Genomic DNA, 94,162 nt, shown 5'->3' with positions numbered 1-94,162 from the left:
GTGTGGATGATGATTTCTTCGAGTTGGGTGGTAATTCGCTCAATGCGACCAGACTTGTCAGCCGCATCAACCAACACGCTGGTACCGCGTTGCCGCTTCGGACGTTGTTCGATCACCCCTCTGTGGCGGAACTTGCTGTTGCACTGGACAATGCAGAGCGTGCCGACAGGCCTGCCCTCGAGATGCAGACTCGTCCGGAGCAGATCCCGCTTTCACTTGCACAGAATCGGATGTGGTTCCTCAATCAGTACGACGTCGCATCTGCGGCCTACAACATCCCGTTGGCCATCCGACTCTCCGGCATCGTCGACGTTACGGCGCTTCGCAGTGCCTTCGGTGATGTTCTGACGCGTCATGAGTCGCTGCGAACAGTGTTCCCCGACAACGGTGACGGCCCCGTCCAGATGATCCTGACACCCGAGGACGTCGAGTTCGATCTGAGCCCGATCGACGTCGACCGCGGTGACCTCGACACTCGCATACTCGAGGTCATGTCCGAAGGGTTCGACGTCACTGCTTCCGTGCCGATTCGCGTGAAGTTGTACCGCGTCGAGGAATTCGAGCATGTACTGGTGATGTCGGTGCATCACATCAGTGCGGACGGCGTGTCCATGACGCCGTTGGCTCGCGACGTCATGATCGCCTACGCGGCACGGTTGACCGGCCAGGCCCCCTTCTGGGCGCCGCTGGAGATCCAGTATGCCGACTTTGCGCTGTGGCAGCGGGTGCTCCTCGGTGACGAGGCTGACCCGAAGAGCATCGCATCGACTCAGATCGATTACTGGAAATCAACATTGAACGGGATTCCGGAACTGCTCGAGCTTCCGGCCGATCGACCGCGACCGGCGGTGGCCACCCAGAACGGTGCGATGGTTCGCTTCGACATCGCGTCCGAGATCATGGATCGCGTTCGTGAGATCGCCGATCACCACAACGCAAGTGTGTTCATGGTGATTCACGCTGCGTATGCGGCACTGTTGGCGAGAGTGTCGGCGAGCACCGACATCGTCGTCGGCACGCCCGTGTCCGGACGAGGCGAAGCGGCTCTCGAGGATCTCATCGGAATGTTCGTCGGCACGGTCGTCCTGCGAACGGATGCCGACCCCGCACTGACGTTCGCGCAGTTGGTCGACCAGGTGCGTGACCGAGATCTGAGTGCGTTCGGCAACGTCGATGTGCCTTTCGAGAGACTGGTGGACGCTCTGCAACCTGTTCGCTCACAGGCTCACACACCGCTGTTCCAAGTCACGTTTGCCTACGAATATATCGAAGACGCCACGTTCGAGCTTCCTGATCTGCGGGTGTCCGCCGTCGAATTCGACGTCACTCCAGCTCAATTCGATCTTGCCTTGACGTTGTTCGAGACCACGGAATCTACCAGCGGCGCAGACACCGAGTCGGTAGCGGTGAGTGGCTCGCTGACCTACGCGACGGATTTGTTCGACCGTTCCACGGCTGCGTCGTTCGCCGACCGATTCGTCATGATGCTCGAGCAGCTGACGCGGGATCCCGCGAGAGTAATCGGGGATATCGACGTTCTGAATCGGGACGAGCAGAACCTACTGGTGCCGGTGCGAGGACTTACGGCGGCGCATCCCGCGACTCTGTCCGAGCTGATTTTTGCTGCGGTCTCGTCGAATCCAACGGGGATCGCCTTCCTGTGGAATGGCCGCGCCGTCACCTATACCGAGGCCGACGAACTCTCGACCCGCCTCGCTCACGTCCTGCTGCGACGCGACATCACACCGGAAACATTTGTTGCGCTGGCTCTTCCACGATCGCTCGAATCCGTCCTCGCAGTCTGGGCGGTTGCCAAGACGGGTGCCGCATATTTGCCGGTCGACCCGAGTTATCCGGCCGATCGCATCGACCACATTCTCGAAGATTCTCGAGCGAGGTTGGGTGTGACGATCGCCGAGCAGCGTCAGTTCCTGCCCGACGACGTTGAATGGTTGGTTCTCGAGGACATCGCCGAAGAACTGGCGGCAGCCCCGGTGAGCGCGAGCTGGCCGCCGGTGCGGATCGACAATCCGGCGTACATGATCTACACGTCAGGTTCGACGGGCAAGCCCAAGGGCGTGGTTGTCACTCATTCCGGTCTCGCCAACTTGGCGGCCGAACGGCGTGAGCACTACCAGATCACGTCCGACGCCCGGTTCCTGCACACCGCGTCACCCAGCTTCGACATGGCTGTCGGCGAAATGATCTCCGCGCTCTCTGCTGCAGCAACATTGGTGATCGTTCCGGTGACCACGATCGGTGGTGACGACTTGGCCGAGTTGTTGGACTCGCAACGGGTCACCCACGCTCTGATCACCCCGGCCGTTCTGAGCACGATCGCCCCCCACGACCACGAACATCTTCGCGTTCTCGGTGTGGGCGGTGAAGCGGTATCCGCTGAACTGGTCGATCGTTGGCAGCCAGGGCGAACGATGCTCAACGGCTACGGACCGACCGAGGCGACCGACATCTCCACAGTTGCAGACCTCGAAGCGGGACAACCTGTCACGGTCGGTAAACCTGTGCGCGGATTCCGGACCCTGATCCTGGACACTCGACTGCGACCGGTGCCGATCGGTACGCCTGGTGAACTGTACGTGGCGGGGCCCGCTTTGGCTCGCGGTTACCACAACCAACACATTCTCACCGCAACACGATTCATCGCCGATCCCCACGGTGATCCTGGACAGCGCATGTACCGGACCGGTGACATCGCTGCCTGGACGGCCGATCTCACCATCGAGTACCGCGGACGGATCGACAGTCAGGTCAAGATCCGAGGTCAACGCATCGAACTCGGTGAAATCGAGGCGGTAGCAACACAATGCGACGAGATCGCGCAATCCGTGGTGCTTGTCGTCGAGACTGCACTGGGCAAGCGGCTGGCGGCATACCTGGTGCCGCAAGCTGGGCGCGTGATCGATACCGAGTCCGTAAGGCGCTATCTGGAGTCCGCGCTGCCACGACCGATGGTGCCCGACGCGTATGTCGTGCTGGACGCTCTACCGGTGACCGTGAACGGAAAGCTTGACCGCAAGGCTCTTCCCGCTCCGACGTTCTCCGCGTCGAAGGTGCGCTATCGAGCACCCGCGTCCGAGCCGGAAGAGATCCTCGCTTCGCTGTTCGCAGACCTGCTCGGTGTCGAGTCGGTGAGCGTCGACGATTCGTTCTTCGGGCTCGGCGGCGACAGCATCGCATCTATCCAACTGGTCTCCCGAGCGAAGGCTCGTGGTCTCGTGATGACCCCACGAGACGTCTTCGAACAGAAGACTGTTGCCGCGCTGGCACAGGTCGTTTTGCGATCTGACGCGCCGGCGCAGATGGTACTTGCCGAACTGCCGGGCAACGGTGTCGGAGAGTTGCCGCTGACGCCGGTGATGCACATGGTGCTCGGCAGCACCGATCACTTCGATCGCTACTCACAGTCGATCGCACTGGATCTGCCAGTCGGCGTCGATCAGGCGGGGATCGTCGCCACGGTGGCCGCCGTCGTCGATCACCACGACATGCTTCGGTCGACCTTGCACAGCAAAACTTTGCACGTGGCCGAGCCCGGAAGCGTGGACGTGGCCGCACGTGTGCGGAAGGTCGACTTCGATCCCGCTGCCGTCGACAGCGCGGAAAGCTTGACCGAATTGGCACGATCCCAAGTGGAACTGGCTCGACGAGAACTTGATCCGCGCGGCGGTGTCATGTTCGCGTGCGTATGGCTCGCGCCGGTGGGTGACGCGGAAAAGGCGACCGGGCGACTGCTCGTCGTGATGCACCATCTGGTCGTCGACGGAGTGTCGTGGCGAATCCTGGTGCCGGACTTCATGACCGCGTGGGCACAGATCTCCAATGGTGCGCCGGCGCAGCTGGCACCTGTCGGCACGTCGATGCGTCGCTGGGCACATGCGCTGCAGGACAGTGCAGTTGGGGCGACGGCAGAACTGCCGGCGTGGCGGGCAATCGTCGACGGCGAGGACCCGGATCTGGGATCGGCGCGCTTCGACCCCTCGCTCGATCTGGTCGCAACTGTCCGCGACATCGAGGTGCGCGTCGACGCGTCGACGACTCAAGCACTGCTGACCGAGCTTCCGGCCGCGTTCCGTGGCGGCGTGAACGACGGTTTGCTGACAGCTCTGGCGCTTGCAGTCACTCGGTGGCGTCGCGAACGAGGCGTGCACACCACATCGACGCTCATCCAGATGGAAGGTCACGGGCGAGAAGAGCAGACTGCACCCGGTGCTGACCTCTCGCGTACCGTCGGTTGGTTCACCAGCGTCTATCCCGTGCGCCTCGAACTCGGTGCGCTCGACATCGACGACGCCATGCGCGGCGGCGTCGCGGCGGGTCGGGCCGTGAAGTCGGTCAAGGAACAACTGCTCGCCGTGCCCGGTCGTGGCATCGGCTACGGGGTCCTCCGATATCTGACCGGCAGTGACATGTCCGGCAGTGACATGACCGGCAGCGACCCGGGTACACCACTGCCGGACGGCATGCCGCAAATCAGTTTCAACTACCTCGGTCGCGTGTCTGCCGGCAGCGTCCCGGAGGAGTTCGCCGATTTGGGGTGGACTCCGTCCGTGGATGTCGGTGACATCGAAGGCCCCGGAAACCCCGACATGCCTGCCGCCGCAGTTCTCGACATCAACGCGATAGTCACCGACATTTCGGGTGATGCCGAGTTGTCCGCGACGTTCTCCTACGCCGGACGCCTCCTGACCGATGCGGACGTCCGAGACTTGGCGGAGTACTGGGCGAGCGCGCTTCGGAGCCTGGTTTCCCACGTCGGCAGCGGCGCGGGGGGAGGCCTGACGCCTTCCGACGTTCCGTTGGTGACGGTCTCTCAGGAGGACATCGATGTCTGGGAAGACCGGTATCCGCTGGTCAGCGACATTTGGCCACTGTCGCCGTTGCAGCACGGACTTGCCTTCCACTCGTTGCTCGCCGGCAACACTGCCGACGTTTATCAGACCCAGATGGTTCTGGAGCTGACAGGAACTGTCGATCCGATACGAATGAACCGGGCCGTGACTGCTCTGCTGAACCGTCACGACAACCTACGGACGGCCTATGTCGCCGATCTGTCCGGCGAACTCGCGCAAATCGTTCTCGGTGAGGTCGATGTCCCGTGGCGTGTGGTCGACCTCGGTGCCGAGCCTGCGAGTGAGCGCGAAGCTGTCTACGAGCGAACCCTCGAGCGCGATCGATCCGAGCGTTTCGATTTGGCAACACCGCCATTGCTTCGGTTCACGCTCATCACTCGAGATCCCGGTCGACACGCGCTTGCGGTGACACTGCACCACATTCTTCTCGACGGGTGGTCGATGCCGCTTCTGATGAAGGACCTGATGGTTCTGTACGCAACGCACGGCGACGAATCGGTGCTTCCCCGCGCAGCGTCCTATCGTAATTACCTGTCCTGGTTGAATTCTCGGGACGCTGCGGAATCCGAGTTGGCGTGGGCCGAGGCGCTGTCCGGGCTCGAGCAGCCGACCCTGCTCGCCGGGGAAGGGTCTGCTGGTTCGAGTACCGGCACCGTCGAGTCGGTCGTTACCCAGGTGGAGACCGAACTCGCCGAGCATCTCGGTGCCTTCAGCGCCGACAACGGCGTCACATTGAACACCATGATGCAGGCAGGTTGGGGAATCCTGCTGGCGCGCCAGCTGGGTCGAACGGATGTCGTGTTCGGTGCAACCGTGTCGGGTCGTCCTCCCGAGCTCGATCATGTCGAGTCGATGGTCGGCCTGTTCATCAACACTCTGCCCGTCCGGGTCACGATCGACCCCGCGGAGTCTTTGCGTTCCTTGCTCTCACGGCTGCAGGCAGAACAGGCGGCGCTTCTCGAGCACCACCAACTCGGACTGACGGAGATCGTCAAGAGCGTCGGAAATGCCGCTGACTTCGACACGTTGTCCGTCTTCGAGTCGTACCCCGTCGATACGGAAGGTATCGCTGCAACGAGCTCGATCGACGGGATGACGGTCACAGCAATCACCGGTGACGATGCGACCCACTATCCGTTGACACTTACCGTTGTTGCCGATGACGGCATTTCATTCACGCTCAAGTATCAGCAGGATGTCTTCGATGCTCCTACGATCGAGGTTCTGCGCCAGAGGATGCTTCGGATCCTGCGTGCATTCGTGGAGTTGCCGGACACCGCTGCCGGAAACCTGGATGTTCTGGGGCCCGACGAGCGTCGCCTGCTTGTCCCGGTATCGGGCCTGCCGACTGCGCCCAGCGCAACCCTGGCTGATCTCATCGCTTCCGCCGTCGCACAGAACCCCGACGGAATCGCGATCTGGGCCGACGGGCGTGCGTGGACATACCGTGAAGCGGACGCCTGGTCGAACCGCCTTGCTTCCATTCTGCTCGATCACGGAGTCGGTCCGGAAACCTTTGTAGCCGTGGCACTCCGGCGATCGGCAGCGTCCGTGATGTCGGTGTGGGCAGTGACGAAGACCGGCGCCGCCTACTTGCCCGTCGATCCTGACTATCCGGTTGAGCGGATCGAGCACATGATCACAGACTCCGACGCTGTCATCGGCATCAGCCGAGGTGGGAATCAACTTCCCGATTCGGTGCGCTGGCTCGATCTGGACGCACTCGAAACCGCGATCCAAGAGCTACCCGACTCGAGTATCGCGGGAGCGGCTCGCATCGACAATCCCGCCTACATGATCTACACGTCCGGATCCACGGGCAAACCGAAGGGCGTCGTGGTCACGCATGGTGGTCTCGCGAACCTTGCCGCCGAGCGTCGTGAGCACTATCGCGTCGACTCGCGCTCACGATTCCTGCACAACACCTCGCCGAGCTTCGACATGTCGGTGGGTGAAATGATGTCGGCGCTTTCCGCGGCGGCGACTCTGGTCGTCACACCACCCTCCATTATCGGCGGCGACGAGTTGTCGCGGTTCATGATCGACCGCGAGGTCACCCACGCACTGATCACTCCGGCGATGTTGACGTCGATGGAACCGGAAGGGCTCGAGGAGCTTCGAGTCCTCGGTGTCGGCGGTGAAGCGGTTTCCGCCGAACTGGTCAATCGTTGGCAGCCCGGTCGAACCATGCTCAACGGGTACGGACCAACCGAGGCCACCGACATCTCCACCGTCGGTGATCTTGTCGCGGGGAAGCCGGTCACGATCGGATCGCCCGTACGCGGTTTCGGCACGGTGATCCTTGACGCTCGACTGCTGCCGGTGCCGATCGGGACACCGGGTGAGCTGTACGTGTCGGGGCCGGCTCTAGCCCGGGGGTACCACGATCAGCTAGTGCTCACGGCAACCCGATTTGTTCCCAACCCGCACGGGCAGCCGGGGGATCGTATGTATCGAACCGGTGACATCGCCGCGTGGACACCCGAACTCACCATCGAGTATCGGGGCAGGACCGACAGTCAGGTCAAGATTCGTGGCCATCGCATCGAACTCGGCGAGATAGATGCGGCACTGCACGCCCACCCGGACGTCGATGTGGCCATGACCCTCGGCAAGCGGACACCGTCCGGAGACACGGCGCTGGTGGCGTACGTCGTGCCGGAGCCGGGAACTGCGCCGGAGGCGGGCCACGTCATCGCATTCGTATCAGAGTTCTTGCCACGTCACATGATCCCGAGTGCCGTCGTCTTCATCGACAAGGTGCCGATGACACCGACAGGGAAGGTCGACGAGAAGGCATTGCCGACTCCTGATTTTGCGTCGAAGATCGTGTATCGGGAGCCGAGCACGCCTACGGAAATCGCTGTGGCCACAGCCTTCTCGGAGGTCCTCGAGATTGCTGACGTCGGCGCCGACGACAACTTCTTCGAACTCGGTGGCAACTCACTGTCGGCGATGCGAGTAGTGACCAAACTGCGGATGTCGCTTGCTCGCGAGATCCCACTGCAGTGGTTGATGGCCGAGCCGACTCCGGCGTCGATTGCGATTCGTGTCGACTCCGGACAAGAATCTTCCGGGGCGCTGGACGTCGTGTTCCCGATTCGGACGACCGGTGATCGGCCGCCTGTGTTCTTCGTCCATCCGATCGTCGGCCTGGCCTGGAGCTATGCCGGCTTGGCGCCGTACATCGATTCGGCGACTCCGATGTACGGGATCCAAACTCCAGCAGTCTCGTCCGCGGATCCGCTGCCGGAGTCCATCGAGTTCACCGCCGCCAGGTACCTCGAGGAAGTTCGAAAAATCCAGCCTGAAGGTCCGTATCACCTTGCCGGTTGGTCGCTCGGTGGCGTGATCGCACACTCGATGGCGGTGCTATTGCAGGCAGCGGGCGAGTCGGTCGATTCGTTGGTGATGCTGGACAGCTTCGCCCATGCCGCTGAAGACGGCGAAGGTACGGACGCTGACGACGACGCGGACATGGGACTCGAGTTCGCGCGAGCCATGGGCGAGTTGACTTCGGAAGATGTCGGCAGGCTTGTCTTCGCGGCCCGGCACAACGACACGTTGATGCAGACTCACCAGCCGGGGATCTTCGATGGCGACGTGCTGTATTTCACTGCAGCGCTGGATGATCCATGGCTGAACCGGGGAATCGATTCATGGCGTGCACACGTGAGCGGGGATATCGTGAATCACCCGGTCGAGTGCACGCACTGGGACATCACCTCGCCCGCCGCTCTCGAGACCGTTGGTCCGTTGATGGCGCACAACTTGGAGAGGATTCGACGGATGTCCTGAGTCGGGCGGGCGTGTTCTCGAGACACCACCTGCGTCAGGAATGGGTGCTTTCCCAGGCGAAACCGTCTGGGTCTGTGAAGGTTTCAGACGCGCCGGCAACGGTCAGACGGTGTGATCCGGTGCCTTCCGGAGCAACCCCGGCATCCTTTGCCAAAGCGCGGCGACCATACAGTGCGAGTGTCACATTGTTTGCTGCACTGGTGAATTCGACGTACTTGCGACCGAAGCTCTTGGACACCTCGAGTCCGCGGTCGAGGTAGAACTGCTTGCTGGCCTTGACGTCTTCGGCGCCGAGCAGCAGCACGAGGCTGTCGATCGTGCGGGTGGCCGGCCCGTCGTTCTTCTTCGACGACGTGGCGATCTTCCAGATGGAACCGTCTGGAGCCTGGACGACTCCGCCGTATCCCCAGAGGGATTTCTTGACAGGCTTCAAGGCGGTGGCACCGGCTGCGAGTGCTGCGCCGACGAAGGCGTCGACGATGTTCGGTTGGGAGACGACGAGCGAAAGGGTGTACCCACGAAACCCTGTTGTCGGTTCGTTCGATTCGCGTAGCTGGATTCGATCTCCGACGCCGAGAGCGTTGTAGAAGGCTTCGGCTGCCGCGAGGTCGGGAACGTCGAGTATCACGGATTTCGCGGTGGTCATCTGGGCGCTCCCTGCTGATGTGTGGATTGGCGACGTGTGGTCGGAAGTGGACTTCTGTGGTGTGTTCATGTGTTTCAACGTAATTGCGGGTCCCGTGGCTGTGCTTCTCGATTTCTGATCGGTTTGCTGAGACTGCTTGCAAGGTGCAGCACTCACGCAGGCCTTAGGTGGGCGATTTGTCGTGAATATCCTGTTCAGCCGATGTTTTCTCGATAGGCTGGTGAGCGCTGATCGGACGTACCTCACGCCACCATGGAACGGGGAAACCAGTGATCGCACTGCGAGGAAAGTCGTTAGCCGCAGCAGTAGTGGTGTCCATGACGATGGCGTTGGCCGCGTGTACCTCCGGTGAATCGGCGCCCGAGGTGGGCGGCAATTACGGCTCTGGCGGAACCGCCGTCGACTATCGGGAGCCGGTGAAACTGAGTAGCCGAGATGGTGTTCTCGAGGTGCGCTTGTCCGCTCATCAGGGAGTGATTCCGCTCGATACCGCTTCGGCGCCCGTGTCGAATTTTCTGCTCTTCGGGTACGAGGTCATCCGGGGTACGGCGTCGGACGGATCGACCTCGGCGAGTGACGTCTATCCGGCGCCGACTCTCCGCGTCAATCCCGGGGAGCGATTGATCATTCATTACGACAACGATTTGCAGGATCTCACGATCCAGGACTTCTACGATCCGGCATTCACACCGGCGGGCGGGGACGTGCCGATCTATCCGCCGGCGCTGACGTCGGCTCCGCTGAATCTGCACACGCACGGAGTGCACGTGAGTCCGGACGGCAATGCGGACAACGTGTTGCTCAACATTCCCGCCGGCCAGGGAAACGTGTACGACTACGCGATTCCGGGGACGATGCCGAACGGTCTGTACTGGTATCACAGTCACCGGCACACCCTCACCGCCCAGCAGACGTACATGGGCCTGGCCGGGCTACTGGAAATCGGCCGGCCGGACGGCAATCTGCCTGTCGTGACGGCAAACGACGTTCCGATTCGCGATATGGCACTGCAGTACAACTTCGTATTCGACCGAAAAGGAAAGGGCCGACAGCTCAACGACGCGAACTGGCCCCAATTCGTCAGTACGTTGACGCCACCCGCCGGTACGGAACTAGCCGACGGCACGTACCGTCCGAGCCTTGCTCCGGTGAATTTCTCGGACACCACCGAGGGCACGCAGTATTTCACCAACTGGTACACCGGACCGTTGTCCCCGGCCAATCATCGTGGACAGAATCAATTCGTTCCAGGCAATCTGCAGAGCTTCGTGGGTGAATCGACGACTGTACCGGCCGATCCTTCACTGCCGGACAACCAACGCGATGTGCAGTACACCGTGAACGGTCAGTTCCAGCCGTCGCTGAAACTGAAGCCGGGGCAGACCGAGATCTGGGTGCTTGCCAACATCAGCGACTTTGCCTACATGCCGGTCACGTTGACGGAAACCGCAACCGGCGCCCATCCGAAGTTCGCCATCGTAGGGCAGGACGGAAACCCGTTCGACGAGGTCAGGCCACCCGTGGACGGGGACGGAACCAGGCTGGTGATTCCGCCGGCCTCGCGATACGCAATCGCAGTGACGATGCCGGAGTCCGGCGATCTGGTGCTGGAGATGCCTCCGCTCGAAGGTGCGAAGCCGGTGAGCAATCCAGGCATTCTCTACACCAACAACGGTACCGACAATCCGCCCGCCGAACTCGGAACCGTCACCGTCGACCCGTCGGTGATCAGTTACGCGGACGGATTCTTCACGTTCCCGACTCAGCAGTTGATCCGTGCGACGCCAGACGAGGGTGAAGGAAAGACGACTCCCTTCGAGTTCGGACAGAACCTCGATACCTACACCCCGTTCGTGGATACCGCAGCGATGACGCCCGACGTGACCCGCAACCTCACAGTGTCCGGTGGGTTCGGAAACGAGAAGGCCAGCAACAGTGATCCGAAGGCCTTCACCTACGAATTCGCCGACAACACGTTCCCCAACATTCCGCTGATTCAACCGCGACTGAATTCCGTTGAGGAATGGAAGATCACGAACCTCAACAACGACGAACACCCGATGCATATTCACGTCAACGACTTCCAGGTAACGGAAGTTGTGGATCCCGTCGCAGGTACCACGACAGGGGTTCAGCCATGGGGAATCGACAACGTTAACGTGCCCGCTCCGGTGACTGACGAGAATGAGAATGCTCTCGAGCCTGCGTCAGTGACGTTGCGAACGAAGTTCACCGAGTACACCGGAACCTTTGTGATTCACTGCCACCGACTCAATCACGAGGACAACGGTTTGATGGCGACTGTCAACGTGATTCCCGAGGTATCGACATATGCCGTCGCGATACCTGGTTCGGCCGGCGTGCCCGCCAAGGTGCAGATATTCGATGCCAACGGCGACAAACTGATCACTGCTGTGACGCCCTTCCCGTCGTTCGAAGGCACCCCGAGTGTTGCGATGGCGGACGTGAACGGAGACATGGTGCTTGATCTGGTCGCTGGAACAGGTGCAGGCTCGGCTCCGGAAGTGGTGGCGTACAACGCAGTCGGCGGCGTGCCGTTCACCGACGAGTTGGCAAGATTTGCCCCCTTCGATGTGGGTTTTCGTGGCGGAGTGAACATCGGCGGAGTCGATATCGACGGAAACGCACTGGCGGACAACATCATCGTTGCCTCGGGCCCAGGGATGGAGTCGCAGGTCAAGATTTACTCCACCGACCTTCCGGCGGACAAGAGGTCCGCACCCGCAGAATTCGGTTCGTTCTCGCCGTACCCGGGATCGAGTAGCGGAGTCACGTTCGCAACCGGAATGGTTGACAGTCACTCCGGTCGAGCGAGCATCGTGACCGCACCGGGTGCGGGCGAGGAGCCGTTGATCAAGACGTTCCGCTACGACCTGTACGAACCGACGGCGGCTGCGCAGGGCGGCTCCGATGAACACGCAGGTCATACGGCTGGTCCTGTAATGACGTCGCAGTTTTTGGCATTCGATCAGGGCTACCGCGACGGGGTGTCTCTGTCGACGGGTTGGGTGGCCGGCGCCGAGGGCGGAGCAAAGTCGATAGTGGCAGGCATGCTCGGAGGAGAAGGATCAATCCGCGTCTTTTCGAGTGGATCCAGGCTCGACGGTGCACCCGAGATGTACCTCGAGAGTCCAGATCACCATTCGACGGACGTGGCGTTTCGGGAGGTTGCAGCTTTCGACCCGTTCACCGGTCCAGGTTCGGGTGTCGGAGTAGCCACGACGAGCACGACTACCGGCGCGGATCTCCTCGTCAGCGGCAGCAACGGAACGGGTGCCGAAGTTCGGAAATTCACTCTCGGTCGTGCCGATCCGTCTGCGACCACATTGACACCGACGCTTGTGGGAACGCTGCCGCCCTATCCCGTCGGCGGGGGAGTTCTGCCGCTCGGCGGCCGATGATCCGGTTTTGAGAGTTACTGAAAGTAGTTTCATATCAACGGGTCTCGAGCCTTCCTGTTCTCGAAGTTGTCCGTTTTGTCTCTGGTTATCGAAAGTGTGTTCGATTAAACTTTCGGTATGGACAGTCGGGAAGCGTGGCAGCTGGATGGCGAGGACCTCAAGAGTGAGGTTCTGGATCTGGTGCGCGTCCGGCACGAGTTGCAGTCGCGGATGGTGTTGCTGATCGTGGAGATGTTTTCCCGGGAGACTGTGGTCGGGAAGGGTTTTCGGGCGATCGCGCAGTGGTTGCATGGTTCGACGAATTTGGAGATCGGTGAGTGCAGTCTGCTCGTCGGCTTGGCGCGGTTGTTGATGCTCGAACCTGTTGTCGCGGATGCATTCCATCGCGGCGATGTGGATGCGTTGAAAGCCCGTCAGGTGGCGTCGTTTTGTCAGCATCCACCCAAGAACATGACGCCGGCGGACGTGGACAAGGCCCGCGGAATCTTGCTCGGGTTGGCATCGAAGAACATCGCCGATTGTGATGCGGTGCGGGCGGCGATCCGGCGGATCGAGAAGCAGTACGGAAAACGCGAAGACGGCGTCCCGGTCGGCGAGGATTCCGAACGTAACGAGTTCTACGCCTCGAAAGGGTTGTACGGACGGGTGACCGTGAAGGGCGATCTGGATGCGGTGAACGGGGCCCGTCTGATCACGTTGTTGTCGAGTCTGTCGGCTCCGACGCCGGAGAAGGACGGCGTGAAGGACGCCCGCACGCCGGCGCTGCGGCGGGCGGACGGCTTCTGCGAATTGTTGCGCCGGTACGAGCGAGCGGGGTTGGGTCCGATCGAGGGCGGAGTGAAACCGCACATCACGGTGACTGCGTCGGCGAAAGACATGACCGACCTCAAAGCCTTGAAAGACCTCCTGCCGTCCACCGAAGAACTCGGATTTGCGTGGGCGGATTGGATAGGTCCGATCAGTATCGACACGGCCCGGATGTTGGCGTGCGACTGCACGGTCACGCGAATTTTGTTGGATGAGAATGGTGTTCCGCTCGACTGCGGTAAGGAAGCGAGAACGGCGACGGTGCCGCAGCGGCGGGCTCTTGCGGTTCGGGATGGTGGGTGTGCGTTTCCGGGGTGCGGGACTCCGTCGGGGTGGTGCGATGCCCATCATATTGTTCACTGGAACGATGGTGGCCCAACGGATCTCGATAATCTGATTCTGTTGTGCGGTCATCATCATCGGACGCTGCATCACACGGAGTGGCGGGTGGAGATCGGTCCGGATCGACATCGGTGTTCTATCCACCGATGTCGATCGATCCGTTCCAGCAGCCGATCGGCGGGAACAGCCCACCAACGGCCGCGTGAACGGACATAACTGAAAATGCCAGCGTATGCACCGGGGAAGAATCATGCCCCGTTACATGCGCTGGCTTTTCGTGTTCCGGAGAGTTCAGGGCAGCGACCAGAACTGAGTAGTCACCAGATAGAAGACGACCACCCAGAACAAGGTCACCGCAGCGACGATTGCCACCCCTTGTGCGTTGGTTTTTGCGACAGGAATCCCCGGAGGTGGACGCAGCCAACGGCGCAGGAGTCGATTCACGTAGTACGGCATCGTGAAGAAACTCATGATGAAGCTCGACAGCAGATTGCCGATCAACAATCCGAGCCAGAGTGGCAGCTTCAGCGGTGACAGCGCCAAAGTAAGCAAGACGACAGTCGGGTAGAGACCGACCCAGACCGCGATCGAGGTTTTTGTCTCCGAAGGTGGAGGGGCCTCGTTTCCGTTCTCGTCGAAGGCAAACCAACTGCCGAACGAATTGTCCACGGTTCGCAGTTCGAAGTCGTGAAACTTGCGGCCCTCGGCGAGGAGTTGTTGTCGCTCAGGGGAAGTCAGCCACGTATCGAGGTGGGCAGCATTGTCGAAGCGATACAGCAGGGTCCATTCATCCTGCACACCGTCGACGGGGCGAAACAGTTCGGTGCCGCGGAATCCGTCGAAAGCACTCTCCACCTCCCGAAGGCGATCCTGCCAGGCAAGGAACTCGTCGATGCTGTCGTCACCGACTCGGTGCGTCACTACGACGGTCAGCAGTGGGTCCGGAGGCCTGATCCCGCCGCTCACTACCTGCTGCGTGGCCGGGCCGTCGAAGAACTGACGACCGCTGTCGAGGTAGTCCTGCCTCGTCGCGCTGTTGATCCACGCTTGAACATGAGCGATGGAGTCGAATCGGTACACGATCACCCAATCAGGTTGGGTGGGCGTCGGAGCCGCGATTTCTGCCCCGAGGAAGCCTGCATAATCTGCGGCCGCCCGGTTGAGATCTTTCTGCCATACCTCGAATTCTTTCTCCAGTCCGGCACGCACTCGCTGGCCGATGATGACCGTCGCGGCGCTGTCCGCCGACGTGTGCGCGGTCATCGGTTCAGGCCTGTGTAGATGCGTTCCGGGGTGAGCGGTAGCGACCGGAATCGTGACCCGGTTGCATCCTGCAGTGCGTTCGCCAATGCAGGGGCAACCGGATTGATGCAGCACTCCGCCATGCCCTTGGAGCGGAGAGGACCGACGGAGTCTGATGACTCGACGAGGATCACCTCCGTGCGTGGGATATCTGCATATGTCGGGATCCGGTAGTTACGTAGATTCGGGTTCATCATCGCGCCGTTTGCGTCTACGTGGAAGTTCTCGGTGAGTGCGAAGCCGATGCCCTGGGCGACGCCACCTTCGATCTGTCCCCGCACCTGCGCCGGATTGATGATCACCCCAGCGTCGGTGGCTTGGACGCTGTAGAGAATGCGGATCTCGCCGGTGATGCGATGGACGGCAATCCGGAAGCCATGAGTGTTGGACACCACGCTGCGCGGAGATCCGTATGCCTTCCGCGCCTCGGTGAATCGGATCCCGCGCGGGCGCGCGGCCTCGAGTATCTCTTGCAGTGTTAATCGAGTACTACCGCAGACGATCTTGTCGTCGTCCATCGAGCACTGGTCAATCGACACGCCGGTGTGGTGCGCGGCGAAGGCAAGTAGGCGATCGCGGAGCGCATTCGACGCGCGAAGTACCGCGTTCCCAGCGACAAACAGGCCGGCGCTGGCGAAAGCGCCTGTGTCGAAACCGGTTCGGTCGGTGTCCGACTGAATGATTCGTACACGCGACGGAGTTGTGCCCAGCTGATTTGCGGCGATCTGCACGTGGGCGGTAGAAGTTCCCTCACCGAATTCGACTGTGCCGATGGCAAGTTCGTATACACAGTCTTCGCCGAGGGTGAGCCAAGCCTCGGAAATGTGCTCGGTGGGTGGCGCGGTCTCGTGTAGCGAACTGGCAGTGCCGGTGCCGATCAGCCAATCCGCTCCGAGCGAGGGAACCGGTTGGCGCTTCAACGCGGCGTCGATCAGATCTATGCATTGCCCCAGTCCGTCTTCGGTGAAGATCACGTCGTCTGGGCCGTCTTCGAGTGCGATCAGCGAATCGCCCGGTCGGACGATATTGCGTCGACGCAGTTCGAGCGGATCCATGTTCAGCGCGACGGCCAATTCGGTCATGGCCGATTCCACGGCAAAGGCCGGTTGCGTCATCCCGTACCCACGCAGAGCGCCGCTCGGGACGTTATTGGTGTACACGGAATACGCATCGAACTTCTTGTTGGCGCAGCGGTAGAGCGATACTGCCGCGCCGCCGGCAAAGAGTGTCTCTCCACCGTGGTTTCCGTACGCACCGGTGTTCGATACGTTGCGATACTGAAAGGCTGTGAGGGTTCCGTCCGACTTGGCACCGAGCTTGATCGTGAGCTTCATCGGATGACGCGGCGACGCGGTGGTGAACTCTTCTTCTCGGGTGAACTCGAGGCAGACGGGACGACCGGTGTCGAGGGTGGCGAGCGCCACCAGATCCTCGCTGATCACTTCCTGTTTTCCTCCGAACCCGCCGCCCACGCGTTTGCAGAACACGCGTAGCTGATCCGGGCGGAGGTCGAAGAGATGGGCGAGTTTGACCTTGGCGATGGAGGGGGACTGCGAACTTGTGCGAACGTGAAGGCGTCCGTCTTCCATCCAGGAGATCGAACCGTGCGTCTCGAGGTGCGCGTGCTGAACCCGCGGCGAGAAGTAGGTGCCTTCGTGGATGACGTCGGCCTCGGCGAACCCTGCCTCGACGTCGCCCACATGACCGTGAAGTTCGAGCAGGATGTTGTGCTCGGGATCTCGAACAAAGGGATCGTCGGATCCGTGCAGGGCTGGAGCGCCGTCGGCCATGGCCTCTTCCGGATCGAACACGGAAGGCAGGATCTCGTAATCGACCTTCACCTTCCGACGGCCTTCTTCCGCAGCGACGACGGAGTCGGCGAGGACGGCCACTACACGCTGACCCACGAACCGCACGACGTTGTCGAGAATGTAGGTGTCGTCCGGATCGACAAGGTGGTCGGTATGTATTGCCGTGGTGAAGAGCTTGCGCGGCACGTCTTTCCAGGTGTAGACGCGATGGACACCGGGGACGGCGAGCGCCTCGGTGGTGTCGATGGAGGTGATGCGGGCATGTGCGTGAGGCGAGTGCAGCACTTTCAGGTGCAGCATGCCGTCGATCGCGGTGTCCATAGTGTATTCGGCTCGGCCGGTCACCACGTCGGTGGCCGCCGGCGCCCCGACGCTGGTTCCGACGGCCTGTCCCGGGAGGGCAACTTCGACAGCACCGACACCGTTGACCGCGTCTTCGATGGATCGGTAACCGGTGCAGCGGCACAGGTTTCCCTTGAGCGCTCGCGGCAAGTCTTCTTTCTGCGCGTCGGTGAGCGCCGCCGAGGTCATGATCATCCCGGCGGTGCAGAACCCACACTGAAAGCCGGGTGCATCCCGGAACTGCTGCTGAATCGGATGGAGATCTTCGGGCGTGCCGAGTCCCTCGATCGTGGTTACCGCGCGACCGTCGGCGCGAAAGGCGGGCGTGATGCAGCTGTGTATCGGTGTTCCGTCGAGCCACACTGTGCACGCCCCGCAGTCCCCGCCGTCGCACCCCTTCTTCACCCCGTGGTGTCCGAGGTGCCGAAGAAACGTCCGGAGACACTGTCCCGGGAACGGCTCCTCGTGGAACTGCCGGTCGTTCACCGTGTAGCTCATGACTGGCTCCCCGTGAGTTCGTTTCGGAGCTCGTCGGCGTAGTGGCGGGCGAGGTGGAGGCGGTGGTCTGGGGTTCCGTTGGGATCGTCGAACCAAATGTCGGCCGAAATGGAGTCGACGGCTCGTCGCAGAGAGTGCTCGTCCGGCATGGTGTCGAACGTCAGCCGGATCGGATGGGTGGTGCCGGCGGTGATGGTGAGGTGAAAGTCGTCGGCGCCAGGAGTCTGCGTCGCGATCATGAAGATCGTCGAACGGCCGAGGTGCGTGAGACTGAAGCGGCGGTGGGCGTGCCGTTTGGTGAGTGCGTGCACCGGGAACTCGATGCTCCGAAGGACTTCGCCCGGCTCCAGGACATTCTGGTGGTCACCGGTCACGAAGTCGCACGCGTCGACGGTCCTCACTGTTCCGTCGGTAGCCCATAGTGTGAACGAAGCCTCGAGTGCAACTGCCAGGGTGATCATCGGTCCGGCCGGAAGCGACATACAGATGTTGCCGCCTACGGTGGCCGAATTCCACACCTTGAAAGACGAGAGGAAGTACTCGCAGCTGACGCGAATAAGTGGACTCGCACGCCAATTGTCCGGCGGGACAAACGCATACAGTTCGGCAACGGTGCACGTAGCTCCGACACCGAAATGAGTCGGGCCGACCTCCAGTGGTGTCCAACCGAGCGCGGTGAGGTCGACCAGTCGACGCGTGTCGGGTTGTTCTGCTGAGAACAGCCACGTTCCTCCCGCGAGCCAGGCGTCGCCGGGACGCCACACGTCCCCTGGGCGATCCGGTGGTCGGCGTATCACGTCGGTAATGGTGGTGATGTCCATGCGCCTGCTCCCCTCGGGGGATGTGTCTTCTCGGAGTGGGACATTACCGAGGTGACGAGACGCATTCACACTTTTAGTACATATCGGGCACGCGAAACATGAGCGATACGTACGTGACATCGACTGGTGGGGCGGTGCATGCGCTTGCCGATTCTGGGTACGACTGCTTGAGAGGCGCGATCAGCCTCTTGCTTTCGCGCTGTTGATTCGGACGCGGCTACGCACTCGGCGGCCGCGGAGATCATGCGGGGCGGGGCGCTGTGAAACCCTTCGAGGTAAGTCGGACCGACCCTTCTGATGAGACGCTCTTTCCGCTCTCGGCCGCCCAACGGGCAACCTGGTTCGCTCAGCAATTCGATCCCGAAGTCCCGATTCTGATAGCGCACTACGTGGAGCTGCGCGGCGAACTCGACGTCGAACTGCTGGATCGCGAAACGCGAGCGGTGGCATACGAGTTTCAATCTCCTTTGCTCAAAGTGATCGAGATCGACGGTCAACCGATGCAGTACGTGGACGAGACATCTGAGATCACCGTCCGTCTTGTCGACCTCCGTGGGTCCCCCGATCCGATCGAGGATGCCCTCGGGTGGATGCGCCGAGATTGCCGGACGCAGCTCGACCTGGCAGTCGACGGAATCGTCGCGACCGCTGTGCTGCGTGTCGGGGACGCGCACTATCTGTGGTACAGCCGCATCCATCATGTTGCGCTCGACGGTTTCGGTGCCATGACCATGATGAACCGCATTGCGCATCGGTACTCGGCCTCGGCGGCGAGAAAGGACTCGCAGCCGAGTCGTGCCGCGACGCTGCGCACGCTGTACGACATCGACGAGCGGTACAGAATGTCGGATCGATTCGCCGCCGACCGGGAGTACTGGGCTGAGCGCAATACCACCCTCGCCGGATCCAGCCTGGCGGAGGCTTCTGGGCCCGCGCAAACCGAGAGCCGACTCGAAAGCACACTGATGTCGGACCGAAGTTGTGCCCTTCTCTACGAATCCGAGAACCACGCTGCACCGGTCATCGCTGCGCTCGCGTTGTACCTCGCGCGGATGACGGCGAAAGAGACTGTCCAGATTCATGTTCCGATATCCGGACGGACTACGGCGGTGCTGCGGGACTCGGGCGGCATGATGGTGAACGTCACGCCACTGCTCATCCGTGTCGCAGCGGTCGACACCGTCGGTGAACTGTTCGCCCAGGTCCAACATGAGCTCATGGGTGCATTGCGGCACCAGCGCTGCAGCCTCGACGACATCCGTCGGGACGCAGGCGTGACGAGCGGTCTGGAAGGCGAAGACTCATATGCCGGGCCCATGGTCAACGTCATGCTGTTTCGCCAGGAGGTGCAGTTGGGCGAGGTGGTTGGGGAGTATCACATCGTCACCTCCGGGCCGGTGGAAGACCTTCTGGTCAACGTGTATCCGAGCGGCGACAGGCTGCGTGTCGACTTCCGGGCAAACCCGATCCGATACGAGGAGGCGGGTTTACGCGAGCACCACCGGAATTTTGTCGGCTTGCTGGAAGAGTTGATCGCGTCTGATTCCGGTGCCGAGCTGGCAGACATTCACGGCCCGACGGCCCGGGAGGGCGAGCGACGACAACGCGAAGTGCGGCACCTCGAATATTGGAGACATGAGCTCACCGGGGCGCCCGAACTATTGCAACTTCCCTTCGATCGGCCCAGACCTGCAACGCAATCGCTGGAGAACGGACGGGTTGAGGTCCAGATCGCCGCCGACACCCACGCGCGGATCACGGCGATGGCGAGTGATCTCGGGACGGACACTCGTGCGGTCTTACATGCAAGCTTTGCTCTTCTGGTGAGCCGGTTGTCCGGTGCTTCGGATGTTGTGATCGGTACGCCCGCGGGATCCGACGCGAACATCGTCGCCATCCGGAGTCGCGTCGATCTGGTGACGACTTTCACGGCACTCTTGGGCAGTGTCGTCGAGGTCCGAAGTAATGCGCTGCCGCACAGTGGGATACGGCTCGAGCAGGTGGCGGAGTCGCTCGAGTTGGAGGATGTACCTGCGTATGCGCCGGTGATACAGGTGACGTTCGAGTCCGTCGCCAGCGCTGACGAGCACCCTCCCGACCTCGGCCGCTTCGATCTCGGAGTGTCTGCAGTCGAGACTTTCGACGAGGTGGGTACGCCGTCCGGAATCACGGTGACGCTCGCGTTTGCCACCGACCTGTTCGACGCCGAGACGGTACGTGGCCTCGGTTTGCGGTTCGCGCGCGTCCTGGAATCCGTGACCACAGATCCGACAATGATGGTCGGCGACATCGACATCTTGTCCGACGACGAGCGATCCGCGATGCAGCCTGTACGCAGTGACCCTCGCGCTTCGCACCGCACCCTGGCCGAACTGTTCGACGGTGCGGCGCGCACACACCCCGACGGCGTGGCCCTGTCGTATCTCGATGCCGAGTTGACGTATCGAGAACTCGATGAGCGTTCCTCGAAGTTGGCCCGAGAATTGATCGACCGCGGAATCGGTCCGGAAAACAGTGTGGCGCTGGGTATGACGCGTTCGATCGAATCGGTTGTCGCGATGTTGGCGGTGACCAAAGCTGGCGCGGCATTCGTGCCGGTGGATCCGACCTATCCGGGTGAACGTGTTCGCTTCATGCTGACCGATTCCGGCGCCGTACTGGGGCTCACGGTCGTTTCCGAACTTCATCGTTTGCCGGATTCGATTTCCTGGATAGCAATCGACGACGCTGAGTTCCGTGGCCGACTTGCACGGTTGTCAGTGCGCTCCATCTCCGATGTCGATCGGGTGCACCCGATCCGGCCCGACAATCCTGCATACGTGATCTACACTTCGGGTTCCACCGGACTCCCCAAGGGGGTGACGGTCTCGCATCGTGGACTGGAAGCGCTTGCTGCCGAACAGCGTTCGCGGTTCGGTGCGACCCAGGATGCGCGAACATTGCACTTCTCGACCCCGAGTTTCGACGCCTCGATTTTCGAATACCTGCTGGCTTTCGGTGCCGGAGCGACCATGGTGATTGCGCCGAGCACGATCTACGGCGGTGACGAGTTGTCTCACTTCCTCGAATCCCAGCGTGTCACGCATGGTTTTGTCACTACTGCGGCGCTCGGAACAGTTTCGCCCGAGGGCCTTTCGGACTTCGGCGAAGTGGTGGTCGGTGGTGAGGCCTGTCCGCCGGATCTCGTGCAGCGCTGGGCTCCCGGCCGACGGCTGTGCAATGCGTACGGGCCGACCGAGACCACCGTCATGTCGAACATCGGCGAGCCGATGGTGTCGTCGGAGGACATCACAGTGGGCGGTCCGCTCCGCGGCTTCGAGGAGATCGTGCTCGATCAGCGATTGCACCCCGTCCCCGACGGTGTTGTGGGCGAGCTGTACATCTCGGGAGACGCGCTCGCACGTGGATATCACCGGAAGTACGCGTTGACCGCAGAACGATTCGTGGCAGACCCCTTCGGCCTCCCCGGGCAGCGGATGTATCGAACGGGGGATTTGGTGCGGTGGCGCCGTGGCCGTGGACTCGAGTACGTCGGTCGTAGTGACTTCCAGGTGAAAGTTCGCGGATTTCGTATCGAACTCGGGGAAATCGACAGCGTCGTGCGGTCGTGTCCGCAGGTCGAGAATGCAGTCACCGTGGCGCGTGCGGCTCCCTCCGGGACAGCGATGATCACCACGTACGTCGTGCCTGCCGGCGGAAGTGCGCTCTCGACGGCCGAGCTGACGCGGTACGTCGCGAGCCGTGTTCCGTCGTACATGGTTCCTGCGGCATTTGTTCTACTCGACGAGTTGCCGGTAACTCCGGCGGGAAAGGTCGATCGCGCTGCCTTACCTGCACCTCGGCTCGATGCTCGGTCGGACGACTTTCGACCGCCCGAGGGCGCTGAGGAACTAGTGCTCGCCGAGATTTTTGCCGATGTTCTAGGCGTCGAGACGGTGGGTGCGGGTGACGACTTCTTCGATCTGGGCGGGAACTCACTGATTGCCACGAAGCTGATCGCTCGCGTAAATGCCGCTGAAGAAATCGATTTCGGGGTGCGGACTTTGTTCGAAGCACCGACTATCGAATCATTGGCCCGTCACGTGCGGGATGCGAAGTCATCCCGCGTTGATCGCACGCGTTCGAAGCGTCCAATCCTGCAGGCACATTCGTACAGGGACAAGATTCCGGTGTCTGTGGCACAACGACGCCTGTGGTTCGTCAATCAGTTCGACACGTCGTCCCCGGCCTACAACATTCCGATGGTGGTCCGACTGTCAGGTGCCTTGGATGTCGCTGCGATGCAGCGCGCGGTGGGAGATGTTGTCGATCGGCATGAATCGCTCCGTACCGTCTACCCGGCGTCGGTCGACGGCCCCCATCAGGTAGTAGTGCCTTCGGAACGCGTGACGTCGAAGATCGCGTGGGAAGTATCCGTGGACGAGGAAGCCTTGGACAGGCGCATCGCCGATCTCGCTCGCGAGGGGTTCGACGTGAGCGCGAACGTGCCCCTGCGCGGCTCCCTTTTTCGGGTCACGCCGGACGATCATGTCCTTGCGCTGGTGGTTCACCATATTTCGGCGGACGGAGCATCCCTCGAGCCGCTGGCCCGCGACCTGACCCGCGCCTACGCGGCGCGGGCTGCGAAACGGGCACCGGACTGGTCGCCTTTGCCTGTGCAGTACGCCGACTACAGCCAATGGCAGATCGAACTGCTCGGCAGTGACGACGATCCGGACACGCTCGAGGCGAAGCAGTTGGACTACTGGACGTCCACCCTGGCCGGTCTACCTGACGTGATCGACCTTCCGCTGGATCGACCGAGACCGGCGGAACGATCCATGCGCGGTGAATCGGTCCGATTCTCGGTGCCCGCAGACGTGCACAGTGAACTCCTCGAACTCGCTCGGAATCACAACACGACACCGTTCATGGTGATGCACGCAGTGCTGGCGGTTCTGTTGGCACGGCTGAGCGCCTCGCCGGACATAGCGATCGGGACTCCGGTAGGAGGGCGCGCCGAGCAAGTCCTCGACGATCTGGTCGGGATGTTCGTCAACACGGTCGTCCTGCGAATCACCGTTGACACCGCCGCGACTTTCGAGGAGATCCTTTCACGAACTCGCGAAGTCGATCTGGCAGCGTTCGGACAAGCCGAGGTGCCGTTCGAGCGAGTCGTCGATGCAGTTGCGCCGGAGCGTTCGTCATCTCGCTCACCGCTCTTCCAGGTTCTGTTGGAATTCCAGAACACCGCAGATCCCCACCTCGAACTACCCGGACTGGGTGTCGATGTTGTTCCAGTCGACGTCGGTGTCGCCAAATTCGACTTGCAACTGTCGCTCTCCGAGCAGCGTGGCAAAGACGGCCTCCCCATGGGTTTCGATGCCGCTTTCACCTATGCCTCCGATATCTTCGAGCGCACCACAGTCGCCGAGTTCGGCGAGCGTTTCGTCCGCCTCCTCCGGTCGGTCGTGTCGGATCCAACAGTGCCAGTAGGGGATACGGAAATTTTGGGCGTGCCCGAGCGTGGGTTGGTGGTGGGTGGTTGGGATGGTGTGGGGGTTGTGGTGGGGGGTTTGACGTTGGTGGATGTGTTGGATGGGCGGTTTGCTGGTGTGGGTGGTGGGGGGTTGGTGTGTGGTGGGGTGGTGTTGTCGTGGGGTGAGTTCGATGTTCGGGTGAATCGTTTTGCGCGGTTTTTGATTTCGTTGGGGGTGGGTCCGGAGTCGCGGGTGTGTGTGGCGTTGTCGCGGTCGGTGGAGTTGTTGGTGGCGGTGTTTGCGGTGGTGCGGGCTGGTGGGGTGTTTGTTCCGGTGGATGTGGGTGCGCCGGTGGAGCGGGTGGGGTTTGTGGTGGGTGTGGTGGATCCGGTGGTGGTGTTGTCGCGGGTTGGTGATGGTGGGTGTTTGCCGGTGGGGGTGGGGTTTGTTGATGTGGGTTGTGTTGATGTTTCGGGTTTTTCGGGTGGTCCGGTGGGGGTGGGGGATCGGTTGGGGGTGTTGTTGCCTGAGCATGCGGTGTATGTGATGTTCACGTCGGGGTCGACGGGTCGTCCGAAGGGGGTGGTGGTGTCGCATGCGGGGGTGGTGAATCGGTTGTTGTGGATGCAGGGGGAGTTTCCGTTGGGTGTGGGGGATGTGGTGTTGCAGAAGACGCCGGTGTCGTTCGATGTGTCGGTGTGGGAGTTGTTTTGGCCGTTGATGGTGGGTGCGCGGTTGGTGGTGGCGGATCCGGGTGGGCATCGTGATCCGGTGTATTTGGTGGGTGTGATCGAGCGGTGGGGGGTGTCGGTGGTGCATTTTGTGCCGTCGATGTTGGAGGTGTTCGTGGGGGAGTTGAGCGTGGGGGAGTTGGGGGTGGGGTGTTCGGGTTTGCGTCGGGTGTTTGTGTCGGGTGAGGGGTTGTCGTCGGTGTTGGCGGGGCGGTTTGCGGGGGTGTGTGGTGCGGAGTTGGTGAATTTGTACGGGCCGACGGAGGCGTCGGTGGATGTGACGTTTCATGTGGTGGAGGGTGTTGTGGGGGTGGGTGTTCCGATTGGTCGGCCGGTGTGGAATACGCGTGTGTTGGTGTTGGATTCGCGGTTGCGGCCGGTTCCGGTGGGTGTGGTGGGGGAGTTGTATGTGGGTGGGGTGCAGGTGGCTCGGGGGTATGAGGGTCGTGTGGATTTGACGGTGGGTCGGTTTGTGGCGGATCCGGTGTCGGGGGTGGTGGGTGCTCGGGTGTATCGGACGGGTGATGTGGTGCGGTGGGGGTGTGGTGGGGTGTTGGAGTTTGTGGGGCGCAAGGATTTTCAGGTGAAGGTGCGGGGGCAGCGGGTGGAGTTGGGTGAGGTGGAGGCGGTGTTGGCTGCTCAGGTGGGGGTGGCTGGTGCGGTGGTGGTGTTGCGGTCGGGTGTGGGTGGGGATTTTTTGGTGGGGTTTGTGGTGGGTGAGGTGGGGGTGGTGGTCGATGAGGTGGTGGTGTTGGAGGGGGTGCGGAGGTCTCTTCCGGGGTTCATGGTGCCGTCGGTGGTGGTGGTGTTGGGGGAGTTTCCGGTGACGGTGCATGGGAAGTTGGACCGTAAAGCCCTCCCGGACACCGATTTTGCGAGCGCTGCATATCGGATTCCTGCCACTCCTGCCGAAATCGGAATCGCCCGTGCTGTTGCCGACGTTCTCGGTCTCGACCAGGTGGGTGCCGACGACAGTTTCTTCGAACTCGGCGGGGATTCCCTCAGCGCCACTCGAGTCATCGCCCGCATCAACGCCGCATTGCACACCAATATGGGGGTCAATGCACTGTTCGACGCCCCCGTGGTCGCGGACCTGGCGGCCTCGATAGATCCAATCGACTCCGCGCCGGGCGAGCCTGGACCCGAGGAAGCTACTCGTGTGCCCCTCACGAGTAGGGCACGGCCAGAACGTATTCCGCTGTCGTTCGCGCAATCGCGGATGTGGTTCGTCAACCAGTTCGACACGTCGTCTCCGCTCTACAACATCCCCGTCGCACTACAACTGGACGGGTTCCTGGATTCGGGTGCGCTCCAAGCCGCGCTGGGTGATGTGGTGGAACGGCACGAATCTCTTCGAACGATCTTTCCTGCGTCCGCAGACGGGCCCTACCAGGTGATCGCCGAACCCGCGGTCGCTGCTCCTCGAATCCACCCCGTGCCGATTCCCGGCGAGTGGCTTTTCACGGACTTGCACGCGTTCTTCGACATCGGATTCGATGTGTCCGAAGGGTTCCCGCTGCACGTGAGGTTACTCCGAACCGGACCGGAGCAGCATGTACTCGCGATCGTTGTTCACCACATCGCCGCAGACGGCTTCTCGATGGCACCACTGGCACGCGACCTGATGAGTGCATATACCGCGCGCACGCAAGGTCGGAGCCCGGACTGGGCGCCGCTGCCGGTTCAGTACGCCGACTACACCCTCTGGCAGCGTGAGATCGTCGACGCAGACGTTGGTCCGGAAACTTCGCCCTCGGCCGAATTCGATTATTGGACAGCGAAGCTGTCGGGTATTCCGGACGTCTTGCCGCTCCCTCTCGATAGACCACGAACCTCGAAACGGTCTGCCGAGGGCGCGGTGGTTTCGATGGACTTCTCGCCCGAGATCCATCGAGCTTTGAACGAACTCGCACACCAGAACGGTTCGTCTCTGTTCATGGTGATGCATGCGGCTCTGGCGGTATTGCTGGCACGGCTCACTACAGCGGACGACGTAGTGATCGGGACTCCGGTCGCAGGTCGCGGTGCATCGGTGTTCGACGATGTGGTCGGGATGTTCGTCAACACGCTCGTCCTTCGCACACCTGTCTCATCCGGGGCAACCTTTGCCGAGGTGTTGGCCGCGGTGCGGTCAACGGATCTCGGTGCTCTGGACCATGCAGACATCCCCTTCGAGAGGTTGGTGGATTACCTCTCGCCCGACCGTTCCACCGAGCATTCACCTCTGTTTCAGGTACTCCTCGAATTCCAGACCGATACGGGACTGCGCTTCGACTTGCCGGAACTGACGGTTCGCTCGCTCGACGTCGATCTCGCGGTTGCGAAATTCGATCTGCAACTGAGTGTGATGGAGCACGTCGACGAGCACGGTGAGCCCGCTGGTATCAGCGCCGGTTTCCGTTATGCAACAGATATTTTCGATCGAATGTCGGTGGCGCGCATCGCGGCGCGCTTCGAAAGAGTGATCGGCGCCGTGACCGAGAACCAGTCGGTGGTCGTCGGTGATCTCGACATGATTCTGGCCGGCGATTTCAGCGGGTTGCTGGTTGCGCCCACGCCCTCCGGCGCCGGAACAGACGAGGATTCGTTGTCGGATCTCTTCGATCGCACGGCGCTGACGTCCGGTGATGCCGTGGCGGTGCGCTGCGGCGGATTGTCGGTTACGTACCGCGAACTCGACGAGCGAGCAAACCGCCTTGCTCGACTGTTGGTGGCGCAGGGGGTGGGGCCGGAAACCTTGGTGGCAGTCGCGATGGCCCGCTCGATCGACCTGATGGTGGCATTGCTGGCGGTGGTGAAGGCGGGTGGCGGATACGTACCGGTGGACTCGACTTCTCCGGTAAACCGGGTGGACTTCGTGCTGCGTGACGCCCGGCCGAAGTGTGTGTTGACCACCCGGGCCGACGGCGACTACATACGAGACAGTGACGCAATCGCAGACAGCGAGATTCCAGTGATTGCGGTAGACGACCCGGTGATTCTCGATGCGCTGCAAAGGTTTTCTCCGCTTGCGGTGACCGACCGAGATCGGCTGCTACCGCTCCGACCCGAATCGGTGGCCTACGTGATCTACACCTCGGGGTCCACCGGGCGCCCGAAGGGGGTGCAGGTTTCTCACCGCAGCGTAGTGAGGTTGCTGGCAAACACCAGAGCGCTCTTCGGCTTCGGCAGCGGCGATGTGTGGACGATGTTCCATTCGGAGGCATTCGACTTCTCGGTCTGGGAAATGTGGGGCGCACTCGCACACGGTGGCCGACTGGTACTGGTCGACTACTTCACGGCCCGTTCACCAGAGGCATTCCTCGAATTGCTACGGCACGAACGTGTCACGGTGCTCAATCAAACTCCCACTGCCTTCTATCAATTGGCGGAAGCCGACCGGCTTGCCGGGGGTGTGGCCCTGTCATTGCGCTACGTGATCTTCGGCGGAGAAGCGCTCGACTTCGGACAGTTGACGCGCTGGAACGACAGCGGGCAGCTGGAGTACCTCGGACGAAACGATCTGCAGGTGCAGGTGAAGGGGTACCGAATCGAACTCGGCGAGGTGGAGGCTGCACTGCTCTCCGGAGTGGGCGTGTCTCAGTCGGCGGTGGTAGCCCGCAGAGACCGGTTGGTGGGCTACGTGGTGCCGGAGTCCGGTGCCACTATCTCTCCGGCGGCGTTGCTCGAGTATGTCTCACAGAGGTTGGCGCCCCACATGGTCCCCGCTGTCGTGACGGTTCTCGAGGGTTTGCCGCTGACGGTGAACGGAAAGCTCGACCGGAATGCATTGCCTGAACCTGACTTCGGGCGACAGGCAACCGTAAGTCGTGGCCCCGCGTCCGCAACGGAAAACATCCTTGCGAGTCTGTTCGCCGAAGTTCTGGGACTCGAGGAGGTGGGGGTCGACGATTCGTTCTTCACTCTCGGCGGTGACTCGATCATGTCCATCCAGTTGGTGACGCGCGCCAGGTCTGCCGGAGTTCTGATCACACCGCGCGAGGTGTTCGAACGCAAAACTGTTGCGGCGCTGTCCGAGACGGCCGGAACGGCTGGCAACCGTGTCGTCGTCGACGAATTACCTGGCGGCGGCGTCGGTGAGATCGAATTGACGCCGATCGTCGAATGGATGCTTGACCGTGGTGGAGATTTTCGCCGGTACTCCCAATCTGTTCTGCTCTCGGTTCCTGCCACGCTCGACGAGGTCACGCTGACACTGGCCATGCAGGCTGTGCTGGACCACCACGACATCCTCCGCGCGGGCATCCGGGCGACGCATCATCCTGAATCCGCTCGGCGGATGGACGTTGCGCCTGTAGGTACGGTGCGAGCGGAGACCGTCGTACGCCACGTGAGCCTCGGGGGTTCTGCCGCGAGGACGTCCTCGACAGAACTCGACGCAGCTCTGGGGCGGCTCGACCCGGAGGCAGGTGTGATGGTGCAGGCAGTCCTGCTCGACACCGACGGGCAGATTCAAAAGGACCGGCAGAGCCGGAAACGGTTGCTACTGGTAGCGCACCATCTGGTGACGGACGGTGTTTCCTGGCGAATCCTGATCCCCGATCTTGCACTTGCCTGTGCGCAGGTGCAGTCAGGCGTCGACCCGTCACTTGCTCCGGTCGGAACCTCGATGCGTCGATGGGCACATGGCCTCGTCGATGCCGCGTGCGAGCCCGATCGGGTGGCTGAGATCGACTATTGGCGAGAGGTGCTCGAGGGTCCCGATCCGACTCTGGGTGTGCACGCCCTGACGAAGAGGGACACCGCCTCGGCCACCATTGACATCGAAGTACGAGTTCCCACGGGATTGACCGAGGCCGTGTCGACGACAGTTCCGCAGGCGATTCACGGGAGCGTCGAGGACGGATTGTTGACGGCTTTGGCACTTGCGATGGTCCGCTGGCGCATGGACCGCGGCATCGACAATCCGGAGACATTGATCAGTCTCGAGGGGCACGGACGCGAGGAACAGGTGGTTCCCGGGGCAGATCTTGCTCGCACGGTGGGATGGTTCACGACGATCTTCCCGGTGCGGATCGATCTGAGCGGAGTGGATCCGGGTGACGCCTTCGCCGGCGGCCCGGCTGCCGGCGTCGCTGCCAAGACTGTCAAGGAACAACTCCGGGCGGTGCCGGACCGCGGCATCGGCTTCGGGTTGCTGCTCTATCTGAACCGCGAAACGGCACACACTCTTTCGCAACTTCCGGTGCCTCAGATCAGCTTCAACTACCTCGGACGCGTCGGTGGATCCGATGCCGACGCTTCAGCGGGATGGGTACCGATCCGTGACGAGGACCTGCGGACGGTTGCGGCCGTCGATCTTCCACTCGCCAGCGTCCTCGAGGTCAACGTGATGACGGTCGACAGCGATACCGAGGACGGTCCGCGGCTCGTTGCCGGCTGGACGTTCCCACCGGACATTCTGGGTGCGGACGACGTTCGGCAACTGGGGCAGTGGTGGCTCGACGCACTGGCCGGGCTCGGAGAGTTCGCGGCGGGCGGCGGCGGATTCACACCCTCGGACTTCGATCTGGTCGATCTTCGACAGGAGGCGATCGACGACCTCGAAAGTCGGTGTCCCGACCTGAGCGATGTCTGGCCACTCTCTCCACTGCAAGCGGGGTTGTTGTTCCACGCCGAATTGGCCGAACGATCGGTCGACGCATACCTCGTACAAGTGGCTCTCGATCTAGCCGGCGCAGTCGATTCGGAGCGCCTGCGCCGCGCCGCCGACGCGCTGCTCGGCCGGCATGGGAACCTGCGTACCGCCTTCCTTCACAGCGCCGACGGCCGTGCCGTCCAGGTGGTCCGAAGCAACGTGGCAGCGCCGTGGCAGGAAATCGACCTCACTGGTGCACCAGATCAGGAAATTGATCGAGCGCTGGCCGAGGACCGAGCGCGCCCGTTCGACATGGCACGGGCGCCGTTGATCCGATTCACCCTGATCGCTCTCGCCCCCGAAAAGTTCACGCTCGTGCTCACCAATCATCACATCCTTCTGGACGGCTGGTCCATGCCCCTGCTGATCCGGGAATTGGCGACGCTCTATGCCGCCGACGGTCAAGTGGCGGCCTTGCCTCACGCGCGCGCGTATCGCGACTATCTGACCTGGATGAGCCGCCGCGATCAGCAAGCTTCCCGAGCTGTGTGGGCGAGGACGCTGAGCGGAGTCGAAGGACCGACGCTGTTGGCTCCAGCGGTTCGATCGCGTCGACTCTCCACCATGGCGGCCGAGTGGGTGTTCGATCTGGACGAGGAATTCACAACCTCACTTCGCGGGATGGCGCGTGAACTCGGGCTGACGATCAACACGATTGTTCAGGCATCGTGGGGGATCGTCCTTGCTGCACTGACCGGGAGGGACGATGTGGTGTTCGGAGCGACGGTGTCGGGTCGACCTCCCGAGCTGACCGGGATCGAAACCATGGTCGGGCTGTTCATCAACACAATTCCGGTCCGAATCACGCTGCGCCCGAGTGAAAGTATCGGCACACTCCTCGCGCGGATCCAGGCCGAGCAAGCAGAGCTGTCGGATCACCACTGTCTCGGGCTTTCCGAGATCCACGTAGGCGCGGGGCCGGAGATCGGATTCGACACGTTGACTGTCTTCGAATCGTATCCCGTTGACCGTCAGGGGCTTTCGTCCGCTACCGATATTGCGGGGGTCCGGATCACCGATGTCGAAGCCAAGGACGCTGCCCACTACCCGCTCAGCCTCGTAGCATCGGTCGACACCAGGCTCCGCCTGAAATTCGAGTACATACCCGAGGTTTTCGGTGCCGCCGACATCGAAGAGATCGCCGGACGACTGCGGCGCGTACTCGAAGCGTGTACCCAGCCGGATCGCCCCTTGGCTGTGGTGTCGGTGCTCGCAGCCTCCGAACATGCTGAATTGGTGCCAGTCCGTGGCACGGCCGGCGGGTCGTCGCGCGTCTTCCCGGAGATCTTCGACGAGGCAGCCCAGCGTGATCCGAACGCACCGGCCGTGGAATCGGCGGACGGCAGCATGACCTACGGCGAGCTGGACATCCTCTCCAATCGCATTGCTCGCCTGCTCGTCTCGCACGGCCTGGGAACCGAGGACTATGTAGCGGTCGGTATCCCACGTTCTCTCGCGTCCGTGGTGTCGATACTTGCCGTCGCCAAGACAGGCGCTGCGTTCGTGCCGATCGATCCCGACTATCCGGACGAGCGGATCAATCACATGCTGATCGATTCGAAGGTCAGCTTCGGATTGACCACCACCGCGGGCCGAGATCGATTGCCCGATATCGCGGAGTGGCTGATTATCGACGATCCGCATTTCACGAAGAAGTGCGAGGGATTCTCGGGGAGCCCGTTGACCGACAACGACCGACTCCGTCCGATCGGGTTGGATTCAGCTGCCTACGTGGTCTACACCTCGGGGTCGACCGGCGTGCCCAAGGGCGTCGTGGTCACGCAGCGAGGGCTCGGCAACTTCGCCCGAGACCAGCTCGAACGCTACGGCGCAACTCCACAATCACGCACGCTGCACTTCTCCACTCCGAGTTTCGACGGGTCGCTCTTCGAATATCTGCAGGCTTTCGGAGCCGGGGCGACGATGGTTATCGCTCCACCCGGGATCTACGGGGGCGAGGACCTGGCGCAACTTCTGGCAGAGCACGCCGTCACGCACGCGTTCGTCACCACGGCGGCATTGGCATCGGTGGACCCGGCTGGGCTGGAACAACTTTCGGAAGTCGTATTCGGGGGCGAGGCGTGCCCGCCCGACCTCGTCGCTCGCTGGGCACCTGGCCGCCGCCTGTACAACGCGTACGGACCGACCGAAGCAACGATCATGTCCAACGTCAGCCCGCCGATGACCGCCGGAGAACCAATCACCATCGGTGGACCCGTCAGGGGCGTCAGCGAACTGGTGCTCGACACTCGACTTCAAGCGGTTCCCGTCGGGGTCCCCGGCGAGCTGTACCTGGCCGGACCAGGCGTGGCACGGGGATATCACCGAAGGGCGGGGTTGACGGCAGAACGCTTTGTTGCCAACCCGGCTGACCCAGGAACGCGGATGTACCGCACCGGCGACATCGTGCGATGGACGGCGGACATGTGTGTCGAGTACGTCGGGCGAAGCGACTTCCAGGTCAAGGTTCGAGGCTTCCGTGTCGAACTCGGTGAGATCGACAGTGTGCTCATGTCGGAGCCCAACGTCGGTTTTGCCGTTACGGTTGCCGATTCCGCCCCCACCGGAGACACCCGACTCGTGTCGTACGTCGTGCCCACGGCGGGTCGACTGGACACCAGGATCCTGAGTCGCGCCGTGGCCCGGCGCTTGCCTTCGCACATGGTGCCTGCCGTTCTCACGGTGCTGGAGAACATTCCGTTGACCGCTGTCGGAAAAGTCGACCGTTCGGCGTTGCCAAGACCCGAAATCGAGACGACCACAGGGGATTTCCGTCCCCCGGTCGGCCCGGTCGAACAGGCAGTGTCGGACGTGTTCGGCGAGGTGCTCGGCCTCGAACGAGTCGGTACCGACATCAGTTTCTTCGAGCTCGGTGGAAATTCTCTGAGCGCCACTTCGGTCGCGGCGAGGCTACGGGCGGTGCTCGGAGCTACCGTAGGCGTGCGGGATCTGTTCGAGACGCCGACGGTGGCCGAGTTGGCTACGGTGATCGGCCAGTCGGTTGCCGAAGGGTCGGAGCGACTGGGACCGCGCCCCCGACCCGACAGCATCCCCTTGTCGTTTGCTCAGCAGCGGATGTGGTTCGTCAATCAACTCGACACCAGTTCTCCTGCATACAACATTCCGCTCGTGGTGCGGTTGAGCGGTGAACTCGACAAACCGGCCTTGAGATCAGCGATGTCCGATGTCATCGCCCGCCACGAATCGCTGCGAACGATGTTCCCGGTCCACGGTGACGGACCGGTCCAGCACATCCTGCCCACCGAGAGCGCCGAGCTGCCGCAACTGACCGAGACATCGGTGACCGACGAACATCTTCTCCGTGACGAGCTTGCCCGGATGGTCTCGGCCGGTTTCGACGTCGCCGCACGAATTCCCCTGCGGGCAGCGTTGTTCACAATCGATGAGCGCGAACACGTGCTTGCCGTAGTGGTGCACCACATCTCGGCTGACGGCTTCTCGATGTCTCCGTTGACCCGAGACGTGATGATTGCATACGAGGCCCACGCGTACGGCGGGGATCCCCAGTGGACGCCGCTTCCAGTCCAGTACGCCGACTTTGCGCTCTGGCAACGGGAGATTCTGGGCTCAGTCGACGACCCAGGGTCGGTGATCAGTGAGCAGTTGGCTTACTGGCGACGTGCACTGTCAGGTGCTCCCGACCTCTTGGAACTTCCGCTCGATCGAGACCGGCCGACGCAACAGAGTTTTCACGGCTCGCGGATTCACTTCTCGATCAGCAATGATCTTCACCGCCGTATTCTGAACGTGTCGCGGCAGCACGAGTCCACTGCATTCATGACTGTGCATGCAGCGCTCGCGCTCTTGCTGGCACGTTTGGGCAGCACCGACGACATCGTGATCGGCACGCCGATCGCCGGCCGGGGAGATCGTGCCCTCGATGATCTGGTCGGCATGTTCGTCGGCACGCTCGCACTGCGCACACAGGTGGATCCGGCTCGATCGTTCCGCGAGTTGGTTGAGCATTGCCGCGAAGTCGACCTCGCCGCGTTCGCTCATTCCGACGTGCCCTTCGAGCGGGTAGTGGACGCGGTCGGGCCGAAACGGTCGAGCGCTTATGCACCGATTTCCTCGGTGTCGCTGGAATTCCAGAACAACAAACGACCGATTCTGAAGCTACCGGGACTGGAAGTCCGCGGGATCGACCCTGAACTCGAGGTAGTGAAGGTAGACCTGGAATTCCTTCTGGCCGAGGAGTACGACGATCGCGGTGAACCGGGAGGGATGAGCGGAGCCGTCGACTTTGCCACTGATCTCTTCGACCCCGGTACGGTCGGCGGTTTTGCCGACATGTTCGTTCGTGTGCTCGAGGCCGTGACCCGGAATCCGCAGGTACCGATCGGTGACATCGACCTACTCGGCGATCCCGAACGTCGCGAGTTGACGCCGGCGCATGGGCTCCCCGAAGTACCTCCGAAATTGTGGCCTGAGTTGTTGGCGGACGCCGTGGCGATCGATCCTGACTCGGTGGCCCTGTCGCTCGAGAACCGGCAGCTCAGTTATCGCGACCTGGACGAGTGGTCGAATCGTGTTGCCCGGGAGTTGTGCGGTCGCGGTGTGGGCCCGGAGACCTTCGTGGCACTGGGAATGCCTCGCTCGATCGAATCGGTGGTGGCGATCTGGTCGGTGACCAAAGCCGGAGCGGCTTTTGTGCCTGTCGATCCGGCCTATCCGCGCGAGCGCGTCGAATACATGCTTGCCGATTGCCGAGCCTCGCTCGGTTTGACTGTTCAGACCAGCCGAACTCACCTACCCGACGTTGTTCCCTGGCTGGAACTCGACGACCCACACTTCGCCCGGCGGGTAGCCGCGCTGTCGCCGGAACCGATCACCGATGACGATCGAACCGGTGAACTGAACCTCGATCATCCGGCCTACCTGATCTACACCTCGGGATCTACCGGGAAACCCAAGGGAGTGAACATTACTCATCGAGGTTTGGCGAGCTTCACGGCCGAAACTCGTGAGAGGTTCGAGGTCACTCACGACTCTCATGTCTCTCAGTTGGCATCGCCGAGTTTCGACGCTTCCATCTTCGAGTTGACGATGGCATTCAGCGCCTCGGCGCAAGTCGTGATCGTTCCGCCTGCTGTGTACGGTGGCGCCGAATTGGCCGATGTTTTCCGGCGCGAGCAGGTCACTCATGCCACCATTACACCGACCGCGCTGGCGGCGTTGGGTGACAACGGTTTCGAGGCGCTCCGTGTTCTCGATCTGGTGGGCGAGGCCTGCCCGCCGGAGGTCGTCGCGCAATGGGCGCCGGGTCGGAGGCTGCACAACGGCTACGGTCCGACTGAAACCACCGTGCAGGCGAGCGTCAGCGATTCGATGAAACCCGGTGCGGGAGTGAACATCGGCTCGCCGGCAGTGGGCTTCGGCTTCCTGGTGCTGGACGAGCGTTTGCAGCCCGTCCCGGTGGGCGTGCCGGGGGAGTTGTACATCATCGGTCCAGGTATGGCACGTGGGTACCATAATCGGGCGTCGCTCACGTCGGAACGATTTGTCGCGTGCTCGTACGGGTCGCCGGGGCGCCGGATGTACCGCACCGGAGATGTCGTGCGTTGGCGTGAATCCGGCGGTGACAGTGCCAAAATCGTCGGCTCCGGCGATGGAGTGCATCACACGCTCGAATACATCGGGCGCAGCGACTTCCAGGTCAAGGTCCGTGGTTTTCGGATCGAACTCGGGGAAATCGATGCAGTTCTCTCACGCCATCCGTCGGTGGACTTCGCCGCGACTGTCGGCCACACGGGACCGTCGGGTGAAACGGTCCTGGTGTCGTACGTGCGTGCGTCAGCTGCTGACGCCACCGGCACCGACGAGATACGGGCGTACGCAGCCGACCGACTACCCTCGCACATGGTTCCGTCGGCAGTGGTGCTTCTCGAGCGGATTCCGATGACACCGGTGGGCAAGCTCGACCGAAAGGCCTTACCGGAACCCGAATTCGGTTCGGCTGCAGCCGAGTTCCGCGAGCCGGTCACCGACACCGAGCGCGCCGTGGTCGACTCGTTCGTCGAGGTTCTGGGTGTCGACCGGGTGAGCACTACCGACAGCTTCTTCGACCTGGGCGGGTCCTCCCTGGTGGCCACCCGAATCGTCAGCGCACTGCACTCTCGTTTCCGACGGAGAATCCCGCTTCAGTGGATGTTCCTCGACCCGACACCCGCTGGAATCGCTCGACGCCTCGACATGCCGACAGCCGACGCCGGTATGGAAGAGCTTCTCGCCGTGGTTGTTCCACTGCGGACGAAAGGGACTGGGCGACCGCTGTTCTGTGTGCACCCCGGTATCGGCCTGTCCTGGGGGTATGCCGGCTTGGTGCGGTATCTGCCCGAGGACAGACCCGTGTACGGACTTCAGCTCCCCGCTCTCAGCGACGACGGTGACTATCAGTCGATCGAACAGTTAGCCCATCGCTACGTCGAAGAGGTGGAGGCCGTTTCGCCGGACGGGCCGTACGACTTACTCGGGTGGTCCCTTGGCGGAGTCATCGCGCACGCCATGGCCGTCGAACTGCAATCGTCCGGCCGCGACGTCGCCACACTGGCGATGATGGACAGCTACCCCGACAGCGGCGATGCCCCTGCGTCAGCCGAACTCGACGTCCGAGACATACTGCGAGGACTCGGCCTCGAGATCGAGACCGACCGAGATCTGACCTTCGACGAGGCGGCGGCCGTGTTGGCCCGGAGGCTCGGGCCCGAGACGGGAGTCGACGGTCGGGACCTCGAACGGATTGCCCGAGGGTACGAGACTTCGCAGAGAATCACGCACCAGTTCGTTCCCCAGGTCTACGAAGGAGATCTGCTGATCTTCCTGGCATCCGGAGAAGACGACACGATTCCGCGCGACAGGTCGCCGCAGGAATGGAGCCCACTCGTGACGGGCCGGATCGTGGAGGTGCCCGTGCGCTGCGAACACAACGAGATGATCGAACCTCCGGCCATGGCGGTCATCGGACCGGAGCTCGCCCGGGTGCTCTCGATGTTTTCCGGATACCCCGAACGGGCATGACAACTTCAAGCCACCAAGCCGCACGCCCGCGAAGCGAGCGCCACCGAGCTGTTGCCGGGCACCGCAATCGAGCACGAGGAGCGGCAATGAGAAGAATCGGACGTACTCGGGCAATGCTTGTCGTCGCCCTCGTCGCGTGGACGGGACTGTTCGGCGAAGCAGCGTTGGCCTCGGCTGACCCGGCCCCGACATCCCCTTCAGGCGGTTCAGCTCTCGATCACGTCGAGGAGATCAACGCCCGTCAGCTGACTATGTACGTCTACTCGGCTGCGATGGACAAGGTGATTCCGCTCGAGGTGATTCGGCCGGCAGACACAAGTGCGCCCCGGCCGACCCTCTATCTACTCAATGGCGCCGGCGGAGGCGAGGACACGGCGACGTGGCAGACACGGACAGACGTCGTCGACTTCTTCGGCGACAAGAACGTCAACGTCGTCAACCCGATCGGCGGTGCCTACAGCTACTACACCGACTGGGAGAAGCCCGATCCTGTTCTCGGACTGAACAAGTGGACCACATTTCTCACCCAGGAGTTGCCACCGATCGTCGATGCCACGCTCGGGACTACGGGTACGAATGCCGTTGCCGGATTGTCGATGGCAGGTACCTCGGTTCTGAGCCTGGCCGAGGCGGCGCCATCCGTTTACCGTGCCGTCGGTGCTTTCAGCGGGTGTGCCGAGACGAGTACTCAACCCGGTCAGGACTACGTGAGATTCGTGGTCGGATTCCGCGGCGGCAACGTGGACAACATGTGGGGTCCTCCCGGCGGTCCGGGCTGGGTAGCCAACGATCCTGTGGTCAACGCCGAGAGATTGCGGGGGGTCGACCTCTACATCAGCAATGGATCGGGCCTGCCCGGCCCACACGAGAATCTGGGCGGACCGATGGTCAACGGCGACCTCGGCGTTCTGGCGAACCAGGTGATCGTGGGTGGAGTCATCGAGGCTGGGACGAACCAGTGCACCCAGCGTTTGGCCGAGCGGCTCGACTCCTTGGGCATCCCGGCCACCTATGATTTCCGGGCAACTGGCACTCACTCTTGGGGTTACTGGCAGGACGATCTTCACAACTCGTGGTCGATGATTGCCGCGTCGATCGGTGCGCGTTAGCCGGCGAACCCTGGGGTCGGTGGCTGAGTTGTTTCTCACTCCGGGACACTCTTGCCGAACCTAGCCGACCGAACTGCAGGTCAGCGGCGTTATAGTCGCCTCATGAGTTCAGAAACACTCGCTCCCCTCGACACCGACGTACTTGCGCGCAGGTTTGCGTGCCTGGGTGATCCGACGCGGCTGCGAGTGCTCCGACTTGCTGCCGGCGGTCCAATCGACGTCGACACGATTGCACACGCCGCATCACTCGAGCCGTCGGCGTTGAGTGCCCACCTCGAGGCCTTGATCGAGGTCGGTTTTGTCGAGGCTTCGGTGCGTGAAGGCACTTCGGTTGTCAGTGTTGCCGGAACGGCATACTCCGATCTGATGGCAGCGGCCGCCGTCGTGGCTGCTCGTGGTCCGGTCGAAGACACACTGGGAGTTCTTCCCGATGACGTGGTGGTGCGCCGCATGGAATCCGGCGACTGGGATGCCGTCCGCTCGATCTACCGCGAAGGAATCGACACCGGAACCGCGACGTTCACCACCTCGGTGCCATCCGCCGAGAAGCTCGACGCGCAATGGTTACCCGATCATCGATGGGTGGCCGAGATCGACAGTCGCGTCGAAGGCTGGGCGAGCCTCAGCCCGGTGTCCTCGCGAGACTGCTACCGCGGGGTCGCCGAGAACTCCATCTACATCGGTAGCGGCGCTCGCGGGCGCGGCGTGGGCAAGCTGCTGCTTCGCCGACAGGTGCAAGCCGCCGACGCCAGTGAGATCTGGACAGTGCAGTCGTCGATTTTCCCGGAGAACCGGGCAAGCGTCGCCTTGCACCAGGCCGTCGGATTCCGAGTCGTCGGCACTCGGTCGCGTATCGCTCAACTGGGTGGGCGGTGGCGTGACACGTTGTTCCTCGAACGTCGCAGCGAGGACGCTGACATCTGAGAAGAGACGCTCAGCCCTTGGCAGCGCTGACTCCGGCGCGTCGCCCGTAGAAGCTGCCGTCACCGAGGGACGTTCCGGAGGCGTATCCACCGGCGCAGACGCCGGCGGTGCAGCGTCCAGCGGCAAACAAACCCGGGATCGGTTCGCCGGAGACGTGGATGACCTCCGAGTTGATCGACGTGCGCAGGCCGCCGAGCGTGAATCCGGCGGTGAAATTGCGAAGATCGAGCGCAGCGACGGGTGAGCCGATCGGCTTGACCCACTCCTTCTTCTTACCGAGTACCGGGTCTTCACCACGGGCGGCGTGCCGGTTGTAGACCTCGACCGTCGACTGAAGGGTGCCTTCCGGCAGGCCCATGTCGGATTCGAGTTCCTCGACGGTCTCGGCCACCCACTTGGGCTGGAATCTGAAGAACGGTGTGGAACTGTCGGCGGCGCAGCCCTCTTCGTAGGAAGCTTCGTCGATGATCAGGTAGGCCTGATTCTCGTTGCGCAGCAGCGTCTCCTGGCCGATTCTTCCCGGGTACGTGTCCTCGTTGACGTAGCGCTGGCCGCGTCCGTTGACGAGAATGCCGCGGATCATCAACTGGGGGTCGCCGAAGAATGCGACCTCGGTGGCGTCCATGTGCGCGAGGTCGGCCCCGAGAGCCTGCGCCATCTGGATGGACTTTCCGTCGTGCTCTTCGATAGCCGCACCGGGGCGCCCGATCAGCCGTGGGGCGTACGACTGGATCATCGCTTCGTTGTAGGCGAAGCTTCCCGTCGCCAGAACGACACCCGTGCGTGCTCGAACTGCCACTTCCTTGCCGTACTGCTTGGCGATGATGCCGACCACTCGATCTCCGTCGACGACCAGGCGCTGGACTCGCATGTCGTATTCTGCTCGTACGCCGAGGCTTTCGGCCGTCTCGATCAGTGGCTTCATCAACATGAAACCACCGCCCTTCTCCCCGGTGCGCTTGCCGCTCATCTGTGGAACGTGCCCGCGAGGGGCCGGTGTCGCGATCGTGTTGAACGGTGCCGAGTTCTCGCCGCCGGAATACATGAGTCCGTCGTCGAAGGGTGTTTCCCAGCCGGGTTGGCCGTAGAAACTCTTCTTGAACGGCACACCGTTGTCGACGAGCCAGTTGTAGTGCTCGACGCTGCCTTCGCAGTAGTCGGTGATCTTCTCCTCGTCGGCGCCGGGACCGAGTGCGGCCATCATGAACGATTTCATGTTGGCGGGGGAGTCCTCGAACCCGAGTGCCTGCTGCAACGGGGTCCCGCCGCCCAGATAGATGAATCCGCCTGCCAGCGCCGCAGCGCCGCCCCAGCCGCTCGTGCGCTCGAGCACCAACACGTCGGCGCCCGCTCGCGCGGCCTCGATCGAAGCACTCACTCCGGCAATGCCGTAGCCGGCGACGACGACGTCAGCCTCGAAGTGCCACTGCTCGATGTTTGCGGAGGACTGCGGACGGATTGAGCTGGCCTCGGCCATGGATTCGGATCCTTCGTTCTTCTGGTTGGTTGGTGGGGGAATCGGTGGGTGTGATCGATGCCCTGATGGCAGTATCTCGACCGAAAGTCAGTCGGTGTCCGTTTTCGCGGAATCGGCCGCGGCCTTCTCCTTGGCGCGCGCGGCCTTACGTCTGTCGGCCTTCACGGCGATCAGCGCATTGTTGAGCCCGGTGGCCAGCGGCCAGCCGACGTAGTGGCACAGGAAGATTGCGGCCTCTTCGAACTGCTGCTCGGTCAACTCCTCGTTGTGGAGAGCAGCGTTGATCTGGATCTTCGCCACATCGTTCTGCCCCTGGGCGGTGATGGCACCGATCAGGAGTAGTCGTCGATCACGTACCGACAGTCCCGGTCGCGTCCAGATGTCGGCAAAGAGGTGGTCGGCGGTGACCGCGAAGAAGTCGCCGGGAACGTCGGCGGGAAGCTCCCAGCCGTACACCTCGTTCATCTTCGCGACGCCACGAGCACGGGCCTCGGAGATGCGGCTTTCGTCGGTTCCACCGGCATCGGTCATGTGAGTGGTGTCGGTCATGCGTGCTCCCGAGTAGTAGATGCCGTCGAAGGTTCGGCCGGCCTGTCTTCGCTGTCATTCCCGACGCCCAGACCGGCACCGAGTCCGGCGAGCGCAAGGTGCGCGAGCGGCAGGTCGAGATTCAGCCGATCACCGAGGTCGATGGCCAAGGCCAAGTCCTTCTCCCCGAGATTGCGAACATGCCGCAGTATCGAGAACCACGGGTCGTCCTCCGAGACCGGTGCGGTGGTGTCGCGGAGCATGATCGCGCCCGCGCCACCAGTGATCGCATCGGTGTGCCTGACGACCTTTCCGAGCGTGCGGAGATCGAGTCCTGCTGCTTCGGCGAGTCGCGCGGCCTCGGTCGTGGCGGTGAACGAGACGAAGTGAAGAAGGTTGCGTGCGAGCTTCATTCGCGTTCCAGCGCCGACGTCACCGGCGTGAACCACCAGCTCGGCCCAGGATCCGAAGGGCTCGCGGACGGCTTCGAACGCCTCGTCGGAGCCGCCGATCATCACTGCCAGCCTGCCCTGCGCTGCGCCGCCGGCACCGCCACTGATCGGCGCGTCGACCAGCAGAACACCACGCTGTTGACAGATGTCAGCGAGTTCCACCGCCGTGGTGTCCGAGATAGTGGAGTGAATCGCGACGACAGTGCCTGGCTGTGCGGTCGACAGAATCCCGTGCGGCCCGCACACAACCTCGCGAACCTGCGCGTCGTCGAGCACCGTGACGGAGATGATGCTCGCCTGCGCTGCAACGTCGGCGGGCGTCGATGCTGCGCTCGCGCCCGCAGCGGTGAACGGTTCGAGCGCTTCTGCGCGGGCATCACACACCACCAGTCCGCCCGGCCAGTCCAGGAGGCGCTGCGCCATCGGCGCGCCCATGTTGCCTAGGCCGATGTATCCCAGTCTGGTTTTCGAAGCGCTGGCTTTCGGCGCCGATTGCGTCATGACCGGTACACCTGGCCTCCGTCGACGTTGAAGATCTGCCCGGTCACCCAGCCTGCGTCGTCGGAGAGAAGGAACAGGCACATGCCGACGAGATCCTCCGGCGTTCCCATGCGCTGCAACGGGATTCGCTTCACCATGTCCTTGACGATGTTGCCGGGGGTGACGGTTCGAGTCGCCTCCGTGTCGATGGGACCGGGAGCGATGGCGTTGATCCGGATGTTCGACCAGCCGAGTTCGGTCGCGAGTTGTTGTGTCAGGCTGTTGACACCGGCTTTCGCGAGTCCGTAGTAGTTCGAGTACAGCCAGGCTGCTGTGGAGGACTGGTTGACGATCGAACCGCCCTTCGCTCGCATGTGAGGTACGACCGCCCGGCACACGTGCAGTGCGCCGTCCATGTTGACGCTCATGAACTTTCGGTAGTAGTCCCAGTCCACCGTCAACAGGGAATCGATCTTCATTCCGCCGTAGATGGCAGCGTTGTTCACCAGATGCTCGATGCTGCCGAACTGCTCGATCGTGAAGTCGGCAAGTGCCGCAGTCGACTCCCCGTCGGCGACGTCGACGTCCTTGAACACGGAACTTCCACCGTCTGCCGTGATCTGCTTGGCGACAGCTTCACCGAGTTCGCGATTGAGGTCCGCCACGACCACGTTGGCCCCCTCCGCGGCCAGAGCGCGGGCATACGCCTCTCCGATACCCTGCGCTGCTCCGGTGACTATCGCGGTGCGACCGTCGAAACGTCCCATGTCGACCTACTTTCGTGGTGATGATCCTGTGGTGAGGGTGTGGAATGTCAGGAAGGTGAAGCGACGAGCTTGGTTTCGAGGTATTCCTCGAAACCCGCGAGGCCCATTTCGCGGCCGATCCCGGATTGTTTGTAGCCGCCGAACGGTGCGTCGGCCGAATACCAGACGCCGCCGTTGACGCTCAGCGTTCCGGTTCTGACACCGGCAACGACGTGCGCGACGCGATCGGGATCGGTGCCCCACACCGACCCGGACAGGCCGTAGGGGGAATCGTTGGCAATCCGGATAGCGTCGTCGTCGTTGTCGTACGGAAGGATCACGAGGACGGGCCCGAAAATCTCCTCCTGCGCTACGCGAGACGAGTTGTCCAGCCCGGCAATGAGAGTGGGTTCGACGAAGAAACCCCTCTCGCGATCGTCGGGACGGCCCCCACCCGTCACGATCGTGCCGCCCTCTTCGACCGCGAGGGTGAGGTAGCTCTCCACCCTGGCGCGCTGGCGCGCCGAGATGACCGGGCCACACACCGTTCCGCGCGCGCTGGGGTCGCCGGCTCGGATACCCGCCATCGCGGCAGATGCCGCGGCCAGAGCATCGTCGTACCGAGCGCGCGGCACCAGAAGTCTGGTACTGAGCGCGCATCCCTGACCGGCATGAACGCAGACGGAGAACGCGGCAACCGAGCATGCACCTTTGATGTCCGCATCGTCGAGGACGATGAATGCGGACTTACCCCCGAGTTCGAGGAAGACCTTCTTGAGAGTTTGCGCGGCCGTGGCCATCACTGTGCGTCCGGTGGCGGTGGAACCGGTGAAGGACACGAGATCGACGCGCGGATCGCTGCACAGCTGCGCGCCTAGGGAGTGATCCGTCGACGTCACGACGTTGACTACGCCGGCCGGGATCTCGGTTTCTTCTGCAATCACCTTGGCGACCAGCGCGGCGCACCAGGGCGTGTCCGGCGCGGGTTTGAGAACGACGGTGTTGCCGGCTGCGAGGGCGGGACCAAGCTTGGCGAAATTGATCTGGTGCGGAAAGTTCCACGGTGTGATTGCGCCGACGACGCCGACGGCTTCCTTGAGCAGTCGGCGATGGGTCGGAATCCCCATGGGTGACGCGTGCCCGAGATCTTGTTCCCACGAATAGGTTTCGATCAGATCGGCCCAGTAGCGAAGATCTTCGATCGGGCCTTCGAGTTGCGGACCGCTCGTCAGCATGACCGGTGCGCCGACCTCGGCGACGGTGATCTCACGCAACTCCTCGATGTGGGACTGGAGTGCATCGCACAGTTGGCGCAGGCAGCGAGCGCGAAACCCGTGATCGCGTGCCCATTCGGTGTCGTCGAACGCACGGCGCGCAGCGGCGATGGCCGCGTCCATGTCCGCGGCGGTGCCTTCGGCCGCACGGCCGATCAGTTCCTCGGTCGCCGGGTTGAAAACTTCGAAGGTCCCGCCGGATCCGGGAACCAGTTTTCCGTCGACGAGAAGTGCAGAACTGTCTGCGGGTCGAAGCGTCATAGCGCAAACCCTCTCTTTCTGGACATGTGTCTGGACTCTAGTTCACACTTGTGGTTGAGGCAATGGTTTTTGGGGCATAAGAGATTTCGAGAGCCCAGCGGTCTCGAGAGGGTCTCGGATCTGCTTCGACGAAAAGCGCCTCGTGTCCGGTGCGGCGCCGCTACGGTTCACCGCACATTCACAACCACGTCTTCACATCCACAGGAGAGAGGTCGAAATGAACAGAGTTGACGGAAAAGTGGTGTTGGTGACCGGCGCTGCTCGAGGTCAGGGGCGCAGTCACGCCGTCCGTCTCGCGCAGGAGGGCGCGCACATCATCGCCTTCGATCTGTGCGCAGACATCGCCAGCAACGAATACCCGCTCGCCAGTCCAGCCGATCTGGAGGAAACCGCTCGCCTGGTGAAAGAGGCCGGGCAGCAGGTGGTGACGGCGCGTGTCGACGTCCGTGATCGCGCCGGACTCGAAACAGCACTTGCCGAGGCGGTAGGGCAGTTGGGCGGATTGCATGTCGTCGTGGCGAACGCCGGTATCTGTCCGCTGGGCAAACACGTGTCGACCGCCGGTTTCGTCGACGCCTTCGATGTGAACTTTCTCGGTGTCGTCAATACAGTGCACGCGTCGATGGAATACCTCGGCGAAGGGGGTTCGATCATCGCGATCGGCTCTGTTGCCGGTCTGGTGCCGCAGACCGGATTCAACGGGCAACAGGCGCTCCAGGGTCCGGGTGGCGACGGATACGGCCTGGCCAAGAAGCTGATTCAGGCCTACACCAGTTCGTTGGCGCTGACCCTCGGGCCGAGTTCCATTCGCGTCAACGCGATTCATCCGACCAATGTGAACACCGACATGTTGCAGAGCATGCCGATGTACCGGACGTTCCGTCCCGACCTCGAGAATCCGACCGCCGAGGATGCGGCTGTGACGTTCCCGTTCATGCAGGCGATGCCGACCCCGTGGGTCGAACCCGCGGACATCTCGCATGCAGTCGTGTACCTGTCCTCGGACGAGTCGCGATTCGTCACCGGCCAGCAACTGCGCGTGGACGCTGGTGCCGGGATGAAGATCGGTCTGTAGTAGAACTTTTCGCGTTGCTGCTGCCTGTTCGTGGTGAATTTTCCAAGTTTCCCCATTTCGTTGCCCTGGACAGGACGCTGTAGTAACGTCCAGACACGTGTCCAGCAAACGGGGCGATTCAAGTGGCGGGGGATCGATTGTCTACGAATCCACTCGCAGGCGCCTCACGGGCAAACAGGCGGAAACTGTGGCCAGGCTTGCCGAAGCAACAGTGAAAGTTCTACGCAAACAAGAGTTTTCCGGACTGACTGTCCGTTCGGTTGCGGCCGAAGCGGGCGTAGGAACTGCGACCGCCTACACGTATTTCGCGTCCAAGGAGCATCTCGTCGCAGAGGTTTTCTGGCGAAGACTTCAGAACTCGTCGGCGCCTGATGGCTCAGGGTTGGATCGTACCGCGCACGTGCTGTCTGTACTTCGAAATATCGCGCTGCTTCTCGCGGACGAACCGGAGGTATCGGCCGCCGTGACCAATGCACTGCTCGGATCCGACCCTGAAGTGGAACATCTTCGCGGCCGGATCGGGCTCGAGATCCATCAACGACTCGCCTCGGCGTTGGATCCGAATGGCGAACCCGAAGTGTTGGAAGCGCTCGAAATGCTTTATGCCGGGGCGCTTCTGCGGGCAGGGATCGGCTACGGAACCTACGCGCAAATCGCTGGACGCCTCGAGGCCTCAGCTCTACTGATCCTGGAGAAATCATGACAGAAGCTTTGATCGATCCGGTGGTCTTCAATCCGTACGACTACCACTTTCACGACGATCCGTATCCGACGTACAAGCGTCTGCGCGAAGAATCACCCCTGTATCACAATCCGGACGTGGGCTTTTGGGCATTGTCGCGATATGCGGACGTGGTCGACGGATTCAAGGACAACAAGCGTCTGTCGAGCGCAAACGGAGTATCACTCGACCCCGCTGCATACGGTCCACACGCGCATTATGTGATGTCGTTTCTCGCTATGGATGATCCCCGCCATATGCGGTTGCGCCAGTTGGTTTCTCGCGGATTCACACCGCGGCGTGTTGCGGAGCTCGACGGCCGGATACTCGAACTGACGAAGCAACATCTGATACCCGCGCTGGGCGCGGGGGAGTTCGACTGGATTACGGAGGTGGCGGGAAAGCTGCCGATGGACGTCATCTCCGAACTCATGGGTGTCCCCGAACCCGACCGAGCCGAACTGCGGCGCAAGGCGGATCTGGTGGTGCATCGAGAGGCGGGTGTTCTCGACGTGCCGCAACCTGCGGTGGAGGCTTCGATCAGTTTGATGGGCTACTACAAGGAGATGATCGCGCAGCGTCGCCGATCGCGGACGGACGATCTGACCTCGGCCTTGCTCGACGCCGAGATCGACGGAGACAAGCTTTCGGACCAGGAGATCCTCGGATTCATGTTTCTGATGGTCGTGGCCGGAAACGAGACCACGACCAAGCTTCTCGGAAACGCTCTGTACTGGGGTTCGCACCACCGGGAGCAGATCGCACCGGTCCTCGACGATCCCGAACGAGCCTCGGAATGGGTGGAAGAGACTCTTCGCTACGACACGTCGAGTCAGATCGTGGCTCGGACTTCGGTTGTCGACCTCGAATACCACGGACGCACCATTCCGGCGGGGGAGAAGGTCCTGCTCCTGATCGGATCGGCCAACCGAGACGCCGACGTCTTCGACGATGCCGACAGCTTCCAGATCGGCCGGAGTTCGTCGGGCAAACTCGCGAGTTTCGGTGGTGGCGTGCACTTCTGCCTCGGTGCCCACCTTGCCAAGCTCGAAGCCAAGATCGCCCTGGCGGAGTTCGGGCGTCGGGTCAGCGACTACGAAGTCGTCGAGTCTGGAATCGAGCGTGTTCATTCGACAAATGTCCGGGGCTTTGCGGCCCTGCCGGTGAAAGTGCAGGTGCGCTGATGCCTCGTTTCGAACCCAATCCTGTTCGCCGGCCGGCACTGATCAGTGGTGCGTCGTCGGGAATCGGCACAGCCACCGCGTATGCCCTGGCCGAACTCGGGCATCCGGTTGCACTCGGTGCGCGTCGAGTCGCCGAATGCGAAGCCATCGCCGAGAAGATCCGCAGCAACGGTGGTGAAGCGTTCGCCCACTTCCTCGACGTCACGGACGGTGATTCGGTCGACGGGTTCGTCTCGGCCGCAGAGGCAGTCCACGGCCCCGCGGAAATCGTCGTCTCCGGTGCCGGAGACCTCGAATTCGGGGCTGCGGACGAGATGAATCCTGAGGCGTTTCTACGGCAGATCCAAGTTCACCTCGTCGGTGCGCAGCGATTGGCGCATCGTGTTCTCCCCGGTATGAGGCAACGACAGCGCGGTGACTTCGTACTGATCGGCTCGGATTGTGCCGAGCTCCAGCGTCCACTCATGGGTGCGTACGACGCAGCGAAGGCCGGGCTCGAGGCAATGGGGCGTCAGATGCGAATGGAGCTCGAGGGAACAGGCATTCGCGCGTCGATCGTGCGACCCGGGCCGACACTGACCGGCATGGGGATGGACACGACGCCGGAGATCATCGGACCGGTCGGGGAATCGTGGAGCAAGTGGGGGTTCGCCCGCCATGGTTACTTTCTGCGCGCCTCGGACATCGCCAATGCCATCGTCGCCGTTGTGTCGGCGCCGCGAGGAGCACACATCGTGCTCGTCGAAGTTCAGCCCGAGGCGCCACTGGACAAACTTCCCACTGCGAACTCACAGGAGACGACATGACGCACGGAGTGCAAGAGACGTCGCGAACACTGCCAGAGCCGCCGCGGGTGTCCGGCGGGGATCTCCCGCACGGGCATCTCGAGGAACTGCGAACCGACCCGATAGCGCTCATGCGCCGGGTGCGTGAGGAATGTGGTGACGTCGGCGCCTTTCAACTTGCCGACCGCACAGTGATCTTGCTGTCCGGAGCCGAGGCAAACGAGTTCTTCTTCCGCTCCACCGACGAGGACCTCGACCAACAAGCGGCTTACCCCTTCATGAAGCCGATATTCGGTGAAGGCGTCGTCTTCGACGCCAGCCCGGAGCGGCGTAAAGAGATGCTGCACAACTCGGCTCTGCGCGGCGAACAGATGCGCGGGCACGCCGCCACGATCGGCCGCGAAGTCGAGGCGATGGTCGCGCAGTGGGCAGACGAAGGCGAGATCGATCTGCTCGACTTCTTCGCCGAGCTGACCATCTACACCTCGTCGGCGTGCCTGATCGGCAAGAAGTTCCGCGACGAACTGGATGATAGCTTCGCCAAGCTGTATCACGAGCTCGAACAGGGAACGGATGCATTGGCTTTCGTGGATCCGTACGCGCCGATCGAGAGTTTCCGCCGCCGCGACGAGGCCAGGTTGGCGTTGGTCGCTCTGGTACAGGACATCATGAACAGGCGCATCGCGAATCCTCCGCAGGGCAAGGATGACCGCGACATGTTGGACGTGTTGGTCTCGGTCAAGGACGAGAACGGCGACCTCCGGTTCAGTGCCGACGAGATCACCGGCATCTTCATCTCGATGATGTTCGCCGGCCACCACACGACTTCCGGCACGGCAGCGTGGTCGTTGATCGAGATGTTGCGGCATCCCGACACCATGACGGACGTCGTCGACGAACTCGACAATCTGTACTCCGACGGCGCCGACATCAGTTTTCATGCCCTGCGCCAGATTCCGGTTCTGGAGGCTGTGGTCAAGGAAACCCTTCGACTGCATCCGCCGTTGATCATCCTGTTGCGTGTGGCACGTGGAGATTTCGAAGTGGGAGGCTTCGAGATCCGAGAGGGCCATCTTGTCGCCGCGACACCCGCGATCTCCAATCGAATCGCCGAGGACTTTCCCCGGCCGGACACCTTCGATCCCGGGAGGTACATCGACCCGAATCAAGAGGACATCGTCAACCGCTGGACGTGGATTCCGTTCGGAGCCGGCCGGCATCGCTGCGTCGGCGCTGCGTTCGCCCAGATGCAGCTCAAAGCGATCTTCTCGATCCTGCTGCGGGACTTCGAGTTCGAGATGGCGCAGCCGTCGGAATCCTACCGAAACGACCACAGCAAGATGGTCGTCCAGTTGCAGCAGCCGTGCGCGGTGAGGTACCGGCGCCGAACACGTCCCGGGCGTGAGGGGTGATCATGCACGTCGAAGTCGACCTCGACCTGTGCCAAGGCCATGCGGCATGCGAGCTGGAGGCACCGGAGATCTTTGTCGTCCCGAAGCGGGGGAAGGTCAGTCTTCTGGACTCCGACCCACCCGAGTCGCTCCGCGGTGAAGCCGAGATGGCGGTCAGGTACTGCCCGACCGGCGCCCTGAGAATTGTCGATTGATTGCAGCGAATTCATGTGCTCGAGGGAGGAAGTTCAGATGACGGGTTTCGACCGCGCAGAGCTCGACGAGATGGTCCAACGCTGGATCGAGGCGAACAAAAAGGCCGAAGCCGCCGGCGATTGGAAACCGTTGGCGGACATGTATACCGAGGACGCCACGTACGGGTGGAACTACGGCCCCAAGCAGGATTTCATGGCGGTGGGGCGCGAGGAGATTCGTGAAGTCGCGCTCGGTCTCGAGATGAAGGGCCTCGAAGGCTGGGAGTATCCGTATCAAGACTTTGTGATCGACGACCGTAGCGGAAACGTGATCGGCTTGTGGAAGCAGATTTCCGATGCCAAGCGTGAGGACGGTAGCAACTACTCCGTCTACGGTATCGGTGGTAGTTGGTTCCGCTACGGCGGGGATTTCCAATGGTCCTGGCAGCGTGACTTCTTCGATTTCGGGAACGTGTCGGCATTGTTCATGGAGATGATCGGCAACAACGCTCTCTCGAAGGGGATGCAGGGGCGGATCCAGCGATCGATCTCGGGCGACCCGCTACCGGGCTGGTATCCGGTGGGCACCGCGCCGGTCCCGCTGTGGTGAGTCCGATGACGGTGCGCGATTCCTTCGAGACACTCTCGCAGCGCGACCTTGCCGTGTTGGTGCCCGAGTTGCTCCTGTGCGGGCAGCTGATCGATCGCTCGGGCATGGCGCATCTGATCGCCGAATTCGGACGCGAGGGTATGGCGCAGGTGGCCGTCGAGGAGTGGGAATCGGCCAGCCCCTGGTACACCCGCCGCATGCAGAAGGCTCTCGGATACGAGGGCGACGACGTCGTGACGATCTTCAAAGGATTACAACTCGACATCGGCGCTCCTCCACAGTTCATGGACTTTCGATACCGGGTCGACGATCCGCTGCACGGTGAATTCTGGCTCGACCATTGCGGAGCACTCATGGACGTCGAGCCGTTGGGCGATGAGTTCGTGACCTCGATGTGTCACGACATCGAGGATCCGACTTTCGATGCAACGGCCATCGCGACCAACCCGCGCGCCCAGATCCGGCCGATTCACCGACCACCGCGCAGGCCCGCCGACCGACATCCGCACTGCGCCTGGACCGTGTCCATCGACCCGTCGCACACGCCTCCCGTGATGACCGCGCACACCGAGCAGATCGGAAGCACCGCCGCGGTGACGGTCGAGCTGAGCCCGATCGATCACGGTGGGGACGGTAGGGCGGACTACTCGGGTCCGTTGTTGTCCGACCTGAGGTTTTCCGACTTCTCGCGATCAGCCTTGGTTCGTATCGCAGAGGAGATCTGCGTGCAGCATCATCTGTTGGCGTTGGGCTTTCTGGCAGCGGTTCGCCGCCGTGCCGACGAAGACAAGGCTCGCGAGATCACGCGAAAGCAATTGACCGGAATCGCGGGAGTTGCGGCACAGCGTATTCGAGATGCGCTCGGGCTTCCTTCGACGCTGGAATCGTTGGCATTGGTCCTGTCCGTGCATCCCTTGCTGAATCCGAAGCAGTATGTGGAGAGCGAGATTCGACAGGACGGCGGTGCTCTGGAGCTGCGGATCTCGCGAGAAGCTCTTGTCGACCGAGACGGCGGTTGGCCGACCTTGCTCGGCAGCGAGCACCTCGATCCTCTCCAAGCTTTGGTCCGCGGCGTGAATCCGCACTTCACCGTGAGAGTGGTGGCCGAAGATGCCGCGGGGCTTCTTCTGGCCGTCGACATCACCGAAGCTCCCGCTCCGGAATGCGTCGAAGTCGCCATCACGAAGGTCAGTACCGGCGCGGCATTCGTATTCGAAGATCGCGGAATCCCCTTGCCTCTCTTCGTCGTCTGACCGGCCGAACCCGAAGGACTCAACCTATGGCGTACACGTTTGCAGACCTGTTCGAGCATTCCGTCGATGCGATGCCCGATCGCCTCGCGCTGATCGTTTCCGGCGACGAGGTGACATACCGTGAGCTCGACGAGCGGGCCAACCGATTGGCGCATTACTTCCAGTCCGTCGGGTTAGGTGTCGGTTCGCACATCGGTATTCAACTGCACAACTCGATCGAGGCGATGGTTGCTGTCCTCGCGGCCTTCAAGATCCGCGGCGTTCCCATCACGGTGAACTACCGCTACACGAGCGACGAATTGGTTTACCTGTACGAGAACGCGGATCTCACGGCGTTGGTTTTCCATCGTGGTTTCGCTGAGCGGGTTGCCGAGGCGTTGGTGTCCGCGCCGCGGGTCAAGTACGTGATCGAGGTGGCGGACGAACTCGCTCTCGGGAACGAACCGTCGATTCCGGGGGCAGTGGCGTACGAGGATGCGCTCGGCAACCAATCCCCGCTGCGCGTAGGTGAACATGCTTTTCCCGAGCGTTCCGGCGACGACGTCTACGTTCTCTACACCGGCGGAACAACCGGACGACCGAAAGGCGTCGTCTGGCGGCAGGAAGACATCTGGCGCGTGTTGGCCGGCGGTTACGACTTCTATTCGGGTGAGCCGATCGCCGACGAGTACCAGCAGTCGCGCGGTGGCGCCGCGGCAGCCGAACCGATGCGGTGGTGCATGCTTCCACCGCTGATCCACACCTCGGCACTGATGCCGACGTTCAACGCTCTGTTCTCCGGAAACACCGTCATCTTCGAACCGAAGTTCGATGCGGCGCAGGTCTGGAAAGTCGTCGCCGAATATCGCCCGCAGGTCATGGTCATCACCGGCGACGCCATGGGCCGTCCACTGGTCGAAGCCCATCACGAATTGCAACCGGATGCGTCGAGCCTGGCCGTGCTCGCCTCCGGCGCTGCGCTCTTCTCCGGATCGGTCAAAGATGCGTTCTTCGACGTCTTTCCGAATCTGATGATCTCCGATTCGGTTGGATCGTCCGAAACAGGCTTCGGCGGAATCGGATTCGCAACCAAAGGGCTCGAGCAGCGTGGCGGACCCAAAGTGGGCGCCAACAGATTCACGGTCGTCGTCGACGACGACAACCGAGTGTTGGAGCCGGGCTCGGGCGCCGAAGGATGGCTGGCGAAACTCGGAAACGTTCCACTCGGCTACTACAACGATCCGGTGAAGTCGGCCGAGATATTCCGCGAGGTGAACGGCGCGCGGGCAGTGGTGACCGGAGACCGGGCGCGGATCGAGGACGACGGCTCGGTCACCCTCCTCGGACGGGGAAACATGGTGGTCAACACCGGCGGCGAGAAGGTCTTCGTGGAAGAAGTCGAAGCCGTGGTGAAGGCCCATCCCGACATCTACGACGCGACAGTGATCGGTGTTCCGGACGAGCGGTGGGGCAATCGGGTGGCGGCAGTGCTTCGCATCCGCGACGGTGTGGAACCGGATTTCGAATCCATCGAGAAGCACGCCCGCAGTCACCTCGCCGGCTACAAGATTCCGCGTTCCTTCTGGATCGCCGACGAGGTCGTTCGAGCGCCGAGCGGCAAGCCGGACTACCGCTGGGCCAAGGAGTTCTCACAGAACAGCGACCCGGTCCACCGGATCGACTAGCGCTCACACGCAACACCCGGCACCCGGCACCCATCCGTAAAGGAGCATCTGCAATGCCTGAGATCGACCTTCCCGACGGGTTCGACGTGACCGACCCACATCTGTACGGCGAGCGCGTCCCGCTTGCCGAGTTCGCCGAACTACGACGATGCGCTCCGGTCTGGTGGAACGCCCAGGAACCGGGTACCGGCGGATTTCACGACGGTGGTTGTTGGGTTGTCTCCCGCCACGCAGACGTCCGCGACGTCTCGTTGCGCAGCGAGGAGTTCTCGAGCAACGTCAACGGCTGCATTCCGCGGCATGAAGACAACATCTCGGCGGAGGAGTTGGAGGCGACGAAACACGTCCTCATCAACAAGGACGCCCCTGAGCACACACAGCTGCGCAAGTTGGTGGCACGCTTGTTCACTCCGCGGTCGGTGGAAGCGATGCGGGCCGGGTTGGAAGCGCGGGCAGAAGACATAGCGTCGGCTGCCGTGGCGGAAGGTAGCGGTGATTTTGTCAGCCAGGTCGCCAGCGAGTTACCCATGCAGGCGATCTCGGAGCTGATCGGTGTACCGCAGGACGGGCGCCGTCAGCTGTACGAATGGTCGAATCAGATGACGGGATACGACGACGAGTCACTCGCCGGCGAGTCTCGGATGGCGTCGGCGCAGATATTGGGCTACGCCTATCAACTGGCTGAGGCGAGGCGGGAGGAACCGCTCGACGACATCATCTCGCGCTTGGTGCATGCCGACATCGACGGGCAGAAACTCACCCCGGAACAGTTCGGTTTCTTCGTCATCATGTTGGCTGTCGCAGGCAACGAAACGACGCGAAACGCAACGACACTCGGCATGATGGCATTTCTCGAGCATCCGGATCAGTGGGAACTGTACAAGCGCGAGCGTCCGCGCACCGCCGCGGACGAGATCATCCGCTGGGCTTCGCCACTGACGTCGATGCAACGAACAGCAGTGGTGGACACACAGATTGCCGGCACTGCGATTGCGAAGGGGCAGCGCGTCGTACTGCTCTACGGCTCGGCGAACTTCGACGAAACCGTCTTCGGGAACCCCGACGTCTTCGACATCACCCGAGACCCGAACCCGCACCTCGCGTTCGGAGGAACCGGGCCGCACTACTGCGTCGGCGCCAACCTGGCCAGAATGGAGGTCGATCTGATCTTCGGCAAGATCGCCGATCACATGCCCGACATCAGCAAGCTCGGCGATCCGAGCAGGCTCTCGTCCGGTTGGCTCAACGGGATCAAGGAATTCAAGGTCGACTACGGCAACTCCACGTCATGTCCTTCGGGGCATTGACGTGTACAGCGGAAGAGTTGCACTTGCGGGCCCGATGCGCGAACTCGGCCAGTTCTACCGGATGGGCGCCGATGTCGCAGTGGGCTTGTTCCGCAACCGCTTTCAGGTGCAAGAGTTTCTCGAGCAGAGTTGGATGATCGCCCGGGTGTCGATCGTGCCGACCGTATTGGTGGCCGTGCCGTTCACGGTCCTGGTGAGTTTCACGCTCAACATCCTGCTCCGTGAGATCGGTGCCGCCGACCTCAGCGGCGCCGGGGCCGCGCTCGGCGCCGTGACTCAGGTCGGTCCGGTGGTGACGGTGCTGATCGTGGCAGGTGCGGGCGCGACTGCCATCGCCGCCGATCTGGGATCGAGAACGATTCGTGAAGAGATCGACGCCATGGAGGTGCTCGGGATCGATCCGATCACTCGGCTGGTGATTCCTCGGGTGGTCGCGTCGACCGTGGTGGCTTTGCTGCTCAACGGACTCGTCTGCGTCATCGGCATCGCCGGCGGTTACGCCTTCTCGGTGTTTCTCCAGGGCGTGAACCCTGGCGCCTTCGTCGAGGGAATCACGTTGCTGACCGGCCTCCCCGAGGTGGCGTTGTCGATGGTCAAAGCTGCGCTGTTCGGGATGCTGGCGGGATTGGTGGCCTGCTATCGCGGACTGTCGGTACGGGGTGGGCCGAAAGGCGTGGGGGAGGCCGTCAACGAAACGGTGGTGTACGCATTCATGGCGTTGTTCGTCGTCAACACCATCGTCACCGCGGTCGGCATCCGATTGACGGCGGGGTGATCGAGGTGACGCTGTCGGATTCGCTGGCACAAATCGGCAAGTTCGGACGCACGCGGGCGCGGGTGGCTCGAACGTCACGCTCGATCGACGATGTCGGGCGACAAGCTGTCTTCTTCGCGCGCGCCATCGCTCACATCCCGTGGGCAATTCGCAAACACCCGAAAGAAGTGTTGAGGCTGGTAGCCGAGATCAGCATGGGCACCGGAGCTTTGGCAGTGATCGGCGGCACGGTTGCGGTCGTAGGATTTTTGACTCTCGCCTCGGGCGGCACCATTGCGATCCAAGGTTTCAGCTCACTGGGAAATATCGGAGTCGAAGCGCTCACCGGATTCTTCTCCGCCTTCATCAACGTTCGTATCGCTGCGCCGGTCATCGCGGGAATCGGCCTGTCGGCCACGATCGGCGCAGGTTCGACCGCGCAGATCGGTGCCATGCGCATCAGTGAGGAAATCGACGCCCTCGAATCGATGGCGATCAGTTCGGTCCCGTACGTCGTCAGCACCCGCGTCACCGCAGGGATGATCGCGATCTTGCCGCTGTACTCATTGGCGCTCGTAGGATCTTTTCTGGCCGGAAGGTTCACCACGGTCGTGCTGTTCGGTCAGTCCTCCGGTCTTTACGACCACTACTTCACGACGTTCCTCGATCCGGTCGATGTCGCATGGTCCTTCGTTCAAGTGCTCGTGATGGCACTACTGGTGATGCTGATCCACACGTACTACGGATACAACGCGTCCGGGGGACCGTCGGGCGTGGGAACTGCAGTGGGCCGCGGGGTTCGGCTCTCGCTGATCTGCGTCGTGGCGGTGACCCTGCTCGTCTCACTCGCGCTCTACGGCGGTTCCGGCAACTTCAATCTGTCCGGTTAGGGGGACTGCGTGCACAGATACGGCTACAAGTTGGCTGCTCTGGGCTTGGCTGCGGCGATCGTCGGGGTCATCGCGTTGTCGGTCGCGTCTTTCAACCAGGTGTTTGTCGCTCGCGTCCCGATCACGGTGATCGCGGAGCGCGCGGGGCTCGTGATGGATCCGGGCGCGCGGGTGAAGATGGCCGGGGTGACCGTGGGCTCGGTGGAGTCCATCACGCCGACTGACGACGCCACCGCACAACTGTCGTTGTCGATCGATCCCGAAGCGCTCGAATCGATTCCGTCAAACGTGAATGTGGCGATCACGTCGAACACGGCCTTCGGCGCGAAGTTCGTCAGCCTGTCCTCGCCGGAGCAGCCGAGTAGTGCGCGACTTGCCGCCGGAGCGACGATCGACGCATCCCGGGTGACCGTCGAGCTGAACACGGTGTTCGAGAAACTCACCACCGTGCTCCGGACGGTGGACCCGGGCAAACTCGATTCGACATTGGGTGCCCTCTCGACTGCTCTGCAAGGACGCGGCGAACGGCTCGGGGTCGCACTCGAACAAGCAGATTCCTCCTTGCTCGAATTCAACACTGCACGTGAGGCTCTCGATCATGTGTTGACGGATTTACCAGCCGTCACACAGACCTACCGCGACGCTGTTCTCGACTTGATGGACACACTCGACTCGCTCACGACGACGGGAACCACTGTTCTCGACGAGCAGCAGAATCTTGATCTCCTCTTGCTCAACGTGATCGGGGTCGCCCGCACCGGAGAAGATGTACTGGGAGAAAACGCCGACGGTATCGACACCGTTCTGTCGTTACTGCGGCCGACCACCGCACTGCTCGAGGAATACTCCCCGGTGATTCCCTGCATGTTCCACGGTCTGCAGGAGAGCAAGCGGATCGGCGACGGCGCCTACAACGGTCAACCGGGCATCAAGATGTCGATCGGTCTGATTGCCGGAACCGAACCGTACCGATATCCCGACGACCTGCCCAAGGTGGCGGCTACCGGCGGTCCGCAGTGTATGGGTCTCCCTTTGCGTGATCCGAACGTCAATGCTCCGTACCTGGTGACCGATACCGGGGTGAATCCGTTTGCGCCCGAGCGTCAGCCGAATGGTGGGCAACCGATGAACACGGTCCCGGATCTGATGAGCTACCTGTTCGGGACGGAGATCCGATGAAAGTTCGTGGGTACACCGTCAAGTTCGGAATTTTTGTTCTGGTGATGATCCTCGTCAACGCCGGGCTGATCCTCGTGTTCGGCCAGATGCGAGGTGGCGACGCGAGGTCGTACTCGGCGGAGTTCGTCAACGCCTCCGGGCTCAGAGCCGGCGACAAGGTGCGCATCGCCGGTGTGCCGGTCGGTTCTGTCGGCTCCGTCGAATTCGGTGGGAATCACCGTGCCCACGTGAGTTTCAGTGTGGATACGGGTGACACCGTGACCGTATCGACCAGAGCCGCTGTTCGATATCAGGATCTGGTGGGTAATCGATACCTCGAATTGCTCGACGATCCGGGGATCGCGGAACCGCAACCGGAGGGTGAGAGCATCCCCGTCGATCGCACCGCACCGGCACTCGACCTCGATGCGCTACTCGGTGGTTTCAAGCCGCTGTTTCAAGCCCTGGACCCGGAGCAGGTCAACGCGTTGTCGATGTCCTTGCTCGAGGTGTTTCAAGGCCAGTCCGGAACTGTGGCATCGGTGCTGGCGCACACCGGATCGATTACGAACACTCTCGCAGACCGCGACCAACTGATCGGTCGAGTGATCGGCAACCTCGACGGTGTGCTCAGCGAATTGCGCAGCCGCGGTGGTCAGTTCAGTGACACTCTCGATCACCTACAACAGCTGGTCAGCGGGCTCGCGGCGGACCGGGAGATGATCGGGACTGCCGTCGAGAGTGTGAACACCGCATCAGGCACCTTCGCCGATCTCCTCGCCGGAGTTCGCCCGGACATCGCGGGAAACCTGTCGAAGCTGGACGCAAGCCTGAATCCGCTGATCGAGCAACAGAGTGAGCTCGATCGGATTCTCGCGTCCATGCCCTCGAACTACAAGCAGCTGATCCGAGTCGGCTCGTACGGGTCGTTCTTCAACTTCTATCTGTGCGGAATCGCACTGAAGGTCGACGGTGCCGACGGTACGCCGCTCACTGTCGACCTGGTGGATCAGACGACCGGAAGGTGCGCACCACGATGAGAGAGATGGCACAGAGCCAGGCCGTACGCGTGGGGGTCGTGGGATTGGTCGTCACGGCCGCCGTCGTATTGGCATCGCTCCAGTATCAGAATCTGCAGTTCCTGAAATCGGGTGTCGGGTACAGCGCGGTGTTCGCCGACGCCAGCGGTCTCGCGCCGGGAGACGAAGTCAACGCCGCCGGAGTGAAGATCGGAACGGTGGATCGGATCGAGGTCGAGCACGGACTCGCGCGCGTGGATTTCACACTGGAAGGCTCGATCGGTTTGGGAGAAAGCACATCGGCGGCCGTCACCACGATGTCGTTGCTCGGCAAGCGAGCGGTATCGCTCGATCTGGACGGTCCGGGAAGGATCGCGGTCGGCGGCGAGATCCCGGTCGAGCGAACAAGATCGGCGTACTCGCTGCCCGACGTGCTCGGTGACCTCACCACGACGGTCGAGGACATCGATCTCGACCAACTCTCCGAATCGCTCGACGCAGTGGGGCAGGTGATGTCCGACAGTGCGCCGAACCTGAGGCCGGCGCTGGACGGTGTCGCACGGATCTCCGACAGCGTCAATAGACGCGACGACATGTTGCGCACCTTGCTGTCCGATGCAAACGACGTCGCCGGGACGCTGGCCGAGCGTGGACCACAGGTCAACGCGCTACTCGTCGACGGCAACGCCTTGTTGGGAGAACTGGATCGGCGACAGGCGGCGCTGGGGGAAGTGATCACGAACATCTCGGCGTTGTCGACCCAGCTGAGCGGACTCGTCCACGACAACGAGGCGCAATTGCAGCCGGTCCTCGGCAAACTCGACACGGTTGTCGGAATTCTGCAGAACAACAAGGACAACCTTTCTCAGGGAATCGACGGTCTCGGTACGTACGTCGGCACGCTCGGTGACACCGTGGCCAGCGGCCCCTTCTACTACGCCTACGTTCAGAACCTGGTGCCGGCGCAATACACCCAACCGTTGATCAACGCGATGTTCGGGCTACCACCTGCGCCGCTACCGATTCCGGAGGTTCGATGATGGGTGCCTTACGAGTTCGCAAACCGGTGAACTGGCGTCGAATCGCCGTCGTTGGTGGAAGCGTCATCGGTGCGGCGATCGTCGTCGTGTCGGGATACCTTGCGGTGCAACATCTGCGCTACTACAACGTGACGGCCTACTTCACCTCGACGACCGGTCTGTATGTCGGTGACGACGTTCGTGTCGTGGGAGTCGACGTCGGCCGCGTCACCGCGATCGCCCCACAGGGAGATCGAATGCGCGTCGAACTGAAATTGGCGCGCGAGGTTCCCGTCGCCGAGGACGCGAAAGCGGTGATCGTTGCCCAGTCGCTGGTCTCGGCCCGCTTCGTGCAGTTGACGCCGGCGGTGACGGACGGCGCCGACGCACTGAATGACGGTGCGGAGATCCCACTCGACAGAACGGCCGTCCCGGTCGAGTGGGACCAGATCAAGGAACAGCTGGGCCGGGCTGCCGATGCTTTGGGTCCCGTCGGGGACGATCGCGGTCCCGCCGCCAACTTCCTCGACGGTGCCGGATCCGCACTGGCCGGCAACGGGGAAGCGCTGGGGCGCTCGGTGACCGAACTCTCGGAGGCTATGAGCACACTCGACGAAGGCGGAGCCGATCTGTTCGGCACCATCCGCGGCCTGCAGACCTTCACGACCGCACTCGCCGCAAGCGACGAACAGATCGTTCAGTTCCAAGGACGACTGGCAAATGTCTCGAGTGTGCTCGCCGAGAGCCGGACGCAATTGGCTCCGGCTCTCGCCGATCTGGACGCCGCCGTCGTCGACGTACAGCGGTTCGTCGAACAGAACCGAACCGGCTTGACGGAGCAGATCGCGAAGTTGGCCGACGTGTCCCAGGTATTGGTCGACAAGCGCGCAGGTCTCGAGAAGGTACTGCATCTGGCTCCGACAGCGTTGTCGAACTACTACAACGTCTACCGGCCGGCCCAAGGAGCGATGGTGGGTGTGCCCGCATTCCAGAACGTCGGCAACCCGATCGACTTGATCTGCGGCGGAATCGCCGGCCTGGCCAACGACACCTCGAAGAAGGGCGCGGATTTGTGCATCGAATACCTCGGCCCGTTGCTCAACACGATCAAGGCGAACTACCCGGACCTGAGCATCAATCCGACCCGGGCGCTCGGGGCTCTTCCGGACCAACTGGTGTACAGCGAGCCTGATCTGGAACCGACTGGCGCCTTGAGCTTTCCGACGGTACCGGTGGCGTCTGATCTGACCGGCTTGCTCATGCCGTCGACAGGATCACGATGACTGGCCGCCGGTGGGGAACAGTGTGTGTGGCGGCGAGCGCCGTGCTCGTTCTGACGGGTTGTCAATGGAGCGGGCTGAATTCGGTGTCGCTGCCGGGCGCGGCCGGCCGCGGTGAGGGAAGTTTCTCGGTCGTGATCGAGATGCCGGACGTCACGTCGATCAGTCCCAACTCTCCGGTCATGGTCAACGACGTGACAGTCGGAAGTATCAGTGCGATCGAGACCGACAACTGGCACGCACGGGTGACGGTTGCGCTCGACGGCTCGGTGTCGCTGCCCGCCAATGCGACGGCCAAGATCGGCCAAACCAGCCTGCTCGGGTCCAAACACGTTGCGCTTGCGCCGCCTACCGATGTTGCGCCGGAAGGGCGGTTGTCGGAGGGATCGGTGATCCCCCTCCCGTCGGCCGGCGTCTATCCCACCACCGAGGAAGCGTTGACGGCACTGTCATTGGTCCTCAACGGCGGCGGGCTCGCTCAGATTCACAGCATCACCACGGAGCTGAACACGGCGCTCGGCGGACGGACCGACGCGGCTCGCGACCTGCTGAGTCAGATGGATACCGTGACCGAAACACTCGACCGCCAACGTGATGCGATGGTCACGACCATGGAGAATCTCGACGTCTTCGCCGGTGAAATCACGGCCCAGCGAGACGTTCTCGGTGAGGCGTTGGAGACCCTTGATCCGGCCTTGGCGGAACTCAGCGCCCAACGCGTCGACCTGACCACCGCCCTCGATGCGGTCGGCAGGTTCGGGGACGTCGGGACCGATCTGGTCGACCGGACCCGCGACGATTTGAAAGCCAATTTGAGCGCCTTGGAATCGACGCTGCAGAAGGTGGTCGAAACAGGACCGGACCTGATCAACAATTTGGGCAACCTGAGTACCTTCCCCTTCCCCCAGACGACCATCGACGACGGAATGCGCGGCGATTACACCAATCTGTGGGCGCTGATCGACCTCACGAGTAATCGCCTCCAGTCAGGTCTCGGCTTCGGTACGCCGTTCGGGGCGCCGCAAACCCCCGTGGAGAACGGAGTACTGGTCGATCCCTTGACCGCCCCACTCGGCACAGGGCAGCCCGGCCCACTTGGCACAGCGCAGCCCGCCCAGGGAGGTGGACGATGATTCTCACGAAGTTGGTGCGAAGGCAATTGACGATCTTCGCGATCCTGGCGGTGATAGGCATGAGCGCAGCGGCTATCTCGTACCTGAGAGTTCCGACCATGCTCGGAATCGGGCGCTATTCGGTGACAGTCGAACTGCCCGACGCCGGTGGCCTGTATCGGAACGCGAACGTGACCTATCGCGGCGACACCATCGGTCAGGTCAGATCGGTGCGTCTGTCTCCGGGAGTGGTACGCGCCGAATTATCTTTGGAGAGTGCGGTTCCCGTTCCCTCCAGCGGGCTCGCAGTAGCGGTGCGAAGTGTGTCGGCCATCGGCGAGCAATACGTCGACATGCAACCGAGAACCGCGGACGGACCGTTTCTGGCCGACGGAGACGTGATCGGCCCCGACGCTGTCACGATCCCGACCGAGATCGGACCGGTCCTCGATCAGGCGCAGGCGATGCTCGCATCGGTACCGCAGGACAAGTTGCGGTCGGTGATCGACGAGTCCGCGGCAGCATTCGGTGGCAGGGGAGAGGACCTGGCTCGTCTGCTGGATTCGACCACCTCGTTCGTCGATCAGATGTCTGCTGCCACAACCCCGGCCACGACGCTCGTACAGCAGTTGGATCCGCTCCTGCAGACACAGGTGGTGACGGGCGATCAGATTCGCCAGTGGGCGTCCAGTGTCGCTCAACTCAGTGGACAGTTGGAGGTCGCCGACGGGTCCGTGCGCAATATCCTCGAGACCGGACCGGGCTTCGCGACTGAAGCCGACCTGCTGTTTCAAGGCCTCAAACCCACTTTGCCTGTGCTGCTTGCCAATTTCACCAGCACCGCTCAGGTGGCTTTGACGTACAACGCCGGTTTGGAGCAGGTGCTCGTCATCTTGCCGCCACTGGTCGCGGCACAGGAAACCGTCGTACAACGCGGGCAGGTGGACGGCGCCGCGAACGTCAACTTCCACCTCCAAGCGCAGGACCCCGCGGCGTGCTCGACCGGTTACCTTCCGGCCGATCAGCGACGGGACCCGACCCAGATGAGTGTGCCGGACACCCCGGCTGATCTGTACTGCAAAGTTCCGCAGAACTCGGTCTTCGCAGTTCGTGGATCCCGGAACATTCCCTGTATGGAGGTACCGGGCAAACGAGCACCGAGCCCGGAGATCTGTCGGAGCCCCGAAGCGTACGTGCCGTCGGGGACCAATGCTCCCGGCGAGTTGTACACCGGGCCTGACGGTGTCGACTATCAACACACGGAATTAGCTCCTGCTGCTTCCGATTCGGGGGAGGGTGAGCCGTGGCAACAGTTGCTGACGCCGACGAATCGCTGAGAGGTGAGGTGCTGGATCCGGTCGGAGGGAAGCGCGGTGTACTCACTGCCCTGGTCTGGATTGCACTCGCGGCTCTGAGCGTCGTTGTCGTCTTCGGTTGTCTGGCAGTTCGATCGGACCGCGCGCGAGAGTCCCAGCGTCAAGAGTACGTCGACGGTGCGGTCGCAGGAGCCCTCGCTCTGATCGACGTTCACTCCGCCACAGTCGACGAGGACCTCGAGACACTGCAGTCGCTGAGTACGGGAACCTTTGCCGACGAACTGAAGTCCGGCGAATCTGCGTTCGTCGCGTCCATCCGTGATTTTGCCGTCGATTCCGACGGGCGTGTCGACACCGCAGCCTTGGCATCGGAATCCGGTAACTCGGGGGTGGTGCTGATCGCGGCATCTGCTCAGGTCGGCAATTCAGCGGGAGAGTCTTCGGCGCGCACCTACCGTCTGCGCGTCGGTGTCGAGGACGTCGACGGGCGGGTACTGATGTCGAGTGTGGAGTTCGTGCCGTGAAGCGCATGGTCATAGCGCTTGCAGCGTTGGTCTTGATGGGAGTCGGCGGCACTGCGATCTGGAGTCACCACCGTTCGGGGGACGCTGAAACCGCACGTGCCGAGGTGATCGGTGTGGCGCCCACGCTCGTCGAGAAGCTCTTGAGCTACAACAGCGATACCGTCGACGACGATCTCGCACGAGCGGCCGAAGGCGCCGGCGGATCGTTTCAGGACAGTTTCACCGAATTCGGATCGAAAACAGTTGCCCCACAGTCGAAGGAGCAGGGAATCAGCACGAAAGCCCGAGTCGTCGATGTCGGTGTGCTCTCCGTTGCCGCGGACCGCGCGGAAGTGCTCGTGTTCGTCGATCAGATCTTGACGAGTACCGCGCGGCCGGCACCAGCGTCGACGTCGAGCCGAGTCGAGGTGACACTCGATCGAGTCGACGGCACATGGCTGGTGAGTGCCATGACCCCCATCTAGTGAAGGTTGTCGCGGCCCGCCATGATCAGCCTGGCAGTGACTTCGAGCCGGTCTGCGATCTGCGAATAGGACTCGTAACCCATGCCGGCTCGAACAAGCGCTCCGGACCAGGAGATTTCGAGTGCTTCGAGTACGTCGGGATCGTATGACGGCCCCAGCGCCTCGATGAGCCGCTCGCGGATGTTCTTGCCGATACGTCCCCGAAGGTGTTCGACGTCGGGATCATTGCCCATCATCGCCGTGGTCACGGCCGCGGCCAGCTCCGGTTCGTCGGAAACGAGGAGTGCGACGCTTCGAAGGACCGAGCAGACCTGCGCTTCTCGTTCCGCCTCGGGGGAGGGCTCGTGCGGTACCGCGTCGAGTCGGCGCCAGAACAGTTCTGCCACAAGGTGACTCTTGGACGAAAAATAGGTGTATGCCGTGGCTGCGGCGACACCGGCTTCCGCTGCCACCATTCGTACAGTCAGATCGGCAAACCCTTTGTCGCGCAGGACCGTGATCGCTGCCGCGGTCAATCGATCGACGGTTTCGGCTTGCTGCTGTGTGAGCCGTCGACGAGTGGACTCGAACTTGGTCTTACCAGACATGTGTCCAGACACTACGGGATCAGACCGGTGCGAGCAAAGTGTGCGCTATCGCTGCTCGTTCTCGCTCCCGCTCGGTGTCATGTCTCGCTCCCGCTCGGTGGGACAGAATTTCGAACCCCCGCGATCGCTAAGTCCATGTGTTAGAACGATTTCTAGAACATGTTCGGAAACTGTGCCCAGAATCAGAGAGGCTGACGATGACGAAGTGGGACGAGACGTGCGACGTACTCGCTGTGGGATCAGGCGGCGGACTCACCGGCGCGTACACGGCAGCCCGCGAAGGCCTCGACGTCATTGCGATCGAAGCAACCGACAAGTACGGCGGAACAACGGCGTACTCGGGCGGCGGCGGAATGTGGTTCCCGTGCAACGCCGTTCTTCGTCGGGGCGGGGACGACGACACCATCGAGGATGCGCTGGAGTACTACCGATCAGTGGTGGGTGATCGTACGCCCGCCGACGTTCAGGAAGCCTACGTTCGAGGTGGCGCCGGGTTGATCGACTACCTCGAAGAGGACTCGAACTTCGAGTTTCAGATACTGCCGTGGCCCGACTACTTCGGTGAAGAGCCCAAGGCTCGAGCGAGTGGACGGCACATTGTTCCCAAGCCGATGAACGCGAACAAGATGGGTGCCCTTCGTGATTCGCTTCGTCCGCCGCTGGCGACGGAACGGCTGGGGGAGAAGTTGCCGAAGTACCTCGTCGGCGGCCAGTCGTTGATCGGTCGATTCCTGTTGGCTCTTGCGGAACTCCCGAACGCCACCATGCACCTGAAGACCACTCTCGAAGAATTGGTCGTCGAGGACGGATCGGTCGTCGGCGCGGTCGTCGACCGAGATGGTCGGCGTCGAACCATTCAGGCACGCAGAGGAGTGATCCTCGCCGCCGGTGGATTCGAGCAGAACGAGACCTTGCGGGCCGAATTCGGTGTCCCCGGATCCGCTCTCGACACGATGGGCTGCCCCGGCAACCTCGGGAAGGCACACCAGGCGGCGGTCGCCGCGGGCGCCGACACCGACCTCATGGGAGAGGCCTGGTGGTCGCCGGGACTGACCCATCCGGATGGCCGCTCCGCGTTTGCGCTGTGGTTCACCGGCGGAATCTTCGTGGACGACGACGGTCGCCGATTCGTCAACGAATCAGCGCCGTACGACCGCTTGGGCCGCGCCGTCATCGAACACATGCGGGCAGGGAAAGTAACCACGCCGTACTGGATGATCTACGACAACAGCGAAGGCGCAGTGCCGCCGGTGAAGGCGCCCAACGTACCCATGGCACAGACGGAGCAGTATGTGGATGCGGGGTTGTGGAAGAGTGCACAGACACTCGAAGACCTCGCTGCCCAGATCGATGTTCCCGCAGCGGAACTGGTGGAGACCGTGAAGCGATTCAACGCGTTTGCGGCGACTGGCGTCGACACGGACTTCGGTCGAGGAGACGCTGCGTACGACCGCGCCTTCTCCGAAGGGGCTTCGCCGCTCGTACCGATCGACCAAGGGCCGTTTCACGCTGCCGCGTTCGGCATCTCTGACCTCGGGACCAAAGGTGGTCTACGCACCGACGCGACCGGGAGGGTGCTCAAAGCCGACGGTACGGCGATTGCCGGGTTGTACGCGGCGGGGAACACGATGGCAGCGGCCAGCGGGACTACGTACCCCGGCGGTGGAAACCCGATCGGAGCGAGCATGCTGTTCAGTCACTTGGCTGCACTCGACCTCGCGAAGCTGCCGTCTTGATCATCAGTCGCTCGTCTCGGGGATGTGGTCAGGCCTTGCCGAGTCCGGCGGCGATTCCCTTGTCCAGTTGGGTGAGCATTGCTGTACCCAACGACGAAAGCTGGGCGACCTGGCGATCGTCGAGGCCCTCGAAGAGGAGACCTTGAACTGAGGCGACGTGCGGCGGTGCGGCCGCGACCACCTTTGCCATTCCCTCGTCGGTGAGCACTGCGTTGGAGCCGCGGCTGCCACGAATGACTTCCCGTTTCACCCAGCCGGCCTTCTCCATCTTCGTGATCACGTGCGAGAGGCGGGACAGGGACGCGTTCGCGCGCTGGGCCAGTACCGACAACTGGAGCTTGTGCTCGGGGGCGTCCGAGAGTGCCGCGAGTACGAAGTATTCGAAGTGTGTGAGTGCCGAATCGCGTTGTAGTTGAGTGTCGAGTGCGGCAGGCAACCGTGTCACGAGAGCGATCAGTGTCAGCCATGCTTCTTGCTGCTCGGCTGTGAGCCACTTCGTCTGAGACTGCGCGTCGGGCTGCGCGGTCGGTTCACTCATCGGTGACTTCTCCTTCGGGTCGAGCATTCTTCGTGCACGGAGCGTGCTTGTGTACAGCGTCTCAGACGCATGTCCAGAAGAATCCTGCGGGGAATAGTTGCGGGACGCAAGTGTTGAGTTCTATATTAGGTTGAACCTTCAACTTACGACGAATGTCTATCCCGAGGAGTCCGTATGTCCACCACAACCATGCCTGCGCTGTATCTCAGCCACGGTGCTCCGCCGCTGGTGGACAGCGCGTTGTGGGTCGACCAGTTGGGGGCGTGGGCCGGCGATCTTCCGCGGCCGACGGCAATCCTCGTCGTATCGGCGCACTGGGAATCAGCACCGCTGACGATCGGATCGACGACCACGGGCACCCCGCTCATCTACGACTTCGGTGGTTTTCCCGAGAGGTTCTACCGTGCGAAGTACAACTCTCCCGGCGCTCCGGAACTCGCCGCCCAGGTTGCCGCGTTGATGCCGGACAACGAACGCGTGGTTCAGCAGCCGAATCGAGGCCTGGATCACGGTGCCTACGTGCCGCTCACGGTGATGTACCCGGACGCAGACATCCCGGTACTGCAAATTTCGCTGCCCACCCTCGATCCCGAGCGTTTGCTCCATCTCGGACAGCGCCTACGGCCACTCCGTGAGCAAGGTGTACTGATCGTGGGATCCGGATTCACCACGCACGGGCTACCGTTCCTGCGCGATCCGTCACCGGAGGCGCAGGCCCCGGGATGGTCGGCGGAATTCGACGCGTGGGCAGGGGAGAGGTTCGCTGCCGGTGACGTCGATTCCTTGATCGACTTCCGCGCTCAAGCTCCCGGGATGCCGTACGCGCATCCGACCATCGAGCACTTCGCCCCGTTGTTCGTCACGCTCGGTGCGTCATCCGATCCGGAACAGGTGCCCACCCAGGTGATCGACGGATTCTGGATGGGGCTTGCGAAGCGCTCGATTCAGGTCGCCTAGAGATTTCAAATCGCGCAGAGAATCAGGTCGCCCAGGTGGGTCAGCTTCGATTGCGAAGGAACTCGAGCGCCTGGTCGCCGTGGGTGTTGGCGCGTAGTTCACTCGAGATGACTTTGAGGACGGTGCGGTCGGTGTCGATCACGAAGGTCGAGCGTTTGACCGGAGCCAACTTGCCCAGGAGTCCGCGCTTGACGCCGAACTGTTCGGCTACCTTGCCGTCGGTGTCGGCGAGTAGGGGGTAGTCGAAGGATTGTGCGGTGGCAAAGGTGGACTGAGCTTCGACCGTATCGGTGCTGATGCCCGCTCGCGAAGCGCCCACCGCGGCGAATTCGCTGCCGAGGTCACGGAAGTGGCACGCCTCGGCGGTGCACACCGGCGTCGAGGCTGCCGGGTAGAAGAAGAGGACCAGGGGTCCGTTCTCGAGCAGGCTCGTCAGCGAGCGCGGAGTCCCGTCCTGGTCGGGCAGTGAGAAATCGGGAGCGAGTTGGCCTGGTTTCATTCGGCCGAGGTTACCCGCGCACGACGGCCACATGGGGGAGCCTGGGATGATGGAGCCATGCACGGCGAGCCCACCTCCATGTCCGCACGGTCATCCGACACCGCGATCGTCGGTGACGCGTCCGATTCCACCACGACCCGGGAGCAGTTCCGAGCTCTCGCAGCTGAGCACCGGGTCGTTCCGGTCACTCGGAAAGTGTTGGCGGACTCCGAAACTCCGCTCTCGGCGTACGAGAAGTTGGCCGGCAATCGTCCCGGCACCTTCTTGCTCGAGTCGGCCGAGAACGGTCGTTCGTGGTCGCGGTGGTCGTTCATCGGCGTCGGGAGTCCGGCTGCACTGACCGTCGTGGACGGAGAGGCGGCGTGGTACGGCAACGTTCCGGCCGGCGCTCCGGCCGGCGGCGACCCGATCGACGCGCTCGGTGCCACCCTCGAGCTGCTTCGTTCGGAGCGGCTGCCCGACCTGCCCCCGCTGACCGGCGGAATGGTCGGATTCCTCGGCTACGACGCGGTGCGGCGCCTCGAGAGATTGGGTGACTCCGCGGTCGACGACCTGCAGATCCCCGAAATGGTCATGCTGCTTGCCGCCGACATCGCCGCAGTCGATCACCACGAAGGGGCGATCACCCTCATCGCCAATGCCGTCAACTGGGACGGCACGGACGAGCGCGTCGACACGGCGTACGACGACGCAGTCGCCAGGTTGGACGCGATGACTCGTGCTCTCGCGGCGCCGGCGAAATCGACGGTGTCGACATTTTCGAAAGCGACTCCGAACTACCGTCGTCAGCGCACCACCGAGAGCTTCGGTGTCGATGTCGACAAGTTGATCGGCGACATCGAAGCGGGCGAGGCATTCCAGGTAGTTCTCTCGCAGCGATTCGAGATCGATTGCACTGCAGCACCGATCGACGTGTACCGGATGCTGCGAGCGTCGAACCCCAGCCCGTACATGTATCTGCTCAACGTGCCGAACGGTGATGGAGAGACGGCGTTTTCGATCGTCGGTTCGAGCCCTGAGGCACTGGTAACCGTCGCCGAGGGTGTCGCGACAACACACCCGATCGCTGGAACCAGATGGCGCGGTGCCACAGAGGAGGACGACATCCTGCTCGAGAAAGATCTCCTCGCCGACGAGAAGGAAAACTCCGAGCACCTCATGCTCGTCGATCTGGGGCGAAACGATCTGGGTCGTGTCTGTCGCCCGGGCACGGTGAAGGTGCACGACTACCGGCACATCGAGCGGTACAGCCACGTGATGCATCTCGTATCGACCGTCACCGGTCATCTGGCCGAGGGAAAGCACGCTCTCGACGCCGTCACCGCATGCTTCCCCGCTGGAACCCTCTCGGGGGCACCCAAGGTCCGAGCGATGCAGCTGATCGAAGAACTGGAACCGACCAGGCGCGGTATCTACGGCGGCATCGTCGGCTACCTCGACTTCGCCGGCGACGCCGACACCGCGATCGCGATCCGAACGGCATTGATCAAGGACGGGATCGGATACGTCCAGGCGGGCGCCGGTGTCGTCGCCGACTCGGATCCGGTCTACGAGGACACCGAGGCCCGCAACAAGGCGATGGCAGTGCTGAGCGCGATTGCGTCGGCGCACACCCTGCGCACCATCGGAGGTGACGATCAGTGAGTGAGAACGAGTCGAGTGCAGCGGAGCCTACAAGCGTTTCTCGTGGCACCGCCGTGCCGAGAACGCTTCTGCTGGCGTTGTCGGCAGCAGCTCTGTGGGGCAGCTCACGAATGACGTGGGTTCATCTGACCTCGAGCGACGGCAAGACGCTGGAGAGGACGACGGATCTCGACGGCAGCACCTGGGCGGCGGCGATGACTCCGCTCGCGCTCGCGCTTCTGGCGGCGATCGCGGCGTCGTTTGCGGTGCGAGGTTGGGCACTTCGGGTAGTCGGACTGTTGGTTGCCCTCGTCGCCGTCGCGGTAGCGGTTCCGGCAGTGCAGTTGTTGGTGTCCGGAGCCTCTGCGGACCGAGCGGTGGAGTTGGCCGAGTTGTCCGGTCACCCGGAAGATCTCTCGACGACTGTTTCGGTACTGCCTGCCTTGCTTGCGTTGGTCGGAGCGGTGGCGGCGCTCGGCGCGGCAGTACTTCTGATGCGCAAACCTCCAGTGCGAGGCGGGTTGTCGTCGAAATACGACAACCCTGCCGCGCGCCGCGAGGCCGCGGCCAAGCTTGGTCAGGGAGACAAACCTGCATCGGACGAGCCTGTGACACAACGGATGTTGTGGGATGCGCTCGACGCCGGAGAGGACCCGACAGCGACTGACGGGGACGACGGAGTTGGGGGAGACAACGGCGCGAAACCGGGGTCGTCCCACTGAGTAAGACTGAACCCTCACCTGCGTGGGTACCCCGACGGAGTAGCAAAATTTCGTCCCACTAGGCTGAGACCACCCTGATGACGTATCTCACATCGGGCTCTTGCCCAGAAAGGATTCGGGCCACGATGACCGTACTCGACTCGATTCTCGACGGGGTGCGCGCTGACGTCGCCGCCCGCGAAGCCGTACTCGACTTCGCTGCAGTCAAGGCTGCTGCGGCCGCTGCACCGCCTGCACTCGATGCTGCAGCAGCACTTCTGGAATCGAGCATCGGCGTCATCGCCGAGGTCAAGCGAGCGAGCCCGTCAAAGGGTGCGTTGGCCGACATTGCCGATCCCGCTGAGCTTGCCGCGGCGTACCAAGCCGGTGGCGCACGCATCATCAGTGTTCTCACCGAAGAGCGCCGTTTTCACGGCTCGTTGGCCGACCTGGACGCAGTCCGTAAAGCGGTCACCATTCCGGTGCTCCGCAAGGACTTCATCGTGGGGCCGTACCAGATTCACGAGGCTCGCGCTCACGGCGCCGACGTCATCTTGCTGATCGTCGCGGCACTCGAGCAGCAGGCGCTCGCCTCGTTGATCGATCGCACCGAATCTCTGGGAATGACTGCCCTCGTCGAGGTGCACACCGAGGAAGAAGCCAACCGCGCGCTCGAAGCCGGCGCCAAGGTGATCGGTGTGAACGCCCGCAATCTCAAGACTCTCGAGGTGGACAAGAACACCTTCGGTCGCATCGCTCCCGGTCTTCCGACCGAGACGATCAAGATTGCCGAGTCCGGTGTTCGCGGAACTGCCGATCTGTTGGCGTACGCCGGGGCGGGCGCCGACGCAGTGCTCGTCGGTGAAGGCCTCGTGACCAGCGGCGACCCTCGCAAGGCCGTCGCAGATCTGGTCAATGCAGGTGCGCACCCGTCCTGCCCCAAACCGTCTCGATAAATCGCTTCACCCGCCCGGCGTGCTTTGATGCACCCGGGCGGTGACCAGCGACACCGTTGGGGCAGACTGGTGGGGTGACTTCACGTACTCAGGAACCAGGCTCCGGTGCAATATTCAAGGGCGGCAATCTGCCGCCGGCCAGCGCGGGACTCACCGAGCGCTCCCACGATCCCGACGCCGGAGGCCATTTCGGCGTCTACGGCGGACGGCATGTGCCGGAAGCCCTCATGGCGGTTATCGACGAAGTCACTGCGGAGTACGAAAAGGCTCGCGCGGACGACACGTTCTTGAACGAACTCGACCGCTTGCAGCGCGATTACACCGGGCGCCCGTCGCCGATTTTCGAGGCAACGCGAATGAGCGAGTTCGCCGGCGGTGCGCGCATCCTTCTCAAGCGTGAAGATCTGAACCACACCGGTTCTCACAAGATCAACAACGTTCTCGGTCAGGTTCTGCTGGCAAAGCGTATGGGCAAGACCCGCATCATCGCCGAGACCGGAGCGGGCCAGCACGGTGTGGCATCGGCCACCGCCTGTGCACTGCTCGGTCTCGAGTGCGTCATCTACATGGGTGCTGTCGACACCGAACGGCAAGCACTCAACGTCGCGCGCATGCGACTTCTCGGCGCGGAGGTCGTCTCGGTCGAGACCGGTTCGCGCACGCTCAAGGACGCGATCAACGAAGCCTTGCGCGACTGGGTTTCCCACGCGGACAACACCTATTACTGCTTCGGTACCGCGGCAGGCCCGCACCCGTTCCCCACCATCGTTCGGGACTTCCAGCGAGTGGTCGGCCTCGAAACACGCGTCCAGGTTCAGGCACTGACCGGCCGCCTGCCCGATGCAGTCACAGCCTGCGTCGGAGGCGGCTCCAACGCAATCGGAATCTTCCACCCGTTCATCGACGATCTGTCGGTACGGCTGGTTGGCTACGAAGCAGCCGGCGACGGTGTCGAAACCGGAAGGCATGCAGCAACGTTCGCCGGCGGTACCCCTGGCGCATTCCAGGGTGCCTACTCGTACCTGCTCCAGGACGAAGACGGTCAGACCATCGAATCGCACTCGATCTCTGCTGGTCTGGACTACCCGGGCGTCGGACCCGAGCACGCTTACCTGAACGATATCGGGCGCGCGACCTACGAACCCGTCACCGACAGTGAAGCCATGGATGCGCTGCTGCTGCTCTCACGCCGCGAGGGCATCATCCCGGCCATCGAATCGGCCCACGCCGTCGCCGGCGCACTCCGACTGGGCAAAGAACTCGGTGAGGGCGCGATCATCGTCGTCAATCTCTCCGGTCGCGGTGACAAGGACATGGACACCGCCGCAAGCTGGTTCGGTCTTTTCGACGGCGCCTCAGGTCAGGCAGCCGCTCCGGATGATGCAGCAGACGAGAACGACAACACGGAAGGCTCGGACAAGTGAGCGAACGACCATCACGCCTCGCACCCACCTTTGCCGCGTGCAAGGCTGACAAGCGTGCCGCCCTCGTCGGTTACCTGCCTGCCGGTTATCCGACCGTTCCCGAATCGATCGACGTGTTCAAGGCGATGGTCGACGGCGGCTGCGACATCATCGAAGTCGGTGTCGCGTATTCCGATCCGGTCATGGACGGTCCGACCATCCAGCGTGCAGCCGAAACCGCACTCACCAACGGCGTTCGCCTTCGCGACATCTTCACCGTGATCGAGCAGATCAGTTCGGTCGGCGGCAAGGCCGTCGTGATGACCTACTGGAACCCGGTACTGCAGTACGGCGTCGAGAAGTTCGCACGGGACCTCGCCTCCGCCGGTGGACTCGGACTGATCACCCCCAACCTCATTCCGGAAGAAGCCGGCGCCTGGATGGAAGCATCCGAAGAGCACCACCTCGACCGGATCTTCCTTGTCGCTCCATCTTCGACCGAGGAACGGCTCGCCATGACGCTCGACGCGAGCAGCGGATTCATCTACGCGGCCTCGACGATGGGTGTCACCGGCGCTCGCGACGCCGTGTCTTCGATGGCTCCGGAACTGACCGCACGAATCCGCGCGCATTCCGACATTCCCGTCGGCGTCGGATTGGGAGTTCGCTCCGGCGCACAGGCTGCCGAAATCGCGGCATACGCCGATGCCGTCATCGTCGGCTCGGCTCTGGTCTCCGCGGTCGAGAACGGCCTGGGAGCGGTTCGCTCGCTCACCGAAGAACTCGCCGAGGGCGTCCGCTCGGCTACCGTGGCGTCGTGACCTCAACTGTGGACCTGCTGGCCTATATCCCCAGCCCGCCCCAAGGCGTCTGGTACGTCGGACCGGTGGCGCTTCGCGCCTACGCGCTCTTCATCATCCTCGGCATCATCGTCGCGATCGTGTGGGGAGATCGTCGTTGGGTCGCCCGCGGCGGCGAGAAGGGGACCGTTCTCGACATCGCGATCTGGGCCGTTCCCTTCGGTCTGATCGGTGGCAGGCTCTACCACGTTTTGACCGACTGGCCCGCCTATTTCGGCGAGAACGGTCAGCCACTCGACGCACTCAAGGTGTGGCAGGGGGGCCTCGGAATCTGGGGAGCAGTGTTCCTCGGCGGCATCGGTGCGTGGATCGGCTGCCGTCGACGCGGCATTCCGGTGTCCGCGCTCGGTGATGCGATTGCGCCCGGAATCTTGCTCGCGCAGGCCATCGGTCGTATCGGCAACTACTTCAACCAGGAGTTGTACGGTCGCGAGACCACCGTCCCGTGGGGCCTCGAGATCTTCGAGCGTGTGAACTCTTCCGGCCAGCTCGATCAACTGGCAGGTGTCTCCAACGGAGAAGTCATTCGGGTCGTTCACCCGACGTTCCTCTACGAAGCTGTGTGGAACGTCCTGATCGTGATCCTGCTGGTCCTCGTCGACCGCCGATTCAAGATCGGCCACGGACGTCTGTTTGCTCTGTACGTCGCGGGCTATTGCCTGGGCCGGTTCGTCGTCGAACTGATGCGCGACGATTTCGCCTACGAGATCGCCGGCATTCGCGTCAACACATTCACTTCGGGGATCGTGTTCTTCGCCGCACTGGCCTACTTCTTCCTGGCGAAGAAGGGTCGTGAGGATCCGGCTGATTTGAAGTCGAAGGACTACGTCGCTGCGGTAGCTGCCGGCGAAGCAGGAGTCGCGGCGCCAGTTACCGAAACTGATTCGGCGAAGGCCGACGCGAAAGTCGCCGACGCTGAAGATTCTGAATCCGATGCTGCTGAATCCGCTTCCAGTGAGGCAAGCGCCTCCACGGCAGCGTCGGATGAGTCGTCGGACGCGGTGAAGCTGTCGAAGAAAGACAAGCCGTGACAGGTCCCTATTCGCAGGGGGGATTCCCCGAGGATCAGGGACCGGTCTACGGCGCGCCCAATCCGTACGGATATCAGCAGCCATTGCCGCCTCCATCGATGTACGGGTTCGGAGATCCCTACGCCCCGTACGGTCGGCACCCGGTAACCGGGGAACCGTATTCCGACAAGTCGAAGGCCACCGCTGGACTGTTGCAGATCTTGCTGGGCTTCTTCGGAATCTGTGGAGTCGGGCGCCTCTATATCGGAAGTGTCGGCATCGGATTGTGCCAACTGCTCGGCATGTTCTTCGCGCTGTTCATGTCGGCGTTCCTCATCGGAATTCCATTTGCGATCGGAATCTGGATCTGGGCGTTCGTCGACGGCATCGTGATACTTTCGGGCAATGCGCGGGACGGTGCTCGCCGGCCATTGCGAGGATGAGTCGCGAGCGCGAACCGAGGAAACATGTGTGGGGGACTGGCCTCGAGAAGGTCGAACCTTCTCGAATTCCGATAACAAAAGCTATTACGTACCGTCGTCGAATCGAAGGAAAGTACGTTGCCTAACTTGAACAAGAATCCGGAACCTTCCGAGTCGGGGGACTCGTCTGGATCACAGCCGCCGGTTCCACCGCAGTTCGGGTCGCCGTTCGACTACGACGCGACGGCGGATGCGTCGTTGACGGAAACCTCGGCACCCACCGAAAAGACGCCGTCGACGGAGACCACCGGCACCGGTCCAGGCTGGGACACGTATTCGGGAGTCGGAAACGGTCCGGGGTGGGGAAACCACCCCATCTACCCGCCGCCGACCGGAACCGAATCGACCACAGCGTTTCCCGCTGCCGATTCTGATTCCACCCCGAATCAGCCGACAGCGCCGTACACGTCGCAGGAAAGCTACGCCGCTCAGAACTATCCGGCGACCGACTATCCGGCGACCGACTATCCGGCGCCGGACTACTCGAGGCCGACCCAAACCCCGACGGACGGTCCCGTCTACGGTGCACCGGCAGATCAGACTCCGAATCCCTACGCGGCTCCGCCGCAGGGCTACCCCCAGCCGGGATACTCACAGCCGGGTTACGGTCAGCCTCAGGGGTACCCACAAGCTCAGGGTTATCCTCAGCCTGGCTACGGCCTGGTCGACCCGTCCGCACCATACGGACGTGACCCGATGACCGGTGAACCGTACTCGGACAAGTCGAAGACGACTGCCGGATTGCTGGGCATTCTGCTCGGCGGATTCGGTGCAGGACGTTTTTATCTCAACCAGCCCGGCATGGCTGTCGCACAGATCGCGGTCACTTGGTTGACGTGTGGAATCGGTGGCATCTGGCCGCTCATCGACGGAATCATGATGTTGACCGGCAGTGTGCGCGATCAGTACAACCGCCCTTTGCGTAGCTGATCGAAACGACCCTCGGCAAGTGTGACCCCCTGATGCCTCGGTATCAGGGGGTCACCGTTTTGCTCTCGCGACCTGCGGTTATGGGCTGATAAACTAGCGCACGTCGGCTGCATGTCCGCGTGGAGGTCGCCGAGTGCTGTTTTCTCGAATACCTGAACCTCGGGGCCTGTACGACCCCGATCAGGAAACCGATTCGTGTGGTGTAGCCGTGGTAGCAGACACCTCTGGACGCCACCTGCATTCCATTGTCGACGATGCGCTCGCGGTCCTGGGCAATCTCTCCCATCGCGGCGCAGTTGGGCGCGAATCCAACAGCGGAGACGGCGCGGGCATTCTGATTCAGCTGCCGACGGAGTTCTTCGACGCGGTGACCGAGTTCGAGCTTCCACCACCCAACGCGATGGGTGAGAACACCTACGCGGCCGGAAACTGCTTTCTCCCGGTGGATCAGGAAGCACGTTGGCGCGCGGTAGTTCGGATACACCGGTACGCAGCGGCAGAAGGACTGCGGATTATCGGGTGGCGAGAGGTGCCGGTCGACCGCGACTGCGTCGGAACCGTTGCCGCGCAGTGCGCTCCGTACATCAGTCAGTGTTTTGTGACGTGCGCCGAGTCACGGGATCGTAGTGTGGGCGGAATTGCCTTGGACCGACGAGTCTTTGCCCTCAGGAGACAAGCCGAGCGGATTCACTCGGCCGACACTGCAGTGTATTTTCCCTCGTTGTCCGCCCGAACCATCGTGTACAAGGGCATGCTGACGCCGACGCAGTTATCCGGTTACTTCACCGACCTACGCGACGACCGAATGCGAACTGCGTTGGCAGTCGTGCACAGTCGATACTCCACGAACACATTTCCGTCGTGGCCACTCGCTCAGCCGTATCGCTGCATCGCCCACAACGGCGAGATCAATACGATTGTGGGAAACAGGAATTGGATGCGCGCTCGCGAGCCGATGCTGCGGAGCACACTTTTAGGTGGGGACATCGATCGCCTGTTTCCGATCTGCACCCCGGGAGGATCCGACTCTTCGTCGTTCGACGAAGTACTGGAGTTTTTGACGCTCGGGGGCCGCAGTGTGCAACACGCCATCGCGATGATGATTCCCGGAGCCTGGGAGAACGATTCTTCGATGCCCGACGAGATAAAGGCCTTCTACCAATTTCACGGTTGTCTGATGGAACCGTGGGACGGTCCGGCGTCCGTGACGTTCAGCGACGGCATTGTTGTCGGGGCCGTGTTGGATCGCAACGGTCTTCGCCCAGGGCGATGGTGGCGGATGAAGAACGACCGTATCGTGTTGGCCAGTGAGAGCGGCGTGTTCGACGCTCCCACGTCCGAGGTGTTGGAGAAGGGGCGCCTCGAACCGGGACGCATGTTTCTCGTGGACACCGCTCGCCATCGCATCGTTTCCGATGCGGAGATCAAGTCCGAACTCGCGAGCACAGCCCCCTACCGGGACTGGGTCGACGGGGGATTGGTCGACCTCGAGGACATCCCCGAGACTGCGCCTGCTCGAGGCGATCCGGCTCCGCTGTTGCAACGGCAGTTGCTCTTCGGATACCACGCCGAGGACCTGCGGGACATTCTTGTCCCGATGGCAAGCTCAGGATCGGAGCCGTTGGGGTCGATGGGTGTCGACACGCCCCTCGCCGTTCTCTCGGATCGGCCGAAGCTGTTGTACGACTACTTCGTCCAGCTCTTTGCTCAGGTGACCAACCCGCCTTTGGACGCGATTCGCGAGGAAGTCGTCACTACGCTTGGTGTCACCCTCGGCGGTGAGCAGAACTTGTTCGAAGCGTCGGCGCTGTCGTGCCGAAGGATTGTTCTCGACAAACCGGTGATCGGACCGGGGAAGATGGCGAAGGTCGCCGAACTATACGGCGCAAGAACTCCGAGAAGCGCTGTCCTTCGCGCAAGTTTCGATCCGAGGGGCAGTCTCACCGAAGGCGTCGAGAGGCTTCGTGAGTCCGCCCGAACAGCCGCCGCAGCCGGTATCGAGATTCTGGTGATCTCCGACCGTGGATCAGGCCCTGAGCAGGCTCCCATTCCGTCATTGCTCGCAGTATCAGCCGTGCACCACGATCTGGTTCGTCATGGCCTGCGGACCAAGGTTTCCCTTGTCGTCGACTCGGGTGACGCGCGCGAAGTTCATCACATCGCGCTGCTGATCGGCTACGGTGCGGCGGCTGTCCACCCGTATCTTGCTCTCGAATCTGTCCAAGCCCTCAGCGAGCAGGACGAACTTCCCGGGATAGATCCGAAGACTGCGTCGGACAACTACCTGAGAGCAACAAATTTCGGCGTGCTCAAAGTGATGTCGAAGATGGGAATCGCTACGGTTCACTCCTACACGGGCGCACAGGTATTCGAGGCCGTGGGCTTGGGTCGAGAGTTGGTCGACGAATACTTCTGCAACACACGGAGCCGGATCGGCGGGATCGGTATCACTGAAGTCGCGCGCGAAGTTCTGATGCGCCACACGGCTGCGTTCTCGTCGTCCGCAGTGCAGCATCGTCAGTTCGACAATCGTCAGTTGACCGACAGTGGACAGTACCGGTATCGCCGCGATGGTGAATTGCATGTGTTCACACCCGAATCCGTGTTCTTCCTTCAGCATGCGACCCGGACCGGGCGAAGTGAGATGTTTCGTCGCTACAGCGATGAAGTCGATCGACTGAGCGCGCAGGGCGGAACACCGCGGGGATTGTTTCGATTTCGGTGTGAGGTTCGTCCGCCGATTCCGCTCGATCAGGTCGAACCCGTCGAGTTGATTCTCGCTCGATTCAACACCGGTGCGATGAGCTACGGTTCCCTCTCTGCGGAGGCGCACGAGACGATGGCGGTTGCGATGAATGCTCTCGGCGGGCGTTCCAACACCGGTGAGGGCGGAGAGTCGCCGGAGCGGTTGCGTGACGACAAGCGTCGAAGCGCTGTCAAGCAGGTCGCGAGTGGTCGCTTCGGGGTGACCAGCGATTACCTGGTCAATGCCACCGACATTCAGATCAAGATGGCCCAAGGTGCCAAGCCGGGTGAAGGAGGGCAGCTTCCGGGGTCCAAGGTGTACCCGTGGATCGCGGAAACCCGGTACTCGACGCCTGAGGTCGGGCTCATTTCTCCGCCCCCGCACCACGACATCTATTCGATCGAGGATCTCGCCCAATTGATCTACGACCTCAGATGCGCGAACAATCGCGCGCGGATACACGTGAAGTTGGTCAGCGCAGCCGGAGTCGGGACTGTTGCGGCAGGTGTGGCCAAAGCGCACGCCGACGTGGTGCTGATCTCCGGTCACGACGGCGGGACGGGTGCTGCGGCACTCTCGTCCATCCACCACGCGGGTACGCCGTGGGAGATCGGGCTGGCCGAAACTCAGCAGACCCTGGTGCTCAACGGGTTACGCGATCGGATCGTCGTCCAGTGTGACGGGGGTTTGCGCACGGCGCGGGACGTCGTCGTCGCCGCGTTGCTGGGAGCGCAGGAGTACGGGTTTTCCACGGCGCCACTCATCGCGGCCGGGTGCGTCATGATGCGGGTATGTCATCTCGACACCTGCCCCGTCGGAGTAGCGACGCAGAATCCCGAACTGCGCGAGCGATTCACCGGCCGGCCCGAGTACGTCGAGAACTTCTTTCGCTTCATCGCCGCCGACGTACGACGGTTGTTGGCAGAACTGGGGTTTCGAAGTATCGACGATGCGCTGGGGCACGCAGACGTATTGGAAATGTCTCCGGCGGTGGCGCATTGGAAGAGTCGGACGTTGGATCTCTCACCACTCTTCGACGTTCCGGCCACGCCGGCCGGCGCGGCCTACCAACCGTATGTACCTGTTTCGAGCGAACTCGAACGCACCCTGATCAAGTTGGCTGCGAACTCGCTCGAGGACGCTCGACCCGTGCATATCGAACTGCCAGTACACAATACGGATCGAGCGGTGGGAACGAGGCTGGGCGCTGAGGTGACCAGACGCTACGGCGCCGTCGGGCTACCTGACGGCACCATCGACGTCGTGCTCAGTGGAACGGCAGGCCAGTCACTCGGTGCGTTCCTGCCACCGGGCATCTCGCTGGTCGTTGTCGGCGATGCAAACGATTACGTGGGAAAGGGGCTCTCGGGTGGACGAATCGCGCTTCGGCCGAGTGAGGACGCACCCTTCGTGGCCGAGGAGCAGGTGATTGCCGGCAATACGCTGCTGTACGGCGCTACGAGCGGTGCGCTCTATGCCAGGGGGCGTGTCGGGGAACGATTCGCGGTGCGAAACTCGGGTGCGGTCGCTGTGGTGGAAGGCGTCGGCGACCATGCGTGTGAGTACATGACCGGGGGTCGCGTCGTCATCATCGGCCCAACCGGTAGGAACCTTGCTGCGGGAATGTCGGGCGGACTTGCCTTCGTACTCGACGTGAAGGCAGAAAAGGTCAACCGCGACATGGTCGTTCTGGAGCAGCCCTCGGCGGAAGACTGTCGTCAGCTGGTCGACATTCTCGGCACGCATTTGGCCGCTACCGGTTCGCCGGTGGCGGCAAAACTACTCGACGACTGGGGTGGACAGAGTCCGAGATTCACCAAAGTCTTGCCTGTCGATTATCAGAAGGTCGTGGAACAGAACCAACTGGTGGAGCCGGCTCATGCCTGACCCACGCGGGTTCCTCAACGTGAAACGATCCGGCGCACCGACCAGACCGACCGACGTGCGCGTCGGCGACTGGGCGTCGGTATACGAGTCGCTGGATCCCGTCGTGCGAAATCGAGACGTATCTGCACAGGCCTCGCGTTGCATGGACTGCGCTGTGCCGTACTGCCATTCGGCCGACATAGGGTGTCCGCTCGGCAATCTCATTCCGGAATGGAACGACCTGGTTCGGCGTGGACGGTGGTCCGAAGCCTCGGAGAATCTGCATTCCACCAACAATTTCCCCGAGTTCACCGGACATCTGTGCCCCGCACCGTGCGAAACGGCGTGCGTTCTCGCACTCGACGACGAGCACACGTCGGGGGGTGTCACCATCAAGCGCATCGAACAGGCGATCGTCGACAACGCCTGGGAGTCGGGTTCACTGGAACCACGGCCGCCGGTAGTTCACAGCGGAAACCGTGTTGCGGTTGTCGGTTCGGGACCGGCGGGACTGGCCGCGGCTCAACAACTGACACGAGCCGGACACAGTGTCACGGTGTTCGAGCGGAGCGATCGGATCGGGGGACTGCTTCGCTACGGAATTCCGGAATTCAAGTTGCCCAAGGCCCTCATCGACCGGCGGCTGGACCAACTGACCGCCGAGGGGATCAGATTCGTCACCGACTGCGCCGTCGGAGTGAACGTGAGCGCGCACGACCTCTCGACGGAATTCGAGGCGGTAGTCCTGGCGGTCGGGGCTGATCGTGCCAGAGACACCGACGTACCGGGTCGTAGTCTTCGCGGAATCCATCGTGCGATGACGTACCTGCGTGCGGCCAACCACGAATGCGAGGGTGATGGTGCGTCGAGCATCTCGGCGCGAGGTAAGAACGTCGTGATCATCGGTGGCGGCGACACGGCCGCCGACTGCCTCGGCACGGTGCATCGCCAAGGCGCCCTCTCGGTGACGGAATTGGATTACCACGTCCCACCTCCGGCACACCGCGATCGAGATCGCGACCCATGGCCGCTGTGGCCGCGGCTCCTACGCACCTCGCCGGCGGACGAGGAGGGCAGTGACAAACGATTCCGATGGGCGGCGCAGGAATTTCTCGACGACGGTGGGGGTGCGGTCCGTGCAATCCGGATGGTTCCGGTGGCCGTGTCACGAGCGAAGAACGGACAACGGACCTTGGTGGAGACCGGCGACACGACGGATCTGGTGTGCGAGATGGTCTTGCTCGCTCTGGGTTTCGACGGCGTCGAAACCGCCCCACTGCTCACCGACCTTGATGTCGGCACCGATCCACTCGGCAGAATCGAGTGTGATGTCGGGTGGCAGACCCGGACACCCGGCGTATTCGTCTGCGGCGACGCGCATCGCGGGGCGTCGCTGGTCGTGTGGGCGATTGCCGAGGGACGGTCGGCCGCACGTGCCGTCGACGTGTTTCTCACAGGCGAGTCGGCGCTTCCGGCTCCGGTTCATCCAAAGGCATTTCCGCTGTTCGTGAGCTGACCAACTGAATCGAGTAAGTACAGAAAGTGCAGGTCGCAAATGCCGGATAGAAGTGCGGTGGGGTAGCGACTAGGCTCGAGCCGTGAACCGACGGACAAAAATTGTATGCACACTTGGACCTGCGACAGCTTCTGGCGACCGCATCCGTGAGCTCGTGGAGAGCGGCATGGACGTGGCGCGCCTCAACTTCAGCCACGGCGAGCATGCCGATCACGAAGAAAACTACATTCGCGTCCGCGCCGCGTCGGACGCCACCGGAAAGGCCGTCGGTGTTCTCGCCGACCTTCAGGGGCCCAAGATTCGCCTCGGCCGATTCAAGGACGAGCGGACCACCTGGGCCAACGGTGAAGAGGTTCGTATCACCGTCGACGACGTCGAGGGAACGCACGATCGCGTCGGGACCACGTACAAGGAATTGGCGCGCGACGCCAAGGCCGGCGATCGACTGCTGGTCGACGACGGAAAGGTCGGCCTGGTCGTCACGTCCATCGACGGCAACGACGTCGTCTGTCGGGTCACCGAAGGCGGTCCGGTCAGCAACAACAAGGGCCTCTCACTGCCCGGTATGAACGTCTCCGTTCCAGCCCTGTCGGGCAAGGACATCGCCGACCTCGAGTTCGCTCTCAAGCTGGGTGTCGACTTCATTGCACTCTCCTTCGTTCGCTCACCGGCGGACGTCGAATTGGTTCACGCCATCATGGATCGAGTCGGGCGCCGCGTTCCCGTCATCGCGAAGCTCGAGAAGCCCGAGGCCATCGACAATCTCGAAGCCATCGTGCTCGCGTTCGACGCCGTCATGGTCGCCCGCGGTGACCTCGGTGTCGAGTTGCCGCTCGAGCAGGTCCCGCTCGTTCAGAAGCGCGCAATCCAGATTGCTCGTGAGAACGCGAAGCCGGTCATCGTCGCGACGCAGATGCTCGAGTCGATGATCGAGAACTCACGTCCCACTCGCGCAGAGGCATCCGATGTCGCCAACGCCGTTCTCGACGGCGCCGACGCAGTCATGCTCTCGGGCGAGACTTCGGTGGGCAAGTACGTCATGGAAACCGTTCGCACCATGGCCCGCATCGTCGAGGCCGTCGAGAACGAATCGACCCGTGTCCCACCGTTGACCCACGTCCCGCGCACCAAGCGCGGTGTCATCTCGTACGCAGCACGCGACATCGGCGAACGTCTCGACGCCAAGGCCTTGGTTGCGTTCACTCAGTCCGGTGACACGGTGCGTCGACTGGCTCGTCTGCACACGCCGCTGCCGTTGCTCGCCTTCACACCGCTGCCCGCGGTGCGCAGTCAGCTGACGCTGACGTGGGGAACCGAGACGTTCCTGGTCGATGCGGTGGCCACCACCGACGAGATGGTGCGTCAGGTGGACAGTGCGTTGCTCTCCCTCGGGCGGTACGTCAAGGGCGACCTCGTGGTCATCGTTGCCGGGTCCCCTCCGGGAACTGTCGGTTCCACCAACCTCATTCACGTCCACCGCATCGGTGAAGAGGACCACTGAGTGACCCACGCGAACGCGTCCACCGACCTCGGTACTCTCCTCGGTTTGTTGGATCTGGAGCAGATCGGTGAAGACGCGTTCCGTGGATACCACCCGAAACAGGTAGGTTCGCGGACGTTCGGCGGTCAGTTGGTGTCTCAGGCACTGATGGCCGCCGGGCGGACTGTCGACGGTGATCGCCCCATCCATGCGGTGAATGCCCATTTCATTCGCGGCGGAGATGTCAAGGCGCCCATCGAGTATCGGGTGGATCGTCATCGCGACGGGCGGGCGTTCGCCAACCGTCAGGTGACTGCCTATCAGGGTGAGAACGAATTGTTCGTGATGCTCGCGGCGTTCCAGGACTCCGGCAAGGGGCTCGACCATGCTGTCGAGATCCCGGATGTTCCACTTCCGGAGTCGTTGCCTCCCATCGGCGATCATCTGGTGGGGTACGAGGAAAAACTGCCGCATTTCAGTGCGGCGCTCAAGCCGATCGACATGCGGTACGCCAACGATCCGGCGTGGATCCTCAAGGGCACCGGCGAGAAACTCAACCACAATCGGGTGTGGATGCGCCCCGACGGTGATCTGCCGGACGATTCGCTCATTCACGCTGCGACGCTGGCATATTCGTCCGACACCACCGTGCTCGATTCGATTCTGACCACTCATGGTTTGTCCTGGGGTCATGATCGTATCGTCGCGGCGACGGTCAATCATTCGATCTGGTTCCATCGCCCGTTCCGGTTCACCGACTGGGTCCTGTACGCCACCGAATCGCCGGTCGCCGCAGGTTCGCGCGGTCTGGCAACGGGACGGTACTTCTCGGTGGAAGGACTGCTGTTGGCGACGGTGGTCCAAGAAGGAATGATCAGGCATTTCCCGCGTAAAGGGGAATGAGATGCGGGCCCGAGACTGAACTCGGGCCCAGAATCAAGCAGACTTGCGATATTGCGGTGAGAGTTCGTCGGCGCGGTCCCACGGAGACCAGTCGACTTCGCGTCCATCGAGTTGGGCCGCAACAACTTCCAAGCCCGCGTGCCAGCCGGCGGCGTGCGCGTACGCGGATTCCTCGTCCTCCATCGTGTGGGTGAGAGTCAGCCAACAGCCGCCGGTGCCGTCCGGTGCCAGTTCCCAATGAAGAGTGTCTGCGTCCCAGAGGAATTCGAGAATTCGGTGCGGGTGGACGCTGATGACCGTCCCGCGCGTCACGTGATCTGCGGGCAGTCCGAAACGCTCGACTTGTTCCGGTGTCACCTTGAACAGTAGATCCGCGCCGGGAGTGAGATCGAAATCGACGTCCGCCGGAAACCAGGCGTCGAGGTACTCGCGTTCCGTTATCACTTTCCAGACCTTGTCCGGTGCGTGCGGAATCGCCAGTTGGAAGCTCAGTGACACCCGACCGTCATAGGTCAGGTTTATCTTGCCGTTGTCCATCGGTGCCTCCAATGCTTGGTGCCCGTGCGGTTGCCCCCATCGTGCCATCTAATTGCACAGGATGGAATAACTGCAGGTCAGATCGTTACCTATTGATAGGTTATGTCGATTTGTCTCGTTTCGTGAGTGGCGTTCTCGACGCGTTTCGTGGCGGTGAAGCAACCGCGCGGTACGCTGACCACGCACGACTGGCGCGGGTGGGGATTACCACCGGGGAGTGCACATCGCGAGGCATCGACCGCCTGGGTGCTTCACACATCTTGTGTGAAGGGGGATCCATGTCTACCGAGAATCGGCCTACCGAAAACGTCTCTACCAAGAATCTGTCGACCCAGACCGCGCCCGCTCGAATAATCGACGGACGCGCAATTGCCGATGCTGCGCTCGCGGACCTGTCAGTGCGCACCAGGCAGTTTCGTGATGAGGCGGGGCACGTTCCTTGCCTGGCCGCCGTCATCGTGGGAGCAGACCCGGCCTCGAAGGCGTATGTACAGATGAAGGCCAAACGATCTGTCGCCGTCGGAATGACGTCGCGGACGGTCGAACTCCCGGTGAGTACAACCACCGAAGAACTGGTCGGCGTGCTGAGAGCGTTGTCGGCGGACCCTTCGATCGACGGCATACTGCTGCAACACCCGGTGCCAGACCACATCGACGAACGGGCCGCGTTCGATGCCATCTCGGCCGACAAAGACGTTGACGGCGTCACTTCGGCATCTTTTGCGGCAATGGCGTTGACCGGTGGGGGATTCGAATCGTGTACGCCGAGTGGCATCCTGCGCCTGCTCGACGCCACAGGCGTCGAACTCTCCGGAAAGCATGCTGTCGTGGTCGGCCGAAGCCCGATACTCGGATTGCCGATGGGAATGCTCCTCCTGCGTCGAGGCGCAACGGTGACATACTGCCATTCGCGCACCGTCGACCTGGCCGCCCACGTCGCCTCGGCAGACGTCGTCATCGCGGCCGTCGGTGTTCCGGAACTGATCAAAGGGGCGTGGATCAAGCCTGGGGCAGTGGTGATCGATGCGGGGTACAACGAGGGCAACGTCGGAGATGTGGAGTACGCCGCTGCGCTCCCACATGCCGGTGCGATCACACCAGTGCCGGGTGGCGTCGGCCCCATGACGGTGGCAGTCCTGCTGGAACAAACACTGGCAGCAGCAGTTCGAGCAGCGGACGTTCGGGCATGCAGTGAGAATCATGACAGTCGTGTTGAACCGGACCCCGCAATCGCCTCGGATCGATTGTGAGACCTCGGTTTCGAGACGGAGTATTCATCCGCCCCGCGATAACCGAATTACCGCGTCGAGCACCGCTGCGCTGGAATGGCTGAGCTGAGCGCGCAATTGGGTATTCGACAGTCAGCTGTCTGCCTTGGGGATGTCGATCGTCAACTGGGACGGTGAATCGGATGTCGATACGGTGTATGCCGGACGGATGTCGACCGTGCCGACAAACGACTGCAGGATCGCACTGTTCCTGGCTGCACTGTCTATGCGCGTGATGTTTTCGCCCTCGTGAGATACGGAGTTGAGCGACGAATCCGATTGGACTCCCATCAGGTCGACTTGAAGTATCGATCGACTTCCGACGTCCACGACTGTGCTGTCACCCGCTCGGATTGCTTCGCTGACATATTCGGTTTTCCAGAACACAGATCCGCTTCCGTCGAAGCGATAGGTGATGCGGGTGAAACCATCGTGATCGATCACGTCGATCTCGGTCACGTCGACGCGCGGAGTCGGTGAAGGGACCTCCGTGTCGTTCGGGAACGGGGGAGGCACGGAGATCTCGGTGGATGGGGCATCGATCGGGGGAGAGCCGACCTGAAGGGTGCCGGTCTGTGTTGCAGCATCGAGCGCGGCCTGGGTGGAAGATTCGCCGGCAGTGCTGGATTCGCCGGCAGTATTGGATTGGCCGTCTGTTTGACACCCGGTGAGCAGCGCGAGAATCGATATGGCTCCGAGCAGAGCAATCAGCCGGTGACCGTTCATGGATCGAATCTAACGGCGGTCGATCTGGGGTACAGCCGAATGCCGAAACCTTGCGGTGCGGCCAGCTGCGGCAGGTGGTGCCCTCGGTGAGACTCGAACTCACACTGGACGGGTTTTGAATCCGTTTCCTCTGCCAATTGGGATACGAGGGCTTGTTGCGATGACTACATTAGAAGATGCGATTTCAATGTCAAACACCGGTACCCTCTAATCGTTCGCGTCTCGTGTCGGGGCGGTTCGATGGAGGAGGATGGTGGCCATGAATTCGCCGCAGCCGCAAGGCAATCAGCTCGCACCCCGTCGTGTTGTCGTCGCTGAAGACGAGGCGTTGATCCGCATGGATCTGGTCGAGATGCTCCGCGAAGAGGGCTACGACGTCGTCGGTGAGGCGGGTGACGGGCAGGTCGCGGTGGAGTTGGCCGAGTCGCTCAAGCCTGATCTGGTCATCATGGACGTGAAAATGCCCAGGAGAGACGGCATCGACGCCGCTTCGGAGATTGCCGCCAAACGCATCGCTCCTGTTGTCATTCTCACAGCGTTCAGTCAGCGCGAGTTGGTCGAGCGCGCACGCGATGCCGGCGCCATGGCTTACTTGGTCAAGCCGTTCTCGATCAGTGACCTCGTTCCCGCTGTCGAATTGGCGGTCAGTCGTTTCCGCGAGGTGACGGCGCTCGAGCGTGAGGTCGCTGATCTTTCGGACCGGCTCGAAGCACGCAAGCTGATCGAGCGAGCCAAGAGTGTTCTGATGGTTCGCCAAGCGCTCACCGAACCTGAGGCGTTCAAGTGGATTCAGCGCGCCGCGATGGATCGGCGCTCCACGATGAAGGCGGTCGCACAGGTCGTACTGGAAACTCTGGGCGGTGAACCGGACGCTTGAGCAAAGTGTCCGGGTTACCCGGTTGCTGCGTCGACCGTCGAAACGTCGCGCAGCGCTACAGCCGTGTAAACACTGTGCACCTTCAGATAACAGTCAGGTCACAGGGCTTTCTTGAAGGATCGCGAAACGGTTCCAAGGTCTAGCGTCTGATCCCACAGCGAGCGCCAGTTCGGGTGGCGCGAGCACCGGCTGATCTTAGGAGCGTGGGATGGCTAGACGAACACTTGTGCGTACTGCTGCAGTTCTCGGCGCGGCATCACTGGCACTTGCAGGCTGTAGCTCGGACAAGTCGGATGACTCGTCTTCGAGTGGCTCTACGTCCGGCGCTTCTGCCGCGACGACATCCGTCACGACTGATTGCACCCCGGAGCAGGCCAAGGCCGGCGCCACCCCGTCCACGGAAGCGCTGCGCATCGGCACGCTTCTTCCCGATACAGGCAGCTTGTCGTTCCTCGGGCCGCCGATGGTCGCGGGCACCCAGCTGGGAGTCAACGACGTCAATGCAGCCGGAGGCGTTCTCGGCCAACCGGTCCAGCTGATTCCCGGCGATTCGGGTGACACCACAACGGACACCGCCAATACCACCGTCGACCGCGAATTGGCTGCAGGCACTCAGGTCATCGTCGGCGCCGCGTCGTCTTCGGTCTCGCTCAAGGTGATCGACAAGATCGCCAGCGCAGGCGTCGTGATGTTCTCGCCTGCCAACACCTCGGACCAATTCGTCTGCTACCCAGACAAGGGCATGTACTTCCGCACCGCTCCGACGGACGTACTGCAGGCTCAGGCCGTCGCACAGCTCATTTCGGACGACGGTGGTCAGCGCGTAGCGATCATGGCCCTCAACGACCCGTACGGGACGGGTCTGGCGGACAACATCGAAAAGAATCTGATCGATTCGGGTGTCCCCTCCGATCAGATCGAGAAGATCATCTACGACCCGAACGCGCAGTCGTTCAACTCCGAAGTCGATCAAGTCAAGAACTTCAATCCGGATGCAGTGGCACTGGTGGGCTTCGAAGAGTCGGCGAAGATCATCACGCGCATGCACGAAGTGGGCATCGGCCCGTCGGACGGAATGGCGATGTACGGCGTCGACGGCAACATGGGTAACGCTCTCGGCGAATCCGTGGCGAAGCCGTTGCTCGACACCATGCAGGGAACGACGCCCCTGACGGACGTCGGAGCTGCCTTCCAGGATCGTCTGAAGGCTGTGAACCCCTCTCTGATCGACTTCAACTACGCCGGAGAGTCATACGACGCGGTGGTGATCTCAGCGCTCGCTGCCGAGCAGGCGAAGTCGACGGCCGGTACCGACATCGCGGCCAACATCAACAGCGTCACCGAAGGCGGCACCAAGTGCACGTCCTACGTCGAGTGCCTGCCGTTGGTGAAGGCGGGAACCGACATCGACTACGACGGCATCACCGGTGAGTTGGACTTCAACGATTCGGGGGAGCCGTCCATCGGTTCGTACGGAAAGCTCAAGTTCGGCCCTGAGAACACCCTGACCACAGAAGGATTCGTGGTGGTGGGCAAGTAAGTCGTGGGCAGGTAAGCAGCCAACGAGAATGGGCCAGGGTCTCGCGACCCTGGCCCATTCTCGTGTCTGTCCTACTTCTCTTTGCTTCCAGCGAGCGTTCCCAAGTACAACTCGATCACCTTGGGGTCGTTCATCAGATTGGCGCCGGTGTCGGTGTACGCGTTCTTACCCTGATCGAGTACGTAACCGCGGTCGCAGATCTGAAGGCAGCGGCGCGCGTTCTGCTCGACCATGATGACCGAGACACCGGCAGCATTGATCTTCTTGCAGCGGATGAACACCTCGTCCTGGAACATGGGGGACAGGCCCGCGGACGGTTCGTCGAGCAGCAGCACCGACGGATCCATCATCAGGGCCCGGCCCATCGCGACCATCTGGCGTTCGCCACCCGAGAGTGCGCCGGCCTTCACCTTTCGTCGTTCACTCAGAAGAGGGAATAGTTCACTCACGAAGGCGAATCGTTCCGCGAATGCCTTGGGACGCAGATAAATGCCCATTTCGAGGTTTTCTTCGATGGTCAGAGTCTGAAAGACGTTCTGCGTTTGAGGGACGTACCCGACTCCCTTCTGAACGAGGACGTGAGCGGGCGCAGACGTGATGTTGTCCTCGCGTAGGGTGACCGACCCTTCGCGTACCGGTATCAGTCCGAACAGTGATTTCAGGAGTGTCGATTTGCCTGCGCCGTTCGGTCCGATGATCCCGACGATTTCCCCTTCCTTCAGGAAGAGGTTGCATTCACGCAGGATGTTGACGCCGGGAATGTAGCCCGCGACGAGGCTGTCGGCGCGGAGCAGGGCACCTGCCGACAGTCGCTGATGTTCCTCGGCCGTCGCGGCGAACTCTGCAGGCGTGAGTGCTCGTGCTTTGTTCTCGCTCATGGCTTCTCGTGCCTTCCGCGCGGTTCCTCGGGACTCGATTCCAGCGTCGCGGCGAGATCGGCCGGAAGGTTGTCGATGTCGGGTTCCGACAGGTCCCCGCCCGTCTCGAGGGTTTCGACCTCGGCTTCAGCCAGGGCGGCGGCCAGAACGGCCGTCTCGCCCACCGGATTTCCGTTGTCGTCGAACTCGAGAGCCTGGTCATGGTGGCTGCCCAGATATGCGTCGACGACGGCTGCGTTGGACGAGAGTTCGTCCGGGGTGGATTCGGCGATGACGCTGCCCTGCGCCATGACCACCACCCAATCGCTGATGTCTCGGATCACGTCCATGTCGTGCTCGACGAACACCACTGTCATTCCGTCGTCGCGCAATGACTTGATGTGTCCGAGCAGGCTTTGCGTCAGAGCAGGATTGACCCCCGCCATCGGTTCGTCCAGCATCACCACCGAGGGCGAGGTCATGAGTGCGCGAGCCATTTCGAGCAGTTTGCGCTGCCCACCGGAGAGTGAACCGGCGAGGTCGTCGGCCTTGGTGTCGAGTTTGAATCGTGCGAGGAGTTCGTTGGCGCGTTCGGTGATCTCGCGTTCCTGGCCTTTCCAGATCCACGGGACGAGAGATGCAAAAATGCGTTCACCATGTTGGCCGGTGGCACCGAGACGTACGTTGTCCAGCACGGTGAGTTTGGAGAGCGCCTTGGTCAACTGGAACGTCCGTACCACTCCTTTCCTGGCTACCTGGTGGGGATACATGCGGCCCAGCGATTGACCGTCCATCGACCACGTACCGGTGTCCGGCCGGTCGAATCCGGTAAGGAGGTTGAAGAGCGTCGTTTTTCCGGCACCGTTTGGACCGATCAGACCCGTGATGCACCCTCGTTGAATCTCGAGGTGATCGACGTCGACGGCCTTGAGACCGCCGAACGTCCGCGAGACGTTGTCAGCGACCAACACCGGGTCGGGTTTCGCCGATCCGGGAAGGTGAGGAACGTCGGCAAAGATCTGTGCTCTGGTATCGGCGTCAAGCATTGAGTTGCACCTCCCGCTTGTTACCCAGTATTCCCTGCGGTCTGAAGACCATCAGGAGAGCAATCATCAATCCGAGCAGGACATACCTGGTGGCCCCGACCTGTTGTTCGGTCAGCGAGAGCAGCGGATTCTCGCCGGAGATCGCCTGACGCAGCAAGGCATCAGGGATGGCGAGGAGGAACCAGAACAACATTGCGCCGACCACCGGGCCGAATACCGTTGCCGCCCCGCCCAGAATCAGTGCGCCGAACGCGAAGAACGTCTGCGCGGTCGAGTAGAAGTCCGGGTTGATGGACTTGGTCTGTAAAGCGTTGAACACCCCGGCCAGACCACCGATCACGCCGCCGAGAACCAGCGCCTGCATCTTGTACACGAAGACGTTCTTGCCCAACGATCGCGCTGCGTCCTCGTCTTCGCGAACCGCCTTGAGGACGCGCCCCCACGGACTGTGCGTCAACAGGTAGACAAATCCGCACAAGATCAAGACCAGCGTCCACCCCACGACCATCGACCAGAGGTCGTCTCCGTAGAACTTCACGCCGAGAAATGAGTACTGCTTGGCCGAGTCGAAGGGGCTCAGTGCGGTGAACGGGTCTGCGAAACCGAACAGGCCATTGGTGGAACCGGTCACCGAATCCGACGCGGTCGAGCGGAAGATCAGACGCAAGATCTCCGAGGCCGCGATGGTCACGATGGCGAGATAGTCGGCGCGCAGACGCAGCGTCGGGATACCGAGCACGAGCGCGAGGAGCCCGGCTGCGGTGAGTCCGACGAGGATGCCGAGCCAGAGCGGCTGGTCGTAGGTCACGGTCATGATGCCGACGCCGTAGCCGCCGAGAAGGGCAAAACCGATCTGACCGAAATTGAGCAGTCCGGCGTAGCCGAAGTGCAGGTTCAACCCGATTGCCAACAGTGCGTAGAAGATTGCCGACGGCCCGATCAGCTGGGCGAAGGAAACCTGGAAAGCTCCCATGATGTCCATATTCGTCACCCGATCCTTTGTCTGGATCCGAGGATGCCCTGGGGGCGAACCACGAGGATCACGATCAAGACGAGAAGTCCGCCGATGTATTTGAGGTCTGGGTTGATGATGAGCGTCGAGAGTTGGACCAGAAGTCCGACGATGACGCAGCCGAGTAGCGCCCCGTACGCGGTTCCCAGACCACCGAGGGTGATTCCGGCGAACATGAGCAGCAACAGTTTGAATCCCATTTCCCACTGGACGCGTCCGCCGAGTTCGGAGATGCCGAACAGCACACCGCCGAGGGCGGCCAATCCGCCGCCGAGACCCCAGACGAACATGATCACGCGCTCGACGTTGATTCCGGACGAAGCGGCGAGGTCACGATTGTCGGAGACGGCACGCATGGCCTTTCCGATGCGAGTCTTCTGCAGAAGCAGTGCGACGCCGACCAGGACGACCAGACTGACGATCATGACTATCGCGTTGGCGTCGGTCAGTGCGATCGGGCCCCAGTTCTTCTCGACCTGGCCCTGGTAGTCGTCGAACGGTTCGGCGCGGTCGGAGAAGAAGATCAGGATCAAGTAGCGCAATGAAATCGCGAGGCCGATCGAGACCACCAATTGCGCGATCAACCCGGTCTTGCGCTTACGCAGTGGTTTCCAGACGATTCCGTTGGTCAGCAGGCCGATGCCGATGCCGACGAAGATCGCGAGGATCGTGGCGGGAATCAGCGGAACGCCGAAGGACGTGTTGATCACCCAGGCAGCAACGGCTCCCAACGTCACCATCTCGCCGTGAGCGAAGTTGGTCAGGCCAGTGGTGCCGTAGATCAGGCTCAAACCCACACCGGCGATCGCGATCACGAGGCCGAACCGCAGACCGTCGACCGTCGTGCGGATCAGCTTCTCGCCGAAGCTGACATTCGAGGCGGTACGTACCTCGCCGAACGAGAAGATCACGGTGTTCGCGCGGCCGGCCACCACCTCGCGTTCGACAGCGGCTTGCACACTGACCCCGTCGGGAAGTGTGTCGGCAACGATCTCGAAGGTGTAGGTGC

General features: G+C 62.3%; 60 protein-coding genes, 1 tRNA gene and 1 pseudogene (1 of these 62 running past the window's edge). 43 read left to right on the top strand and 19 right to left on the bottom strand.

What is annotated here, in order from left to right; all coding sequences use genetic code 11:
- Positions 1 to 2: 2 nt before the first annotated feature.
- Positions 3 to 8,669, top strand: a complete 8,667-nt coding sequence (locus tag P3G66_RS27120; RefSeq protein WP_276117370.1) for a non-ribosomal peptide synthetase — start codon at positions 3 to 5, stop codon at positions 8,667 to 8,669.
- A 34-nt stretch (positions 8,670 to 8,703) separates the two neighbouring features.
- Here the strand turns inward: P3G66_RS27120 and P3G66_RS27115 are convergent, their stop codons facing one another.
- Positions 8,704 to 9,315 (bottom strand): glyoxalase, encoded by a 612-nt coding sequence (locus P3G66_RS27115; protein WP_276117369.1) that lies wholly within the window; start codon positions 9,313 to 9,315, stop codon positions 8,704 to 8,706.
- A gap of 317 nt (positions 9,316 to 9,632) precedes the next feature.
- Here P3G66_RS27115 and P3G66_RS27110 point away from each other — a divergent pair, with 317 nt between their 5' ends.
- Both P3G66_RS27110 and P3G66_RS27105 read left to right on the top strand, forming a co-directional pair.
- The gene (locus P3G66_RS27110; RefSeq protein ID WP_276117372.1) at positions 9,633 to 12,737 is read left to right on the top strand and encodes a multicopper oxidase domain-containing protein; all 3,105 of its coding nucleotides are present in this window, start codon (positions 9,633 to 9,635) and stop codon (positions 12,735 to 12,737) included.
- Positions 12,738 to 12,854: 117 nt separating this feature from the next.
- Positions 12,855 to 14,092: pseudogene (locus tag P3G66_RS27105) on the top strand (DUF222 domain-containing protein).
- A gap of 85 nt (positions 14,093 to 14,177) precedes the next feature.
- Here the strand turns inward: P3G66_RS27105 and P3G66_RS27100 are convergent.
- The 3 genes from P3G66_RS27100 to P3G66_RS27090 are packed head-to-tail and all read right to left on the bottom strand — an operon-like array spanning position 14,178 to position 18,660.
- Positions 14,178 to 15,149, bottom strand: a complete 972-nt coding sequence (locus tag P3G66_RS27100; RefSeq protein WP_230358748.1) for an antibiotic biosynthesis monooxygenase — start codon at positions 15,147 to 15,149, stop codon at positions 14,178 to 14,180.
- Positions 15,146 to 17,839: a molybdopterin cofactor-binding domain-containing protein gene (locus tag P3G66_RS27095; RefSeq protein ID WP_054186590.1), complete on the bottom strand. Its 2,694-nt coding sequence runs from the start codon at positions 17,837 to 17,839 to the stop codon at positions 15,146 to 15,148. The genes P3G66_RS27100 and P3G66_RS27095 overlap by 4 nt, the downstream gene beginning before the upstream one ends.
- Positions 17,836 to 18,660: an FAD binding domain-containing protein gene (locus tag P3G66_RS27090; RefSeq protein ID WP_007733027.1), complete on the bottom strand. Its 825-nt coding sequence runs from the start codon at positions 18,658 to 18,660 to the stop codon at positions 17,836 to 17,838. Before P3G66_RS27090 ends, P3G66_RS27095 begins: the two co-directional genes overlap by 4 nt.
- A gap of 260 nt (positions 18,661 to 18,920) precedes the next feature.
- Between P3G66_RS27090 and P3G66_RS27085 the strand changes: the two genes are divergently transcribed.
- The 3 genes from P3G66_RS27085 to P3G66_RS27075 all read left to right on the top strand — a co-directional run bounded on the left by P3G66_RS27085 (position 18,921) and on the right by P3G66_RS27075 (position 39,559).
- Positions 18,921 to 37,526, top strand: coding sequence for a non-ribosomal peptide synthetase (locus tag P3G66_RS27085; protein WP_276117368.1), 18,606 nt, complete (start codon positions 18,921 to 18,923; stop codon positions 37,524 to 37,526).
- An 86-nt stretch (positions 37,527 to 37,612) separates the two neighbouring features.
- The gene (locus P3G66_RS27080) at positions 37,613 to 38,635 is read left to right on the top strand and encodes an alpha/beta hydrolase family protein (RefSeq protein WP_003944025.1); all 1,023 of its coding nucleotides are present in this window, start codon (positions 37,613 to 37,615) and stop codon (positions 38,633 to 38,635) included.
- Positions 38,636 to 38,737: 102 nt separating this feature from the next.
- On the top strand, positions 38,738 to 39,559 hold the full coding sequence (locus tag P3G66_RS27075; protein ID WP_276117367.1) for a GNAT family N-acetyltransferase: 822 nt from the start codon (positions 38,738 to 38,740) through the stop codon (positions 39,557 to 39,559).
- A 10-nt stretch (positions 39,560 to 39,569) separates the two neighbouring features.
- Here P3G66_RS27075 and P3G66_RS27070 read toward each other — a convergent pair whose 3' ends face one another.
- From P3G66_RS27070 to P3G66_RS27050, 5 genes are all read right to left on the bottom strand, one after another.
- Positions 39,570 to 41,036 (bottom strand): FAD-dependent oxidoreductase, encoded by a 1,467-nt coding sequence (locus P3G66_RS27070; RefSeq protein WP_276117366.1) that lies wholly within the window; start codon positions 41,034 to 41,036, stop codon positions 39,570 to 39,572.
- Between the two features lie 87 nt (positions 41,037 to 41,123).
- Positions 41,124 to 41,567, bottom strand: a complete 444-nt coding sequence (locus tag P3G66_RS27065; RefSeq protein WP_042450544.1) for a carboxymuconolactone decarboxylase family protein — start codon at positions 41,565 to 41,567, stop codon at positions 41,124 to 41,126.
- Between the two features lie 14 nt (positions 41,568 to 41,581).
- A complete protein-coding gene (locus P3G66_RS27060) occupies positions 41,582 to 42,517 on the bottom strand; it encodes an NAD(P)-dependent oxidoreductase (protein WP_007728637.1) in 936 nt (311 codons plus the stop codon).
- Positions 42,514 to 43,263, bottom strand: coding sequence for an SDR family oxidoreductase (locus tag P3G66_RS27055; RefSeq protein WP_276117365.1), 750 nt, complete (start codon positions 43,261 to 43,263; stop codon positions 42,514 to 42,516). Before P3G66_RS27055 ends, P3G66_RS27060 begins: the two co-directional genes overlap by 4 nt.
- A 47-nt stretch (positions 43,264 to 43,310) precedes the next feature.
- On the bottom strand, positions 43,311 to 44,777 hold the full coding sequence (locus P3G66_RS27050) for an aldehyde dehydrogenase (RefSeq protein ID WP_218748579.1): 1,467 nt from the start codon (positions 44,775 to 44,777) through the stop codon (positions 43,311 to 43,313).
- Between the two features lie 217 nt (positions 44,778 to 44,994).
- Between P3G66_RS27050 and P3G66_RS27045 the strand changes: the two genes are divergently transcribed.
- From P3G66_RS27045 to P3G66_RS26950, 20 genes are all read left to right on the top strand, one after another.
- The gene (locus tag P3G66_RS27045) at positions 44,995 to 45,852 is read left to right on the top strand and encodes a mycofactocin-coupled SDR family oxidoreductase (RefSeq protein ID WP_007728643.1); all 858 of its coding nucleotides are present in this window, start codon (positions 44,995 to 44,997) and stop codon (positions 45,850 to 45,852) included.
- Between the two features lie 136 nt (positions 45,853 to 45,988).
- Positions 45,989 to 46,555, top strand: coding sequence for a TetR/AcrR family transcriptional regulator (locus tag P3G66_RS27040; protein ID WP_024487471.1), 567 nt, complete (start codon positions 45,989 to 45,991; stop codon positions 46,553 to 46,555).
- Positions 46,552 to 47,757: a cytochrome P450 gene (locus tag P3G66_RS27035; RefSeq protein WP_003944019.1), complete on the top strand. Its 1,206-nt coding sequence runs from the start codon at positions 46,552 to 46,554 to the stop codon at positions 47,755 to 47,757. Before P3G66_RS27040 ends, P3G66_RS27035 begins: the two co-directional genes overlap by 4 nt.
- Entirely contained in the window at positions 47,757 to 48,563 is an 807-nt protein-coding gene (locus P3G66_RS27030; RefSeq protein WP_276117364.1) for an SDR family oxidoreductase, read from the top strand. Before P3G66_RS27035 ends, P3G66_RS27030 begins: the two co-directional genes overlap by 1 nt.
- On the top strand, positions 48,560 to 49,954 hold the full coding sequence (locus P3G66_RS27025) for a cytochrome P450 (protein WP_276117363.1): 1,395 nt from the start codon (positions 48,560 to 48,562) through the stop codon (positions 49,952 to 49,954). Before P3G66_RS27030 ends, P3G66_RS27025 begins: the two co-directional genes overlap by 4 nt.
- Before the next feature lie 2 nt (positions 49,955 to 49,956).
- Positions 49,957 to 50,148 (top strand): ferredoxin, encoded by a 192-nt coding sequence (locus P3G66_RS27020; RefSeq protein WP_020907945.1) that lies wholly within the window; start codon positions 49,957 to 49,959, stop codon positions 50,146 to 50,148.
- A gap of 37 nt (positions 50,149 to 50,185) precedes the next feature.
- Positions 50,186 to 50,737 (top strand): hypothetical protein, encoded by a 552-nt coding sequence (locus P3G66_RS27015; protein ID WP_042450454.1) that lies wholly within the window; start codon positions 50,186 to 50,188, stop codon positions 50,735 to 50,737.
- Positions 50,738 to 50,742: 5 nt separating this feature from the next.
- Positions 50,743 to 51,990 carry a hypothetical protein gene (locus tag P3G66_RS27010; RefSeq protein WP_276117362.1) on the top strand — a complete coding sequence of 416 codons (1,248 nt, stop codon included), beginning with the start codon at positions 50,743 to 50,745 and terminating at the stop codon, positions 51,988 to 51,990.
- 26 nt (positions 51,991 to 52,016) lie between these two features.
- Positions 52,017 to 53,654 (top strand): acyl-CoA synthetase, encoded by a 1,638-nt coding sequence (locus tag P3G66_RS27005; protein ID WP_007728656.1) that lies wholly within the window; start codon positions 52,017 to 52,019, stop codon positions 53,652 to 53,654.
- A 53-nt stretch (positions 53,655 to 53,707) separates the two neighbouring features.
- Positions 53,708 to 54,961: a cytochrome P450 gene (locus P3G66_RS27000; protein ID WP_030536770.1), complete on the top strand. Its 1,254-nt coding sequence runs from the start codon at positions 53,708 to 53,710 to the stop codon at positions 54,959 to 54,961.
- Positions 54,962 to 55,022: 61 nt separating this feature from the next.
- A complete protein-coding gene (locus tag P3G66_RS26995) occupies positions 55,023 to 55,736 on the top strand; it encodes an ABC transporter permease (protein WP_231915201.1) in 714 nt (237 codons plus the stop codon).
- The gene (locus P3G66_RS26990) at positions 55,733 to 56,605 is read left to right on the top strand and encodes an ABC transporter permease (protein ID WP_003944051.1); all 873 of its coding nucleotides are present in this window, start codon (positions 55,733 to 55,735) and stop codon (positions 56,603 to 56,605) included. Before P3G66_RS26995 ends, P3G66_RS26990 begins: the two co-directional genes overlap by 4 nt.
- A gap of 9 nt (positions 56,606 to 56,614) precedes the next feature.
- Positions 56,615 to 57,784, top strand: a complete 1,170-nt coding sequence (locus P3G66_RS26985; RefSeq protein WP_042450457.1) for an MCE family protein — start codon at positions 56,615 to 56,617, stop codon at positions 57,782 to 57,784.
- Complete coding sequence (locus P3G66_RS26980) at positions 57,781 to 58,803, top strand: MlaD family protein (protein WP_007728666.1); 1,023 nt, start codon at positions 57,781 to 57,783, stop codon at positions 58,801 to 58,803. Before P3G66_RS26985 ends, P3G66_RS26980 begins: the two co-directional genes overlap by 4 nt.
- Entirely contained in the window at positions 58,800 to 59,822 is a 1,023-nt protein-coding gene (locus tag P3G66_RS26975; protein WP_030536766.1) for an MCE family protein, read from the top strand. The genes P3G66_RS26980 and P3G66_RS26975 overlap by 4 nt, the downstream gene beginning before the upstream one ends.
- On the top strand, positions 59,819 to 61,084 hold the full coding sequence (locus P3G66_RS26970; RefSeq protein ID WP_276117361.1) for an MCE family protein: 1,266 nt from the start codon (positions 59,819 to 59,821) through the stop codon (positions 61,082 to 61,084). The genes P3G66_RS26975 and P3G66_RS26970 overlap by 4 nt, the downstream gene beginning before the upstream one ends.
- On the top strand, positions 61,081 to 62,214 hold the full coding sequence (locus P3G66_RS26965) for an MCE family protein (RefSeq protein ID WP_276117360.1): 1,134 nt from the start codon (positions 61,081 to 61,083) through the stop codon (positions 62,212 to 62,214). Before P3G66_RS26970 ends, P3G66_RS26965 begins: the two co-directional genes overlap by 4 nt.
- Positions 62,211 to 63,530 (top strand): MlaD family protein, encoded by a 1,320-nt coding sequence (locus P3G66_RS26960; RefSeq protein WP_211921118.1) that lies wholly within the window; start codon positions 62,211 to 62,213, stop codon positions 63,528 to 63,530. Before P3G66_RS26965 ends, P3G66_RS26960 begins: the two co-directional genes overlap by 4 nt.
- Positions 63,497 to 64,033 (top strand): hypothetical protein, encoded by a 537-nt coding sequence (locus P3G66_RS26955; RefSeq protein WP_257216604.1) that lies wholly within the window; start codon positions 63,497 to 63,499, stop codon positions 64,031 to 64,033. The genes P3G66_RS26960 and P3G66_RS26955 overlap by 34 nt, the downstream gene beginning before the upstream one ends.
- A gap of 5 nt (positions 64,034 to 64,038) precedes the next feature.
- Positions 64,039 to 64,497, top strand: a complete 459-nt coding sequence (locus P3G66_RS26950) for a hypothetical protein (protein WP_257216780.1) — start codon at positions 64,039 to 64,041, stop codon at positions 64,495 to 64,497.
- Here the strand turns inward: P3G66_RS26950 and P3G66_RS26945 are convergent.
- Positions 64,494 to 65,084, bottom strand: coding sequence for a TetR family transcriptional regulator (locus P3G66_RS26945; protein WP_003943994.1), 591 nt, complete (start codon positions 65,082 to 65,084; stop codon positions 64,494 to 64,496). The two genes, P3G66_RS26950 and P3G66_RS26945, sit on opposite strands and share 4 nt — an antisense overlap.
- A 197-nt stretch (positions 65,085 to 65,281) precedes the next feature.
- Here P3G66_RS26945 and P3G66_RS26940 point away from each other — a divergent pair, with 197 nt between their 5' ends.
- The gene (locus P3G66_RS26940; RefSeq protein WP_116056650.1) at positions 65,282 to 66,820 is read left to right on the top strand and encodes an FAD-binding protein; all 1,539 of its coding nucleotides are present in this window, start codon (positions 65,282 to 65,284) and stop codon (positions 66,818 to 66,820) included.
- A 28-nt stretch (positions 66,821 to 66,848) separates the two neighbouring features.
- Here P3G66_RS26940 and P3G66_RS26935 read toward each other — a convergent pair whose 3' ends face one another.
- Positions 66,849 to 67,358 (bottom strand): MarR family transcriptional regulator, encoded by a 510-nt coding sequence (locus P3G66_RS26935; protein ID WP_039973005.1) that lies wholly within the window; start codon positions 67,356 to 67,358, stop codon positions 66,849 to 66,851.
- Positions 67,359 to 67,532: 174 nt separating this feature from the next.
- Here P3G66_RS26935 and P3G66_RS26930 point away from each other — a divergent pair, with 174 nt between their 5' ends.
- The gene (locus tag P3G66_RS26930; protein ID WP_003944012.1) at positions 67,533 to 68,315 is read left to right on the top strand and encodes a class III extradiol ring-cleavage dioxygenase; all 783 of its coding nucleotides are present in this window, start codon (positions 67,533 to 67,535) and stop codon (positions 68,313 to 68,315) included.
- A 40-nt stretch (positions 68,316 to 68,355) separates the two neighbouring features.
- On the opposite strand, the gene P3G66_RS26925 is transcribed toward P3G66_RS26930, so the two are convergent.
- Entirely contained in the window at positions 68,356 to 68,814 is a 459-nt protein-coding gene (locus P3G66_RS26925; RefSeq protein WP_007728696.1) for a peroxiredoxin, read from the bottom strand.
- 57 nt (positions 68,815 to 68,871) lie between these two features.
- Here P3G66_RS26925 and P3G66_RS26920 point away from each other — a divergent pair, with 57 nt between their 5' ends.
- The 12 genes from P3G66_RS26920 to P3G66_RS26865 all read left to right on the top strand — a co-directional run bounded on the left by P3G66_RS26920 (position 68,872) and on the right by P3G66_RS26865 (position 85,290).
- Positions 68,872 to 70,458: an anthranilate synthase component I gene (locus P3G66_RS26920; RefSeq protein WP_058227001.1), complete on the top strand. Its 1,587-nt coding sequence runs from the start codon at positions 68,872 to 68,874 to the stop codon at positions 70,456 to 70,458.
- A 110-nt stretch (positions 70,459 to 70,568) separates the two neighbouring features.
- Positions 70,569 to 71,159, top strand: coding sequence for a TIGR02234 family membrane protein (locus P3G66_RS26915; RefSeq protein WP_230587583.1), 591 nt, complete (start codon positions 70,569 to 70,571; stop codon positions 71,157 to 71,159).
- 125 nt (positions 71,160 to 71,284) lie between these two features.
- A complete protein-coding gene (trpC, locus tag P3G66_RS26910) occupies positions 71,285 to 72,094 on the top strand; it encodes an indole-3-glycerol phosphate synthase TrpC (protein WP_003944016.1) in 810 nt (269 codons plus the stop codon).
- A 74-nt stretch (positions 72,095 to 72,168) separates the two neighbouring features.
- Complete coding sequence (gene trpB / locus P3G66_RS26905) at positions 72,169 to 73,518, top strand: tryptophan synthase subunit beta (RefSeq protein ID WP_276117359.1); 1,350 nt, start codon at positions 72,169 to 72,171, stop codon at positions 73,516 to 73,518.
- On the top strand, positions 73,515 to 74,318 hold the full coding sequence (trpA, locus tag P3G66_RS26900) for a tryptophan synthase subunit alpha (protein ID WP_276117358.1): 804 nt from the start codon (positions 73,515 to 73,517) through the stop codon (positions 74,316 to 74,318). The genes trpB and trpA overlap by 4 nt, the downstream gene beginning before the upstream one ends.
- On the top strand, positions 74,315 to 75,388 hold the full coding sequence (lgt, locus tag P3G66_RS26895) for a prolipoprotein diacylglyceryl transferase (protein ID WP_180279703.1): 1,074 nt from the start codon (positions 74,315 to 74,317) through the stop codon (positions 75,386 to 75,388). Before trpA ends, lgt begins: the two co-directional genes overlap by 4 nt.
- Complete coding sequence (locus tag P3G66_RS26890; RefSeq protein WP_030536756.1) at positions 75,385 to 75,810, top strand: TM2 domain-containing protein; 426 nt, start codon at positions 75,385 to 75,387, stop codon at positions 75,808 to 75,810. Before lgt ends, P3G66_RS26890 begins: the two co-directional genes overlap by 4 nt.
- 126 nt (positions 75,811 to 75,936) lie before the next feature.
- Positions 75,937 to 76,779, top strand: a complete 843-nt coding sequence (locus P3G66_RS26885; RefSeq protein ID WP_276117371.1) for a TM2 domain-containing protein — start codon at positions 75,937 to 75,939, stop codon at positions 76,777 to 76,779.
- A 133-nt stretch (positions 76,780 to 76,912) separates the two neighbouring features.
- Positions 76,913 to 81,412, top strand: a complete 4,500-nt coding sequence (gltB, locus tag P3G66_RS26880; RefSeq protein WP_276117357.1) for a glutamate synthase large subunit — start codon at positions 76,913 to 76,915, stop codon at positions 81,410 to 81,412.
- Positions 81,405 to 82,907, top strand: a complete 1,503-nt coding sequence (locus P3G66_RS26875) for a glutamate synthase subunit beta (protein ID WP_276117356.1) — start codon at positions 81,405 to 81,407, stop codon at positions 82,905 to 82,907. Before gltB ends, P3G66_RS26875 begins: the two co-directional genes overlap by 8 nt.
- 82 nt (positions 82,908 to 82,989) lie before the next feature.
- Positions 82,990 to 84,408, top strand: a complete 1,419-nt coding sequence (gene pyk, locus P3G66_RS26870) for a pyruvate kinase (protein WP_003944038.1) — start codon at positions 82,990 to 82,992, stop codon at positions 84,406 to 84,408.
- Entirely contained in the window at positions 84,409 to 85,290 is an 882-nt protein-coding gene (locus P3G66_RS26865; RefSeq protein WP_003944096.1) for an acyl-CoA thioesterase II, read from the top strand.
- A 33-nt stretch (positions 85,291 to 85,323) separates the two neighbouring features.
- On the opposite strand, the gene P3G66_RS26860 is transcribed toward P3G66_RS26865, so the two are convergent.
- Complete coding sequence (locus P3G66_RS26860; RefSeq protein ID WP_042923025.1) at positions 85,324 to 85,827, bottom strand: SRPBCC domain-containing protein; 504 nt, start codon at positions 85,825 to 85,827, stop codon at positions 85,324 to 85,326.
- Between the two features lie 278 nt (positions 85,828 to 86,105).
- Here P3G66_RS26860 and P3G66_RS26855 point away from each other — a divergent pair, with 278 nt between their 5' ends.
- Positions 86,106 to 87,077 (top strand): tetrahydrofolate dehydrogenase/cyclohydrolase catalytic domain-containing protein, encoded by a 972-nt coding sequence (locus P3G66_RS26855; protein ID WP_166502344.1) that lies wholly within the window; start codon positions 86,106 to 86,108, stop codon positions 87,075 to 87,077.
- 111 nt (positions 87,078 to 87,188) lie between these two features.
- Here the strand turns inward: P3G66_RS26855 and P3G66_RS26850 are convergent, their stop codons facing one another.
- Positions 87,189 to 87,821 carry a hypothetical protein gene (locus P3G66_RS26850; protein ID WP_075833328.1) on the bottom strand — a complete coding sequence of 211 codons (633 nt, stop codon included), beginning with the start codon at positions 87,819 to 87,821 and terminating at the stop codon, positions 87,189 to 87,191.
- Positions 87,822 to 87,896: 75 nt separating this feature from the next.
- Positions 87,897 to 87,973 (bottom strand) — tRNA-Leu (locus tag P3G66_RS26845).
- Positions 87,974 to 88,080: 107 nt separating this feature from the next.
- Between P3G66_RS26845 and P3G66_RS26840 the strand changes: the two genes are divergently transcribed.
- Positions 88,081 to 88,698, top strand: coding sequence for an ANTAR domain-containing response regulator (locus P3G66_RS26840; protein WP_003944029.1), 618 nt, complete (start codon positions 88,081 to 88,083; stop codon positions 88,696 to 88,698).
- 208 nt (positions 88,699 to 88,906) lie between these two features.
- Positions 88,907 to 90,238 (top strand): ABC transporter substrate-binding protein, encoded by a 1,332-nt coding sequence (locus P3G66_RS26835; protein ID WP_003944031.1) that lies wholly within the window; start codon positions 88,907 to 88,909, stop codon positions 90,236 to 90,238.
- 71 nt (positions 90,239 to 90,309) lie between these two features.
- Here the strand turns inward: P3G66_RS26835 and P3G66_RS26830 are convergent, their stop codons facing one another.
- The 4 genes in view from P3G66_RS26830 to P3G66_RS26815 are tightly spaced (at most 5 nt apart) and all read right to left on the bottom strand, a layout consistent with a single transcriptional unit that may run on beyond the window.
- Complete coding sequence (locus P3G66_RS26830) at positions 90,310 to 91,116, bottom strand: ABC transporter ATP-binding protein (RefSeq protein WP_116056665.1); 807 nt, start codon at positions 91,114 to 91,116, stop codon at positions 90,310 to 90,312.
- On the bottom strand, positions 91,113 to 92,141 hold the full coding sequence (locus P3G66_RS26825) for an ABC transporter ATP-binding protein (RefSeq protein ID WP_276117355.1): 1,029 nt from the start codon (positions 92,139 to 92,141) through the stop codon (positions 91,113 to 91,115). Before P3G66_RS26825 ends, P3G66_RS26830 begins: the two co-directional genes overlap by 4 nt.
- Positions 92,134 to 93,123, bottom strand: a complete 990-nt coding sequence (locus P3G66_RS26820) for a branched-chain amino acid ABC transporter permease (RefSeq protein WP_003944088.1) — start codon at positions 93,121 to 93,123, stop codon at positions 92,134 to 92,136. Before P3G66_RS26820 ends, P3G66_RS26825 begins: the two co-directional genes overlap by 8 nt.
- Positions 93,124 to 93,128: 5 nt before the next feature.
- Positions 93,129 to 94,162: the 3' portion of a branched-chain amino acid ABC transporter permease gene (locus P3G66_RS26815; protein WP_223304673.1), read on the bottom strand. The gene runs 277 nt beyond the window's last position; the window shows 1,034 of its 1,311 coding nt (coding positions 278–1,311); the start codon falls outside the window, past its right edge; it ends in the stop codon at positions 93,129 to 93,131.

The organism is Rhodococcus sp. C3V, from assembly GCF_029269915.1.
In the GTDB taxonomy this organism is placed as follows: domain Bacteria; phylum Actinomycetota; class Actinomycetes; order Mycobacteriales; family Mycobacteriaceae; genus Rhodococcus_F; species Rhodococcus_F qingshengii.
This window is presented reverse-complemented; position numbering and strand designations above follow the sequence as displayed.

Bases quoted from the DNA above. Each gene is read 5' to 3' on its own strand.
- P3G66_RS26995 (WP_231915201.1), top strand. From the start codon at position 55,023: ATGGGCGCCGATGTCGCAGTGGGCTTGTTCCGCAACCGCTTTCAGGTG.
- P3G66_RS27100 (WP_230358748.1), bottom strand. From the start codon at position 15,149: ATGACCGCGCACACGTCGGCGGACAGCGCCGCGACGGTCATCATCGGC.
- P3G66_RS26950 (WP_257216780.1), top strand. From the start codon at position 64,039: ATGGTCATAGCGCTTGCAGCGTTGGTCTTGATGGGAGTCGGCGGCACT.
- P3G66_RS26920 (WP_058227001.1), top strand. From the start codon at position 68,872: ATGCACGGCGAGCCCACCTCCATGTCCGCACGGTCATCCGACACCGCG.
- P3G66_RS26970 (WP_276117361.1), top strand. From the start codon at position 59,819: ATGATGGGTGCCTTACGAGTTCGCAAACCGGTGAACTGGCGTCGAATC.
- P3G66_RS27030 (WP_276117364.1), top strand. From the start codon at position 47,757: ATGCCTCGTTTCGAACCCAATCCTGTTCGCCGGCCGGCACTGATCAGT.
- P3G66_RS27070 (WP_276117366.1), bottom strand. From the start codon at position 41,036: ATGGCCGAGGCCAGCTCAATCCGTCCGCAGTCCTCCGCAAACATCGAG.
- P3G66_RS26915 (WP_230587583.1), top strand. From the start codon at position 70,569: ATGACGTGGGTTCATCTGACCTCGAGCGACGGCAAGACGCTGGAGAGG.
- P3G66_RS27060 (WP_007728637.1), bottom strand. From the start codon at position 42,517: ATGACGCAATCGGCGCCGAAAGCCAGCGCTTCGAAAACCAGACTGGGA.
- P3G66_RS26930 (WP_003944012.1), top strand. From the start codon at position 67,533: ATGTCCACCACAACCATGCCTGCGCTGTATCTCAGCCACGGTGCTCCG.
- P3G66_RS26975 (WP_030536766.1), top strand. From the start codon at position 58,800: ATGAGAGAGATGGCACAGAGCCAGGCCGTACGCGTGGGGGTCGTGGGA.
- P3G66_RS26835 (WP_003944031.1), top strand. From the start codon at position 88,907: ATGGCTAGACGAACACTTGTGCGTACTGCTGCAGTTCTCGGCGCGGCA.
- P3G66_RS26840 (WP_003944029.1), top strand. From the start codon at position 88,081: ATGAATTCGCCGCAGCCGCAAGGCAATCAGCTCGCACCCCGTCGTGTT.
- P3G66_RS26945 (WP_003943994.1), bottom strand. From the start codon at position 65,084: ATGTCTGGTAAGACCAAGTTCGAGTCCACTCGTCGACGGCTCACACAG.
- P3G66_RS26855 (WP_166502344.1), top strand. From the start codon at position 86,106: ATGTCTACCGAGAATCGGCCTACCGAAAACGTCTCTACCAAGAATCTG.
- P3G66_RS27005 (WP_007728656.1), top strand. From the start codon at position 52,017: ATGGCGTACACGTTTGCAGACCTGTTCGAGCATTCCGTCGATGCGATG.
- P3G66_RS27075 (WP_276117367.1), top strand. From the start codon at position 38,738: ATGAGTTCAGAAACACTCGCTCCCCTCGACACCGACGTACTTGCGCGC.
- P3G66_RS26960 (WP_211921118.1), top strand. From the start codon at position 62,211: ATGATTCTCACGAAGTTGGTGCGAAGGCAATTGACGATCTTCGCGATC.
- P3G66_RS26820 (WP_003944088.1), bottom strand. From the start codon at position 93,123: ATGGACATCATGGGAGCTTTCCAGGTTTCCTTCGCCCAGCTGATCGGG.
- P3G66_RS27065 (WP_042450544.1), bottom strand. From the start codon at position 41,567: ATGACCGATGCCGGTGGAACCGACGAAAGCCGCATCTCCGAGGCCCGT.
- P3G66_RS26875 (WP_276117356.1), top strand. From the start codon at position 81,405: ATGCCTGACCCACGCGGGTTCCTCAACGTGAAACGATCCGGCGCACCG.
- P3G66_RS27090 (WP_007733027.1), bottom strand. From the start codon at position 18,660: ATGGACATCACCACCATTACCGACGTGATACGCCGACCACCGGATCGC.
- P3G66_RS26980 (WP_007728666.1), top strand. From the start codon at position 57,781: ATGAAAGTTCGTGGGTACACCGTCAAGTTCGGAATTTTTGTTCTGGTG.
- P3G66_RS27095 (WP_054186590.1), bottom strand. From the start codon at position 17,839: ATGAGCTACACGGTGAACGACCGGCAGTTCCACGAGGAGCCGTTCCCG.
- P3G66_RS26850 (WP_075833328.1), bottom strand. From the start codon at position 87,821: ATGAACGGTCACCGGCTGATTGCTCTGCTCGGAGCCATATCGATTCTC.
- P3G66_RS26935 (WP_039973005.1), bottom strand. From the start codon at position 67,358: ATGAGTGAACCGACCGCGCAGCCCGACGCGCAGTCTCAGACGAAGTGG.
- P3G66_RS27055 (WP_276117365.1), bottom strand. From the start codon at position 43,263: ATGGGACGTTTCGACGGTCGCACCGCGATAGTCACCGGAGCAGCGCAG.
- P3G66_RS27080 (WP_003944025.1), top strand. From the start codon at position 37,613: ATGAGAAGAATCGGACGTACTCGGGCAATGCTTGTCGTCGCCCTCGTC.
- P3G66_RS26940 (WP_116056650.1), top strand. From the start codon at position 65,282: ATGACGAAGTGGGACGAGACGTGCGACGTACTCGCTGTGGGATCAGGC.
- P3G66_RS27110 (WP_276117372.1), top strand. From the start codon at position 9,633: ATGACGATGGCGTTGGCCGCGTGTACCTCCGGTGAATCGGCGCCCGAG.
- P3G66_RS27035 (WP_003944019.1), top strand. From the start codon at position 46,552: ATGACAGAAGCTTTGATCGATCCGGTGGTCTTCAATCCGTACGACTAC.
- P3G66_RS27015 (WP_042450454.1), top strand. From the start codon at position 50,186: ATGACGGGTTTCGACCGCGCAGAGCTCGACGAGATGGTCCAACGCTGG.
- P3G66_RS27020 (WP_020907945.1), top strand. From the start codon at position 49,957: ATGCACGTCGAAGTCGACCTCGACCTGTGCCAAGGCCATGCGGCATGC.
- P3G66_RS27115 (WP_276117369.1), bottom strand. From the start codon at position 9,315: ATGACCACCGCGAAATCCGTGATACTCGACGTTCCCGACCTCGCGGCA.
- P3G66_RS26830 (WP_116056665.1), bottom strand. From the start codon at position 91,116: ATGAGCGAGAACAAAGCACGAGCACTCACGCCTGCAGAGTTCGCCGCG.
- P3G66_RS26965 (WP_276117360.1), top strand. From the start codon at position 61,081: ATGACTGGCCGCCGGTGGGGAACAGTGTGTGTGGCGGCGAGCGCCGTG.
- P3G66_RS26825 (WP_276117355.1), bottom strand. From the start codon at position 92,141: ATGCTTGACGCCGATACCAGAGCACAGATCTTTGCCGACGTTCCTCAC.
- P3G66_RS26925 (WP_007728696.1), bottom strand. From the start codon at position 68,814: ATGAAACCAGGCCAACTCGCTCCCGATTTCTCACTGCCCGACCAGGAC.
- P3G66_RS27010 (WP_276117362.1), top strand. From the start codon at position 50,743: ATGACGGTGCGCGATTCCTTCGAGACACTCTCGCAGCGCGACCTTGCC.
- P3G66_RS27045 (WP_007728643.1), top strand. From the start codon at position 44,995: ATGAACAGAGTTGACGGAAAAGTGGTGTTGGTGACCGGCGCTGCTCGA.
- trpC (WP_003944016.1), top strand. From the start codon at position 71,285: ATGACCGTACTCGACTCGATTCTCGACGGGGTGCGCGCTGACGTCGCC.
- P3G66_RS27025 (WP_276117363.1), top strand. From the start codon at position 48,560: ATGACGCACGGAGTGCAAGAGACGTCGCGAACACTGCCAGAGCCGCCG.
- P3G66_RS27000 (WP_030536770.1), top strand. From the start codon at position 53,708: ATGCCTGAGATCGACCTTCCCGACGGGTTCGACGTGACCGACCCACAT.
- P3G66_RS26860 (WP_042923025.1), bottom strand. From the start codon at position 85,827: ATGGACAACGGCAAGATAAACCTGACCTATGACGGTCGGGTGTCACTG.
- P3G66_RS27050 (WP_218748579.1), bottom strand. From the start codon at position 44,777: ATGACGCTTCGACCCGCAGACAGTTCTGCACTTCTCGTCGACGGAAAA.